This window comes from Bradyrhizobium sp. A11, from assembly GCF_042077125.1.
GTDB lineage: Bacteria > Pseudomonadota > Alphaproteobacteria > Rhizobiales > Xanthobacteraceae > Bradyrhizobium > Bradyrhizobium japonicum_B.
The window spans coordinates 5,334,582-5,448,143 of the sequence record NZ_CP149509.1 but is presented as its reverse complement, the minus strand read 5'-3'; the positions used below and the strand labels follow the sequence as shown (position 1 = coordinate 5,448,143).

Below are 113,562 nucleotides of genomic sequence, written 5' to 3'. Positions count from 1 at the left end.
GCAATAGGTGAAATGCATTGAAGTTCAAGCAGCGCTGGCAACGCTTGCCGGTGGTGCGAGATGCTCGAGCAACGACTTGGCCGATTTCTGCCACGAATAGAATGTGACGCGTTCCTGCTGCCGTCGTCGTTCCTGCTCCGAGATGGCGCCGGTTGCCAATCTTTCGAGCATGAGTTGCTTCAATGCTTCAGCATCATTGGCGTCAAAATACGCAGCGGCGTCGCCGCACGTTTCCACGACCGCATCAGCCGTCGAGGCGATGACCGGGCAACCGAAGATCATGGCTTCGAGCGGCGGCACGCCGAAACCTTCATAGAGCGAGGGAAACACGAATGCCGCTGCATGCGCATAGAGCGCAGCAATTTCGCTGTCCGTCAGTCGTCCGGCCAGCAGCAGGCCGGAAACCCCCTGGCCCGAATTGTCCTGAAAGACCTTGCTGTTATCTCCGCCGACGATGACCAGCGGAACGTCGGGCCGATCGAGCAGCTGAACGGCGCGGATCGCCACGGAAAGATTCTTGTTCTTGGTCTTCGAGCCGACGAAGAGGAAGAATTTCTGCGGCTGAACGCCCAGTCTGGCAAGAATGCCGGGATCGGGCTTCGTCGCCGCGAAGTGTTCGGCGCTGTTGGGAAATACCGGAATGCGCGATGCCGATAGATTCAGCACGTCTGCCAGCTCGCGGCGGGAGAAGCCCGACACGGTTGCGATGGCTGCGTGGCGCGCGAGCAGCCGGCCCATCGTGCGATGGGCGGTCAGATAGCGCCAGTTGAAGAAGTCCGGCCTGCGAAAGACCTGAGCGTCGTGGATCACGACAATGTGGTCGCGATGGAAGACGGGGCCGGAATTGGCCAGGCTGATCAGGCGGCCTCCTGCCGCGGCGCGCGCCAGATCGATCTGGTCCCAAGCATGACCACGCAAGCGGCCGACGGCGCGGATCTTGATTTGGTTGAGATCGAGGCCCTCGCTTGCATCCGCCGGCGTGAGCAATTGCCAATCCGCGTTCCGCAGCGAGGCAGCAGTGTGCTCCGAGGCCAAAAGCGCGTCGATCGCCTTGACCATTTCAGCGGCATAGCGCTGAACGCCCGTGATCTTTTGAGACAGAAAGCGCCCGTTGATGAAGAACTTCAATTGGCTACCATGGGTTTCATCGGCTTTCGGGTGGTGGACGAGCCCCACAGGAGCAATCGTTAGGTACGGAAATATGACGCTGCTCTCAGCCCGCCGCCAAAACGCTCCGATGGCACCAGCGGAGCCGCCTTGCTGCGTGTGGGGGCGCGGTGTAGATGTCGGCCATGAGTGACGATACCCACACTCTCCGCAGCGGCGGACTTGCCAGCACCATCAAGGCGCATGGCGCCGAGCTTTGCTCGTTGACGGACGGCACCACCGAATTCGTCTGGCAGGCGGGACCGGAATGGCTGCGCCATGCGCCATTGCTGTTTCCGATCGTCGGGCGCCTCGCCAAGGACGAATTGCGGCATCGGGGCAAGACCTACCGGATGACCCAGCACGGCTTTGCGCGCGACAACCGCTTTGCATGGACGGAGCGCGGCGAGCAAAGCTGCACGCTGGTGCTCGAGGACAGCGAGGCGACGCGTGCGCTCTATCCGTTCGCGTTCCGGCTGACCGCAACCTATGCGCTCGACAGCGCCGGCCTCGATCTGACGCTCGTGATCGCCAACACCGGCAAGGAGACCTTGCCGGCTTCGATCGGCGGTCATCCCGCGTTCAACTGGCCGCTCCAGGGCGGACTTGCCAAGGAGAGCTATTCGCTGACGTTTGCGAGCGTGGAATCGTCTCCCGTCCGCCGCCTCGATGGCGGATTGCTGCGCGCGGCAACGGAGCCGAGCCCGGTCAAAGGCGCGGTGCTCCCCTTGTCCGAATTCCTGTTCACCGACGACGCCGTCATTTTCGACCGGATCGAGAGCAACGCGGTCCGCTATGCCGCGCCCACCGGTCCCTGGCTCAAGATGTCATGGCGCGGCTTTCGCGAGCTCGGCGTCTGGTCGAAACCATCCGGCGCGCCATTCCTCTGCATCGAGCCCTGGCGCGGTTATGCCAGTCCAGCCGGATTCGACGGCGAGTTCAGCGACAAGCCCGGCCTGATGCACATCGCAGCAGGCGCCGAAGAGCAATTGTCGTTCCGGATCGAGATCGGATCGAGCTGAGGGCGCTCAGACTTCGATCCGCGTGAGATCCTCGCCGAGCACCACGGGGCCCGCATAGTCCCGCCTGACATCGTCGAGCAGCGCGTTCAGCATGACGTCGTCGGTGCGCGGCCGGTGATGAGTCAGCGCGAGCTTCTTGACGCCGGCCTTGGCCGCGACCTTGCCGACGGTGTCGCCGCAGGCGATCGTGAACTTCGCAAGGCGGCGAAGGTGCTCGTTGTTGATCTCCGGCGTCGCGAGGAAGCAGCACTGGACGAGCAAGTCGGCCCCCTGTGCCAGCCGCTCGAGTCCGGGGCAGGGGACCGTGTCGCCGGAAATTGCAATGACCTTGCCCTCCGCTTCGAAGCGGTAGCCGAGACACATCCATCGCGCCAGGAAGGCCGGCTGCATGTCGAGACCATCGCCGTGCGAGACCAGCTCGGCGCTGATCTTCCAGCGTCCGGTGTCGAGAACGGGACCCGGTATGATGTCCGTCGCGACGACGGGCTTCCAGCCGCCAAGGGTCGGCTCGCCCTGATCTCGCCAGGCGATGTCCTTGTCGTAGACCTGCGTGACCAGCGTGTTGACGAGCCGCTCGGTATCCGGCGGTCCGTAGACGCGCAAGGCGTCCTTGCGTCCGTGCATCCATGAATTCAGCATCACATCGTAGAGGTCGCCGATGTGGTCGAAGTGATGGTGCGTGAGAAAGACCGTGTTGACCGCGCCGAGTGGAATGCCGGCCTTGCTGAGCTGCAGCACGACGCCGCGGCCAGCATCGAACAGGATATTCTCGTCACCGAGCCTGATCAGCGTGGTCGTCGCCATGCGGCGCGGGTCCGGCCGCGGGCCGCCGGTGCCGAGCAGTATGACCTCCATGGGTGCCCACTCCAGCGTGAAGATGCTTCAAAGTAGATACGAAGGCGGTCATGAAGCAAGCCGCACCGGGCCGGCAGGGACGGGCGGTGGCCGTTCAGCTCATGCCGGCCGCAGTGGCGGCGATGGTCGGCCGGAGGCTCGAGCGGCCCGATCCCGCCATTGTCAGGCGATGCGCCAGGTCCTGCGCGCGCCGTTCGACCAGATGCCATGTCGCGCGTGCCACGAGATAGCTCAGCGCGGCGGTGACGACATAGGCGACGAGCAGCGAGATCAGCCCGTCCGCAAGCGGCCAGATCTGACGCAGGCCGTAGATCACCGCGAAGTGCGACAGGTACATCGAATAGGAGTTGCGGCCGAGCGCTTCGAGCGGCTGGAAGCGGACGGCAAGCTTGATGCAACCCGTCACCAGCGCGCCGAGCACGAGATTGATCATGAGATAGTTGAACTCATGCGAGCCGGTGGCGCGGTCGGCGACGAAGGACAGCGCGATGAAGACGGCGAAGATTACGGCGTCGGATCTGGTGAAGCCGTCGCGCAGCGAGAAGAACAGCGCGCATCCGATCAGGAACACCGGAAGCTGGTTCAGGAAGCTGAGATGCAGCGTGGTCCAGACGAACCCCTCGTGGCCGGGACCGTAATAGGCCGCGAACAGCGCGAACGCCCACGGCTTGAACAGGCAGACATTGACGAGATGCAGCACCATCGCCAGCGCAAGATAAAGACGACGGCGCGACCCGAACGCGGTGATCAGAAGCGGGAAGACCAGATAGAAGGTCATCTCCGCCGCGATCGACCAGTCGCCGGGCACCACGCTGTTGACGCTGTCCGGCCAGAAGCCGTGCAGGAACGTCGCGGTCAGGATCACCTGAACCGGCCCGATGCCGCCGGGCGCATTGTCACTCGGTCCGGTGCCGTTGATGGCGAGGTAGATCGGGATCGCGAGCCAGAACAGCGGCGCGATGCGAAGGAAGCGCCGGATGTAGAACTTGCGGGTCGGATCGGCCTCGCCGCTGCGCTGCGTCCACATCAGGCACATCGTCATGGCGCTGACGAGGTAGAACACGTTGACGCCGGTCCAGCCGCACATGAAAGCGAAATCGACGGCACGGATGTTCGACGGAAATGCCTGCGAGACGTGGATGGCCATCACGCCGGCGATGGCGAGGCCGCGCAACAGGTCGAGCGTGTGCGAACGGGCGAATGGCCGGGTGCCGAGTTCGGTTCGGCCGGCAGCCAATCGGGTCTGCTCCTGCATCATGCCTGCTCCGTGGTTCTCATTGTGCAGGCCGGACCATAGAGGGGCAGGCTGGCTTTCCGAAGCCGAAGGCAGTCTTTACGTTAACCTGCGGTCGGGTCCTGAGGCGAAGGCGGGATCGATCGCTGCCGGCGAGGCACCGGCGGTCCTGCGCATTGATGCCCCGGATGAGAAGTGTGGGCCAATTCATACTTAATGCATCAAGACCATGGCCAATATTGTTTGCGCGCCGTAACGCGCCTAATATTGCGGCGGCTAGTTTCGGGGCTCGAACAGGTCGTGAATGTCCGTTCACATGACAGCGCGTTGCGCGGCGGCTTGAATCTCCAAGGCGGGCCGCAGGCCATCCAAGCCGGGCCACAGGCCATCAAAGCCGGGCCGCAGGCAGACAGGACACCCAAGACCGTGGTTGATTCCGCAATTCGGGAACTGCGCCCCGCCGGCCGCGAGCGGCTGATCGTCGTCGAGGATGATCCGGTGACGCGGACCATGCTGGTCGGCTATTTCAGCGACAACAATTTCGACGTGGTCGGGGCCGGCTCCTGCGCGGAATGCCGCCAGGCGCTGCGCGGGCGCACCGATCTCATCTTCCTCGACGTGCAGCTGCCCGACGGCGACGGCTTCGAGCTCGCCAAGGAGATCCAGGCGACCAGCAACGCCGGCATCATCTTCGTGACGCGCCGCGACACCGACGTCGATCGCATCCTCGGCCTGGAGATCGCCGGCGACCATTACGTCACCAAGCCGATCAATCTGCGCGATCTGCTCGCGCGCGCCCGCAGCGTGCTGCGGCGGCGCTCGCTCGACCGCAAGGCGGCGCGCAACCACAATTCGATCGCTTTCGGCGACTGGATCATCGACCTGACCCGGCGCGAATTGCTCGGCGGCGACGGCAAGCCGGTGTCGCTGACCCGCGCGGAATTCGATCTGCTCGCGGCGCTGGTCGGCGCCGACGGACGGCCGCTCAGCCGCGACTATCTGATCGAGGTCGTCAGCAACCGCCAGGCCGAGGTCGACATCCGCACGGTCGACGCGCTGGTGGCGCGGCTGCGCCGCAAGCTGGTCGGCAGCGGCACGCCCGTGATCGCGACCGTCACCGGCGTCGGCTACAAGCTCGCGCTCAGCGAGCGGCTGTAGGGCATCGTTTTCAACGCGCTGCGACGCGCTTCCACTTTGCCTCGATGCGAGCCTTGATCTTGCTGACCTTGGCCTCGTGGGCCGCCCAATAGGCGCGGCTGGCGGCCGCGGTGCCTTGTCGATAACGGGCATAGACGGCTTTGGGCTGCACCGGCATTTTCGGGCGGCTCGCCGGCTTTGCCGGAGCTTCAGCCGCCGCCGCGATCGGGGGCGCCGGATCCGGAACAGCCGTCGCTTCGGCACCGCCCAAGGTCGAATTCATGGCGGCAAGGCGGTTGCGGGCCCGGTTGCAATAGACCTGCGACCGCGGCGTCATCGCTTCCTCGCCATGGCCTGCATGGTATTTCATGAGGGCGCGGCAGATCTCCCCGCCGGCCAGACGCCAGGCCTGGCTGAGATAAAGCACGCCGTAATGGATGTTGATGTCGGGTTCGGCAAGTTCCGCCGCGCTGCCCCGGAAGCCCAGCATGGCGGCCGTGTCGGGCCGCACCTGCATCAGGCCGATCTCGCCGGCGCTGCCGATGACGGCCGAATTGTAGCCGCTTTCGACGAAGACGACCGCTTCGACAATGTCGGCCGGCAAATTGGTGCTCGCGGTTTCTCTCTCGATGATCTTCCGGATCAGGGCCCGGGATGACGGCGTCTCGCCTGCGCCGAGCTCCGTGTTGCCGTCTGCGGCGTGCGCGCAGAGCGGGGCCGACAGCAGCAGGACGGCCGCCACGGTTCGCCACGCCGCGCAAAGATGTAAGCCTGCCCGATCCCACCGCATCGCTCCGTCATAGAGCGCCGGAGTTAACAAACCGGCTCTCGCGCGCGGCGATCAGCGCGCGCGGGCGCTCTGATCGGTGGGGGGCGTTTGCGACGGGCCGGCCAGGCGGTCGTCGATCGCATAGAGCGTGCAGATGGGCGACCATTTCAGGCAGGCGGCCAGCGAGTCGCGCTGGGCCTCGCCGGCCGTGCTGCGTCCCGCGCGCCAGCCGTAACCGCCGTTCGGCGATACCGCGAAAGCCTTGTGCGGCAGCATGCTGGCGAGATAGCGCGCGAACTCGGCCCGCGCGGCCTCGTCGAGCTGGCGCGGCGGCGGCAGGGAATCGGGCGGGCCTAGGATGTCGCGACTGAGGAGGCCGCGCTCGCGCAGGAAGACGTCGACATAGGGCGCCCATTGCGGACGTCCCGCCACCGAATAGAGATAGTGGCCTTCGTCGCCGTAGGCCGGCGCCGCGATGAATGTCGCGTTGCCGCCGCCGGCGCGAAATCCGTCATGGAGACGGCGCGCGAGCTCGGGGCCGAAGTAGGAATCGTTCGCCGCATAGACCCAGAGCGTCGGCACGCGCGAGGTCTTGCCGAAACCCGTGAAGGCCTGCACCAGCCCGCTCGGATTGCAGACGTCGTCGTCGTCGCGCGAGCCGCGGCCGCCGGCGAAGTTGATCGCGGCGACGAGACCGGGCGGGGCCTGCGCGGTGAGCGCGATCGTTGCCAGCCCGCCGGCGGAATGGCCGGCCGCGATCATGCCCGACGTCGTCACGTCGGCCCGGCGCGCCATCGCATCGATCGCGGCGCGCAGATCGGCAACCGCGACCGCGGCTGCGGGCAAATAAGCGGCCTTCGCGCAACCGCCGACGCTGTCGATGCGTCCGCCGGGCGAGGTGCCGTAGCCGCGCCGCATCACGACCAGCGCGGCAAAGCCGCGCCGGGCATATTCCAGCGCGATGCCATAATATCTGTGGGCCGACATCGTCGCGCGGTCCTCGAAGCTGCGCGGCGAGCCGTGGCTCAGCAGCGCCAGCGGATAGCGCTTCGCTCCCGCCGGGCGGACCAGAAAGGCCTCGAGCCCCTGCGGCCCCGCCTGCGCCATCGGAATGCGCAGGTCCTCGATGTAGAATTCGGCGGCGCGCACCGGTGCCACCGCCGCGACGAGGCCGGCGATCAGCAGAAGCAGCTTGCGCGTAAGAGCCATGGGACGATTCGACCGGCCTCGATGGCGGCAAGCATAACATGATCTCCTTACTCGACCGTGAGCCCGCAGCGAACCACGGTGATCCCCGGGGGATGAGGGCAGGGCAATCGCGTGGCAGCGATCTCGCCTGTGGCCATCCTTCGAGACGCCTGCCGTTGGCGGGCCCTCAGGATGAGGCTGCGGGTGCGCGGCACCAGTTTCAACGAGCACCAATGCTGCTTAGCCTCATCCTGAGGAGCTTGCGTAGCAAGCGTCTCGAAGGACGAGGCGCGCGCTCAGGTCTCGCAGGGCGCCACATGCGATTGGCCTGTGTCGCTCTCTGTCAACCCATCTCCACAAAAATATTCCACTTTACCGAAATTCGGTTTTGACGTATGTGTCGCCCATCCCGGCTCATCCAGGAGGGGCGATCTCGAGGTCGTCTTGATCGCGAGCCGGGCTTGCGGTGGACGCGGCAGCGTCGGCACGAGATGGGGCGGGCAGGGCGGGTAGTCCCTGTGAGCCCGACACCCGCGTGCAGACGAACGGCGCTGCTAGGCTTCGTCTCGCTCGTAAGTTTCCGGCTTCGTCGACAGGGCTGGAAATACTGCGGCGAAAGGGCGGGCCGTGCGTACGGCAAAACCGTGTGGTCCTGGCCGTCGTTGCTACGGTCAAGCCGGATCGAAGATGTGCGCGAGCCCAACCGGGCGGACGGCATCGTCAATTCGAACGGCGAGGGAGGCCAGAAGGAAAGTTCGGCTCCCGGGAGAGCACGGCATAAGCCGTCCGACCACCGCGCAGGGAAGGCCGAGTGATCGGCACCACCTGTATGCTGCTGTGCGGTTTGTCCTGCGTGTGCATTTTCGCGCAGCGGACCGCGGGTGCGTTGTCAGCACCCGGCCTTCCCTGCGCCCTCCTGGATTTGAGGGCGGAGTGATCATGCAAAGCTCGGGCGAATTCAGCCGCGAGGCTGCGAAGGCGTGTCTATGAGTCAAACTGCGTGTCACAAGCTCGATCTCGTAGGGTGGGCAAAGGCGCTCTTGCGCCGTGCCCACGATCGCTCTCGACCGCGAAAGATACCTGGGCACGCGCCGCTTTGCCCACCCCTACGGCACTAGCGCCTGGTGGATGCGCCGAAGCTGTCCGTGGTGTCGCTACGGAGCTCCCGCTCGAACCGGCGCCTTACCTTGGCGAGGTCATGATCCACGGCTGCGTTGCGCAGCGTCGGGTTGAGTTCGACGCCCGTTCGCTCGACGTATCTGGGAGACGATAGCGCCAAGGAACTGGCGAGCAGTACGGCCGTTGCGAGAATGGTCATGTCCCAATTCATGGACCCAAATGCGGCCATTTGTTGCCGGCGTCGGCCGATGGCTTTTGAGTTGGCGTGTGCAAGCCCAATGCTATGGTGCGGCAGGGCCTCAATTTGACAAGGACGAGGATATTCCAGTGGCTGATGTTCATCCCGCGGCGGGCAAGCAGGCTTCGCCGGACGCGCTCACCAATATTCCGCGGCTGGTGACGGCCTATTTCGCCGGCAAGCCCGATGTCGCGGATCCCGCGCAGCGCGTGGCGTTCGGCACCTCCGGCCATCGCGGCACCTCGTTCAAGAACACGTTCAACGAAGGCCATATCCTCGCGACCACGCAGGCGATCTGCGACCATCGAAAGGAAAAGGGGCTGACCGGCCCGCTCTTCATCGGCATCGACACCCACGCCCTGGCCGAGCCGGCGCTGGTCAGTGCCGTCGAGGTGTTCGCCGCCAACGGCGTCGACGTCATGATCGACAAGGACGGCGGCTACACGCCGACGCCGGTGATCTCGCGCGCGATCCTCGCCTACAACAAGGGCCGCACTGACGGCCTGGCCGACGGCGTCGTCATCACGCCCTCGCACAACCCGCCGGACGATGGCGGCTACAAATACAATCCGCCGCATGGCGGCCCGGCCGACACCGATGTCACGGGCGTGGTCGAGAAGCGCGCCAATGCCTACCTCGCCGACGCTCTCAAGGGCGTCAAGCGCATGGACTATGCCATGGCGCTGAAATCATCGAACGTCCACCCGACCGACTTCGTCACGCCCTATGTCGCAGCTCTCGGCGAGGTCGTCGATCTCGAGCTCGTCAAATCCGCCGGCATCAACATCGGCATCGACCCGCTCGGCGGCGCCGCCGTGCGTTATTGGCATCCGATCATCGAGCGCTACGGCCTGAAGGCCACCGTGGTGAACGAGGCGATCGATCCGACCTTCCGCTTCATGACGGTGGACTGGGACGGCAAGATCCGCATGGACTGTTCCTCGCCCTACGCCATGGCGAGCCTGATCGCGATGCGCGACCGCTTCGACGTCGCCTTTGCCAACGACACCGATGCCGACCGCCACGGCATCGTGACGCGATCCGGCGGCCTGATGAACCCGAACCATTATCTGGCGACCGCGATCTCCTATCTGTTCGCGCATCGGCCGAACTGGGGCAAGGACGCCGCGATCGGCAAGACCGTGGTGTCGAGCTCGATCATCGATCGCGTCGCCAAGAAGCTCGGCCGCAAGCTGGTCGAGACGCCGGTCGGCTTCAAATGGTTCGTCGACGGCCTGCTCACCGGCGGCTTCGGCTTCGGCGGCGAGGAGAGTGCGGGGGCCTCGTTCCTGCGCCGCGACGGCGGGGTGTGGACCACCGACAAGGACGGCATCATCCTCGGCCTGCTCGCCGCCGAGATCATGGCCAGGACCGGCCGCGATCCGAGCCAGCTGTTTGGCGACCTCACCGCCGAGTTCGGCGTGCCGCATTACGCCCGCATCGACGTCGCGGCGACAGGGCCGCAGAAGACCATCCTGAAGTCGGTCACGCCCGAGCAGCTCGGTCTGAAGAATCTCGCCGGCGATCCGGTCCGTGCCACCTTGAGCAAGGCCCCCGGCAACGGCCAGCCCTTCGGCGGCATCAAGGTCGAGACCGATTTCGGGTGGTTCGCGGCAAGGCCGTCGGGGACAGAGGACGTCTACAAGATCTACGCGGAGAGCTTCCGCAGCACCGAACACCTGAAGCGGATTCAGGAAGAGGCGCAGGCGGGTCTGGCGAAGGTATTCGCGGCGTAAAAGATTCACGAGAGGTCGTCATGCCCGGGCTTGTCCCGGGCATCACGTTCTTCGTGCCGGACGACAAGAGCGTGGATGGCCGGGACAGGCCCGGCCATGACGGCGCCCGAGGCGCTACCCACTGGCGACCATCCGAAGACGATGCTGTATACATACAATGACAAGTAGGTAATATCGTAGAGTTATTTCGACCTTGAACAATCTCAATCCCCCGCTATTGTATACATAACGCATACAACGCCGTGGGAGTGAGACCGATGACAAAGCCCTTCCCGATGAACGCCTGGTACGCTGCCGCCTGGGATGCCGAGGTGAAGCCGGCGCTGTTGCCGCGGACGATCTGCGGCAAGCATGTCGTGATGTATCGCAAGGCCGACGGTTCGGTCGCCGCGCTGGAGGACGCCTGCTGGCATCGCCTGGTGCCGCTGTCCAAGGGCCGGCTCGAAGGCGACACCGTGGTCTGCGGCTATCACGGCCTGAAATTCAATGCGCAGGGCCGCTGCACCTTCATGCCCTCGCAGGAGACCATCAATCCGTCGGCCTGCGTGCGCTCCTATCCCGTGGTCGAGCGCCACCGCTACATCTGGCTCTGGATGGGCGATCCCGCGCTGGCCGATCCCGCGCTCGTCCCCGACCTGCACTGGAACCACGATCCGGCCTGGGCCGGCGACGGCAAGACCATCCACGTCAAATGCGACTACCGCCTCGTGCTCGACAATCTCATGGATCTCACCCACGAGACCTTCGTGCACGGTTCCTCGATCGGCAACGAAGCGGTCGCCGAGGCGCCGTTCGACGTCACCCATGGCGAGAAGACCGTCACGGTGACGCGCTGGATGCGGAACATCGAGCCGCCGCCGTTCTGGGCCAAGCAGCTCGGCAAGCCCGGCCTCGTCGACCGCTGGCAGATCATCCGTTTCGAGGCGCCGTGCACCATCGCGATCGATGTCGGCGTGGCGCCAACGGGCACCGGCGCGCCGGAAGGCGACCGCTCGCAGGGCGTCAACGGCTTCGTGCTCAACACCATCACGCCGGAGACCGAGAAGACCTGCCACTATTTCTGGGCCTTCGTGCGCAACTACCAGCTCGGTGAGCAGCGCATCACGTCCGAGATCCGCGAGGGCGTCTCCGGCATCTTCCGCGAGGACGAATTGATCCTCGAAGCGCAGCAGCGCGCCATGGACGAGAATCCGGACCGCATCTTCTACAACCTCAACATCGACGCCGGCGCGATGTGGTCGCGCAAGCTGATCGACAAGATGGTGGCGAAGGAAAGCGCGCCGCAGCGCCTTCAGGCCGCGGAGTAGGTCATGGCTGAGCGTGAGGTCGACCGCTCCGTCTCGCAGACCGTGAAGGCGCAGCTCGCGCTGCGCGACCAGATCCTGTCCGGCGCCTTGCGGCCGGGCGAGCGCATCTCCGAGCTGCAGGCGGTGGAGACCACCGGCGCCTCGCGCACGCCGGTGCGCATGGCGCTGGTGCGGCTGGAGGAGGAGGGCCTCCTGGAGGCGATTCCCTCCGGCGGCTTCATGGTGAAGGCGTTCTCCGAGCGCGACATCTCCGATTCCATCGAGCTGCGCGGCACGCTCGAAGGCCTCGCCGCGCGCTTTGCGGCCGAGCGCGGCGTCTCCGCGCGCGAACTCGAGCCGCTGAAGGAGTGCCTGGCCGCGATCGACGAATTGCTGCGCCAGGTGCCGATCTCGATCGAGGCGTTCTCGTCCTATGTCACGCTGAACGCGCGCTTCCACGCGCTGCTCACCGAATTGTCGCGCAGCCCGCCCGTGATCCGCCAGATCGACCGCGCCTCGGCGCTGCCGTTCGCATCTCCCAGCGGCTTCGTGATGGCGCAGTCGGCGCTGCCGGAGGCGCAGCAGATCCTGATCATCGCCCAGGATCACCACCGCGTCGTGATCGACGCGATCGAGAACCGCGAAGGCGCGCGCGCCGAAGCGATCATGCGCGAGCACGCACGGCTCGCGGTGCGCAATTTGCGCCTTGCGCTGCGCAACCGGACCCATCTGGACCTGTTGCCGGCGCTGGCGCTGATCAAGTCCGCAACCGACTGAGGGCCGCCACCATGCGCTTCATCGAAACCTGGACTCCGGCAACGCTCGTCTCGACGCGCGATCTCGCCCCCGGCATCCGCGAATTCCTGATCCGGCCCGATCAGTATGACGGTGTCGCCTATCCGGTCGGCAGCCACATCAATATCAGCGTGACCATCGACGGCCTCCCGGAGACGCGATCCTATTCGCTGGTCGGCGAGGCCTCGCCGCACGGCTTCAGGATCGCGGTGCGCCGCGCCGACGATTCCCGCGGCGGCTCGCGCTACATGTGGCAGCTCAAGCCGGGCGCGCGGCTCGACATCACCCAGCCGGCCTCGCTCCTTGCGGTGGACTGGTCCCGCCAAAGCTATTGCCTGATTGCCGGCGGTATCGGCATCACGCCGATCCTCGGTGCCGCGCAGGCGCTGGTGCGGCGCGGGGCCGACGTCAAATTGCATTATGCGGTGCGCTCGCGGCCAGAGGCGGCCTATCTCGACGATCTCGCTGCGCTGCTCGGCGATCGCCTGGTCGTTCATGCCGGCGACGAAGGCAAGCGGCTCGATATCGATGCGCTGTTCGACTCGCTCCCCAAGGGCGCGCTCGCGCTTTTCTGCGGCCCGATGCGCATGCTCGACGCTGCGCGCCATGCCTGGATCGGAGCCGGCCATGCGCTGCCCGACCTGCGCTACGAGACTTTCGGCTCCAGCGGCACGCTGCCGACCGAGGCGTTCCGGGTGCGCTTGAAGGGCTCGAACGTCGAGCTGGAAATCCCGCGCGAGCGCTCGATGCTTGACGTGCTCAACGCCAGCGGCCACGACGTGATGTATGACTGCAAGCGCGGCGAATGCGGCCTGTGCGCCATCGACGTGGTCGATGTCGACGGCGAGATCGACCATCGCGACGTCTTCTTCAGCGACCACCAGAAAGAGAGCAACCAGAAGATCTGCGCCTGCGTCTCCCGCGCGCGGGGGACCATCACCGTGGACACGCTGCTGCGGGCGGACGCGATCTAGTTGGACAGCCGCCATTGAACGAGGTCGTCATGCCCGGGCTTGTCCCGGGCATCCACGTTCTTGGATGCCGTTAAGGACGATCGTGGATGGCCGGGACAAGCCTGGCCATGACGTTGTGGACGCGTCGAAATCCACAATGACAAGCTCAAGCCGCGAACGTCGACCGGAGGTTCCTCGTCTCCAGCAGCGCCAGCACGCCGTCCGCCGACACCGGGCGGCTGATCAGGTAGCCCTGAATCTCGTCGCAACCGATCTGCCTGAGATATTCCAGCTGGTCAGCGGTCTCGACGCCTTCGGCCACCACGCCGATGTCGAGGTCGCGGGCAAGGCCGATCACCGATTTCACGATCGCGGCGCAGTCGGGCTGCACCAGCATGTCGCGGATGAAGGACTGGTCGACCTTGATACGGCTGAACGGCAGCTTGCGCAGATAGGTGAGGGAGGAGAACCCCGTCCCGAAATCGTCCAGCGCCACGGTGACGCCGAGCTGCAGCAGCGCGTTCAGGACCGGCTCGGCCAAGCCGTATTTCGACAGCAGCATCGATTCCGTGATCTCGATCTCGAGCCGGTGCGGGGCGATCCGCGCCTCGCGGAGCGCCTGCACGATGATCTGGAGGATGCCGGCGTTGTGAAACTGCGCCGCGGAGAAGTTCACGGCGACCCTGATCTCGTCAGGCCATTTGGCGACCGTCGCGCAGGCGCGGCGGACGACCCATTCGCCGATCTCGTGGATCAGCCCGGTCTCCTCCGCGATCGGGATGAATTCGCTCGGCGGCACCAATCCGCGCTCGGGATGCTGCCAGCGCAGCAGCGCCTCGAAGCCGGTGATCCGGCCTTGGTCGAGGTCGAGGAACGGCTGGAACACGAGGAACAGCTCGTTGCGCGCGATCGCGCCCTCGAGGTCCGATTGCAGCGCCTTGCGATCGCGCGACACCTTGTCGTCGCTGGCCTCGAAGAAGCGGATAGTGCCGGGGCCCGCCTTCTTCGCGCGGTAGAGCGCCGTATCGGCATTCTTCATGATGTCGAGCGGCGCGCTGCCGTCGCGTGGCGCCAGCACGATGCCGACGCTGGTGGCGCCCACGATCTGGCGGCCCTCGATGCGGAACGGCTCGTCGAAGGCCGCGACGAAGCGCTCGGCGATCTCGAGGGCATCTTCCGGGCGCGCCAGATTGGCCATCACCAGCGCGAACTCGTCGCCGCCGATGCGCGCGACATGCTCGGCGGCGCGTGTGCAGCGTTGCAGGCGGCTTGCGACCTGGACCAGGAATTCGTCGCCGGCGGGATGGCCGAGCTGGTCGTTGACCTCCTTGAAGCGATCGAGATCGAGCAGCAGCACTGCAAACTCCTCGCCGGACAGCGTCAGCCGCTTCAGTGCAGCCTCGAGCGTCTCGTTGAAGGCGACGCGGTTAGGCAGGTGGGTCAGGGGATCCAGCCGCACCGTGCGCTCCGCCTCGATCTGCTGCGCGACGCGCCGCGCGAACGAGAACGAACTGACGAACACGCCGCGCAACAGCACGCTGCCGTAGACCACGACGAGGAAGGCGATCAGGACAAAGGCCAGATCGCCGCTCCTGCCGAGGCAAATGGCGATCCCGACGAAGATCGGGGCCGTGAAGGCGATGGCTGCGATCGGGACAGTGGCGAAGGCGAGCGCGCCGCCGGCCAGCATGCCCGAGCACAGGCAGGTGATGACGAGCTGGCCGCCGGTCGAGGCGTCGGCGAAGAAGGCCGCGGGGACGATGCCCCAGGCGGCGCCGAGGACGAAGGCATTTCGCACCAGGCGGTGCATGGCGCGGCGCGAGACGAATTGCGGTTTGGTGATGCGGCGCGCGGTGCGGGATTGCAGGCCGAATGCGATCGCCGCGCCGGCGACGGCGGCGCCCCAGATCAGCGCGGAGATCCGGTCCGGCGACGACCACAGCGCGATGGCGAGCACGATGGCGTTGCAGGCATTGGCCAGCATGATGCCGACGGAATAGCCGAGCACAAGCGACATCTGCTCGGCACGGATATGGCCGGCCACGGCTTCGTCCGTCACGGGACCGCCGAACGCCGACAGATCGCCGGCAAACAGCCGCGCGAAATAGGTGGTCAGTTGAGTCCGCATTCCAGAGCCTGCATGCGCCGTTGGTCCGGCTCGGTGCGGAGAATTCGCTGCAAACCTTTGACGAACTATGAATTATCCTTGGCCGCGGGGCTCGCGCCGCCCACTTCTGCGTGTTCGTGCCAAGTATCGATAACAAATCGATACAAATGCGGGATGGCTTGCCGCGCCCTCGGCCTTGGGTGACGTTGTGCTCGACCGCGTGATAGGATTGGTGGACCGACCAGGCTTCGGTGCGCCGCGTCGGCAACGGATATTTTTGCGATCCCGAGGGCCCTGTTCATGAGCGAGCCTTCAGCCGACGTTTCGGCAACCGTCGAATACACGATGGACAAATGGCGGATGGACCGCCTTCCCTGGGCGATGTGGGCTTGCGTCGCCGGCCTTGCGATCGCGCTTCACGCCGAAAGCCGCGGCCAGAGCGGAGCGGCCTTGGCCGTCGTCTATCTGGCTCTCCTGGGGCTGGCGTTCGCAGGCTTTGCACTGACGACCCTGATCGGGCGGTCCGGGCTGCCATTGCTTCTGGAATTGTTGATCGGCGTCCTTGTCCTGAGCATCGTCGCCGGCGTGATCGGTGTGATCAGCGTGTTGGTCGGCGGGCCAAGCGGACGCTCCAGTTATGGCGGCGTCGTGCCCAGTCTCTATTGGAGCCGTCTCGTGAATCCATCGCTGAATGTCTTCGGCTGGATGCTGCTCTATCTGGGCTTGGGATGGATTGTGTTTTCAGCTTACCGGCACCTCTACGCCGACCAGGCGGTCGTCTCCATGTCCGCCGCCGGCATCCGGTTTCACAGGCCCTGGCTCAAGGGTCTCTTCATTCCCTGGCACGAGGTGCGCGGGGTGGGCCATCTCGTCGTTCCCGGCATCTCGGGGGTGCCGTACGTCAGTCCATACGCTGCGGCCGTCACGGTCGGTCAGGAGTTCTATGAGCAGCATATCGCCCCGAAGCGCAGCTTCTTCGCGCCGCCCGGGTCTGAAGCCATGTTCCAGCCGAAAGGTGAGATGATGCAGGTGGTGCTTAGCGGCGGCGACATGACGGTCAAGCCGGAAGATTTTCTCGGGCCTGCCGAGGCGCGATGGAAAGCATTCCGGGATCAACCGGGGTCGTTATCCCGGAACGGCGGCACCATCGTCTATGGACGGTGGTCGATCAACGGCTCCGCGTGGCAGGCCGTCGGGTTTCTTGCGCCTCTCATCGGCATGGCCGTGGTTATGCTGTATCGATAGTGGCAATTTCCGCAAACACTCAGCGTCCGAGCTGTTTCGGATCGTAGAAGAAGCGCTCCTCGAGGATCTCGTTGCCGCGCCAGGTCTGCCACGCGATCTCCTCCAGCGTCCGCGTCACGCCGTCGGCGTTGGTGAAGGAGAATTTCCAGCGGCTGGCGACAATGTCGCCATCGATCAGGCTCGGGCCGATGCGCACGGCAGTGACGGCCTTGAACGCCGCCAGCACGCCACGCTCCTTGTCCGCGAGCTTGTCGCGCCCGACCACCGGCGCGGCGAGATTCTCGTACGTCGCGGCGTTCGGCGTGTAGTAGTCGAGGATCGCTCCGACGAAGTCGCCGTCCTCCAGCCTCTTTGCGAACGCCTCGACAATCTCACGGCTCGGCATGATGCACCTCCGGGACATAAACCGACTGTTAGTCGGTAAATACCGACCGGTGGTCGAAAAGTCAACTGGCGGCCGGCGGATGATTGGACTAGACGAGACCCATGGCGAAGCAGGCGGAGCGACGGGCGGCGACATCGGAGGCGATCCTGACGGCGGCCCGCCGCCTGTTCGGGACGCAAGGCTTTGCCGCCACCACCATGGACGAGATCGCGGAGGGGGCCCGCGTCGCCAAGGGCGCGGTCTATCATCACTTCAAGACCAAGGAGGCGGTGTTCGAGGCCGTGTTCGACCAGGTTTCGCGCGACCTCGTCGTCGAGATCGACGGAGCTGCGCGCGCGGAGAAAGACGTGCTGGCCGCGATGGTCGCCGGCACCCAGCATTACTTCGCCGCGACCGCGGACGGCCCGACCGGCCAGATCATCTTGCGCGACGGGCCCGCGGTGCTCGGCTGGGAGCGCTGGCGCGAGATCGACGCAAAACACTTTGGCGGCAAGCTGCCGCGCGCGCTGGCGGCGGCGATGGAGGCCGGTCTGATCGCAAAGCAGCCGGTCGAGCCCCTGGCGCGGCTGCTGCTCGGCGCCGTCACGGAGGCTGCGGTCGCCTGCGCCGGGCGCGATGACATCGCAAGGGCGGGCGCGGAATATGCCCGTGCGTTCAAGTCGCTGGTCGAGGCGCTGCGCGTCAAGGCATGATCGTGCTAGTGACGAACCGGAACGCCCGCTCCAACAAGAAGAACCGCAGCGCATGAACGCAACTTCCTCCCTCACGCCGTCCGATCCAGAGTTCGATTACATCATCGTCGGCGCCGGCTCTGCCGGCTGCGTGCTGGCCAACAGGCTGTCGGCGAACGGCAAGCACACAGTGCTGCTGCTCGAAGCCGGGCCAAAGGATTCCAACATCTGGATCCACGTGCCGCTCGGCTACGGCAAGCTGTTCAAGGAGAAGAGCGTCAACTGGATGTACCAGACCGAGCCGGAGCCCGAGCTGAAGGGCCGCCAGGTGTTCCAGCCGCGTGGCAAGACGCTGGGCGGCTCGAGCTCGATCAACGGCCTGCTTTATGTCCGCGGCCAGCACGAGGATTACGATCGCTGGCGCCAGCTCGGCAATACCGGCTGGGGCTATGACGACGTGCTGCCCTATTTCAAGAAGGCCGAGAACCAGTCGCGCGGTGCCGATCAGTATCACGGCACGGGCGGACCGCTGCCGGTCTCCAACATGGTCGTCACCGACCCGCTGTCAAAGGCCTTCATCGACGCCGCGGTCGAGAGCGGCCTGCCCTACAACCCCGACTTCAACGGCGCCACGCAGGAGGGCGTCGGCCTGTTCCAGACCACGACCCGCAACGGCCGCCGCGCCTCGACCTCGGTGGCCTATCTCGGCCCGGCCAAGGCACGCGGCAATCTCAAGATCGAAACGAACGCGCTCGGCCACCGCGTGCTGTTCGAGGGCCGCCGCGCCGTCGGCGTCGAATATCGGCAAGGCGTGCAAATGCGGCGGGTCCGCGCGCGAAGAGAGATCGTGCTGTCGAGCGGCGCCTACAACTCGCCGCAGCTGCTTCAGCTCTCCGGCGTCGGTCCCGCCGATCTCCTGCGCAAGCACGGCATTGACGTCGTGTTGGATGCGCCGGGCGTCGGTCACGACTTGCAGGACCACATGCAGGTCCGCATCGTGATGCGCTGCTCGCAGAAGATCACGCTGAACGACACCGTCAATCATCCGCTCCGCCGCACCATGGCCGGGGCGCGTTATGCGCTGTTCCGGAAGGGATGGCTGACGATTGCCGCCGGCACCGCGGGCGCGTTCTTCAAGACCAGCCCGCGGCTCGCCTCGCCCGACATCCAGGTGCACTTCCTGCCGTTCTCGACCGACAAGATGGGCGAGAAGCTGCACGATTTCTCCGGCTTCACCGCTTCAGTGTGCCAGCTCCGCCCCGAGAGTCGCGGTTCACTGCGCATCAGAAGCGCCGACCCGACCGTGCCGCCGGAAATCCGCATCAACTACATGTCGACCGAGACCGACCGCACTACCAACGTCGAAGGCATCAAGATCTTGCGCAAGATCCTGAACGCTCCGGCCCTGAAGCCGTTCGTGGTCAGCGAGTACGATCCCGGGGCGAAGGTAGCTACGGATGCCGAAATATTGGATTATTGCCGCGAGCGCGGCAGCACCATCTACCATCCTACCTCGACCTGTCGTATGGGCAACGACCCGCTCGCAGTGGTGGATCAGCGGTTGAGGGTGAGGGGTCTCGAAGGCCTGCGGGTCGTCGACGGCTCCATCATGCCGGACCTCGTCTCCGGGAACACCAATGCGCCGATCATCATGATCGCCGAAAAGGCCTCCGACATGATATTGGAGGATGCGCGGTAACCCGCGCCTCTCGAAAGGACCAGGACTTGGCTACGCGACTGAAGATCGGCACCCGCAAGAGCGCAATGGCGCTGGCCCAGACGGAAGAGATCGCGCGCCGCCTGACCGCCGCCGTGCCCGGTCTCGATGTCGAGATCGTCAAGTTCGACACCACGGGCGATCTCGACCAGACCAGCAAGCTGCTGCCGCATGGCGGCAAGGGCGGCGCCTTCGTGGCGCAGATCCGGGCCGCCGTGCGGTCGGGCGAATTGCACGCGGCAATGCACTCGCTCAAGGACATGCCGGGCAACGAGGACACGCCCGGCCTCGTCATCGGCGCCACGCTGTCGCGCGATCCGCCGACCGACGCTCTGGTGCTGCGTGACGGCGTGACCTTGGCGGCGCTGCGCCAGTCCCGCGGCAACGGTTTCAAGCTCGGCACCAACGCGGTGCGCCGCGCCGCCTATGCACGGCGGCTGTTTCCGGAGGTCGAGGTGATCCACTTCCGCGGCGCCGCCGATACGCGCGTGCGCAAGCTCGACAACGGCGAGATGCAGCGGCTGCCGGGTGGCGGCGCCGTGGGGCCGGCCGATGCGTTGATCATGGCGCGGTCGGGCCTCGACCGCGTCGGCCTCGCCGGCCGCATCGCCTATGAATTCACCCCGGCTGAGATGCTGCCTGCGGCGGGGCAGGGCATCGTCGCCGTCGAATGCGCGGCGCAGGACTGGCAGACGCGACAAATCCTGTCATCGATCGACGATCCCGCCGCGCATGCCTGCGCCGACGCCGAGCGCGAAGTGCTGTGGGTGCTGAACGGTCATTGCAATTCGCCGGTGGCGGGCTTCTCGACCATCGCGGGCGATCGGATGTCGCTCACAGCGTCCGTGCTCGACCTTTCCGGCAACACCATCATCGAGGCTTCGCGCGAAGGCCCGGCCGACCGCCCCCGCGAGCTCGGGCGTGCGGTGGGCCTGGACCTGCTGACCAAGGGCGCCGCCGAGATCATCGAGCGCAGCCGGCCGCGCTGAACCTCATCGCGAAGCTCGTCATGCCCGGGCTCGTCCCGGGCATCCACGTTCTTCATGTCGCGTGGCAAGGCGTGGATGGCCGGGACGAGCCCGGCCATGACGATGCGGAGAGACCGCTCGCCGATCAGCCCCGCACGCGCTTGATCATCTGCTCGACATGGGCGATCGGCGTTTCCGGCTGGATGCCGTGGCCGAGATTGAAGATCAGGCGCCCTTGCGCGAAATTGGCCAGCACGTCGTCGATCGCGCGATCGAGCGCGGCGCCGCCCGCGATCAGCACCAGCGGATCGAGATTGCCCTGCACGGCGACCTTGCTCTGCACGTGGTCGCGGATGAAGGCCGGCTCCGCGGTCCAGTCCATGCTGACCGCATTGACGCCGGTCGCCTCGACATAAGCCGGCAGCAGCGCGCCGGCGCCGCGGGGGAAGCCGATGATCTTGGCATCCGGCGCCTTGGCCCGCACCCCCTCGACGATGCGCCGCGTCGGCTCGACCGACCAGCGCGCGAATTCGGCCGGCGGCAGCACGCCCGCCCAGGTGTCGAAGATCTGCAAGGCATTGGCGCCGGCTTCGAGCTGCGCCAGCAGGTATTGGACTGAGTTCTCGACCAGCACGTCGATGATTTCAGCGAACGCCTCCGGATGCCGGTAGGCCATCATCCGTGCCGGCGCCTGGTCGGGCGTGCCCTGGCCGGCGACCATGTAGGTCGCGACCGTCCACGGCGCGCCGCAGAAGCCGATCAGCGCGATCTTCGGGTCCAGCGCGCCGCGCACGAGCTTGAGCGCCTGGAACACCGGCTCGAGCTTGCCGAAGTCGGCGCGCGGCGAGAGGGTCGCGACCTTGGCGGGATCATCCAGCGGATCCAGCCGCGGGCCCTCGCCGACCTCGAACCGCACCGAGCGCCCGAGCGCGTAGGGGATGACGAGAATGTCCGAGAAGATGATCGCGGCGTCGAAGCCAAACCTGCGGATCGGCTGCAGCGTCACCTCGGCCGCAAGCTCCGGATTGAAGCAGAGGTCGAGGAAGCCGCCGGCCTTGGCGCGCACCTCGCGATATTCCGGCAGATAGCGGCCGGCCTGCCGCATCATCCACATGGGCGGGATGCTCTGGCGCTGGCCGGAGAGCACGTCGATGAAGGGCATTTTTGCAGATTGGGGCACGAATGGTCCTGAACAGGGTTATCGCTCCTGATACACCCTCGGCTCTCAGCGGAACAGGGGAACCAGCGCCGCAGCGCCGCGTTGATCCTGACGGAGGACATCATGGCTGAGACATTCAATCCCGCGCCGCCCGACAAGCACGCCGACGATCTGCACGAGGCGCTGGCCGCCGATCGGCAATCCAAGCTCGACGCCGGGCTGAAGGACAGCTTCCCGGCATCCGATCCCGTGAGCGCGGCACAGCCGACGCCCTCGAAGGCCGATGCCGAGGCCGACAGTCCCTCGCTCTGGGACAAGGTCAAGGCGATCTTCAGCTAGCGGGCGGAGGCGCACGCCGGATTCCGATAGGTTCGCTAATATCTTGTTAGCGATGCGCCGATTGCGGCGTCCGTAGGACTACCGGGAAACCGGCAGACGCTACGTATTGCCGTCGCGATTTCAGAGTTCACTAATAGAAGCGGCAGAGGCTCCGAGCATCGGAGAAATTCTGCCGCATGAGTGCTACGACCCAGCGAACTGGATGGAGCCACCTGCCGTTGCGCGCGGCGGCTTTCGTCGCGCTGACCGGCGCGGCCATCCTCGGCGTCAGCGGCTGGCGCGAATGGACCGCGCGCGATGCGGTGCTTAGGGGTGCCGAGACCGAAATGGCGAACGTCGCCCGGTCGCTGACCCAGCATGCCGAGGACAGCCTCGATCTCCTGGATTCCGGCGTTGTTGGCGTCGTCAGCCGGCTCGAGATGGACGGCACTGCGCCGGTCACGATCGCAAAGCTGCGCATCCTGTTGGAAGCGCGCAAGAAGGCCATCGAGCGCATTCACAGCCTCGCCATCATCGACGACCAGGGCAACTGGCTGACCTCGCCTGGGACGATCGGGTCAACGCTCAGCGATGACGGGTTCTTCCGCTATCATCGGCTCTCCCCGAAACGAGAGCCTCATGTCGGCCGTCCCGTAAAAAGCCTGCTGGACGGAGAATGGGTGGTCACGCTGTCGCGCCGCTTCAACAAGCCGGACGGCAGCTTCGGCGGCGTGGTGATCGCGACCATCAGCTCAAAGTATCTTTCGCATTTCTACGAGCAGTTCGAGATCGGCCGCAACAGCTCGGTGTCGCTCACGCATGGCGACGGCTTGATGATCGCGCGCAATCCCAGCAACGAGACGTTCGTCGGACGCAGCGTTTCCGACACGCCGTTCTTCCGCGACGCCAACCTGCAGCGGCCGAGCGGCGCCTACCATTTCAAGTCGCCGCTGGACGGTGCCGACCGCGTCAGCTTCTTCAAGCGCAGCAGCCGTTTCCCGCTGCTCCTCGTGGCCACGATCGACAAGGACGAGTTGCTGGCACCCTGGCGTGCCGCGGCAATCTCCCGCATGCTCTACGTCGTCGCGCTGGTGATGCTGATCGCGGTCATCGGCGCCGTGCTGGTGCGGCAGCTGCAGCGCGGCCAGCGCATGGCCGCGGCGCTGGTCGAGAAGGAGGCGCATTTCCGCCTGCTCGCCGAAGGCTCCAGCGACATGGTGACCCGCATCGGGCTCGACGAGCACTTGCGCTATGTCTCGCCCTCGTCCGTGCGCGTCGTCGGTTGGCGCCCCAATCAATTGATCGGCACGCCGGCGCTGGCGGGCATCAATCCGGAGGATCTGCCGGCGGTCCAGGCCGTCGTCGACGCCATGAAGCGTGGCGAGCGGGAGGAGGCGCGCCTCACCTACCGCAACTCGCACCGGCAGAACGGCGAAGTCTGGCTGGAATCGACCATGCGGGTGACGCGCAAGGACAATGGCCGCGTCGACGGCGTGGTCGCGATCTCCCGCGACATCTCCGAGCACAAGAAGCTGGAAACCAGGCTCGAAACGCTGGCGATCGAGGACAGCCTCACCGGCCTTGCCAACCGCCGCCGCTTCGACGAGCGGCTGAAGGAGGAATGGGCGCGCGCCTATCGCGACCGCTCCAGCCTCGCCTTGCTCATGATCGATGTCGATCATTTCAAGGCCTATAACGACGAATACGGCCACCCCGCAGGCGATGCCTGCCTGCGCCTGGTCGCAAAGATCATCGCGGCCGAGACGCAGCGCGCCGGCGATCTGGCGGCGCGCTATGGCGGCGAGGAATTTGCCATGCTGCTGCCGAACACCGATGCCGTCGGCTGCGCCCAGGTCGGCGAACGGATCCGCAAGGCCATTCACGACGCCGGCCTCGTTCATGACAGCAATCAGGCGGCCGGCTGCGTCACCGCCTCGGTCGGCGGCGCGACGTGCCGGCCCGCGCTGGAACGCACGGCGGGCGTGAGCTCGCTGGTCGAGGCGGCCGACCGCGCGCTCTATGCGGCCAAGGACGCAGGCCGCAACCGCCTGATGATGTCCGGCGAGCTCATGAATTTGATGCCCAAGGCGTCCGGCCAGTAGACGGCTCAATAATGCGGCGGCGGCTCGTTGGCAGGCCCAGGCGCATTGGCCTCGGCGTCCTGCAGCCGCTCGCCGAGCTCCGCGATCTTTCGCGTCAGCAGATCGATCTGCTTCCACTGCGCGGTGATGGTCTGGTTCAACGTCTCGATCGTGTCATCCTGATAGGCGAGCCGCGTCTCCAGCGTGTCGATGCGCTCGCTCAGAGTCCTGATCTCATTCGTCACGCGCTGCGTCCTTATTCCGTTCGCGCAAACCGTGGCCGAGCGCGACGCGCTCGTCGAACACAAAGCATTCGCCGCGCCATCGGCTCTGCGCCTCCGGCACCTCTTCCAGATATCGGAGGATGCCGCCCTTGAGGTGATAGACCTCGGCAAATCCGCGCGCGAGCAGGTGCGCGCTCGCCTTCTCGCAGCGGATGCCGCCGGTGCAGAACATCGCGATCTTCCGATGCTTTGCCGGATCGAGCCGCTCGGCGGCGAAATCCTTGAACTGGCCGAAGCTCCTGATGCCGGGATCGACCGCGCCCGCGAACGTTCCCATCGCCACCTCGAAGGCGTTGCGGGTGTCGAGCAGCAGCGTGTCGGGCGCGGAGATCAGCGCGTTCCATTCGCTTGCATCGACGTAGGTGCCGACCTGGCGGGTCGGATCGGCAGCGGCATCGCCAAGGGTGACGATCTCCTTCTTCAGCCGCACCTTGAGCCGCCCGAACGGCATCGCCCCGGCGGTCGAGAATTTCAATTCGAGATTGTCGAGCCAGCCGCCGAACAGGTCGCCGTGCGCCAGCTCATGCGCGAAGGCGTCGATCGCGGCCGGCGCGCCGGCGAGCGTGCCGTTGATGCCCTCCTGCGCCAGCAGCACGCTGCCCTTCAGCTCCAGGCCGGCACAGAACGCGCGCAGGGGCTCGCGCAGCTCGCGGTAATCCGGGAGGGCGGCGAACTGGTAGAAGGCTGCGACCTTGGTGACCGAATGCGGATCAGACATGGCGGCTCGTTTAGCAGGCGCCCGCCGCTCGGAAAACCCACATCGCCGCCGGCCGCTAAGGTCCATACGTCCAGCGGATGGCAGCCATTTCGCTGGCATGCCAGCATTGCCGAGGGCCGCGGGAATGTGTCATGTAGACCCGGTTTTTTCCGAGATGGCGCGCCACCCGCGCCCACGGCCAAGAGAGCAAGAAATTCGATGAGAAACTTCCATTTCCCCGGCAGGTCCACGGTCCACGCCACCAACGCGATGGTTGCGACCTCGCACCCGCAGGCCTCGCTCGCGGCGATCGAGGTGCTGCGCGAGGGCGGCACCGCGGTGGATGCGGCCGTGGCAGGCTCGGCCTTGCTCGGCGTGATCGAGCCGCAATCGACCGGCATCGGCGGCGACTGCTTCGCGCTGGTCCAGCCGCGCGGCGAGGGCAGGATCGTCGCCTATAACGGCTCCGGCCGCGCGCCGAAGGCGGCGAACGCCGACTGGTATCTCGAGCGCAAGATCAACTCCGTGCCGCTGACCTCGGCGCATGCGGTGTCGATCCCCGGCGTGGTCGATGCCTTCGCCACTGTCTTGCGCGATCACGGCAAGTTCGGCTTCGACCGGCTGCTCCAGCCCGCGATCAAGGCCGCCGAGGAGGGCTATGTGGTCGCGCCCCGCATCGCCTTCGACTGGAAGAACCAGTTCGAGAAGCTGAAGGCCGGCACCAACACGGTTCGCTACCTGTTGCCGGGCGGCAAGCCGCCGGTGGCCGGCGACATCATCCGCCAGGCCGAGCTCGGCAAGACCCTGCGGGCGATCGCCAAGGACGGCCGCGATGCCTTCTACAAGGGCCCGATCGCGGAAGACATGGTCGAGACGCTGCGTGGGATCGGCGGCCTGCACACGCTGGACGATTTCGCCGCGCACACCACCGAGACGACGACGCCGATCGGCACCATGTACAAGGGCTATGATTTCTGGCAGTGCCCGCCGAACGGCCCGGGCGTCACCGCGCTCTTGATGCTCAACATCCTGTCGCGCTTCGATCTGACCAAGTACGCGCCCGTCAGCGTCGAGCGTTTCCATCTCGAGGCGGAAGCCGCGCGCATCGCCTACATGAACCGCGAGATGCATGTCGCCTCTCCCGAGCACATGAAGATCAACGTCGCCGAGATGCTCGAGAAGGGTTTCGCCGACGAGTACATCAGCAAGATCCGGATGGACGGCATGCTCGACCTGCCGAACGTCGCGCCGCCGATGAATCCGTCGACGATCTACATCACGGTGGTGGACAAGGACCGCAACGTCTGCTCGTTCATCAATTCAGTCGCGCATTCCTTCGGCTCGGCGATCGTCTCCAACAAGACCGGCGTCCTGTTCCAGAACCGCGCCGGCGGCTTCCGCATCCAGCCCGGCCATCCCAACTGCATCGAAGGCGGCAAGCGCCCGCTGCACACGATCATGCCCGGCCTGCTCACCAAGGGCGGCCGTTCGACGATGTCGTTTGCCGTGATGGGCGGACAGTATCAGCCGACCGGCCAAACCCATGTCTTGACCAACATCCTCGATTACGGCTGCGACGTGCAGGAAGCGATCGACATGCCGCGCGGCCTGCACTACGAGGGCCAGTATCAGCTCGAGGACAGCGTGCCGGCGGCAATCGTCGAGGGCCTGAAGAAGCTCGGCCACAAGACCACCAGCGTGGTCAGCCCGCTCGGCGGCGCGCAGGCGATCTGGATCGATTGGGACAAGGGCACGCTCACCGGCGGTTCCGACCCGCGCAAGGACGGCTGCGCCCTGGGTTATTGATCGCAGCGCGAGTTCCTCGCACGACATCAGGAAAAGTTGACGAAGGGCGATGCGGCATTTGCCGCATCGCCCTTTCCCGTTCGGAACGGAGCTCATTGCTTCCGGTTAAGGGGCGATGAGCGGTGCAGGCGTGCGCTGCCTTGAGAGATCAGCGGCGGAGGCGTCGATGTCCGACACACCAGGTTCCAGGAAATCAACATTCGACCGGCGCGCCTTCATGGCCGGCGCGGCCGGCAGCGCGCTGGTCCCGCTCACGGCCCGCGCGGCCGCAGAGGAGGCCGGGGCCCCGGCGGCACAGGATCCGGCGCTTCCCGTCGATGTCACGCTGCGGGTCAACGGCAAGGACAAGCGCCTGCACATCGACGCGCGAACCACGGTGCTCGATGCGCTGCGCGAGCATCTCAAGCTCACCGGCAGCAAGAAGGGCTGCGATCACGGCCAGTGCGGCGCCTGCACGGTTCTGATCGATGACCGGCGGGTGGTGTCGTGCCTGACGCTCGCGCTTGCGGCCGAGGGGCAGGAGATCACGACGATCGAGGGCCTCGCCACCGACGATCGCCTGCATCCGATGCAGCAGGCCTTCATCGACAACGACGCGTTCCAGTGCGGCTATTGCACGCCCGGCCAGATCATGTCCGCAATTGCCTGCGTCAAGGAGGGCCATGCCAGCAACGAGGCCGACATCCGCGAATATATGAGCGGAAATATCTGCCGCTGCGCCGCCTATCCCAACATCGTCGCCGCGGTGAAGCAGGTCGCGCCCGAGATCATGAAAGGCTAGGCGCATGCGACCGTTTGTGTACCAGAGGGCAACAGACCCCGACATGGCCGTGCGGGCGCTCGGCGCCGCTGCGGCCGCGAACGATCCGCTGACCCAAGCCCGCGCGCAGCCGCTCGCCGGCGGCACCACGCTGATCGATTTGATGAAGCTCGACGTAATGCGTCCCGCCGCGATCGTCGACATCAATCCGCTCGCTCGTAGCTGGTCGGCAATCGAGCCCAAGGGCGATGGCGTGCGCCTCGGCGCGCTCGCGAAGATGTCGGACGTGGCCGCGCATGACGAAATCCAGCGCAGCTATCCGGTGATCGCCAATTCACTGAAGCTCGCCGCCAGCGCCCAGCTGCGCAACATGGCGACGCTCGGCGGCAACGTGATGCAGCGAACGCGTTGCAGCTATTTCCGCGACGTGTCCTACGACCACTGCAACAAGCGCAATCCTGGCTCGGGCTGCGCCGCCATGGACGGCGTCAACCGCATGCACGCGGTGCTCGGCGTCTCCGACCAGTGCATCGCGACCTATCCCGGCGATTTCGCGCAGGCGCTGATGGCTCTGGATGCAACTGTCGAAATCACCGGAAAATCCGGTGCCCGCAGCCTGCCGTTTGCCCAGTTGCACAAGGCGCCCGGCACCACCCCCGAGATCGAGACCACGCTGCAACCGGGTGAGCTGATCTCGGCGTTCTCCATTTCCGGACGTTGGCCCCGTTCGGTCTATCTCAAGGCGCGCGACCGGCAGTCCTACGAGTTTGCGCTGTCCTCTGCTGCGGTCGCCCTTGACGTGCAGAACGGCATGATCCGCGATGCGCGCGTTGCGCTCGGCGGTGTCGCCACCGTGCCCTGGCGGGCGCGCGAGGCGGAGGCGCTGTTGAAAGGACAGAAATTCGATGACGGCCTGGCGCGGCGTGTTGCCGATGCCGCCTTCGCGGACGCCAAGGGGCGGCGGCACAACAGCTTCAAGATCGCGCTCGGCAAGCGCGTCGTGGCACGTGCGCTCCAGCAGGCCGCAACGATGGAGATCTGATCATGACCGCTGCTGCTCCCGAGCCGAAGACGAACATGGGCCAGCCTGTGCCGCGCTACGACGCGGTCGTAAAGGTGACGGGACGCGCAACCTATGCGTCCGACATGCCGCTCTCCGACCCCGCCTATGCCTTCCTCGTCACCAGCGCCATCGCCAAGGGGCGGATCGACGGCTTCGATCTCGATGAAGCCAGGCGTGTCCGCGGCGTGATCGATATCGTTACCCACGAGAACGCACCGAAGCTGAAGGATTCCAAGCTCTTCAGCAACGGCGGCTATGCAGGAACGACGATCCAGCCGCTCAAATTCGCCGAGATCGCCCATGACGGCCAGATCATCGCGGTCGTCGTTGCCGAGACCTACGAGGCGGCGCGCGAGGCCGCCAACCGCGTCAAGGTCAGCTACACCGCGACCACGCCAAGCGCGACCTTCGACTCGCCGGGAACGACGGCGGCGGCTGCGAAGGGGCAGAATGCCCAGTTCAAGGAAGACCCGAAAGTCGGCGATTTCGCCAAGGCTTTCGACGAGGCCGAGGTCAAGCTGACCGCCTCCTACGAGACGCCGACGCAGCATCACAACCCGATGGAGCTGTTCTCGACGAGCTGCGCCTGGATGGGCGAGGAGCTCGTCATCTACGAGCCGAGCCAGTTCGTCTACGGCCTGAAGTATGGCGTGGCCGAGCAGCTCGGTATCGACGCCGACAAGGTGCGGGTGGTCAACCCCTATGTCGGCGGCGGCTTCGGTGCGCGCGGCTCCATGACGCCGCGTACCGCCATCATCGCCGGCATCGCCAAGCGGCTGAACCGGCCGGTCAAGCTGGTCCCGACCCGCGATCAGGGCTTCACCATCACCACCTACCGTGCCGAGACCCGTCATGAGATCAAGCTTGGCGCGCGCCCTGACGGCAAGCTGGTCGCGCTCAGGCATGAGGGCGCCGAGGTGTCTTCGCGCCCCGACGCCTATTGCGTCGGCGGCACCAAGACGACGACGCGCCTCTATGCCTGCCCGAATGTCGACAGCCTGGTCTCGATCGTGCGGGCCGACCGCAACACGCCCGGCTTCATGCGCTCGCCGCCGGAGGTGCCGTATCTGTTCGCGCTGGAAAGCGCGATGGACGAGCTCGCGGTCCAGCTGAACATGGATCCGGTCGAACTTCGCCGTATCAACGACGCCACCAACGAGCCCATCGGCGGCAAGCCCTACACCTCGCGCTCGCTGATGGCCTGCTTCGACGAGGCCGCGAAAGCGTTCGGCTGGGCGCAGCGCTCGCTTCAGCCCAAATCGATGTCGGACGGCGACTGGCTGATCGGCTATGGCTGTGCCGCAACCTGCTATCCGGCGCAGATGGGGCCCGCAGCAGCACGCGTGCGTCTGCAGCGCGACGGCCGCACCCGGGTCGAGATCGCCGGCCACGAGATCGGCACGGGCGCCTACACCGTCATTGCCCAGACCGCGGCCGAAAGGCTCGGCCTGCCGCTGGAGAAGGTCGCGGTCTTCATCGGCGACAGCGATCTGCCGCCGGCGCCCGTTGCCGGAGGCTCGAACTCCACGGCCAGCACCTGCTCGGTGGTGACGATGGTGTGCGACCAGATCCGGCAGCGCCTGTTCAAGGCGGTGATGCCGGGCCAAAGCCTGACGGACAAGGCCAGGGAAACCGTGGGCATCGGCCAGACACCGGCCACGCAGGCCGCGAAGGGCGACCAGCCACTGGATCTGGAGAAGGCATTCGACGCCCTCGGGGTCGGCGTGGTCGAGGAATATGGCGAGTGGAAGCCCGAAGGCGCGCCGCCGGATTCCTTCCGCGCCATGCATAGCGGACAGGTGCGGCTCGTGGGTGGTCACCAGATGAAGGACCAGATCGCCTATGCGTTCGGCGCGGAGTTCGTCGAGGTCCGCGTCAATCGCTTCACGCATGAGATCCGCTGCCCCCGCCTGGTCGGCGCTTTCGCCGCGGGCCGCATCATGAACCCGCGCACCGCGCGCAGCCAGCTGATGGGCGGACTGATCTGGGGCATGTCCTCGGCTTTGCTGGAGGCAACCGAGATCGACGAGCGCAATGCGCGCTACGTCAACGATAATCTCGCCGATTACCTCGTGCCCGTGAATGCGGACGTCGCCGACGTCGAGGTCATTCTGCTGTCCGAGCAGGATGACCGCATCAATCCCGTCGGCGTGAAAGGGGTCGGCGAGCTCGGCAATGTCGGCACCAATGCGGCGATCTGCAATGCGATCTACCACGCTACGGGCCAGCGCATCCGCAAGCTCCCGGTCCGGCTGGAAAATATCGAGGTGTGAGGGGTGGAAACCCCACCCGCGTTGCGCTAGACACCTTCCGCCTCAAACGGAAGGTGCCTTATGCAGCGTTTCCAGCGCGCGCTCCTCACCCTGATGTCGGCGCTCGCGATCACCGTGATCGCCAGCGTGTCGCATTTCGTTTCCACCACGGCCTCGGCCCAGACCGCAGGAAAGACCATGACCACAGCTTCAGGCTTGCAGATCATCGATTCCACCGTCGGCACCGGTGCCTCGCCGCAGACCGGCCAGATCTGCGTGATGCACTATACCGGCTGGCTCTATGAGAACGGCCAGAAGGGCAAGAAATTCGACAGCTCCGTCGACCGCAAGGAGCCGTTCGAATTCCCGATCGGCAAAGGCCGCGTCATCGCCGGCTGGGACGAGGGTGTTGCTTCCATGAAGGTCGGCGGCAAGCGTACGCTGATCATCCCGCCGCAGCTCGGCTACGGCGCGCGCGGCGCTGGCGGCGTGATCCCGCCGAACGCGACATTGATGTTCGACGTGGAATTGCTCGCGGTAAAGTGACGGCGCAGCCGGACGTCGTCATGCCCGGGCTTGTCCCGGGCATCCACGTTCTTCGAACCGCATGCCAAAGACGTGGATGGCCGGGACAAGCCCGGCCATGACGTAGAGAGCAGTCGAAACAAAAAGACCGGCCTTTCGGCCGGTCTTCTCGCATTCAGATTGCCGCGCGTCACTCGGCCGCGCGCTTTGCGGCTCCCGCGGCGCGATCAATCGCATCCTTGGCGGCGTCCTTGGCATCGCCCATGGCCTGCTGGCCCTTGCCCTTCACTTCCTGGACCACGCCTTCGCCCTTCAGGCGGTCGGAACCGGTGGCTTCGCCGATACCCTGCTTGGCCTTGCCGATCGCCTCGTTGGCGTTACCCTTGATCTTGTCGGTCGTGCTGCCCATGAAACTCTCCTTTTCATTTTGCTCGTAGGGCAACGTCCCGAAGCTATGAGGGTTCCAATTTTGTTATGGCTCGCAGGCGAAGCTTCGGGTTAGTTTGCCGCCTACGGAACCAACAGAAAGCAAGTCCCATGACCGGCCATGACCACTCGCACTCCCACCATGATCACGATCATCATGATGATCGCTGGAAACATGACGGCGTGCGCGTCATTCCCGGCAACCAGCTCGATACCAACGTGCCGTCCACGGCCGGCATGGATCGTGCGGCCGCAATCAATTTCGCGCGCGTCGGTGCGCAGAAATTGTGGGCGGGCACGGTCAGCATCAAGCCCGATGCCAAGACCGGCGCACATCACCACGGCCATCTCGAAAGTGTCATCTACGTCGTGAAAGGCAAGGCGCGGATGCGCTGGGGTGAGAGCCTGCAATTCACGGCGGAAGCCGGCCCTGGCGATTTCATCTTCGTCCCGCCTTACGTGCCCCATCAGGAGATCAATGCCAGCCCGGATGAGGTGCTGGAATGCGTGCTGGTGCGCAGCGACGGCGAGGCCGTGGCGATCAACCTCGACATCGAGCCGGTCGAGAAGCCCGAGACCGTGCTGTGGATCGATCCGGTGCATCGGGATCCGAACGAGAAGAAATAGCCTGAGGGTCAGCCTGCCGGTTCTATGCGGCCGAAGCGGCAGGAGGCCTTAAAAAATATCCGGAAGCGCTGTCGGATGGCCGTCGGCCCATCCGTCCTTGGGCAGAACCCCGCCCAAGGAGCTTCCGATGCCCAGGATGATCTTCCTCAATCTGCCCGTGACCGACCTCGAGCGCGCGACCGCCTTCTACGAGGCGATCGGGGCAACCCGGAATCCGCAATTCAGCGACGACACGGCGAGCTTCATGGTCTTTTCCGAGACCATCTACGCGATGCTGACGACCCACGACAAATTCCGTCAGTTCACGCCCAAGCCGATCGCCGACGCAAAGACCTCGAACCAGGCTCTGTTCTGCCTGTCCGCCGATACCCGCAACGAGGTCGACGATATCGTCGGCAGGGCCGAGGCCGCGGGCGGGGTGGCCGATCCCAGCCCCAAGGACGAATACAGCTTCATGTACGGCCGCAGCTTCGAGGATCCGGACGGCCACATGTGGGGCGTGAACTGGATGGATCTTTCGGCCGCCCCTCTGCAGCCCGACCTTGCGAACGCCTGAGCCGAAACCGGTAGACCTCAAGAGGAGCATTCACCATGTCCAAGCTCGTGCCCTGCATGTGGTTCGACGGCGATGCCGAGGACGCTGCAAAATTCTACGTCTCGCTGGTCCCGAATTCGGCGATCTCGCACGTTCAGCGCAACGTTGCTGACGGTCCCTCCGGCAAGGAAGGCTCCGTGCTCGTCGTCGAGTTCACCGTGGCCGGACAGCCGCTGGTCGCGCTCAATGGCGGCATGAAGATGGAATACACCCACGCGATCTCGCTGATGATCCATTGCGACGACCAGGCCCAGGTCGACAGCGTCTGGAACGCGTTCCTTGCGCATGGCGGCAAGGCGGAGCAGTGCGGTTGGCTCAGGGATCGCTGGGGCGTGGCCTGGCAGGTGGTGCCGAAGGTGATGTTCGAGTTTCTCTCCAGTCCTGACAAGGCCGCTGCGGCGCGCGCGGTGCAGGCGATGATGAAGATGGTGAAGCTGGATGTCGACGAACTGCGTCGCGCGTTCGAGGGCAAGTCAGCGGCGTAGGCAAATGCTCTCGCCACACGATCAGTGTCGTAGGGTGGGCAAAGGCGCTTTTGCGCCGTGCCCACCATCTGTCTCCGGCTGAGAGAGCTGGTGGGCACGCTTCGCTTTGCCCACCCTACGAGACCGGGCTAGTAATTGATCCTTAGCCCCACGCCGCCATGGACCGTGTTGCCGACCGGCTGCGGGCCCAGCGTGCCATTGGCGAAGAGATCCACGATCCAGCCCTTCTGCACGCGGAAGCCGAGGCGGCCGCCATATTCGAACCAGCCCTGGTTGCCAATGGTCGGCACCACCGTGCCCTGACCGGTCACGGTCGCCACGATGCCGCTGTGGCTGGCGAACGACTGCACCCAGCCGCCATTGATGTTGGTCTCGATGTTGCTGCCGAACAGATGCGTCCACTGCCCGCCGATCTTGACCAGGCTGGTGCGGTCCGTCCCGGTTGCGATGCTGGCGTCGAACGGATTGAACGCCGCGGCACCGTCGCTGTAGCCGGACACGCGCTGCCATAGCTGCCAGACCTCGATCGAGGCCGCCACCTCGTCTCGCGGCGAGAGGCGACTGATCCATCCGGCGCGACCATAGACGGCGTAATTCGAAGCATTGGTCGAACTGGTCACGCTGACCGGGCCGAGACTGGTATCGTAGCTCCGCGTGTAGCGCGCCTTCTCCCACGGCGTCAGAATCGTGCCGATGTCGAAGAACGGACGCGAGGAACCCCAATCGGTGAAGTCGTAGCGCAGCGCGAATGCGCCAATCGGCGCGCTCGTGATCTCGTAGCCACGCCCGTCGTAGTGCGTGTAGGCGATGCCGGCGAGGAGCGACAGATTGTTGGTCAGCGCCTTGCGGCCGTGGATGCCGGCGGAGAACGATCCGGCCGAACCGAACGCGCTGACGCAGTCGCCGCAATTGATCTGCTCGTTGACGCCGAGCAGCACCGTGCCGAGCACCCGGTTGGTGATCATCTGGTTGAAGCGCTGATTGGCGAGGCCGCCGATCGAATTGCCGCTGGAATCCGCGCCGGTGGGTCCGGACGGCGGCGGATAAGGGCTCGGCGACGGTGACGGAGCCGGGCTCGGCGACGGGGAGGGCGTCGGCGTGGGTGATGGATTGGGTGACGGGGAATAGGTCGGGGACGGGGACGGCGACGGAGAAGAGGTCGGGGACGGATTGGGCTCCGGCTCGCCGCATTCGGACCCGCACTCCGACGTTTGCGCAGCCGCCGGGCGGGCATCGAATACGACAAGCGCAAAGGCTGCGATTGCAGCCAGCAGGGAGGCGAGGATAATCCGGCTGACGCTCTGTCTTGCCATGGTCAGCGCCCGCACAGCATGCCGTCGTCCTGGACGGCGGGCGTGATGGTCGGCGAGGCGCCGGCATATTGGTTCACCGCGCATAGCCCGGCACTTGCGGCGCAGTTGGCGGCGAAGGTCCAGGGCGGCGTGCTGGACTTGGTGATGCCGACCTTGCCGCCGGTCGATGTGATGATCGCGGTGTCGCCGGGCTGGGTGAGCTGCACGCACTGGCCGCTTCTCGTGCAGACGCTGGCTGCGCCGTCCTGAAGCACGACGACGGAGCGTCCGCGCTGCGAGAGGATGTCGAGCGTGGTGCCGCGCACGCCGATGGTCGCAAGCGGCGTCGTGATCTTGTAGGCGGATTTATCGGAATGTCCGGTGACGAAACGGAACGCGCCGGTGGTCATGCGGATCGCGACGTCGCGATAGCTGCGCTCGTCGTTGAAGACGGTGCGATCGAGCTTCAGCGTGGCGCTGGGGCCGAGCGACAGATTGGTGCTGTCGGCCATTACGAAGCGCGCCGCGCTATCGGCGCCGGTGCGCACGGTCTCATCGCGCAGCATGCTGTCGCCGACATTGATCGGCGTGGTGGTCGCAGCGACGCGCACCACCTCGTTCTGGATCACGACGGCTTCGCCGACGCGCGTCTGCGCCAGCGCGCAAGGACCCGCGCACAACGCGGCCGACAACAGGGTGGAGAAAAGCCAGAAACGCAAATTCATTTCGCAACCGATCGATATGTCCCTGATCGTACCGGATCGCGCTTGCTTGTGATGTGGCGGAATTATCACAAGCGGCGCGGGACGTGCGTCATGCTTAGTGACAGTTGCGGCAGAATGCGTTCAATGAAAAACGAAGCTTTCATTTTTGTCCGCGGTGACGCAAATTTGCCACGCAAAACAGCCCCTCAGCAGCCGCTTCAATCATCCGTAGTTCCAAAGATGTCGCGGAGCGCAGTCATTGCTGTCGCGATTTTCCTGGTCGCGCATCTCGCGCTGTTGATCGGACTGACGACGCCGGAAAATTTCGTCTTCGACGAGGTGCATTATGTGCCGGCGGCGCGGCAGATGCTGGCACCGGCGATGTCGCAGCCGATGCTCAATCCGATGCATCCGCCGCTGGCCAAGGAGCTGATCGCGGCCTCGATCGCGGTTTTCGGCGACAACGCGCTTGGCTGGCGCTATCCCGCGACATTGTTCGGCGCATTGGCGATCGTCGCGATCTATCTGTGCGGCCTCGCGCTGTTCTCGGCGCAAGGCCCCGCGATCGCCGCGGCGCTGATCGCGGGGCTGAACCAGATGCTGTACGTGCAGGCGCGCATCGCCATGCTCGACATCTTTGCACTCGGCTTCGGTCTGCTCGCGACGGCCGCCTTCATGCATGGATTTCAACGAGAGCGACCGCAGGCGCTGTTCGCGCTCGCGGGCAGCCTGTTCGGCCTTGCTGCGGCCTGCAAATGGAGCGGCCTGTTTCCGCTCGGCGTCTGCATCGTCATCGTCGCCGTGATCCGCCTGATGCAGGGCTGGCGCACGCTGTTCGCCGACGCCAAGCCGGACGATTGGTATCGACCGGACCTTTGGCCCGGCCTCCGGCTGCATCATGTCGCGCTGTGCTTCGCGGTCTTGCCCGGTGTGGCCTACCTTGCCGCTTTCGTTCCGCTCTACGGGATGTCTTTGCCGGAGCTGATCGAGGCGCAGCGGCGGATCTTCACCGACAACACCACGACCGCGATTGCCGGGCACACCTACATGAGTTCGTGGCCGTCGTGGCCGCTGCTGGCGCGGCCGGTCTGGTTCCTGTTCGACAAGATCGCGGAAGACAACGTCTCCGCGGTCGTGTTCCTCGGCAATCCGCTGGTATTGTGGCCGGCTTTGCTCGCGCTCGTCGTCGTGCTGCGCGATTTCGTCGTCGAGCGCCGCTGGGATGCATTCCTGATCGCGGCGTTCTATGTCGGCCCGTGGCTCGCCTGGGCGTTGCTGCCGCGCACGCTGGGCTTCATCTATTACTATCTGCCGGCCGCCACGGCGGCCTCGCTCGCCCTGGTCTATGTGCTGCGCCGGGGCGGCCAGCCGCGCTGGCTGCTGTGGGCCTATGTCGGCGTTGCGGCGATCGGCTTTGCAATCATGCTGCCGATCTCGGCGGCCTTTATCGGCACCTCGATGCGGAGCTTCAACCGGCTGATGCTGTTCCAGAGCTGGATATGACATCGCCGCCCGCCGGGTTGCGGCAGGCGGCGTGTTTCGCGCGATGATGGCGAGTTACTTCGAAGCGGTCTTGGTGTCCATGTTGACGACCTGGACGCGGCGGTTGACCGGATCGGCGCCGTTGGCGGTATCCTTCAGCTTGGTCTCGCCGTAGCCGACCGTGACGAGATCGTTGCCGTTGAGGCCGTAGTTCTGCACCAGGTACTTCTTGATGGTGTCGGCGCGCCGTTCGGAGAGGCCTTGATTGTACTGTTCGCCGCCGGTCGCGTCGGTGTGGCCGGCGACCACGAAGGTCGAGCCCTTCAGCGCCGGATCGGACAGCGCCTTGCCGAGCGCCTGCACCGAGGGCATCGAGGTCTTGGCGATATCGGCCGAGTTGTAGTCGAACTGGATTTCCAGGTCGATCTTCGGCTTGGTCGCCGCGAGCTCTGCGATCTGCTCGCGCTCGCCCGTCGAGAGCGACCGGGTCGAGCGGTTGCGCACCGTGTTCAGGAAGGTCGCTTCCTTGGCTTGCGCGGTCGTGTCGGTCTGCGGACCGACGGACAGGCCGCGGGTTGCCGGCTTGGGCTTCAGTGCATCCAGGATCTTGTCGGTGGAGACATTGCTGTCGCCGGCCAGAGCCAGGCCCGTCGTCATCGACAGGGCTGCGGAAAGAGCAATCGCCTTCAGTCCAAAGAATTTATCAAAACGGGTCATTGTCGTATCCTCGCTGTTACGCCTGATAGCGATTTGATGCTGCGAGCATAGGGCAGGTTCAAAGCCCCGGATGTGATCTTGGTCACGGTGGCCGACAGCGCTTCCAGGCCTGTTCTCGCGTATTTTCCGGCTGTCGGGCGGTGAACCGGCACGTTTCGCGGACCCTCCGGCAGCGGAGCCGATCGTCCCAATAGCAGTGGTCGCATTCTCCGCGGGACAGGTTCACACCGCGGCAGGCCCGGTATGATTGAAATCACGTTGAGGGCGCGGGCTCTTTGCCGGGAGACGGACTCCCGCAGTGGCCCGCCGGACCGGGCAATGTGCCTGAGCCGGAGGTCGCTACCGGCAGCCGCGGGGGGAGCGCCCAAAAGTCGCACGCTGACAGCGGGCTTGCGCTGCGGCGCAGCAACGAAAATGTCTTCTCCCTGCAAACTTGTCGCTAAAGAATGGCTATCGTGTTGACCGGCATGGCGCCGGTTCGCTCTACGGAGGAGACATTAGATGAAGATCTTGCTTTCGGTCGTTCTGCTCGCCGCGTTTTCGGCATCGCCGGCTTTCGCAGCCAAGATGCAGCCCTGCACGGGCGAAGCGATGGGCAAGTCGATCACCGCGATGGGAACGGTGGATTCGCCGGCCAAGCAGGCGATGGCGAAGGAAATGGCTTCGGCCAACTCCGAGATGAGCAAAGCCAATATGCGCGGCGCCTGCAAGCACTACATGAAGATGCAGAAGATGAGCGCCAAATAGTCGAGCGTTCGTTGACCGGCCGCGCTGCCAGTAGATGGCAGCGCGGTTTTCTTCGCCTCGATTGTTTGCCTGCGCGCGAATCTCGCTACATTGCATTCTGCAATGTCACGCACGCCCAAACCCCATCCCCTCACCACGAGACAGGCCCGGCAGATCTGGCTGCATGCCCAGCGGCTGGATGAGCGCACTCCGTTCGGCGAGGGAGCACAGGCCGTCGCGGATGCGGTCGCTCATCTCGGCTATGTGCAGATCGACACCATCAACGTCATCGAGCGCTGCCATCATCACATTCTGTTCAGCCGGATCCCGTCCTATCGCCGCGCCGATCTGCGCCATGCCCAGAGCGCCGACAGAAGCGTGTTCGAGTATTGGACCCACGCGCTCTCCTACGTGCCGACCGGCGACTTCCGTTTCTTCCTGCCGGCGATGCGCGAGCATCGGCGCGAGGGGCACAAATGGTTCGCCTCGGTGAAGCCCGCCGACATGCGCAAGGTGATGCGGCTGCTGCGGGCCGGTCCGCTGACCATCCGCGACATCGAGGATGACGTGCTCGTCGAGAAGGAGCATCTGTGGCAGAGCCGCAAGCCCTCCAAGCGGGCGTTGCAGCTGGCCTTCTATACCGGCGCCGTCACCATCAGCGAGCGGCAGGGCATGCTCAAGACCTACGAGCTGATGACGCGCCATTTCGGCTGGGACACGCTGCCAAGGCCTGCCTCGACAAGGGAGATCACGACCTATCTGCTCGACCGCGCGTTGCGGTCGCAAGGTGTGGTGAGCCTCGATTCGATCTGCCACCTCGACGCCCCGCGCAAGAAGGCGGTGGCCGGCCTGATCGCTTCCCGCGTCCGCCGCGGCGAGCTCGTGCCGGTCGCGCTCGACGGCGCCGGCAAGCAGGAGCATTGGGCGGCGCCGGCCGCGCTCGAGCCGAGCAGTGAGGCGGTCTCGCCCGATCTGGTCCATATCCTCTCGCCGTTCGATCCCCTGATCATCCAGCGCAAGCGAACCAATCTCATCTTCGGCTACAACCATCTGTTCGAGGCCTATGTGCCGAAGGCCAAGCGCAAGCTCGGCTATTTCGCGCTGCCCGTGCTGGTCGGCGACGAGATCGTCGCCGCGCTCGATCTCAAGACCGACCGGCAGGCCAAGAAGCTCCTGATGCAGAAATGGACCTGGGTCGGGCAGGGCAAGAAGACGGCGGGCCGCAAGGCGCTGAAGCAGCGGATCGAGGAGGAGCTCGATCGCTTCGAGCGTTTTCAGCTCTCGGAGTGAATTTGCAAAGCATCGGTCGCGTGGGGTGGGCAAAGGCGCGTTAGCGCCGTGCCCACCATCTGCTTGTGGTGGGCACGCTTTCGCCTTCGCTCTTCGAGCTACGGCGGACAAGTCGCTTTGCCCACCCAACGAGACCGCGCATCCCGACGAAACAATCGATCCAAACGCCGAACGCAATCCCCACAGCATACGCCGCCAGATTCCAGAGCGAGAAGATGCGGCCGAGCAACAAGGCGCCGGCGGTCGTCAGGCGGAATGCGTCGAGCCACGGCGCATGCACCAGGCGGGAGAATTCCACGGCGATCGCGATGATCGCCGTGAGCGCTGCAATCTGCGTCCGCGTGAGTCGCGGCAGCAAAACGCCGGCCAGCAGAAACACCATCGTGGCCCACAATAGCGAGCCGCCATACTTCACCACGAAAGCGGGGAGGCCGAGCGGAAAGCCGTACCAGCGCAACGACAGCCCGCAGGCGATGATGATGAGCGCGAGAGCGGCGCGGATCATCACCTTCTGCATCGGCGCAATGGCTTGATCCGGCTGCGTCCCGTGCATTGCTCGCTCCATTGACTCTTCGCCCGCGATGCTCAAAACCGCCCATCGACCCACAAAAGCAACAACCAAGGGGGAAGCCATGAGCCAGACCACCATCTATGCCGGTTCCGCCGGCGGCGCCAAGAACGTCAAGAGCGAAATCGAAACGTCGACGATCCGCGCCATTTCCTGGCGCCTGATTCCCTTTCTGGTGCTGGCCTACTTCTTCTCCTATCTCGACCGCGTCAATCTCGGCTTCGCCGCTTTGACCATGAACGCGGACCTGAAATTCACGCCGCTGATCTTCTCCTGGGGCGCCGGCATCTTCTTCATCGGCTATTTCATCTTCGAGGTTCCCAGCAACCTCGCGCTGGAGAAATTCGGCGCGAGCCGCTGGATCGCCCGCATCATGGTGACCTGGGGGATCATCTCGGCGCTGATGGCGATGGTCAGCGGAGTGACGAGCTTCTACGTCCTGCGCTTCCTGCTCGGCGTCGCCGAGGCCGGCTTCTTCCCCGGCATCATCCTCTATCTCACCTACTGGTATCCGGCCGAATATCGCGCCCGCTTCCTGGCGGCTTTCGCCATCGCGGTGCCGGTCTCGACCGTAATCGGTGCGCCGATCTCCGGCCTTTTGCTCGGACTCGACGGCCTGATGGGGTTGAAGGGCTGGCAGTGGCTGTTCATCATCGAGGGCATCCCCTCGGTGCTCCTCGGCATCGTCACCTGGTTCTATCTCACCGACAGGCCGGAGAAGGCGGACTGGCTGTCGGCCGAGCAGAAGGCCTGGCTCAAGGCGAAGCTCGATGCGGAGATCGCGGCCAAGCAGGCGGTGAAGCATGTCTCGCTCGGCGAAGCGCTGTCCTCGCCCAAGGTGATCGCGCTCAGCCTGATCTATTTCGGCTTCGTCGGGGCGCTCTATGGCATGCAGTTCTGGCTGCCGCAGATCGTCAAGGCGTTCGGGCTGACCAATGCGCAGACCGGTTTTGTCACCGCGATCCCGTACCTGTTCGGCACCATCGCCATGATCCTGTGGGCGCGGCACTCCGATGCGACGCGCGAGCGCGTCATGCATGTCGGCGCGCCGCTGCTGCTGACGGCGGTCGCGCTCGCTGTGTCGTCCTATCTCACCGATCCCACGGCGACGATGGTGGTGTTGACCGTCGCCGCGGTCGGCGTGTTCTGCTGCTTCGGCGTGTTCTGGACCCTGCCGACCGCCTGGCTGTCAGGCACCGCGGCCGCCGGCGCCATCGCCCTGATCAACTCGATCGGCAACCTCGCTGGCTTCGGCGGGCCGTATCTGATCGGCTGGGTCAAGGAAGCGACGGGCCAGACTTCGAATGGCCTGCTCGTGCTCGCCGTGCTGCCGCTGCTCGCCGGCATCCTGGTGTTTGTCGGTGGCCATGACAGCAAGCACGAGTTCGCCGGGCAGGGGCGGTAGAGGGGCTAATTGCGTGGGGTAGGCAAAGGCGCGCTCTTCGCGCGCCGTGCCCATCATCTTTCCCTAAGCTCGGTGTGTCCGGACAAGCTGCAACGCACAAGCGTTGCAGCGCCGAGCCGGGACCCAGAGACCACGAACCCGGGGCACGAGAGCGCGCGCGACTTTCGCCTCCCCTGTTACCATTCCAACCTCTCCTCACCACCCTTAACGATCACGCATTTCTGAAGACTGATGATTATTGACTTTCATCAGTGATTAGTCGACATTCCTCCCAATCGAGATGCAGGAGTGTCCTTCGATGTTCGTCCGGTTGGTTTTATCGAGCTATTCCAGGCTGTTGGCAGGCGTGGCGCTGGCCCTGATGGCCGCGACCCTGGCCGGGTGCAATGACACCGTTGCCGAGAAGGCCGAGCCGCCGCGGCCGGTCCTGGTCGCAACCGCGCATTATGATGCCGAGACCCCGGAGCGCAGCTTCGTCGGCACCGTCAGGCCGCGGATCGAGAGCGATCTCGGCTTCCGCGTTGCCGGCAAGGTTGCCAAGCGCCTCGTGGAGGTCGGCCAGACCGTCGAGGTCGGCCAGCCGCTCGCCACCCTCGACGAGGTCGATTTGAAGCTGCAGGCCGAGCAGGCGCTGGCGGAGCAGACCGCCGCCACCGGCGTGCTGGCCCAGGCCGCCGCCGCCGAGCAGCGTGCCAAGGATCTGAAGGCCAAGGGCTGGACCACGGACGCGCAGATGGATTCGAGCCGCGCCGCCGCGGACGAAGCCCGCGCCCGCCTGAACCGCGCCGAGCGCGCGCTCGAATTGAGCAAGAACTCACTTTCCTACGCGACGCTCGTTGCCGACGCCCGTGGCGTCGTCACCGCAACGCTGATCGAGCCCGGCCAGGTGGTTGCCGCGGGCCAGGCTTCGATCCGTGTCGCCCGCTTTGCCGAGAAGGAAGCGGTCGTCGCGATCCCTGAGACGCTGGTTGGACGTGCCAAGTCGGGCGTCGCCAGCGTCACTCTTTGGTCCGAGCCGGGCAAGAAGTACGCGGCCAAGCTGCGCGAGATCGCGCCGACGGCCGATCCGGCCACGCGCACCTATCTTGCGAAGTTCTCGCTGCCCGAGGCCGACGACAAGGTCTCGCTCGGCATGACCGCGACGCTGACGCTGTCGGACGCCGCGACCGAGCGCGTGGCGCGGCTGCCGCTGTCGGCGCTGTTCAACGAAGGCGGCAAGCCGTCCTTTTACGTCGTCGACGACAACGGCGCGCTCACCCTGAAGCCGGTGACGGTGAAGTCCTACGAGAGCAACGACGTCGTCATCACCGGCGGCGTGGAAGAGGGCGCCAAGATCGTCGCCCTCGGCGTGCAGAAGCTCGATCCGGGCCAGCGGGTGCGGGTCGTGTCGTCATTGAGTTTTTAGTTTGTCATTCCGGGGCGGTGCGGAGCACCGAGCCCGGAATCTCGAGATTCCGGGTTCGCCCTATGGGCGCCCCGGAATGACAAAGAGAAATTGAGTTTCGTCGTGCCAGGTGAGTTTCGGCCTTTGTCCCTAAGCAAAGGCTGAAGCGGCGAAGCGATCCAGAACCTGCCCAGCCCCCTGGATTGCTTCGCTGCCTCGCGACGACGGTTTGAACGGGATGGCTGTCGTGTCTTTGGTAATTGGATCGTCTTTTCGGAGAGAGCGATGAAGCGCTTCAACCTTTCGGCCTGGGCCGTCAGCCATCCGACGCTGGTTCTCTTCATGATGATCATTCTCGGCGTCGCCGGCTTCTTCTCCTATGAGAAGCTCGGCCGCGCCGAAGATCCGTTCTTCACGGTGAAGGTGGTCAACGTCTCCGTGATCTGGCCGGGCGCGACCGCGCAGGAGATGCAGACGCAGGTCGCCGATCCCATCGAGAAGAAGATCCAGGAGCTGCCCTATTTCGAGAAGGTGCAGACCTATTCCAAGCCCGCCTTCACCGCGCTCCAGGTCACCTTCCGCGACAACACCCCGCCGAAGGAAGTGCCTTATCTCTTCTATCTCCTGCGCAAGAAGCTGGTCGACGTGCAGGGCCAGCTGCCGTCGGGCATTCTGGGCCCCGTTGTCAACGACGAGTTCTCCGACGTCGATTCCATCCTCTACATGATGACCGGTGACGGCGCGGATTACGCCCAGCTCAAGAAGGTTTCGGAAGGCTTCCGTCAGCGCCTGCTCAAGGTGCCGGGGGTGACCAAGGTCGACGTCTACGGCAACCAGGACGAGCGCATCTTCGTCGAGTTCAGCCACGCCAAGCTCGCCACCCTCGGCATCACGCCGCAGGCGCTGTTCGATTCGCTCGCCAAGCAGAACAACGTCACCCCTGCCGGCACGGTCGAGACCTCCTCGCAGCGCGTGCCGCTGCGCGTCACCGGCGCGCTCGACGGTGCCAAGGCCGTGGCCGAAACGCCGGTCGAGAGCAACGGCCGCGTCTTCCGCTTGGGGGACATCGCCAACGTCACCCACGGCTATGTCGACCCGCCGAGTTTCGTCGTCCGCCAGGAAGGCAAGGCGGCGATCGGCATCGGCGTCGTCACCGCCAAGGGTGCCAACATCCTCGATCTCGGCAAGGAGGTCGAGAAGGCGACCGCCGACTTCATGAAGGCGGTGCCGCAGGGCATCGACGTCAAGCTGATCGCCGACCAGCCCAAGGTGGTCGAGCATGCCGTCGGCGAGTTCGTGCATTCCTTCATGGAAGCGCTCGTCATCGTGCTGTTCGTCTCGTTCCTGGCGCTGGGCTGGCGCACCGGCATCGTGGTCGCGCTGTCGGTGCCCCTGGTGCTCGGCATCGTCTTCATCGTCATGAACACGATGTCGCTCGACCTGCACCGCATCACGCTGGGCGCCCTGATCATCGCGCTCGGACTGCTCGTCGACGACGCCATCATCGCGGTCGAGATGATGGTGGTGAAGATGGAGCAGGGCTGGGACCGCATGCGTGCGGCATCCTTTGCCTGGGAATCTACTGCGTTTCCGATGCTCACGGGAACGCTGGTCACGGCCGCTGGCTTCCTCCCCATCGGCTTTGCCAATTCCGCGGTCGGCGAATATGCCGGCAGCATCTTCTGGATCGTGGCGATCGCGCTGGTCGCCTCCTGGTTCGTGGCGGTGATCTTCACGCCCTATATCGGCGTCAAGCTGCTGCCGGAGATGAAGGCGCACCACAACCACGATCCGCATGCGGTCTACGAGACCCGCATGTACCGCGGCCTGCGCGCCATCGTGAAATGGTGTGTCAACCACCGCATCACGGTAGTGGCAGCGACCGTCGGCGTCTTCGTCGCCTCCATCATCGGCTTCGGCCAGGTCCAGCAGCAGTTCTTTCCGCTGTCGGAGCGGCCCGAGCTGTTCTTCCAGCTGCGCCTGCCCGAGGGCACCGCCTTCAACGTCACCGAAAAAGCGGTGAAGAAGGCCGAGACGCTGCTCAAGGACGACAAGGACATCGAGACCTATACGTCCTATGTCGGCCAGGGCTCGCCGCGCTTCTGGCTCGGCCTCAACCCGCAGCTGCCGAACGAGGCCTTCGCCGAGATCGTCATCGTCGCCAAGGGCGTCGAGGCGCGCGAGCGCATCAAGGCCAAGATCGAGAACGCGGCTGCCGAGGGCTTCCTGTCCGAGGCGCGCGTGCGCGTCGACCGCTTCAATTTCGGTCCTCCGGTCGGTTTCCCCGTCCAGTTCCGCGTGATCGGCCCCGACGCCAACAAGGTGCGTGAGATCGCCTACCAGGTCCGCGACGTCATGCGCCAGAACAAGAGCGTCAAGGACGTCCAGCTCGACTGGAACGAGCAGTCGCCCTACCTCAAGCTCGTCGTCGATCAGGACCGCGCCCGTGCCATGGGCCTGACGCCGCAGGACGTCTCGCAGGCGCTGGCGATGCTGATCTCGGGCTCGCAGGTCACGACCGTGCGCGACGGCATCGAGAAGGTCGGCGTGGTCGCCCGTGCGGTCCCGTCCGAGCGCCTCGACCTCGGCGGCGTTGGCGACCTCACCATCACCTCGCGCAATGGCGTCGCCGTGCCGCTGCAGCAGATCGCCAAGATCGAGTACGCCCACGAGGAGCCGATCATGTGGCGGCGCAACCGCGACATGGCGATCACCGTGCGCTCCGACGTCGTCGACGGCGTGCAGGCGCCCGATGTCACCAACCAGATCACGCCGAAGCTGAAGCCGATCATGGATCACCTCGAGCCGGCCTACCGGATCGAGCCGGGCGGCGCCTTCGAGGAATCCGCCAAGGGCAACGCCTCGATCTTCATCCTCTTCCCGGTGATGGTCATGGTGATGCTGACGCTGCTGATGATCCAGCTGCAGAGCTTCTCGCGCCTGATCCTGGTGTTCCTGACCGCGCCGCTCGGCATCGTCGGCGCCTCGCTCGGCCTCAACGTCGCCAACGCCCCGTTCGGCTTCGTGGCGCTGCTCGGCCTGATCGCGCTCGCCGGCATGATCATGCGCAACACGGTCATCCTGGTCGACCAGATCGAGACCGACGTCTCCCACGGCCTGCCCCGGCGCGAGGCGATCGTGGAGGCCACCGTCCGCCGCGCCCGGCCCGTGGTGCTGACGGCGCTCGCCGCCATCCTCGCCATGATCCCGCTGTCGCGCTCGGCGTTCTGGGGTCCGATGGCGATCACCATCATGGGCGGCCTGTTCGTCGCGACCTTCCTCACGCTCCTGTATCTGCCGGGTCTCTACGCCCTGTGGTTCAGGAAGAGCCTGGACGAGGCAGGTATCCCCGAACGGCCTACCGCGCCGCAGCATGGGAGCGATGAGCATTCAGCTATTCCGCTTGCTGAAGCGGCTGAATAAGTGAGATGAAGTGCTGATCGATGAGTCCTGACTGATGGCCCTTATTTCGGAACATATCGAAGGCGACACCCGGGATCGTATCCTCGAGGTGGCCGAGCGGCTGTTCCGCCAGATCGGCTACCAGAAGACCACGGTGGGCGACATCGCCAAGGAGCTCCGGATGAGCCCCGCCAACGTTTATCGCTTCTTCGAATCGAAGAAGGCGATCCATCAGGCGGTGGCCCGCTCCCTGATGGGCGAGGTCGAGCTCGAAGCGCAGCGGATCGTGGCAAGGCCCGGCCCGGTGCCGGAACGCTTCCGCGAGCTCCTCACCACCATCCATCGCATGAATACCGAGCGCTATGTCGGCGACAACAAGCTGCACGAGATGGTCGAGATCGCGATGCAGGAGGACTGGGAGGTCTGCGTCAACCATATGGAGTGCATCGCCGGCGTCGTCGGCCAGATGATCGCGCAAGGCGTGGCCTCCGGCGAGTTCGAGACGAAGGACCTCCAGCTGGCCTCGCTGTGCGCCTGCACCGCGATGATGCGGTTCTTCCATCCCCAGATGATCGCCCAGTGCGCCACCAAGCCGGGCCCGAACATCGACCAGATGATCGATTTCGTCATCGCCGGTCTGTCGCCGCGCCACTGACGAGGCGGCGGGTTTCCCTCTATAAGCTCACCTGCCGTCATTCCGGGGCGCGCGTAGCGCGAACCCGGAATCTCGAGATTCCGGGTTCGATGCTTTGCATCGCCCCGGAATGACGGAGAGTGGAGAGCCAGCGTGACCGACAAAGACATTTACTTCTACGAGCCCTCCAAGGGCCATGGCCTCAAGCACGATCCCTTCAACGCCATCATCGCGCCGCGGCCGATCGGCTGGATCTCCTCCCGCGACAGCAAGGGCCACGTCAACCTCGCGCCCTACAGCTTCTTCAACGCCTTCTGCTACGTGCCGCCGATCATCGGCTTCTCCTCCACCAACTGGAAGGACACGGTGGAGAACATCCAGCAAACCGGCGAATTCGTCTGGAATCTCGCCACGATGGACCTTGCCAAGCACATGAATGCGACCGCTGCGCATGTCGCGCCCGAGGTCGACGAGTTCAAGCTCGCGGGGCTCACTGCCGTGCCCGGCAAGCTCGTCAACGTGCCGCGCGTCGGCGAAAGTCCGGTCGCCTTCGAATGCAAGGTGTCGGACATCATCCGCCTCAAGGGCGCCGACGGCAAGGAGGCCGACGCCTGGCTGACGTTAGGGGAGGTCGTCGCCGTGCACATCGACAAGGCCATGATCAAGGACGGCGTCTACCAGACCGCCGCCGCCCGCCCGATCGTCCGCGCCGGCCGCCGCGGCGATTATTTCGAGATCAAGCCGGAAAACATGTTCGAGATGGTGCGGCCGGACTAGGCCGCCCACCTCCGCTCCCTCCCACGTCATTCCGGGCTCGACGCTGCGCGTCGCCCCGGAATGACGCGGAGAGACATCTGGCCCCATTCCCTTCCCGGAACTGCCCCCACGCCCCGGCCGTTATGGTCCGTGGGGGCGGCCGCCCGGCCGCGTCAAATTTGCAGGCGAAGTCTTCACATCCGCCGGCCAGTTTCCGCTAAAATACCCGATAACCGCGCCGATGCATGAGGTCCGCCATGAGCTTCCGCCGCGACACCCTGACCAAGCCGATCTTCTCCTGGGCGCGCGGCGTGCTGCCGGCGATGTCCGACACCGAGCGCGAGGCGCTGGAGGCGGGCGACGTCTGGTGGGACGCCGATCTCTTCACGGGCAATCCCGATTGGTCGAAGCTGCTGAAAATTGCGCCAGCCAAATTGACCGAGGAGGAGCAGGCCTTTCTCAACGGTCCCGTCGACGAGCTCTGCGCCATGCTCGACGAGTGGAAGATTTTCTGGGAATGGCGGGACCTGCCGCAGGACGTCTGGCACTTCGTCAAGCGCGAGAAATTCTTCGGCATGATCATCCCGAAGGAGTTCGACGGCCTCGGCTTCTCGCCCTATGCCCATTCCGAGGTGGTGCGCAAGATCTCGACCCGTTCGATCGCAGCTGCGGTCACGGTGATGGTGCCGAACTCGCTGGGGCCCGGCGAGCTGTTGATGCGCTTCGGCACGAAGGAGCAGCAGCAGCGCTGGCTGCCGCGCCTCGCCGACGGCCGCGACATTCCCTGCTTCGGCCTCACCAGCCCGGAAGCCGGTTCCGATGCGGCCTCGATGGTCGACAGCGGCATCATCTGCAAGGGCGAGTTCGAGGGCCGCGAGGTGCTCGGGCTCAGGCTGAACTGGCATAAGCGCTACATCACGCTGGGCCCGGTCGCGACGCTGCTCGGCCTCGCCTTCAAGGCCTATGATCCCGATCATCTCGTCGGCCATCAGGAAGAGCTCGGCATCACCGTCGCGCTGATCCCGACCAATCTGCCCGGCGTCGAGATCGGCCAGCGCCATCTGCCGTCGATGCAGGTGTTCCAGAACGGCCCGAACCGCGGCCGCGACGTCTTCATTCCGCTCGACTATGTCATCGGCGGCCAGGCGCGACTGGGGCAGGGCTGGAAGATGCTGATGACCGCGCTTGCCGCCGGCCGCGGCATCTCGCTGCCGTCGCTCTCGGCCGCGGGTGCTGCCTATGCCGCGCGCACCACCGGCGCTTATGCCCGCATCCGCGAGCAGTTCGGCATCTCCATCTCCAAATTCGAAGGCGTCGAGGAGCCGCTCGCACGTATCGTCGCGACCGCCTACCAGCTCGACGCGGCGCGCCGGCTGACCTGTGCGGCGCTGAATGCCGGCGTCCATCCTGCCGTCATCTCCGGCATCATGAAGCTGCATGCGACCGAGCGGATGCGCACCGCGATCGACGATGCCATGGACATCCACGGCGGCAAGGCCGTCATCGACGGTCCGCAAAACTATCTCGGAAATCTGCACCGCGCCGTTCCTGTCGGGATCACGGTCGAGGGCGCCAACATCCTGACGCGCAATCTCATCGTGTTCGGGCAGGGCGCGATCCGCGCGCATCCCTATCTGCTCGACGAGATGAATGCACTCGCCGACACCGATCGCGAGCGTGGCCTCACTGCGTTCGACAAGGCCTTCTGGAAGCATGTCGGTCACAGTTTTCGGACGCTGTTTCGTGCCTTCGGCCGGAGCTGGACGTTCGGCGCCTTTGCGCTTGCCCCGGATGCGGGCGACGCCACGCCATTCTACCGCCAGCTCTCGCGCTATTCGGCGGCGTTTGCGCTCTGCGCCGACATGGCGCTGCTGACGCTCGGCGGCGCGCTCAAGCGCAAGGAGATGCTGTCGGCGCGCTTCGGCGACATCCTGTCCGAGCTGTATCTGCTCTCGGCGGCGTTGAAGCGCTGGCACGACGAGGGCCGGCAGAAGGAGGACTTTGCCGCGCTGGAATGGTGCATGGCGAGCGGCTTCAGGACCATCGAGAACCGCCTCGCCGAAATCCTCGCCAACCTGCCCAACCGTTTCGTCGCCGGCTTCCTCAAGCTCGTGGTCCAGCCGTTCGGCGCCCGCGTGCTCGGCCCGTCCGACCGCGTCGTGCACGAATGTGCGAGCCTGGTGCTGGAGCTCTCGGCCGCGCGCGAGCGCCTGACACCGGATCTGGCTTACGTCGATGACGACGGCGGCTTTGCCCGGCTGGAGCGTGCTTTCAAGCTGGTTACCGGCACTGAGGCTATCGCCAAGCGCATGCGCGCCGCGCATATCCGCGACTGGAAGGATGCCGTCAGCAGGGGCGTGATCACACAGGCCGAGGGCGAGCAACTGGCTGCTGCTCATGAAGCCGTCACAAAAGTGATCGAGGTCGACGATTTTGCGCCGGAGGCGCTGTCGCCGATTTACAAGAAAACCGTCAATGTGCATCAGTTCTTCCAGGAACTCGGTGAGCAGAGGGCGGCGGGCTGATGGCACGACCGGTATTCATTATCGACGGCAGCCGGACGCCGTTTCTGAAGGCGCGCTCGGGCCCCGGACCGTTCACGCCGGTCGATCTCGCCGTGCAATGCGGCCGGCCGCTGCTGGCGCGCCAGCCGTTTGCGCCCGATAGTTTCGACCAGGTCATTCTCGGCTGCGTCAACGTCATCGCGGACGAGATGAATCCAGCCCGGGTTGCCGCGCTCCGGCTCGGCATGGGCGAGGACATGGTCGCCTTCACCGTGCAGATCAATTGCGGCTCCGGCATGCAGTCGATCGACACCGCCTATCGCTACATTCGCGAGGGCCATGCCGACATGATCCTGGCGGGCGGCACCGAGGCGCTGAGCCACGCGCCGCTGGTCTGGCCCAATTCGGGCGTGCGCTGGTTCGCCGGCCTTGCCACCGCCAAGGGTGTGGCCGCGAAGCTCGCCTCGGCCTTCAAGCTCCGCCCCCGCGATCTCAAGCCGGTCATCGGCCTGGAGCGCGGGCTGACCGATCCGATCACCGATCTGAACATGGGCCAGACCGCCGAGGTCGTCGGCCATCTCTTCGGCATCACGCGCGCCCAGTCCGACGCCTACGCAGCCGAGAGCCATCGCCGGCTCGCGCAGGCGCAAGGCGCGGGCTATCTGAAAGGCGAGGTCGAGACGGCGTTCGCGCGCGACGGCAAGTTCTTCGACCATGACGATGGCGTGCGGCCGGACTCCACGGCGGAGACGCTCGCGAAACTCCGGCCAGTGTTCGAGCGGCCCTGGGGCCAGGTCACGGCCGGCAATTCCTCGCAGATCACCGACGGCGCCTCCTGGGTGATCCTGGCTTCCGACGCGGCGGTGGCAAAGCACAAGCTCACGCCGAAGGCCGCGATCGTCGACAGCCATTGGGCGGCGCTCGATCCTGGCATCATGGGGCTCGGGCCGGTGATGTCGGCGACGCCGCTGCTCCAGCGCAACGGCCTCACCATCAAGGACGTCGAGACCTGGGAGCTCAACGAAGCTTTCGCCACACAAGTGCTCGGCTGTCTCGCGGCCTGGAACGACGACAAATTCTGCCGCGAGATCCTCGGTCTCGACGGTGCGGCCGGTGAGATCGACCGCGACAAGCTCAACGTCGACGGTGGCGCCATCTCGCTCGGTCATCCCGTCGGCACCTCCGGCAACCGCATCGTGCTGCATCTCGTCAACGCGATGAAGCGGCTCGGCACGCGCCGTGGCGTCGCCACCGAATGCATCGGCGGCGGTCTTGGCGGAGCCATGCTGATCGAGGCGGTGTGACCATGGATTCCAAGATCATGACCGCGCTCGGCGACCGCGTCCTGGAGCTCGGGCCCCGACCCGCGCCGGACAGCCCGTACAAGCACCTCAAGCTGACGCGCGACGCCGACGGCGTCGCCTGGCTGCTGTTCGACCGCACCGACGCAAGTGCCAACACGCTGTCCTCCGACGTCATGGAGGAGTTCGACGCGGTGCTCGCGGCGATCGAGACCGAGCGTCCGGCTGGCCTGGTGATCCGCTCGGCAAAACCGTCGGGCTTCATTGCCGGCGCCGACGTCAACGAATTCCGCGGTGCCTCCGATGCCGGCATGGTCGAGACCCGTATCCGCGCCGCGCACGCCGTGGTCGATCATCTGGAGGCGTTGAAGCTGCCGACCGTCGCCGTGATCCACGGCTTCTGCCTTGGTGGCGGGCTCGAGGTTGCGCTGGCCTGCCAATCGCGCATCGCGATCGACGGCGCGCGCTTCGGCTTCCCGGAGGTGATGCTCGGTCTGCACCCCGGCCTCGGCGGCACCGCGCGGTTCACTGCGCTGGTCAATCCGACCCAGTCCATGGCCTTGATGCTGACTGGCCGCACCATCGATGCGCGCCGGGCCAAGGCGCTCGGCCTCGTCGATGCCGTCACGCAGGAGCGCCACGTCAGGGGCGCTGTGAAGGACGCTCTGTTCGGGCGGCTGAAGCGGGCCAAGCCCGGCCTGCTCGTGCGCGCCGCCAATCTCGGGCTGGTCCGCGGCCTGCTCGCCAAGCGCATGCGCTCGGAGGCGGCCAAGGCCGCCTCCCGCGAGCACTATCCCGCGCCTTACGCGCTGATCGACCTCTGGGAGACCCATGGCGGCAGCAAGGCCGCGATGCTGAGGGCGGAGCAGGCATCCTTCGCCAAGCTAATGGTGACGCCGACCGCGCAGAACCTGATCCGCGTGTTCTTCCTGCGCGAGCAGATGAAGAAGGCGGCGGGCAGCGGCAATACCATCGAGCATGTCCACGTCATCGGCGCCGGCGCCATGGGCGGCGATATCGCAGCTTGGGTAGCCGGGCAGGGGTTGCGGGTCTCGCTCGCCGACATGAAGGCCGAACCGATCGCGGGCGCGGTGAAGCGCGCTGCCGAACTCTACGGCAAGATCATCCGCAAGCCGATCGAGGTCCGCGACGCGCTCGATCGCCTCATCCCCGACATGAACGGGGACGGCGTGCGTAACGCCGATCTCATCATCGAGGCGGTCCCTGAAAAGCTCGAGCTGAAGCAGAAGGTCTATGCCGGGCTGGAGCCGCGGATGAAGCCGGGCGCAATCCTTGCCACCAATACGTCGAGCATTCCGCTCCAGGACCTGCGCACCACGCTGGCGCGGCCGGAGCGGCTGGTCGGCCTGCATTTCTTCAATCCGGTGTCGCGACTGCAACTGGTCGAAGTCGTCAGTCACGACGGCAACGAGGCGCAGATATTGAAGGACGCGCTCGCTTTCGTCGGTGCGATCGATCGCCTGCCGCTGTCTGTGAAGAGCTCGCCCGGCTTCCTCGTCAACCGCGCGCTGACCCCTTACATGCTGGAAGCGATGGTGATGCTGGACGAGAAGATCGACCAGCGCCTGATCGACGCCGCGGCCGAGCAGTTCGGCATGCCGATGGGACCGATCGAGCTCGCCGATCAGGTCGGGCTCGACATCTGCCTCGACGTCGGCGACATGCTGCGCACCAAGTTCGGCGATCTCTTGCCGCCGACGCCGGCCTGGCTGCGCGACAAGGTCGCCAGGGGCGAGCTCGGCCGCAAGACCGGCAAGGGCTTCTACACCTGGAAGGACGGCAAGGCGGAGAAGGCACCGCTCCCCGAGACCGGTCCGCGCGTCACCGACCAGATGATCGACCGCCTGGTGCTGCCCATGTCCAACGTCTGCGTTGCGGCCCTGCGCGAAGGCATCGTCGACGATGCCGACGCTGTCGACGGCGCCATGATCTTCGGCACGGGTTATGCACCGTTCCGCGGCGGTCCGCTGAACTATGCGCGCACGCGTGGTGTGGAGAATGTCGTATCCACCTTGCGCGGGCTCGCCGAGAGGTTCGGCGAACGGTTCGCGCCCGATCCGGGCTGGGACGGTTTCAAGTGAGAGAGAAATGAACGAGCAGGCGACTACCGGGCCGCGCGGCGATCTCTGCATCCGCACGCTGGCGATGCCGGCCGACACCAACGCCAACGGCGACATCTTCGGCGGATGGCTGCTGAGCCAGATGGACGTCGGCGGCGGCGTGTTTGCCTCGAAGGTCGCGAAGTCGCGGACAGTGACGGTCGCGATCGAGGCGATGAATTTTCGCAAGGCGGTCTATGTCGGCGATCTCGTCTCGGTCTATGCAAATCTCGTCCGCGTCGGACGGACCTCCCTCACCGCGCATCTGGAAGCCTGGGCGCTGCGGCGCGGCGAGGAGCATCCTTTCCGCGTCACCGACGGCAATTTCACCTACGTCTCGATCGACGAGCACGGCCGTCCGCAAGCGGTTCGCGCGACCGACGCGACGATCGCGACGTAATCGCGCGCGACGCGCTGCCTCATCTCGCGAACGTGTGCCCGCGGTCAAACGCGGCGCCTGTAAGTCATGTTCGTCGCGGCTTCGCCAAGAACCAGTCATAAAACGGATGAGGTCCCGGCGTACTCAATTGCGTGTCGATTCGGGGTGGAAACGGCCTCAAATGCCTGGGGAACCTTTGGGCAGGAGCACCGTTATTTGCCCGCACTGAGGAATCCACGGACCATGCCGGACAGCTACATTATCGAAGTCGATTCGCAGACCGCAGGTATCGTCGTTCGTTCTCAGGGAGGCTACTGCTTCTTCGCCTCATCCCACCGCTTCAATCGCCTCGAAGGCCAGCTTTTTCGCAACGCCCGCGAAGCCGAGCGCGCCGCGCGCAAGCTGGTGAACGGCGATGTGAAGGAAGCGGCGTAACGTCATTCCGGGGCGCGCGTAGCGCGAACTACGGTGCGCAATTGCGCACCTGAGAATCTATCATGCTGCAGAAATTGCCGACCAATGGATTCCGGGCCCGCGCCTTTCGGCGCGTCCCGGAATGACGTCTTCGATCACAGCTTCGTCGCCGCCCGCGACAGCAGCTTCCACTCGTCGCCCTGCTTCTGCCAGTTCATCAGGATGTGAAGATTGGTCGATACTTTCTTCCCGTCGGCCGCCATTTCCTGTTCCCCCAGCCAACGATGGCGGCGGGGCCGACGACCTTGATGGTCGGGTCCTTGTATTCGATCGAGAGGAATTTCGATTTGCCGTCGGTGGCGTTGGCGATGAAGGTCGCCTTGTCCTCGACCTTGCCGCTGGAATGGCTGTAGCTGAGATCGTCCCAGCACAGCGCGCCGAGCGCCTTCCCGTCGGCCGCGATCTGGGCGAGGCGGAAGGCCTCGACCTTCTTCGCCACCGCCTCTTCGTCTGCCGAGGCGGCGAGCGCCGGTGCCGTGAGCGCAAGCGCGGAGACGGCGAGAGTCGAGAGAGCAAGGTCGCGTCGGTTGATCATCGTTTCCTCCTTTTTGGTCTTGCAAGGAGTGTTGCAGCCGCGCGCGGCTTTGTCGAGTGGCGCATCGTCGTCATGTCGATGCATCATTGCGCGTTCGAGCCCGTATTGATACGTCTTCCGCATTGATGCGTCGCGGACTTGGAAAGTAGGGAAATGATCGAGGCAATCGGCAGGGCGTTGTTGTTCGACATCGACGGCACGCTCGCCAACACCGACCCGCTGCATCTCAAGGCCTTCAACCAGGTGCTGGGGCCGCACGGCCATGTGTTCGACCACGCGCGGTTCTCCAGGGAGCTGCAGGGCTTCGCCAATGTCTCGATCGGCGACCGCTTTCTGCCCGACGAAACGCCGGCGCGGCGCGCCGCGATTCTCGCCGAGAAGGAGGAGATCTTCCGCACGCTCGTGGCCGGACAGGTCGAACCGTTGCCGGGTCTGATGGCGCTGCTCGACCGCGCGGACGCCGCCGGCGTTCCCATGGTCGCCGTCACCAATGCGCCGCGTCTCAACGCCGAGCTGCTGCTGTCGGGCCTCGGCATCACCGAGCGGTTCAAGGCGATCGTGATCGGCGACGAATTGCCCTACGGCAAGCCGCATCCGCTGCCTTATCAGGAAGGGCTGCGCTTCGTCGGGGGCAGTGCCGCATCCTCGGTTGCGTTCGAGGATTCCCGCACCGGCGTGCAATCGGCGGCCGCCGCCGGCATTCCAACGATCGGAATCCGGACCAGCCTCAGCCATGACGATCTTGTCGGTGCCGGCGCCGTTGCCTCTGCAAGCGCCTTCGACGACCCGGATCTGCTCGCGCGCCTTGCCGCCGCCATGGCATGGTGAGCACCGCCTCGTCCGTTAACCGTGATCGGCGTGCGCATTGACCGCAGGCGCGAACCGCCGCACCATGCAGCTTCCTGATGTGAGGCCCTTGCCGTGACCGGACTGACCCATCGCCAAGCCGAAATCCTCAACATCGCGCGCGCCTCGGGCCGCGTCATGGTCGAGGAGCTCGCGCGCCGCTTCGAGGTCTCGGCGCAGACCATCCGCAAGGATCTCAACGATCTCTGCGAGCGGAGATCGCTGACCCGCATCCATGGCGGCGCCATCATCGCCTCCGGCGTCGAGAACCTCGCCTACGAGGCGCGCCGCTTCGTTGCCGCCGACGAGAAGAAGGCAATCGGAGCCGCAGCCGCCTCGCTAATCCCGAACGGCTGCTCGCTCTTCATCAATATCGGCACCACGACGGAGGAGGTCGCGAGCGCCTTGACCTCGCACGAGGATCTCCTCGTCATCACCAACAATCTCAACGTCGCGATGCTGCTCTACCGCCATCCCCGCATCGAGGTCGTGGTCGCCGGCGGCACGGTGCGGCGCGCCGACGGCGCCGTGGTCGGCTCGACCGCGACGCAGCTGATCGGCCAGTTCAAGGTCGATTACGCCATCATCGGCGCGTCCGCGATCGACGAGGAGGGCGCGCTGCTCGACTTCGACTATCGCGAGGTGCAGGTTGCGCAGGCCATCATCGCCAATGCCCGCAGCGTCATGCTGGTCGCCGATTCCACCAAGCTGCGCCGCAGCGCGCCGGTGCGCATCGCCCATATCACCCAGATCCAGACCTTCGTCACCGACCAGGAGCTTCCCGAACGCCTCGCCACCATCTGTCACAGCAAGGGCATCGAAGTGGTGGAAGCGCTGCCGAAGGGCGCGGACATCGACGATGCGCCGGCCGAGGTGCAGGACGCGGCTCCGGAAGCCGCGCCGGTGGTGCGGCTGAGATAGATCCTAGACGTCGTCCCACGGATTGAGCAGCGCCACGCCCGTGGATTCGAAATCCCCCACATTGCGCGTAACGATCGTCAGGCTGTGAACAAGTGCGGTCGCCGCGATGAGCGCGTCGCGCTCGGCGCGTGGGTTGGGAACGTGAAGTTGTGCACAGCGCTGCGCCACGGCCGTATCGATGGCGAGGATCCGGCCGTCGAAACGAGCCAGGATGTGATTGTCGATCCAATTGCGCAGCACGGCACCTTGCGTCGTGTCCTTGCGCTGGATCAGTCGTGCGCCAACCTCAATTTCAAGGATCGAGATCGCGGATATGAAGAAGCTCGCTGCGGGGATTGTATTGGCCCAGGCAACGACATTGCGGTGAGCCTTGTCAGGTCGCCTCAATGCGGAAATCACGTTGGTGTCCAGCAGAAACATCAGTCGAGATCTACGGCCTTGAAGGTTCCTCCGGTCATGCGCGGCGGATCAAAATCAAAGTCCGCGTCCGCCTGCGCCAGAGCTTCGGCAAGGCTCATGTGCCCACCGGTCAGGCGCAAATAATCCTCGATCGTTAGCAGGACATGGGCCGGGCGGCCGCGATCCGTAATGAAGACCGGCCCGTGCGAAGCCGCCTTCTTGGCGCCGCTGGTATCGTGATTGAATTCTCTGCTGGTCAGAGTGGTCGCCATCGCTTGTCACCTCTCGGTCGGAACGATGCCTAATGCTACTTTGATATGTAGGTACGTTGCTACATTCAAGTCGGTGACAGTTCTGGACTGCCGATTTCTTCATCGCATTGCTCACGGAAAAAGTTCTGCTTTCACTTCCTTTCGCTTCTCTTTCGTCTTGCTTTCGTTTTACGGTGTGATCTAATCAAAATCGAAAGTAGCCGCTCGAAGGAACGGGCGGTCGTCGGGGGATGCGTCTGTTGGAGCGTATTTTCGACCTCGCCATCATCGGAGGCGGTGTGAATGGCTGCGGTATCGCGCGCGACGCGGTCGGCCGCGGCAATACCGTTTTCCTGTGCGAAATGAACGATTTGGCGAGCGGGACATCGTCCTGGTCGACCAAGCTGGTGCATGGCGGCCTGCGCTATCTCGAATATTACGAGTTTCGCCTGGTCCGCGAGGCCCTGATCGAGCGCGAGGTTCTCTGGGGCATCGCCCCCCACATCATCCGCCCCCTCCGTTTCGTTTTGCCGCATCATGCCGGCCTGCGGCCCGCCTGGCTGCTGCGCCTCGGCCTCTTCCTCTATGATCACATTGGCGGCCGCCATCTGTTGCCGGCGACCCGCTCGGTCGATCTGGGGCGTGACGAGGTCGGCAAGCCGCTGATCCCGAATCGCTACAGCCGCGCCTTCGAATATTCGGATTGCTTCGTCGATGACGCCCGTCTCGTCGTGCTCAACGCGCGCGATGCCGCCGACAAGGGCGCCGAGATTCGCACCCGCACCCGCGCCACCGAAATCCGCCAGTCCGATGGCCTCTGGACCGTCGGCATGGTCAACACGCTGACCGGCGAGCGCTCGCAGATCCAGGCGAAGGCGCTGATCAATGCCGGCGGCCCCTGGGTCGAGGACGTGCTCGGCCGCGGCGCCGGCGTCAACGCCAAGGCCAAAGTGCGCCTGGTGCAGGGCTCGCACATCGTGGTCAGGAAGCTCTACGACCACGACCGCGCCTACATGTTCCAGAACGCCGACGGCCGCATCATCTTCGTGATCCCGTACCAGGACGACTTCACGCTGATCGGCACCACGGACCGCGACTATGACGGCGATCCTGCCAAGGTGAAGGCGACGACCGAGGAGATCCAGTATCTCTGCACGGCGGCGAGCGAGTATCTGGCCAAGCCCGTCATGCCGGATGACGTGGTCTGGACCTATTCCGGCGTGCGCCCGCTCTATGACGACGGTGCCAGCGAGGCCAAGGCCGCCACCCGCGACTACGTGTTCGAGCTCGACACGCCCGGCGGAGTGCCGCTGCTGTCGATCTATGGCGGCAAGATCACGACCTATCGCCGCCTCGCCGAAGAGGCGCTTGAGCGGCTCGCGCCTTATTTGCGCAGCGCGAAGGCGCGCGAGGGCTGGACCGGGAAATCGCCGCTGCCCGGCGGTGACATGAACGTGTCCGATATCGACGGGCTGATCGCCGAGCTCCAGCGTGGCTATCCTTTCCTCAGCCACGAGCATGCGCGGCGGCTCGCGCGCGCCTATGGCACGAGGGCCGTCAAGCTGCTCGGCGAGGCGAAATCGGCCGCCGATCTCGGCCAGTCCTTTGGCGCAACGCTGACCGAGCGCGAGGTTCGCTACCTCATGGCCAATGAATGGGCCGTCACCGCCGAGGACGTGGTGTGGCGCCGTTCCAAGCTCGGCCTGCGACTATCTGCCGACGAGATCGGCGCGCTTGACGACTGGATCAGGACCCACGCCGTGCCGCAAAGTCCCCTGCTGGAAGCGGGAGGACGCTCATGACCGTGACACTCGACCACGTGACCCGGACCGTCGATGGAATCCCCCACATCCGCGACGTCTCGCTGACGTTCGAGAGCGGCACGCTGAACGTGCTGCTCGGGCCGACGCTGTCGGGCAAGACCTCGATCATGCGGTTGCTCGCCGGTCTCGACAAGCCGACCACGGGCAAGGTGGTGGTGAACGGCAAGGACGTCACCGGCGCCGACGTGCGCCGGCGTTCGGTCGCCATGGTCTACCAGCAGTTCATCAACTACCCCTCGCTCACGGTCTATGAGAACATCGCTTCGCCCCTGCGCGTGCAGGGCAAGCCCCGCGATGAGATCGAGGCGCGGGTGGCGGAGGCCGCAAAGCTGCTGCGGCTCGAGCCGTTCCTGAAGCGCACCCCGCTGCAGCTTTCCGGCGGCCAGCAGCAACGTACCGCGATCGCGCGCGCCCTGGTCAAGGGCGCCGATCTCGTGCTGCTCGACGAGCCACTCGCCAATCTCGACTACAAGCTCCGCGAGGAGCTGCGCGCCGAGCTGCCGCGCATCTTCGAAGCCTCGGGCGCGATCTTCGTCTATGCCACCACCGAGCCGACCGAGGCGCTGCTGCTCGGCGGCAACACGGTGTGCATGTGGGAAGGCCAGGCGCTGCAGATGGGCGAGACGACCAATGTCTATCGCCGGCCGCAGACGCTGCGCGTCGCGCAGGTGTTCTCCGATCCGCCGCTCAACCTCGTCGGCATCGAGAAGAAGAACGGGCAGGTCGCATATGCCGGCGGCACGGCTTCGCCGGCCTCCGGTCTTTATTCAGGCCTCGCCGACGGGGCCTATCGCGTCGGCTTCCGCGCGCATCAGCTTGCGCTCGCCAATGGCGAGGCCGATCGCCATGCGTTCCACGCCACTGTCACGGTGACCGAGATCACCGGTTCGGAGAGTTTCGTGCATCTGACCCGCGACGGATCGAACTGGGTGGCGGTGCTGCATGGCGTGCACGAATTCGAGCCCGGCCAGACGCTCGACGCCGTGCTCGATCCCAACGATGTCTTCGTGTTCGACGCGGCGGACCGCCTCGTCGCGGCACCGAGCTCCTGAGGAGATGCGCCATGGCCCGCATTGACCTCGTCGATCTCGCCCATTCCTACGGTGGCAACAACGCGCCGCAGGAGACTTTCGCGCTGAAGCCGGTCACCATGACCTGGCGGCAGGGCGGCGCCTATGCGCTGCTCGGGCCGAGCGGCTGCGGCAAGACAACGCTGCTCAACGTCATCTCCGGCATCATCACCCCGTCGCGGGGGAAAATCCTGTTCGACGGGGTGGACATCACACCGCTGTCAACCCAGAAGCGCAACATCGCCCAGGTGTTCCAGTTTCCGGTGATCTACGACACCATGACGGTGGGGCAGAACCTGGCGTTTCCGCTGAAGAACCGCGGCGTGCCGAAGGCCGAGATCGACAAGCGCGTGGCCGAGATCGGCCGCCTGCTCGACCTCGAGCCCTATCTGAACCGCAAGGCGACGCGGCTCACCGCCGACGCCAAGCAGAAGATCTCGCTCGGCCGCGGCCTCGTCCGTTCCGACGTCGCCGCCGTGCTGTTCGACGAGCCGCTGACGGTGATCGATCCCGAGCTGAAATGGCAGCTCCGTTCCAAGCTGAAGGCGCTGCATCGCGAGCTCGACCTCACGATGATCTACGTCACCCACGACCAGACCGAGGCGCTGACCTTTGCCGACACCGTCGTCGTCATGCATGACGGCCGCGTGGTGCAGAGCGGCACGCCGGCCGAGCTGTTCGACAAGCCGGCACATACTTTCGTCGGCTATTTCATCGGCTCGCCCGGCATGAACATCCTGCCGGCCGAGGTGAGGGGGCGGGAGGCCAGGGTCGGTGGCCACGTCATCGCGCTCACCCGCGCCTACGACAACCTGCCGGCCGGCGCCAAGATCGAGATCGGCGTCCGGCCCGAATTCGTCGAGGTCGTTGCGCCCGCGCCCGGCCTGCTCACGGCGAAGATCGAGCGCCTCGACGATCTCGGCCGCATCCGTTTTGCGCGCGCGCGCTTCGGCGACGCCAAGCTCGCGGCGCGCGCGCCCGCCGGATTCGCCAGCTCGGACGGCATGGCCGGTCTGAAATTCGATCCGTCACACGTCCACGTCTATGCCGACAGCCTTCTGGTGGAGGGAGCTGCCTGATGGACAAGACCGTCAACCAAAAAGCCTGGTTCCTGGTGCTGCCGGTGTTCCTGGTGGTCGCCTTCTCGGCGGTGCTGCCGCTGATGACGGTGGTGAACTATTCGATGCAGGACACCTTCGGCAACAACCAGTTCTTCTGGAACGGCGTCGGCTGGTTCAAAGAGCTGCTCGATCCCTCGACCGATCTCGGCGGCCGTTTCCTCGCCTCGCTCGGCCGCAACCTGTTCTTCTCGCTGGTGATCCTCGCGATCGAGGTGCCGCTCGGCATCGTGGTCGCGCTGTCGATGCCGCGCCAGGGCTGGACCGTGGCGGCCTGTCTCGTGATTCTCGCGCTGCCGCTGCTGATTCCGTGGAACGTGGTTGGCACGATCTGGCAGATCTTCGGACGTCCGGACATCGGGCTGCTCGGCTACGTCCTCAACGCCGCGGGCATCGATTACAATTACGTCTCCAACGACATCGACGCCTGGGTCACCGTCATCGTGATGGACGTCTGGCACTGGACCAGCCTCGTCGCGCTGCTCTGTTACGCCGGTCTGAAGTCGATTCCCGAAGCCTATTACCAGGCCGCCCAGATCGACGGCGCCTCGCGCTGGGCCGTGTTCAAGGCGATCCAGCTGCCGAAGATGAACCGCGTGCTCTTGATCGCGGTGCTGCTGCGCTTCATGGACAGCTTCATGATCTATACCGAGCCGTTCGTCGTCACCGGCGGCGGGCCCGGAAACTCCACCACGTTCGTGTCGATCGAGCTCGTCAAGATCGCGCTCGGCCAGTTCGACCTCGGCAAGGCCGCGGCGCTGTCGCTGGTCTACAATCTCATCATCCTGATCGTGTGCTGGATCTTCTACACCGTCATGACCAATGCGGGCGCCGAGCGCGCCGTCAAGGAAGGAGCCGCGTGATGCATTCGATCCCCGGCCGCCGCCTCATCATGGGCTTGTTCCTGGTCTTCCTGCTGCTGCCGATCTACTGGCTCGTCAACATGAGCTTCAAGACCAACAGCGAGATCGTCTCGACCATGACGCTGTGGCCGCACACGCCGACGCTGCAGCACTACAAGCGCATCTTCACCGACGAGAGCTGGTACTCCGGCTACATCAACTCGCTGACATACGTCGTCCTCAATACCGTCATCTCGATCTCGGTGGCCTTGCCGGCGGCCTACGCCTTCTCGCGCTACCGTTTTCTCGGCGACAAGCATTTGTTCTTCTGGCTGTTGTCGAACCGCATGGCGCCGGCCGCGGTCTACGCGCTGCCGTTCTTCAACCTCTATTCGGCGATCGGCCTGTTCGATACGCCCTGGGCGGTCGCGCTGGCGCACTGCATCTTCAACGTGCCGCTGGCGGTGTGGATCCTCGAAGGCTTCGTTTCCGGCGTGCCGCGCGAGATCGACGAGACCGCTTTCCTCGACGGCTATTCCTTCCCGCGCTTCTTCATCAAGATCCTGGTGCCGCTGATCGCGAGCGGCATCGGCGTCGCCGCCTTCTTCTGCTTCATGTTCTCCTGGGTCGAGCTTCTGCTCGCGCGCACGCTGACGTCGGTGCATGCCAAGCCGATCGCCGCGATCATGACGCGCACGGTGTCGGCGGCCGGCATGGATTGGGGCCTGCTCGCGGCCGCCGGCGTGCTCACCATCATCCCGGGTGCGCTGGTGATCTGGTTCGTCCGCAACTACATCGCGCGCGGCTTCGCGCTCGGCCGGGTCTGAGGGGAGGCGAGGATGGAATCAATCGCATGGATGGCCTGGACGCTGCCGACTGCGATCTTCTTCGCCGCGCTCGCCTGCACGCTTGCGGTGATGACCTGGCTTGCCGCGGTCTATCCCGAGGCCGAGCGCGTCGGCGTGCTGCGCATCCCGACCACGCGCGGCGATCGCCTGTTCGTCTCGTTGATCGTGGCCGCCGTCATCCACCTCGTGTGGATCGGTGTCGTCGGCACTGATCCGGTCGCCACGCTGCCGATCGGCGAGGAGGGGTTTGAGATTTCGAGCCTGTGGCTCGCAAGTGGAATTTCGCTGGCCACGGCCGTGCTTATTTTTCGCACGGTCTGAAGCTCGCGAAGGGACGGCCAGATCCGGGGGCAACCCGGACCTGTATAAAAGTTTGTCGCTGCAACGGAGGAACACCATGCGACAGTTTAGGAGAAGGAAGGGTCCATTGACCAAGAGCAGTTTTCTGACCATGGCGAGCGCTGCCGCGATTGTTGCGGTCTCGTTCGCTCTCTCGGCTCCGGTTCGCGCCGCCGACGAGGCGACGATCCAGAAGTGGATCGCCGAATTCCAGCCCTCGACGCTGTCGAAGGAAGACCAGAAGAAAGAGCTGGAGTGGTTCGCCAAGGCCGCCGAACCCTTCAAGGGGATGGAGATCAACGTCGTCTCCGAGACCATCACGACCCACGAATACGAGGCGCAGACGCTCGCCAAGGCATTCTCCGAGCTGACCGGCATCAAGCTCAAGCACGACCTCATCCAGGAAGGTGACGTCGTCGAGAAGCTGCAGACCCAGATGCAGTCCGGCAAGAACGTCTATGACGGCTGGATCAACGATTCCGACCTGATCGGCACCCACTTCCGCTACGGCCAGACCATCGCGCTGTCGGACTACATGACCGGTGAGGGCAAGGACGTCACCAATCCGATGCTCGACGTCAACGACTTCATCGGCAAGTCGTTCGGCACCGGGCCGGACGGCAAGCTCTACCAGCTGCCCGACCAGCAGTTCGCCAACCTCTACTGGTTCCGCTACGACTGGTTCACCAACGCCGACTACAAGGCCAAGTTCAAGGCCAAGTATGGCTACGAGCTCGGCGTGCCCGTGAACTGGTCCGCCTACGAGGACATCGCCGAGTTCTTCACCAACGACATCAAGGAGATCAACGGCGTCAAGGTCTACGGCCATATGGATTATGGCAAGAAGGACCCCTCGCTCGGATGGCGTTTCACCGACGCCTGGCTGTCGATGGCCGGCAACGGCGACAAGGGCATTCCGAACGGCCTGCCGGTCGACGAATGGGGCATCCGCATGGAAGGCTGCCGCCCCGTCGGCTCCTCGGTCGAGCGCGGTGGCGACACCAATGGACCGGCTGCGGTCTACTCGATTACCAAATACCTCGAGTGGATGAAGAAGTATGCGCCGCCGCAGGCCCAGGGCATGACGTTCTCCGAGTCCGGCCCCGTGCCGGCGCAGGGCAACATCGCCCAGCAGATGTTCTGGTACACCGCCTTCACCGCCGACATGGTGAAGCCGGGCATCGCCGTGATGAACGCGGACGGTACGCCGAAATGGCGCATGGCTCCCTCGCCGCACGGCTCGTACTGGAAGGAAGGCATGAAGCTCGGCTATCAGGACGCGGGCTCGCTCACGCTCCTGAAGTCCACTCCGCCGGATCGCCGCAAGGCAGCGTGGCTGTATCTCCAGTTCATCGTCTCCAAATCGGTGTCGCTGAAGAAGAGCCATGTCGGTCTCACCTTCGTCCGTGAATCCGACATCTGGGACAAGTCGTTTACGGAACGTGCGCCGAAGCTCGGCGGCCTCGTCGAGTTCTACCGCTCGCCCGCGCGCGTGCAGTGGACCCCGACCGGCAACAACGTGCCCGACTATCCGAAGCTGGCGCAGCTGTGGTGGCAGAACATCGGCGATGCGTCGTCCGGTGCGAAGACGCCGCAACAGGCGATGGATGCCCTCGCGGCGGCCCAGGACTCCGTCATGGAGCGCCTGGAGAAGTCCGGCGTGCAGGGCGCCTGCGGTCCGAAGCTGCACAAGAAGGAGAAGCCGGAATACTGGTTCGCCAAGGCCGAGAAGGACGGCACCATCGCGCCCCAGCGCAAGCTCGCCAACGAGAAGCCGAAGGGCGAGACGGTCGACTACGACACCCTGATCAAGTCGTGGCCGGCCACGCCGCCCAAGCGCGCGGAAGCCAAGTAAGCGGCGGATAGCGCCATCAAATGCGAAAGGCCGGGAGCGATCCCGGCCTTTTTCTTTGGTGCTTGCGGTGACGAGCTTGTGGGGACGCGCGTCCCACACCCGGTGTCATTGCCCGCGAAGGCGGGCAATCCAGTATTCCAGAGCGGTCGTGATTGAACGAGGGGCTGCGGCGTACTGGATGCCCCGCTTTCGCGGAGCATGACAGCGTCGCGGGTGGATGGTCCCTTACTCCGCCGGCTCGGCCGCCAGCGTCGGGTAGTCCGTATACCCCTTGGCGCCGCCGCCGTAGAACGTGGTCTTGTCCCAGTCGTTCAATGCCGCACCCTGCTTCAGCCGCTCGACAAGGTCCGGGTTGGAGATGAACGGCTTGCCGAAGGCGATGAGGTCGGCTGCGTTCGCGTCCAGCACCTTGGTGGCGAGATCGAAATCATAGCCGTTGTTGGCGATGTAGGCGCCAGAGAAGCGCTTGCGCAAGGATGCGTAGTCGAACGGCGCGAAGTCGCGTGGCCCGCCGGTGGCGCCTTCGACGACGTGGAGATAGACCAGCTTCAGCGCGCTGAGACCGTCGACGATGTGATCGAACAGGGCTTGCGGATTGCTGTCGGAGATGTCGTTGGCCGGCGTCACCGGCGAGATGCGAATACCGGTGCGATCGGCGCCGGCCTCGGCGGCGACGGCCTTGGAGACTTCGAGCATCAGCCGTGCCCGGTTTTCGATCGAGCCGCCATAGGCATCCTTGCGCTTGTTGGCGCCGTCCTTGGCGAATTGGTCGAGCAGGTAGCCGTTGGCGCCGTGAATCTCGACGCCGTCGAAGCCCGCTTCGAGCGCGTTCTTCGTGGCGCGCTTGAAATCGTCGACGATGCCTGGAATCTCGGAAAGCTCGAGTGCGCGCGGCTCGGAGACGTCGGCGAAGCCGCCGTTCACGAAGGTCTTGCCTTTGGCGCGGATCGCGCTCGGTGCCACCGGGGCTGCACCATTCGCCTGGAGATCGACATGCGAGATGCGGCCGACATGCCAGAGCTGGATGAAGATCTTGCCGCCGCGCTCATGGACCTTGTCAGTGACCTTGCGCCAGCCGGCGACCTGGTCCTTGCTGTAGATGCCAGGAGTGTCCTGGTAGCCTTGCCCTTGTTGCGAGACCTGGCTCGCTTCGGTGACCAGAAGGCCGGCGGAGGCGCGCTGGCCGTAATATTCGGCGGCGAGCGCGCCGGGCACGAACGTGCCTGGTACGGCGCGGTTGCGCGTCAGCGGCGCCATCACGAGGCGATTGGCCAGCGGGATCGGGCCGAGCTTGTAGGTCTCAAACAATTTGGTCGGACGGCTCATTTGGGATGTTCCAGACGGTGAAAGGTCAGGAACACTTGTGCATCGCGACATCAGGCGCAAGAGACGAGCCATACGGAAAGTGCAGGCGAGCTACGCGGCAAGTCCCGCGTAGCATAATTCATGTGCAATCCCCGCCACGACAGCGGATTTCGCCTGCCGCGTGCGATTGCCAAGTCAGGTCAGGCCCATGAAATCGCGCTTGCCGATCTCGACGCCGTTGTGGCGCAGGATGCCGTGGGCGGTCGCGCAGTGGAAGTAGAAGTTCGGCAGCGAGAACGCGCTGAGGAATTGCTGGCCCTTCAGGGTCGTGGTCTTGTCGGGCCCGGTCGGGAAGGTGACGTCCTTGGCATCTGCGCCCTCGAATTGCTCGGGCTTGAACGACTTCACGTAATCGATCGTCTTCGCCAGCCGCTGCTTCAACTCCGCAAAGCTCGTCTCGGTGTCGGGCGTCGAGGGGACCTCGCTGTGGGTCAGCCGCGCGCAGCCCTTGGCGGCGAAATCGCTGACGAGCTGGATTTGCCTCGACAGCGGCAGCATGTCCGGAAACAGGCGGGAGCCGAGCAGGACGCTGGGGTCGATCTTCTTGGCCGCGCAATGCGCCTCGGCTTTGGTCAGCAGCCCGGTGACGCTGTTCAGCATTTGCAGATAGGCGGGGACGACCGCGTCGTAGAAGGACATGTGTGCTCGCTTCGTGAATGGGAAATCTCAGGAGAAAACCTGAGCCACTCACATGGGAGCCTCAGGGAAAAATACAATCGCGAAATCGGCTTGTGCGATGCGAAAATCTCGCGCTGCTCGCGGTAGCGTCGCGCCACACCCTCACCGTTATCGCCCGGCTCCGACCGGCCGATCCGGTACTCCGAGGCGGTTGTGGCTGAGTCGAGGGGCCGCGGCGTACTGGAGCCCCGGTCAAGCCGGGGCATGACAGTGGACGGGCCGCTACCGCACCACGCCCGCCGGCTGCGCCTGGACCGTGCCGCCGCGCATGCGGGCGAGCAACTCGGCGGTCGGCCAGGAATCGGCCGGCAGGCCGAACTTGGTCTGCATCGCCTTCACCGCAATTCGGCTCTGCTGGCCCAGCACGCCGTCGACCTTGCCGACATTGAAGCCGGCGCGCACCAGGAGCTGCTGCAATTCCTTCAGCTCGTTGAACGGCAGCTGCGGCACCGGCTGGGCCGGCTTGCGCATGGGCGCGGCGCCGGCAATGCGCGAGGCGAGATAGCCCGCCGTGGTCGAATAGATCAGCGAGTTATTCCACTCGGTGTAGGCGGCGAAATTCGCATAGGCCATGAAGGCCGGACCAAAGCGCCCCATCGGCAGCAGCACGGAGGCCGGCAGATTGTCGTTCGGCAGGGGACGGCCATCGGGATAGGTGACCCCCAGCTGCGCCCATGTCGAGCGCGGCTCCCGCACCGTGAGATCGGTCTTTTCCCACGGCAGGTTCGGCGGCACCTTGATTTCCTCGAGCCACGGCTCGCCGCGCCGCCACTTCAAGCCGTTGGCGATGTAGTTCGCGGTCGAGCCGATCACGTCGGCTGGCGAGCGCAACAGGTCGCGCCGTCCGTCGCCGTCATAGTCGACGGCGTAGTTGACGTAATGCACGGGCAGGAACTGGGTCTGCCCGAGCTCGCCGGCCCAGGAGCCGATCATCTCGTCGGGATGCAGGTCGCCGCGGTCGATGATCTTCAGCGCGGCGATGGTCTCGCCCACGAACATCTCGGAACGGCGGCAGTCATAGGCGAGCGAGACCAGCGACTTCAGCGTCGGCAGATTGCCCATGTTGGCGCCGAAGTCGCTTTCCAGCCCCCAGAACGCGGCGATCACCGCCGGCGGCACGCCATAGTCCTTCTCCGCGCGCGCGAACGCAGCCGCGTGTTGCTTGATGTGCTGCTGGCCGTTCTGCATGCGATAGGGCGCGGCCATGCGGCCGGCGAATTCGGTGAAGAGCTGGCCGAACACGCGCTGGCCGCGGTCGCGGTTGACGATCCCCTGGTCGTAGACGAGGTAGGGCGAGGCCTCCGCGATCGTCCGCTGCGACACGCCGGCCGCCACCGCCTGTTGCTTCACCTCGGCCAGGAAGCGATCGAAGCTCGCGCCATTGTGGCAAGAGGCGGCGCGCGGTGAGGGGGCGGTGGGTTTCGGCGCTACGGGCTTGGCGGGCGGCGCGAACTGGGCGGAGGCGCTGGCGGAGCATGCGAGGAGCGCGGCGGCCGCGATCGCAAATCGGATCTGGAGCATAGGGGTTCCGGCGAGGCAGGGCAGGCGGGGATTCGTCCAAATCTTAAGTGAAGTGACGGCCTCAAGCCATCCCTTCCATGCCATGGCGGACGGAATGCGAGCCGCTGTGCGCGGCCCCTGCGTTAGCCGAACAGCCGCATCAGCAGCGCTTTGCCGACCGGGAGCGCCCTCACTCCCCGAAAGGCGCGAACATACTCGCCGGCATAGAATGCCCTGATCGCGTGCACGCGCGTATCCATGTCTTCCTCGAACCGCACGGCGAATCCGTCCGCGGTCCGCCGCACCACGATGGCCGCGATCGGGCGGCCGTAGATCCGGCATTCGATCGTGCTGCCCGGCGCCGGCGGATCGGGGTCGATCAGGCGTGCGCCTGTGATGGAGATGTCGCCGAGCCGCGCGAGATGCGACCTGCCGTCGTGGCGCAGCAGGACGGTCTCATTGCGGCTGAACCGCTCCGCCTTTCGCTTGCGCGGCTGCTCGATGCAGACGAAGCAGACCACGGTGAGGATGACAGCGTTGTAGAGGCTCCAGGCCAGGGCCAGTCCGCCATAGGCGATGTTCTCGCCGCGCAGGTGCAGGATGAAGGCATAGGCGATGGCTGCGAGCGTGATGACGAGCGCGCCGCCATAGAGCCGCAGCAGCGGCCATTCGACGAATCGGCTGTTGCGGTCGCCGCCTTTCGCGGTGACCTTGAACTTGTGTCCTGTCGGCTTCAGCAGGCCGGCCGCCACCGCCTCGAGCACCGCAGGCGCCGCGATGAGCTGCGAGACGTCCGTCATCATCGCGAGCGAGCGGCCGCGCGACAGCCAGGCCATGCTGAGACCATGCCAGACATAGAAAGGCAGAAAGAAGCGCAACAGCTCGGTGAGGTCGGCCTGAACTGCCTTGATGCCGAACAGCAGGAACAACCAGGGCACGACGAGGCCCGCCACCTTCGACGCGTACACCGCCGACCAGCTCATGAAGGCGTCCATCAGCGAGAGCCGGTCGATGAAGGACAGCTTCGAGTCCCGCGACAGCGGTCCGCTGCGACCGCGCACGATCTGCATCAAGCCGAGGCACCAGCGGGCGCGCTGGGTGATGTATTCCTTCAGCCCCTCCGGCGCGAGCCCGATCGTCAGGCGCTCGTTGAGATAGATCGTGTTGAGGCCGCATTCCTTGAGACGCAGCGTGACCAGGTAGTCCTCGGTCACCGAATCGGTCGGAAATCCGCCGATCTGCATCAGCCCGGCATAGCGAATGAGGGACGAGGTGCCGCAGCAAAACGCGACGCCCCAGGCGTCCTTGGCCGGCAGCAGGATGTCGAAGAAGAAGCGCTGCTCGTCGGGCCAGACATCGGTCGCGGCAAGGTTGGTCTGGATCGGATCTGGATTGATGAAGTGCTGCGGCGTCTGCACCACGCCGACCGACTCGTCGTCCATGAGCGAGATGGTACGCGCAAGGAAATCGGGCCGCGGCACGAAGTCCGCATCGAGAATGGCGACGAATTCCGGCCGCTCCGGCAGCGTGCCGACATGCCTGAGTGCATGGTTGATGTTGCCGGCCTTGGCGTGGAGGTTGTGGTGCCGCGTGAGATAGTGGCAGCCGAGCTCGCCCGAAAGGCGCCGCAGCCAGGGCCGCCGTCCGTCGTCCAGGACCCAGACGCGGTAGTGGCCGTAGGCCATGCCGGTCGCGCCGATGATGGTGCGTTCGAGGATCGACCGTTCCTCGTTGTAGGTGCAGATGAAGACGTCGATCAATGGCGCGCTCGGATCGGTGGCGCGGCCATCGACCCTCGCTGCGCCTGTGCGGTCGAGCGTCCGGCTCAGGAACAGCAGCGACAACGCGACCGCGACGAGCGAGGCCGCTTCCAGCAGCAGGAATGGGTAGCCGACCATGGCGTCGAGGGTCAGATGCGGCGGCGGCAGCGTCGACGTGACACGCCAATAGAGATAACGCAGCAGTAGGGCCACCGACACGATGGTCAGGAACGAGCGCGCCATCGTGCTGTCGCGCCTGAGCAGCGGCACGATCGCCATGAAGGCGCCGAGCGCGATCAGGCCGGGCGTCAGCGCCATCATCACGGCGCTGTCTCATGCCGGGCGAAGACGACGCGGCCGGTGCGTCCCACGGTGCAGGCGCGGGCCGCGGCATCGCGCGAGGCCACGGTCACGCGATAGGGCTCCTTGCTCAGCGCATCCGGATTGATGGCGAGATTGGCGGGTGCGCCGGCGGCGCCGGTTAGATTGACCACGGTGCCGAAGATCGGTTCGCCGCCGTCATTCGGCTCGAAGGTCGCGCGATCGCCGAGCTGCAGGCGGTTGTAGACGGCCTCGGTGACGTTGGCGGTGATGACGGTTCCGCTGCAATCGAGCACCTTGAGCAGGGGCTGGCCGGCCTGTACGTCCTCGCCTGGCGAGGTCATCATCTCCCAGACGCGCCCCGCGACGGGTGTCGTGATGTTGGCTTCGGACAGATCGGCGAAGCGGACCTCCTCGACGATGATCTCGTTGGCAAGCCAGGCGATGTCGGTGTCGGTGCGGGCGAGATCGGCTGCGAGGTCGCCGGCGCGCTGACGCATCTCCTCTTCGCGCTGCACCGAGCTCGGCCGGTCGTTATAGCTGTCGCCGAGGAACGAGCCGTTCTGCGCCGCGGCGAGCTCGACCCTGGCGGCATCCAGCCGCTTGCGCGCTCCGAGCTCGGTCTGCTGCGACACGGAGAGCTCGCGCGTCAGCCGCGACAGCTCGACGGTCGAGATATTGCCGGATTTGGCCAGCGACGAGGCGCGCTCGACGGCGGCGCTGGCCTCCTCGCGCCGCGCCGCCGCCGCCTCGATCGAGGTCTGGATCTCGGCGATGCGGGCCTCGAGCTGGAGCACGCGTCCGTCGCGGAATTGCGCGGCCTGCCGCGCCAGGTCCTTTTGCGCGGCCTGCGCCGAGGCAAGCTTGGCGGCAAGACTCGGCCGCTCGTTCTCCAGGCGCGATTTCTGCCGCCGGAGATCGTCGAGCAGGGTGCGATCGCCGCGCGAGTTGACGACGCGCAGGACGACGGTTCCGGCATCCAGCTCGGTCTGGTCGGTGACGCGCTGGGCGGCCGCGACGCGCCCACCGATGGGTGTGCGCAACGTGACGAGGCGGGAATTCAGTACCGCCTCGACGCTCGAATTCTCCCAGATCGCGCGCAGCGGCAGCCAGCCGAACACGGCGACGATGGCGAGCCCGATGGCGATTTTGGCGCCGCGCCGCAGATACGACCAGCGACGCCCGGATTTCGGCGCCGTCTGCCCATCCGGCGCATGGCTGGGCTCGTCATTGGCGAATAGCTGCTCATGCAGCGCCTCCTGCAAGCCTTTCGCATCAGTCTTCTGGTCAAGGGAGGGGGCAGGGACAGGGGCAGGTGCGGGGTCGACGGAGGCAGCGCGCGAGCGGTCCATCATGATGGTCACCTTGCGGACGGAATGCCGACGAGAGGGGGTCAATGCGCCGGAACTGTGCTGCGTGCCGGGTTGCTATGGCTCAATCTGAAATTGCGCTTTCCAGGTTGCTAAGCTTTCGCGCATGTTTTCGCGCAAATCCCCGTCAAGCTTTAGCGAGGGCCGAAAGACTGGCCCTCCGCCAGAGGCGTGCGGCGGGGCGACGCACGAACCTTGCGGTCTCCCGCCGTATTCATACCTCGTGGATGCCGGCCGGAGGTTCGCCCGCGGCCGGCTCTAGGAGACGGCCATGAACTATTTTCGTACCGCAATGCTGCTCGCAGGCCTGACCGCCCTGTTCATGGGCGTGGGCTATCTGATCGGCGGCGCCTCGGGTGCCATGATCGCGCTCGTCATTGCCGCCGCGACCAATCTCTTCACCTACTGGAACTCCGACCGCATGGTGCTCTCGATGTACGGCGCCCATGAGGTCGACCGTTCGAGCGCGCCGGAGCTGGTCGGGCTCGTCGCCGAGCTTGCGGGCCGTGCCGGCCTGCCGATGCCGCGGGTCTTCCTGATGGACGAGCCGCAGCCCAACGCGTTCGCGACCGGACGAAATCCGCAAAATGCCGCGGTTGCCGTCACCACCGGCCTGATGCGCCAGCTCAGCCGCGAGGAGCTCGCCGGCGTGATCGCGCACGAGCTCGCCCATATCAAGAATCACGACACGCTGCTGATGACCATCACCGCGACCATCGCCGGCGCGATCTCGATGCTGGCGCAGTTCGGCATGTTCTTCGGCGGCAATCGCGAGAACAACAATGGTCTCGGCATCGTCGGCTCGATCCTGATGATGATCCTCGCCCCGCTCGGCGCCATGCTGGTGCAGATGGCGATCAGCCGCACCCGTGAATACGCCGCGGACAACCTCGGTGCGCGCATCGCGGGACAGCCGATGTGGCTGGCCTCCGCGTTGGTGAAGATCGAGGGCGCCGCGCATCAGGTGCCGAACTACGAGGCCGAGCGAAACCCCGCGACCGCGCACATGTTCATCATCAATCCGCTGTCGGGCCATGGCGTGGACAATCTGTTCGCCACCCATCCGTCGACGCAGAACCGCATCGCCGCGCTTCAGCAGCTGGCGGCCGAGCTCGGCACGCGGGCCGCGCCGTCGGTCGGCGCCAACGAGAACTACCCGCCGCGTGGTCCGTGGGGGCGCTCATCGTCGCGTGGTTCTTCGCGTGGTCCTTGGGGCTGACGGAACCGCAGGCCTTGCGTGCGGCTTTGTGACCTGGCGCACACATAATCCCCGACGCCGGTGTTAACACCCCGGCGAGACCAATTCTTCGAAAGGGGATGCGTGGCCGGCCCGCTGTCGGCCATCGCCGAAGATGACCAGAGTTTTGGTGCCACTACTAATCGTCCTGTGCGTGCTTTTCGGCCTGTCCACGCACATGGTCGTCAATTGCGGCGACGAGGACGATCCCGACATCTGCTCGGCCGTGATCGGCTTCTCGCCGCTGCGCGGCTCCCTGATCGCCTTCGCCTATGAGGGGCGTGGGCGGATCGCGCTGCGTCACGGCGACTTCAGGCGGGCGATCGCCGATTTCAACGAGGCCATCCACCTCAATCCCAACCGCGCCTCGCTCTATCGCGACCGGGCGCTGGCGCGCCGGCAGAACGGTGACCTCGAGCTTGCGGTTACCGATTATGACGAGGCGATCGCGCATGATCCCAAGCGCGCCGCGCCCTATCACCAGCGCGGGCTCGCGCTCGCCGCCATGGGCGATCTCGATCGCGCCATCCTGAGCTACAACACGGCGGTCCGTCTCGACCCCTCCGATGCGCAGGCCCGCCTCGACCGCGGCCTCGCGTTCCTCGCCCGCGGCCAGGCCGACGACGCCCGCGCCGATTTCGAGGCGGCGCTGGCGCTGCCCGCCGGCAAGGACAGCCGCGCGCGCGAAGCGGCGCGCGCCAAGCTCGCCGAACTCGCGAGCGCCGAGCCGATGCCGATTGCCGCGTCGAGAAGGTGACGGGCCTGGAGCAGCACTCGCCGCCCGCACTTTCCCGCTCCGTGTCTGAGACAGGCGGCTCGCCGTAGAGCTGTGACCGATACGGCCGCGGATCCAAGATGTCGCGGCCCCTCCCGGCGCGTGTTCGAACCAATCTCCCGGAATTGATTTGGATCAACGCCGACCGTGGTCAGAGTGCACCGGTGTCGTGCGGACTTGGAGGAGGTTCCAATGCGGAAATGGACTCTAACGCTCTTGACCTTGAGTATCGCCCTGACAGCCGGGCACGCCCGGGCTCAAACATACGACCCGGCGTTCCCGGTGTGCCTGAACGTCGTTTCTCAGGGAATGACCCCTTACTATCGATGCACCTACATGACGATGGACCAATGCAGGGCGTCGGCGAACGGTCAGATGTGCGTCCTCAATCCTTACTACAATGGTGCGGCAGCCAGAGGAAACAAACGGCGTCAGCAAGGTCAAACCTTCACGCCGTCGCGGCCGCCGGTCCACTACCGGGCCTCACCGTACAATCAGTTCAATGAACCGTATTTTGGAGCGTCCCAAGGCTATGCGCCGGGCGAGAAAGAACGATTTCTCCAAAGTTCGAGGAGCCACATGTGATGGATGACGGATCGGCCATGTACTGACACGCGTGTGTGCCGGCGACCGTTTCGTACGTCACGGCCGACCCTATCGCACCTTCGGGCCCACGTCGCCCGAAGGTCGTAAGCGAACATTGCTGCGTGGAGGCACGCGAGCCGATTACGCCGGAGATGATCAGACAACCGGACCAGTCCGGGAATCGTAGGGTGGGCAAAAGGCGCAAAGCGCCGTGCCCACGATCTTCCCAATGCGGCCACCGACGCGTGGGCACGCTTCGCTTTGCCCACCCTACGATGCTGATTGTCGCGTCGAGAAGATGGATTTCGCGTAGCTCGGGCCTTCTTCCTTCGCCGCCTACTTCGCCTTCTTCGCTTTCGCCTTCGCGGCTTTCTTCGCCGGCTTCTCTGCCTTGGCCTTCTTCGCCACCTTCACCGCCACCGGCGTGCTGGCGGCAATCCGCATCGACCGCGCGTAGCTGTCGGCGACATTGTCGGCGGACATCTGGAGGCGCTTGGCGGCGGCGGTGGCCTGCTCCAAGGTGGCCTTGGCCATCATCTTGAAGCGGTCGGCGGTCTCCTTGCTCTTGGCCTTGGTCGCCAGGCCGTTGAGGCGATCCCGTCGCTCCTTGGCGCGGGTCATCAGGCCCGTATGCAGCTGTCTGGCCAGTTGCCGGATCACGACATCCAGGTCGGCGTCCGCCATGTTCTCTTATCCCCTTCGAAATACGCTATCGATGCGGGCCGGACTATGCAGATCGGGCCCCGCCTTGGCAATTCCCGGCTGTGCGTCATCCGCAGCTTCCAGCGGGCCAAAACTGAAAAAGCCGCGCATGCCGCGCGGCTTGTTCAACGTTTCTGCGAGGCCGCCTCACTTCAGCGAGGCAACCGGACCGCTCGCCGCCGCCGGCTCGGGGTCGAATCCGAACACGCCGACCAGATATTTGTAATAGTCCGGCATCTTCTCCTTGAGCGCCTCGCGCGACTTCGGGTCGTGGAATTCGCTCTTGCCGGCCAGGAAGATGCTGGCGGTCACCGCGAAGAACTCCATGGGATTCTTCATCGCATAGGTGTCCTTGGGCAGCAGGTCCTTGGACTTGGCCAGGGCGTAATAGCCGATCACGCCCTTGTTGGCATAACCGTCCGGCAGCAGCCGCGCATGATAGGCGTGAAGCAGCTCGTGCAGCAGCACGGCTTCCTTTTCGTAGCGCATCATGTCCGGGCGCAGCATGATCACGCCGAGCCCCGAATCGACCGCGAGGTCGACGGCGTTCGGATTGGTCCAGCGCTGCTTGTTCGGATCCCACACCGTGAGCGTCCGCGGCGCGGTGCGGCGGATGTCCGGCGTGACCCGGCCGTAGCACGCGGTCGCGGCGCCTTCGTCGAGGCAGGCCAGTTCGCTCGCGACGATCGGCACGGTATGGAAGAAGCGCAACACGCGCGGCGAAAGGCCGGCGCCTTCGACGAGGTCGATCTGCTGCTTCAGATTGTCGGTGAGCTTGTCGACGTCCTTGCGCTCGGAATTCTCCGACAGGTCGAACATGTAGCCGCGGTAGCTCTGGAAGCCCGGCGGCAGCGGCTGCGCCGCGTCCGCATCGAGCGATCCGGCACGGGACGGACTGGTGAAGAGCGCGCCGACGATGGTTGCGGTCAGCAGCAACGCAATGCGCATGATGAAACCCCCTGATGTCACTTCGCCCGGCAGAATAGGCCGCCGTTGTTTGCGAAAAGTGAGTGGGGCGAGACTAAGGCGCCGATGTTGAGGCGTGCTTAACCGCTGGTTGCAGATCGTGCGCGCGGATTAGGGCCGGATTAACCAAGCATGGATCGGCAGCGCGCTTCGGAGCCGCTGCTCGCCAAGCATGCCAGCGCGGCGGCAGGGCCGGTGATCGCGCATACGCTGGCATAGAGCGGTCTCGTGCTCTGCGCAGCAGCGCACAAGCGCTGCAGCGCGTCCGGGACACGAGACCTCCCCCTCACAGCTCCCGTGCATTCGAGAACGCGAAGCTCGACACCCGCCGCGTTGTCTCGTCCAGGATCAGCGTGCGCGTGATCGGCGGCTCGGCGCGCTGGGCGCAGTTTTCGCGCTCGCACAGGCGGCAATTGACGCCGATCGGCGTTCCCTCGCTCTTCTCGAGGTCGATGCCGGCCGCGTAGGTCAGGCGTGCGGCGTGACGGATCTCGCAGCCGAGGCCGATGGCGAAGCGCGGCTGCGGCAGCGGATGCGGCGCGACCGGGCGGCGCACCATCTGTGCGATCGAGAAATAGCGCGTGCCGTCGGGCAGCTCGATCACCTGCTTGAGCAGACGGTCCGGTGTGTCGAAGGTCGAATGCACGTTCCACAGCGGGCAGGTGCCGCCGAACTTCGAGAACGGGAAGGTGCCGGAGGAGAAGCGCTTGGAGACGTTGCCGGCATTGTCGACGCGCAGCAGGAAGAACGGAATGCCGCGCGCGTTCGGCCGCTGCAGGGTGGTGAGGCGATGGCAGACCTGCTCGAAGCCGGAATTGAAGCGCTGCGCCAGCACGTGGATGTCATAATTGAGCGCTTCGGCCGCGGCGAGAAAAGCCGGGTAGGGCATCATCACCGCCGCTGCAAAGTAATTGCCGAGCGTGATGCGGAACAGTCGGCGCGGCGCGTCGTCGAGCGGTCCGGCACGACCGATGATGCTCTCCAGGGCTTGCGTGCATTCGCCGAGGCCCAGCTGAAAGGCGAGCTGGAAGGCGCGGCCCGGCGGGTCGACCAGCTCCGAGATCAGCAATTGGCGGCGGTGGCGATCGAAACGCCGGAGCGTCTCGCGCATCACGTCGACGGGCATGATGCGGGTCTGGATCGAATGCTTTTCCCGCAGCCGCGCGGCCAGCGCCGCGTAGAGCCCTTCGGCCGGCACGTTCAGCTCGTCGCGGAGATTCTCCGCGGCCTGCTCCAGCTCCGGAAAATAGTTGCGATTGGCCTCGATCAGCTCGCGCACGCGCTCGACCGGATTGGCCTCATAGCGCGTGCCGACGTCGCGGTCGGCCATCTGGGCGGCGGCCAGCGTCTCGCCCTGGCGGGCCTCGGTATAGGCCGCGTAGAGCCGCTGCAGCGCATGGGTGACGCCGGGGCAGAGCTCGGCGAGGTCGCGCAGCTCCTGCTTGGGCACGTCGATCTGGCGGAACAGGGGATCGGAGAAGATCTCGTTGAGCTCGGCGAAGAAGCGATCCTCGTCGGCGGTGGCGAGATCGCGCAGATCGAGGTCGTAGGTCTCGGCCAGCCGCAGCAGGATCTGCGCCGTCACCGGGCGCTGGTTGCGCTCGATCAGGTTGACATAGCTCGGCGAGATTCCGAGCCCCTCGGCGATCTGGGTCTGCGACAGCCCCAATTGCTGCCGGATCCTCCGGAAACGCGGGCCGACGAACAGTTTCTTGCCGGACTCGGCGGCCATCAGCGGCTCCTCTCTTCGCCTATCCCCGCTTGCGGGGAGAGGCCGACACGCGAAGCGTGGCGGGTGAGGGGGAGCCTCCGCAGGGGAGGTGAGACCCGAAGTCGGGGAGAGAGCCCCTCACCCCGACCCTCTCCCCCTAAAAACGGGGAGACGGAGAAAAAATCGGACTCGGCGGCCATATCCTGCGATCTCCGTCTGCAATCAGGACAGTCTTGCTGACCCAATATTTACAAACTTTACAAAATAACATCTATTACATGTTCTGATGTTACATGACATCACCAATAAAAAGCAAGCCATCTGTACGAAGTTTCCGTTTTCGCGTTTAGCTCCTGACACGCATCTCGCAATGCAGTGTCAAGAATGTCGATGGCTCGCCATCGCCATCGTCAGCGAAAGGATCAGGCACATGAACTACCAGCCGCGCGGCATCAGCACCCTCCAGGGCCCGTCCTCGTATCAGGACGAGGTCAAGGCGGCCCAGGCGCTCCTCGAGACCCAGCCGACCTGGAACGGCGTGTCGGCCGAGGCCGTCGCCCGCATGCGCCTGCAGAACCGCTTCAAGACCGGCCTCGACGTCGCCCGCTACACCGCGGCGCTGATGCGCGCCGACATGGCGGCCTATGACAAGGACCCGACCAAGTACACGCAGTCGCTGGGCTGCTGGCACGGCTTCATCGCCCAGCAGAAGCTGATCTCGGTCAAGAAGCATTTCGGCGGCAAGACCGATCGCACCTATCTGTACCTCTCCGGCTGGATGATCGCGGCGCTGCGCTCCGAATTCGGCCCGCTGCCCGACCAGTCGATGCACGAGAAGACCTCGGTGCCGGCGCTGATCGAGGAGCTCTACACGTTCCTGCGTCAGGCGGATTCCCGCGAGCTCAACGACATCTTCCGCCTGCTCGACAAGGCGCGCAAGGAAGGCGACAAGACCCGCGAGCAGGAGCTGATCGCGAAGATCGACAACTTCCAGACCCATGTCGTGCCCGTCATCGCCGACATCGATGCCGGCTTCGGCAACGCGGAAGCGACCTATCTGCTCGCCAAGAAGATGATCGAGGCGGGCGCCTGCGCCCTGCAGATCGAGAACCAGGTCTCGGACGAGAAGCAGTGCGGCCACCAGGACGGCAAGGTCACCGTGCCGCACGAGGTCTTCCTCGCGAAGATCCGCGCCTGCCGCCATGCCTTCCTCGAGCTCGGCGTCGAAGACGGCATCATCGTGACCCGCACCGACTCGCTCGGCGCCGGCCTGACGCAGCAGATCGCCGTCAGCCACAAGCCCGGTGACATCGGCGACCAGTACAACAGCTTCCTGGATTGCGAGGAAGTGACCGCGGAGAACGCCCGCAACGGCGACGTCATCATCAACCGCAACGGCAAGATGATGCGCCCGAAGCGGCTGCCCTCGAACCTGTACCAGTTCCGCCCCGGCACCGGCGCGGACCGTTGCGTGCTCGACTGCATCACCTCGCTGCAGAACGGCGCCGACCTGCTCTGGATCGAGACCGAGAAGCCGCATATCGAGCAGATCGCCAGCATGGTCGATCGCATCCGCAAGGTCGTGCCGAACGCGAAGCTCGCCTACAACAACTCGCCGTCCTTCAACTGGACCCTCAACTTCCGCTGGCAGGTCTATGATGCCTGGAAGGACGCCGGCAAGGACGTCAGCAAGTACAACCGTGCCGAGCTGATGAAGGCGGAGTACGACGAGACGCCGCTGGCGCAGGAAGCCGACGAGCGCATCCGTACCTTCCAGGCGGATTCAGCCAAGCGCGCCGGCATCTTCCACCACCTGATCACGTTGCCGACCTATCACACGGCCGCGCTCTCCACCGACAATCTCGCTCGCGAATATTTCGGCGAGCAGGGCATGCTGGGCTACGTCAAGAACGTCCAGCGCGCCGAGATCCGTCAGGGCATCGCCTGCGTGAAGCACCAGAACATGGCCGGCTCCGACATCGGCGACGACCACAAGGAGTACTTCGCGGGTGAAGCCGCCCTGAAGGCGGGCGGTGCCCACAACACGATGAACCAGTTCGGCTAACCCATCACGCCATTCGACAGGAGACTGACAATGACCAAAGGCAGCAATTTCTGGGTGATCGGCGGCGAGTTCGGCTCGATGAACTTCCACAAGCTCGTGGAAGGCTCCGCCCAGGTCAAGGGTCCGTTCAAGACCCGCAAGGAAGCCGAGGACTGCTGGAAGGAAGTCTCGGAAGAGAGCCGCCACAAGGCTGGCGTCCGCTTCTCGATCGTGGAAGAGCCCTCGCGGGTCTCGGCCTGATCGCCCTCACTTAAGAAGACGTCCAAGGACGGACGGTCCCATCCAGGCCCTGCCTGGGTGGGATCGTCTGTTTTTGGCACAGGTCAAACGGCTGTGGGCGCCGTAAGTAGCTGGAATTGTAGGCCTTTGCGGAGGGTTTGGTTGCTGATAGGTTAATGGCGGAAAGTCGAGGACGAGGCCGACAATGTCAGAGCCCGAGACCAGCGGGACCCATCCCGGCCAGCCGCGCCCGGTGCGGCTGCGCGATGCGCTGCTGCGCGCGCGGATCGAGGCCGCCGACCGGACCGGCGTCGTCGTCGATCTCAGGGACGCCGAGGTGGCGCGGCTCGAGATCCTCAATGATGCGCTCGATCCCCTGTTCGCGCAGGTGCCTGATCAGATCGACCTGTTCGACCGCGGCGTCAGCCAGGGCGATACGCCGAGGCTCTGGATCGACGTCGTCGCCCACATCGTGATGGGGCGCGACAAGCGGATGTACCGCTTCGTCCAGGACACCCGTTTCGGCCGCATCGTGCTCGCCGAATCACACGACACCGCGGCAATCGTCGAGGCCGTCACTGACTATGTCGCGCGCCGCATGGTCGAGCGCGAGCGGGCCATGGTCGTTCCTCCCGAGCCGCAGGCACCGGCCGTCGCGCCACCGCGCCGCTCGCGCTTCTGGCCGTTCGTGTTCGGCTTCGTGCTAGGTGCGGCCGCGCTGTTCGGCGTCGCGGTGCTGGCGGCCTTGCGGAGCTGGTGAGGTATCCTCCGCCGTCATTCCGGGGCGCGCGAAGCGCGAACCCGGAATCTCGAGATTCTCAGGTGCGCAAGGGCGCACCGGAGTTCGGCTCCCAGAGCCGCCCCGGAATGAGGGCCAAGTCTAAATCAACCTCACATGCTTGATCTGCCCGACCTGAAACCCCGCCCCCAGGCTCCGCACCGTCTGCTCGCAGCGCCAGCCGGCATTGTCCTTCTCGATACGGAGCAGATTATACGCCGCCGCCGGATAGCGTCCGTGCGCGAGCGCGGAGGCCGAGGGCACGCCGAGCGCGGGAATGTCGCCGTTGGGACCCTCGACCCACACGGTCGAATGAACGTGGTCGTGCCCGTGCAGGATCAGCTCGACGCCGTGGCGCTTGAGCAGCTCGAGCAGCGCGGGCGCGTCGGTCATACGCTTCTGACGGGCGTCGGATTTCAGGGGATGATGCACCAGCAGCACGCGGAAGACGTCCTCGGTCGCGAGCCGTTCCAGGACCGTTTCGAGCGAGGCGAGCTGATCGCGTCCGAGCGTGCCCGTTGCCATCAGCGGCAGCGTCGGCACCGCCGTCGACAGGCTGATCAGCGCGAGCGGCCCGCGCCGGCGCACCGAGGGAAAACCGACGCGGCCGTCGTCGCCCGTAAGATAGGGCGCAAAGGTCTCGCCGAAGCGGTGCGAGGTAGCTCGGACATAGGCGTCGTGATTGCCGGGAATCGTCGTGACGCGGTCGGGCGGGCCGACATCGTCGAGCCAGGCGCGGGCAGGCGCGAACTCGGCTTCCAGCGCGAGATTGACGAGGTCGCCCGTCACCGCGATGTGGTCGGGAGCCTGCGCCTTCATGTCCGCGACCAGCGCGTCGAGCACCTCGCGGCGCTGGTACTTGTGGCGGTTGCGCGTCCAGTTGACGTAGCCGAAGGCGCGCTTGCCCGCGAGCTCGATCAGCCGTGGTTTCGGCAGCGGCGCAAGATGCGGATCGGACAGATGGGCGAGCGTGAAGGGAGCCTGCCTGTTGTGAGTCATGTGGCGCGATTGCCTCGCTATTGCTCCGCTGTAATGGCAAGCTCGCAAGCAACGCGCAAGCACGGCCTGAGCCGCGGCGTCGAGGAAGCCTGATGGGAGAACGTCTGAACCAAGCCCGACGCAGAGCCGAGCCGCTGCTGCGGCGATTCTTCCATGCCTATTTTCTCCTGGTCCGCGGCATGACGCTCGGCGTCCGCGCCGTGGTGCTGGATGCCGACAACCGGGTCTTCCTGGTCAGGCACAGCTATGTCAGCGGCTGGTACCTGCCCGGCGGCGGCGTCGATTTCGGCGAGACCATGGATGAGGCGATGCGGCGCGAGCTCAAGGAAGAGGGCGACATCGATCTCACCGGCGAGGCGATCCTGCATGGCATCTTCCTCAACAGCCACGTCTCGCGCCGCGACCACGTCGCCGTCTACGTGGTCAGGCAGTTCAGCCAGGACCGGCTGCCCGCACCCAACCGCGAGATCGTCGAATGCGGGTTCTTCGCGATCGATGCGCTGCCCGAGGGGACCACGTCCGGCACGCGGCTGCGGATCGCGGAAGTGCTCGACGGCCGGCCCCTGATTGCGACCTGGCGGTGAGGGCGGGCCGTGTCTCGTCATTCGACACGAGCGAGCTGAGGTCTCGGAACACCTGTCGGATCGGCGCCCCAAAATGGACCTGAGCGGCTGCGCTGCCCAATGGACCGCGCCGCGTTCCAATGCTATCCCGCGATTGCCATGACCGACCTTTCACTCACCGTCCTCCCCGAGGCCGCCGGCGACGCCCAGTCGATCGAGCGGCTGCATGAGCGCACCTTCGGTCCAGGCCGTTTCGTGCTCAGCGCCTATCGGATTCGCGAGCACGTCGACCATCTGCTCGAATTGTCGTTCACCGCCCGCATCGGCACGCTGCTGGTCGGCTCGGTCCGGCAGCTGCCGATCCTGATCGGCGAGACGCCGGCCCTGCTGCTCGGGCCGCTCACCGTCGAGCCGCCGTTTCGCGGCCACGGGGTCGGCCGCCTGCTGATGGAGCGTGCGCTGAAGGACGCGAAGGCGAAGGGCCACCGTCTCGTGCTGCTGGTCGGCGACGAGCCCTATTACAGTCGTGTCGGCTTCAAGCCGGTCCCCAAGGGCCGCGTCACCATGCCGGGCCCGGTCGATGCCGCGCGCATCCTGGTGTTCGAGCTCGTCGACGGCGCCTTCGAGGGCGTGTCGGGGACGGTGGGCCCCGACTGGAGCAAGGCGCGGGGATAAGATTGGGCTGCCGCAGGGCTCGGCCGGCGCGGATGACCCGAAGCGCGCTCCATCGCCTGTCGAAAAAGCAGCTCGCGATCTGGCAGCGGAAAAGCAGTACTTTCTTCCAGCGTCGAGAAGAGAACGCCCGTCCGCACATTGTCTCTCAATGGCGAGGAGCTTTCTTCGGCCGCGGCTGCAATGCGCGCTGCTGGAACAGAACGTACCGGTTCACATCGCAGTATGTATTCCACCGGCCGGATGCCGAGGCCAGACACTGCTCTCTTGTTCGGTAAAGACACTCGCCGGAGGGTCCGAGCTCTCCACCATAGACGCACCAAGGATAATCATATTCAGCATGAGCGGTGGTGATGGGCGCCATGAGGATCAGTATGAGAAGGATCGTGCGCATCGTACCTCCATTCAAGAGCAGGGTGCCAGCAATGAGCTGGCACCGAAGCGATATGGTGAATGTTGAGCTACATCAAATCTTCCCAGATCCATATTGCTTCTGCTGCCTATAGTTCTGCAAGCCGTACTTGCCGATCGAACGTCTTGCTGTACCGTCCGAACGGACAATGAGGCCGCCGAGTCCGGCCTGGCCGCGCGAGGCCGCGGGCGCCTTGATCGCCCGGTTTCTACCTCGATGCGTGCGGGGGCGCTCGATGCCGGCTCGGCGGCGCAGGCGCGATAGGCTCGCAGCGCTTCATCCGGCTACACCGCCGTCAATTGGAGGAGCAGCGCCCACGTCTCGTACTCCGTCGCTGCGCTCGCAATGACGAAATGTATGTCGGGGCCCGCAGGCCCCGACCGACGTCAAGCCTAGAACTTGAAGTTCGCGAACGCCCTGACGCCGATGCCGGGCATCAGCACCTCGTCCTTGGTATAGGAGACATGGTTGCGGATGTTCTCGTTGAGGAGATTGTTGCCGACGATGCCGGCCATCATCTCGCGGGCACCGAACCAGTTGCGGTCGAGCTTGGTCTTGTAGCTGACCTCGGCCTTCAGCAGGTTGTAGCCCGCCGTCGGCGTCTCAGCGATCACGGCGACGTTGTTCTGCGCGAAGGCGTGCAACAGGTTGACGCGCATCAGCCAATTGTCGTCGCGCCAGAACACGCCGCCGCCCATCCGCAAGGGCGGAATGCGCGGCACGTTGGTGCCGTCGCTGAAGGTGGCGCGGACGAAGTCGAGCTGGTTCTCGATGCCCCAGATGCCGCCCTGGAAGGCGCCGACGTCGAGCTGCGACTGGAATTCGCCGCCGCGGAAATTCGCGTTGCGCTGTGAGTAGACCGCCTGGTTCAGCTCGGCGCCGGGCGTGCCGCAGGATGCAAAGTCGTCGTCGCAGGACACGCCGGTGAGGCGGCGATAGATGAAATTGTCGAAATGCGTGTAGTAGACGGTCGCCTCGAAGCGGAACGGCCCCGTCGCCCTGCGCACGCCGAGCTCGACCGATTTCGCGGTCTCGATACCGAGGTTCGGATTGCCGATGTCGAAGGTCGCGGTCGCGTCGTGGCCGCCGCGCGAGAACAATTCGGCAGCCTTCGGCGCGCGCTCGACATATTGCGCGGTGATGCTGCCGACCATGCCGCCGGGCAGGTCCTGCAGCAGGCCGATGCTGCCGCTCTTCGGCGTGAAGGACGGATTGCGCGAGATCGCCGCCTGCGGCGTGCCGTCGGGCAGATAATCGGCCGGGAAGTCCGGCGTCGTGCCGTGCAGCTCGACGTGCTCGATGCGGCCGGCGATCTGCGCCCGTGTCGTCTCCGTGAACTTGAACTCGTTGAAGGTGTAACCGGCAACGCGGTTGCTGTTGTTCGGATTCCACAGGCCGTTGAACAGCGTGCCGGGATTGTCCGGGCTCGACGCGCTCAATTCCTGATGGCCGACCTGGAAGCCGAGCGCGGTCGTCACCTCGGCGAAGCGGGCGTTGAACGGCATCAGCTGCACCTCGGTGCGGATCTCCTGCTCCTTGTTGGTGAAGGTCTGCCTGATGCCGTCGCTGGTGAGGTCGGTGGGATCGGCGAGACCGATCTCGTTATGGCGGTAGTCGGTCGCCCCGGCCCAGAAGCGGATGGTGTCGATCGCTGCCGCGTCGGGGTGGTATTCGCCCTTGACGTTGATCTTGGTCTGGTGCGCGTCGATCCGCGTGTTGTGGTCGGCGCCGTCGATGCCGGAGATGTGGTAGAGCGAGTCGTTCTGCGTGATCGAGGCGCCGATATAGCCGCCGTGGAAGAAGTAGGAGCCGCCGATCGAGGCGCCGTCCGAGCGCGTTGCCGAGTTGGGCTGACGCCCGTTCACCGGGCGCGACTGGTCGTCGAGATAGGGATAGCTCGGGATGTAGTAATCCGAAGTCGTGCGGCCATAGGCATCGGCATGGAAGGCAAAATTGCCGCCGCCGGTGTCGAGCAGCACGCCGCTCTCGACACCGCGATCGACCGAGCTGAAGGCGGTGCGCGTCTCGGCGGTGACGCAAGGCGAGGTCGCCGCGCTCGCGAGCGGCGCCTTGGTCGGCAGGCCGTAGCTCTGGAACGACGGCGCGCAACTCGGCATCGCGTCCGGAATCCGGTTGTTGGTGGCGCTCACGACACCGCCGATCGAGGTCGAGCCGTAGCGCAGCGCGGCCGGCCCGCGCACCACCTCGACCTGGTTGGTCGCGAGCGGATCGATCGGGACGAAATGATCTTCGCCGAGATCGGAGGCGCCGCCGCCATTGGTGCCGTTCTCGACGATGCCGACGCGGTTGACGTCCAGACCCCGGATGATCGGCCGGCTGGAGGCGCCGGGCGCGAAGCTCGAACCGGTGATTCCGGGCTTGGAGAACAGCAGATCGCCGAGCGTGCCGCCGCCGTTGCGCCGGATCTCCTCGTTCGGCACCACAGTGACGGTCGCGAACTGATCGGTCACAACCGGCAGCACGCCCTGCTGAGGCGCCGCGGGCACCGGTGCTGCCGGCGTTGCTTCCGCCGCTTGCTCGCGGCTGCGCACCCGCGCGGTCCGTGTACCGCGGCCTGCGTTGCGCGACGGCACCACCGCCCTGCGCACGATCGGGCTTGGCGCCGTCACGGTGACGGCGGGAATCTCGGTCGACGATTTGTCCTGTGCGGGCGTCTGGGCGAAAGCGGGCGTGGCGGCAGCGCCGAGCAGGAGCAGGCTTGCTCCGCCAAGACGTTGCGCGCGTCGCGATTTGAATGACATTGTCCTGATTCCAGTCAGGCGCCGTCCGGATGATGGTCTGCTGATCGGAGGCGGCCTGCCGCCGCGGTGCGACGGAATTCGACTTCAACTTTTCCCGGCCGGGCGCCTGAAAGCGCGACGGCGGGCGTGATCAAGTGGTGTCGGGAGTCAGGACGCGGGAGGTGCGCGCGGCTGGAACGCCGTGCCGGCCGATTTCAGATGGAGGAATTCGGCATCGGTGGTGCGATAGAGCAGGTCGATCGCCTGCGGCAGCTGCAACAGTGGCGGAGTCGCGAACAGGATCGTGCCCGCCATCGCGACGACGGCGCAAATCGCACAATTGTCTTCGCCCTGATGCTCGCGGTCGGGGCTTGACGGCGATTGCTTGTGAACCGCCGCGCGGTCGACCGCAGCTTGATCCTTGCCGCCATCGACTTGGTGGTGAGTGGCCTGGGCTAGGGTAGCGGCCTGAGCGAACCAATGGCTGTGGCCGAACGTCAGCGCGAACTGCACCAGCATCGCGAACAACGCGAGCCGGGCGCCGTGCCTGATATTCGACCGGAACCACTTCATCGGAAAACGCCACCCCCACATCGCGGGCGCCCAGTGCCTGGGGCGTCGCGATGTTATAATGTAACATCGCTCCAATCGTCAGCTGATGTCAACGGTACTCCAACCCGCCCAGCGCGGGTGACTGTCCGATGTGGCGTTCGAGCAACGGAGCGTTCAGCGCCCTTCGCGGACCCAGGTCGCCGCAAACGCGCCGAGCAGCAGCAACAGGCCGATCAGGCCGGCAAAGATCGGCAGCACGCCGACGCCCTTGACGACGCTGGCATCGCGCATCCTGACCCCCATCCAGCCGTCGCCGGCAAAGACGCTGGCCGAACGCACGGGGAGGATGCGCGGCAGCTCGACGTTGGCGCCATTCGCCACGCGCACGGCGTTGCCACCGGTCGCCTGGGTCAGCGGCTTCAAGGTCTCGACCGTGGAGGTGACTTCCGAAAACTCCTTCGGATTGGTCGGTCCGACATTGATCAGCGCCTTCAGTGTGCCGTCGGTGGCCTGCCACAGCCCGAGTTCGCTCGCCGGCAGGCTTGCGCGCCATTCGCCGGGCTCCCCTGGGCTCAGCGTCAAATCCTGCGAGGCGCCGGACGGCGAGGTCACGCTCACCGGCTGGACGCTGTCCGCCATGGTCTGGCGCACCACGACCAGATTCTTGCCCTGCACCTGGAGGCGCAGCGCCTCCTCGTCGAGGTCGGGCTGCTTCATCAGCCAGTGCGACATCCGTCGGAGCAGATCGAGGTGCGGGCCGCCGCCCTCATAGCCGCGCGCCCACAGCCAGATGTGGTCGGACAGCAGCAGCGCGACGCGGCCCTCGCCGAAGCGCGACAGGAACAACAGCGGCTTGCCGTCGACACCCGTCATCACCGGTGGGTTGACGGAATTGCGGGTATCAACGGTGCGGAAGAACCGGCTCCAGCGCGGCGGCTCGGAGGCCGAGCCTTCGAGGCCGCGCGTGACGGGGTGGCGTTTGCCGAGGTCGGACAGATGCGCATAGAACGGCTTCTCCGTCACCCCGACCGGTTCGGCCGGCAGCACCGTATCCAGCGGCGTGCGCCAGATGCTGGTGTTGGAGGCGTAGTCGGGGCCGGCCGAGACCAACACCGCGCCGCCCGAGCGGACATAGCGCGCGATGTTGTCGAAATAGGCGATCGGCAGCACGCCCTGACGGGCGTAGCGGTCGAAGATGATCAGCTGGAATTCGTTGATCTTCTGCTGGAACAGTTCGCGGGTCGGAAACGCGATCAGCGACAATTCGTTGATCGGCGTGCCGTCCTGCTTCTCCGGCGGCCGCAGAATGGTGAAGTGGACGAGATCGACGCTGGCGTCGGACTTCAAGAGGTTGCGCCAGGTGCGCTCGCCGGAATGCGGCTCGCCCGAGACCAGCAGCACGCGCAGCTTGTCGCGCACGCCGTCGATGGCGACGACGGCGCGGTTGTTCACCGGCGTCAGCTCGCGCTCGAGCGGGGAGGCCTCGATCTCGACGATGTTCGGTCCGGCATGCTTGATGTCGACGTCGACGCTCGCAGCCTGGCCGCTCGAGAGCGTGCGCTCGTTGATGACCTCGCCGTCCCTGCGGATCGTGACCTTGGCGCGCTCGCCGGTGACGCCCTGGTCGTCGAGGCGGTAGCTGATGGTCTGGCTCTGCCCGACGATGCCGAAGCGCGGCGCGGCCGTGATCGCGATGCGGCGGTCGCGCTCGTCCTTCTGGCCGGTGATCAGCGCATGCACAGGCGCCTGGAAGCCGAGCGCGGCGGCGTTCGCCGGAATGTCGTGGACGCGGCCGTCGGTGATCAGGAACGCGCCGGCGACGCGGTCGACCGGCACGTCCGACAAGGTCGAGGCGAGGGCGCCGAACAGCCTGGTGCCGTCGGTCTCGCCATCGGCCTGTCCGGCATCGACGACGCGCACCTCCAGCCCTTTGATCTTCTTCAGGCTGTCGACCAGCGCTTCCTGCGCAGCTGCGGCCTCGCGATTGCGGTTGCCGAAATTCTGGCTCGGGCTCTTGTCGACGACGATCGCGGCGACCGAGGTGAGGGGCTCGCGTTCCTCGCGGGTGAAGGAGGGGTTGGCGAGCGCGAGCAGGAACAGCGCCAGCGCGGCCACGCGCACGGCAGAGCCGCGCGCCCGCGCCACCAGCAGCACGATCGCGATAACGACGATCGCGGCGAGCGCGAGCCAGAGCACGATGGCGGGAACGAGCGGCGTGAATGCGATGCCGTAATTCATCTCGATCCTATTGCCCCAACCGTTCGATCAGGGCCGGTGCGTGCACCTGGTCGGCCTTGTAATTGCCGGTCAGGGTGTACATCACGATGTTGGCGCCGGCGCGGTAGGCGAATTCGCGCTGGCGGGTGTCGCCGCCGGTCACCGGCAGCATGGCCTGGCCGTCGGGCCGCACCGCCCAGGCGCCGGCAAGGTCGTTCGAGGTGATGATGATCGGCGAGACGCCGTCGCCGCCGCGCGCCGGCCGCTGCGCGCTGTCCTCGTCCTCGTCGCGCGGCAGTGTCTCGACCCAGGTCTGGCCGGTGACGAAGCGGCCGGGGAAGTCGCGCAGCAGATAGAAGGTCTTGGTCAGCACGTGCTCGCGCGGCACCGGCTCGAGCTCGGGCACGTCGAGCGAGGACAGGATCTCGCGCAGCGTCTGCATGGCGGGGGTCTGCGCCGCGCCGTTCGCGCCGGGCGGCGCTTCGATCGCGTCGCGGGTGTCGAACAGCACGGTGCCGCCCTGCTTCATGTAGGCGTCGATCCTGTTGATGGCGTCCCGCGGCGGCTTCGGCGCGCCCGGCACGATCGGCCAGTAGATCAGCGGGAAGAAGGCGAGCTCGTCGCGCGCCGGATCGATCCCGACGGGATCGCCGGCCTCGAGCGCGGTGCGCTGGGCCAAAAACAGCGTCAGCCCGTTCATCCCCGCCTTGACGATGGAATCGACGTCGGCATTGCCCGTGACGACATAGGCGAGGCGGGTTTGCGCCGTCGCTTTCATCGCGAAATCGTCCGCGGCGCCGTCGGCGCGTGACGGCGTCGGCGCGAGCGTGGTGAGCAGCAGGCCGAGCACGATCATGGCGGGCGCGGCGCGGCGGCGCAGCAGCGCGGCGATGCCGCCGCCGAGCACCGCGACGATGACGGCGTCGATCAGGAACAGCGCGAGCGCCGTCGACAGCAGCCAGCCGCGCAGGTCGCGCGGCTCGGCATTGGTGTAGGTGGCGTGCCGGGCGCGCAGGCTCGTGGTGTTGAGGGCCGCGATGCGGTCGGCGCTGGCAAGCGTGTTCACGGCGAGCGGTCCTTCGGCGGGGCCGTAGAACCCGGGCGGATGATCTGATGTGGCGCGGTCGCGGTAATCGGCGGGCAGCGGCTTTGCGGTCGCCGGCGGCGGGCCGAAGGCGCCGAAGCCGTCGAGGATGTGCAGCGGCGCCACCGTCTCGGTGGTCGCTTCACCTGCAACGCCTGCGCCGGGCTTGGACGTGTAGCCGGACATGTCGACGATCCGCCGCAGCATTTCGACGAAGGTGCCGGACATCGGCAGATCCGACCAGCGCATGTCGGCGCTGACGTGGAACAGGCTGACCAGCCCCTTGCCGCGATGCTCGCCGGTGACGAGCGGCGTGCCGTCCTCCAGCGAGGCCCAGCTCTTGGTGGCGAGCACCGCGTCGGGCTCGGCCAGCACCTGGCGGCTGACGGCGACGTCCCTGGGGACCGCGACGCCGGCGAACGGGCCGTCGGCCGCGAAGGAGGCCAGATGCTGCGGCTTCTCCCAGGTCAGGCTGCCGCCGAGCGTGCGGCCGCCCTTGCGCAGCTTGACCGGCACGAGGTCGTCCTCGGCCTGCGCGAGCCGGGGACCTGCGAACCGCACCAGGACGCCACCCTGGTCGATCCAGGCATTGAGGCGCTCGCGCAGCTCCGGCGCGATGGTGCCGACATCGGCGAGGATGATCATCGGCAGCTTCTGGTCCAGAAATTGTGTGATGCCCTGCTGCGGCGAGCCCTTGTCGGCGAGCCTGACGTCGGCGAACGGGGTCAGCGCACGGGCGAGGTAGAAGGTCGGCGCCAGCAGCGGCTGCGCGGTCTCGCTGGTCGAGCCCGAGACGATGCCGATGGCGCGGCGGCGCCAGCGCTTGTCCAGCAGCTGCACCGCGCCGGCGGAGCGCTCGCCCGAGATCTCCAGGCGGTTGATGTCGTTGCGCAGCTCGACCGGCAGATCGAACGCGGCGTCGGTCTCCTTGTCCTGCGGGCCGAAAGAGAACCGCGCTTCGCCGATCGGCGAGGCCTTCTGGTCGAGCGCGCGCACGGTGCCGACCACGATGCCGCTGTCGGTGCGCAGCACCTTCACCGTCATCTTCGCGGCGGCGTTCTCGGCCGCGACCAGCGCCAGCGGCGAGGGGGTGCCGCCATCGAAGATGGTCAGGCTGCGCTCGCCGATGGTCTTGCCGAGGCCGGCCACGAATTCCTCGCCGCGGCCGGTGTCGATGCCGTCCGACAGCCAGGCGATCTCGCAATCGCCGGTGGCTTTCAGGAAGCGGTCGATCGCGGCGAGCGTGTCGACGCGGTCGACCGAATAGGGTTTTGGCGCGAGCTGGCGCAGCGCGACGCGCGCGGCGCCCGCCGGCATCAGAGTGATGTCGCGGCTCGGCTCCGACAGCGGCACCAGCGCGATGGCGCGGCGGTCGTTGTCGGCGTTGGCGATCAGCTCGTCGGCGGCCCTGATCCTGACATCCCAGTGCGATGCGGCGCTCCAGCCGTCGTCGAACACGATCATCAGCGGGGCCTTGCTGCCGGCAAGGCCGGTCTGCGGATTCCAGATCGGGCCGGCGGCGGCGAAGATCACCAACGCTGCCGCAAGCAGCCGCAGCGCGGTCAGCCACCATGGCGTCCGCGAGGGCGTCTCCTCGCGCGGGGCGATGTCGAACAACAGGCGGGTCGGCGGAAACTCGATGCGGCGCGGCCGCGGCGGCATCACGCGCAAGAGCCACCACAGCACCGGCAGGCTGACGAGGCCGATCAGAAGCAGCGGTTGGGTGAAGGCGAGCGGCAGTCCCATCATGCGGCCGGCCCCGCCTTGATGGTCGTGGTGCGGGCGCCGGACTTGCTCACCTGCATGCCGGTATGCAGGAACAGCAAGAGCTCGGCGGCGGAGCGGTCAGTGGCGTGCGTCGTGAACAGCCAGTCGAGCTTGCTCGTCTCGGCGCGGATCTGGTCGCGATGCAGTGCGAGCCGCGTGGTGTAATCCTGCGCCCAGCTCTCGGCGCGGCCGGCGGTGATCACGCCGAACCCTTCGGGCTCGACGAACTCGACGCGGCCGGAATAAGGAAACGATTCCTCGGCGGGATCGACGACCTGCACCAGCGTGCCGTGCGCGCCCGAGCCGGACAGTCCTGAGAGCGTCGTCCTGATCTCGGAGATCGGCGACCAGAAATCCGACAGCACGATCGTCTCGGCGAGCGCAGCAGGCACGAAGGACGGCGGCAGGCTGAGACGATCGGCATCGTCATGCAGCATCGCCTGCGCCATCTTGTCGATGACGCTGCGGCTCGCCGTCGGCGCCATCAGCCCGGGGATCCCGACGCGTTCGCCGCCGGAGACCAGCAGCTCGGCCAGCGCGAAGGCAACGATCAGCGTCCGCTCGAGCTTGGACTCGCGCGCGGTCTTCGAGGCGAACGCCATCGAGGGCGAGCGGTCGGGCCAGATCCACACCGTGTGCGAGGCTTCCCACTCGAGCTCGCGGACATAGAGAAGGTCGTCCCGCGCCGACCGCCGCCAATCGACGTTCTGCGCCGGCTCGCCGGAGACGAAACGGCGATATTGCCAGAAATTTTCGCCGGAGCCGGCGCGGCGCCTGCCGTGCAGGCCGTGGATGACGTTGGCGGCGATACGGCGGGCTTCGAGCACCAGGCGCGGCAAGGAGGCTGCGAGCGTGCGGCTTTCGCCATCGGCACGTCGGATCGCGATGACCTCCTTCGCCGTGTGCCCGTTCTCCGCTGCCATCAACCGATCCGTGTCTTGAGCTGCTTGATCACGTCCGGAATGGTGCGGCCTTCGGCGCGCGCCTGGAAGGTCAGCGCCATGCGATGCTTCAGCACGGGCTCGGCGAGGTCGAGCACGTCGTCGACCGAGGGCGCCAAGCGGCCGTCGATCAGCGCACGGGCGCGCACCGCCAGCATCAGGGATTGGCTGGCCCGCGGGCCGGGACCCCAGGCGATGAACTTGCCGGATTCGCCGGCGTCGGGGCCCGGACGGGCCGAGCGCACCAGCGACAGGATCGCCTCCACGACGGAATCGCCAACCGGCAGGCGCCGGATCAGCCGCTGCGCGGCGATCAGCGCGTCCGCGCTCATCGATCCCTTCGCCAGCGTTTCCTCGGCGCCGGTGGTCTCGAACAGGATGCGGCGCTCGGCGTCGCGATCGGGATAGTCGACGTCGATCTCCATCAGGAAGCGGTCGAGCTGCGCTTCGGGCAGCGGGTAGGTGCCTTCCTGCTCCAGCGGGTTTTGCGTCGCCAGCACGTGGAATGGTTTTGGCAGGTCGTGACGCGCGCCGGCCACGGTGATGTGCTGCTCCTGCATCGCCTGCAGCAGCGCCGACTGCGTGCGCGGCGAGGCGCGGTTGATCTCGTCGGCCATCAAGAGCTGCGCGAACACCGGACCCGAAATGAAGCGGAAGGCGCGCTTGCCCGTGGTGCTCTCGTCCAGCACCTCGGCGCCGAGAATGTCCGACGGCATCAGATCGGGCGTGAACTGGATGCGCTTGGCATCGAGCCCGAGCGTGACGCCGAGGGTCTCGACCAGCTTGGTCTTGGCGAGGCCGGGCACGCCGATCAGCAGCGCATGCCCGCCGGAGAGGATGGTGACCAGCGTGTTTTCGATCACGCGGTCCTGGCCGAAGATGACGGAGGCGATCGCATCCTTCGCGGCGCGAATCTGGCTCGACACCTGCTCGGCCGAACGGACGATCCCGTCCTCGAGTTTCTCGACACTCTCCGCCATCCGCTCGCTCCTTCAGCCCGCCATGCGGCTGCCTGGGCCGTCATGTCACCGCATCGCGTCAAATCATGGGCCTATGCTAGGCTTGCAGGAAGGCCATGTATTCGTTGAATTAACCTATCCCCACCTTATCGGCTTCGGGTTATGTACGGCATCACGAAGTGGCGACCTCCACACCGGACTATCCCGGATGGAACCGCGCACCCAAGTACAACGTAGACCTGCACCAATCGTGCCAAAGACAAAGTCAGGGCAAACCATGGCGAACCAAGGGCAGAGCGCCGATCGTGGCCTCGAGGGGCTGACTGCCGCCGCCAAGAATGCTGCCAATGCCGAAGGCGGCAAGAAGGGCCTGCCGCCGGTACACCTGTGGAATCCGCCGTTTTGCGGCGATCTCGACATCCGAATCGCCTCCGATGGTACTTGGTTCTATTTGGGCACGCCAATCGGGCGTCCCGCGCTGGTGCGGCTGTTCTCGACCGTCCTCAAGCGCGAGGGCGACAAGCATTTCCTGGTCACGCCGGTGGAGAAAGTCGGCATCCGCATCGACGATGCGCCGTTCATGGCGGTCGAGATGCAGCAGGACGATGAGAGCGGCCATCGCGTGCTGCGCTTCCGCACCAATGTCGACGACTGGGTCACCTGCGATGCCGCGCACCGGCTGCGCTTCGAGCAGGCGGCGGACGGCGGGCTGACGCCTTACCTGCATGTCCGAGCCGATCTCTGGGCCAAGGTCACGAGGGCGCTCTATTACGATCTGGTTGACATGGGCGAGGAGCGGATGGTCGATGGCCAACCGATGTTCGGCGTCGAATCATCAGGCGAATTCTTCGTCATGGCCGATGCGGAGCAGGTGAGGGCCGCGCTTTGACCAAGCCTATCCTGAAGAGCGACCAGGTCGTGCTCGGCGCGGCGGATTTCTTCGCCCGCTCGAAGGCGAAGCTCGGCTTCGACGTGCCGCCCGGCCTCTACGATCCCAACATCATTCCCGCCTCGGGCGATCCCGGCACCGACAAGATGCTGGAGATCATCGCACGCGAGCAGCCGGTGCGCCCCGCGGCGGTGCTGATCGCCGTGGTCGATCATCCCGAGCCGACCATTCTGCTGACGCAGCGCGCGGCGCATCTCAACGACCATGCCGGCCAGGTCGCCTTTCCCGGCGGCAAGATCGACGCGACCGATTCCTCGCCGCTGGTCGCGGCGCTGCGCGAGGCCGAGGAGGAGGTCGGGCTGTCCAGGGATTTCGTCGAGCCGCTCGGCTATCTCGATCTCTACGGTACCGCGTTCGGCTTCCGGATCCTGCCGACGGTGGCCAAGGTCCGGCCGGGCTTCTCGCTCACCATCAACCATTCCGAGGTTGATGACGCCTTCGAGGTGCCGCTATCGTTTCTGATGAACCCGGTGAACCATCAGGTGCACAGCAAGGAATTCCGCGGCATGGAGCGGTCCTATTACGCGATGCCGTTCGCGGAGCGCTACATCTGGGGGGCGACGGCCGGAATGCTGCGTGTGCTGTACGAGCGGATCTATTCGTCATGATCCGGACGGTTCTGACCGAGATCGGAATTTTCCTCATCCCGTTTGCCGTCTATGCGCTGTTCCTGATCGCGAGCCGCTCCGGTGTGTTCGCGCGTTCGTCCTGGCCGGTCACGATCGTCGCGCGTCTCACCTTGGTCGCGCTCGCGCTCGTCATCGCGGGCCTGATCGGCCTTGCGGAGTTCTCCGGTGCGCCGCCGGACTCGACCTACGTTCCCGCCCATATCGAGAACGGTCGGCTGGTGCCGGGCGTGGAAAAATAGAGGCAGCACGATGAGCGCGGAGCATTTACTCGCGCCGGTCCTTGCCGATGCGCCCTGGCTGATCTCGGGTGGGACCGCGCGCGTCCTGCAATTGCTCAATGCCGACGGCGAGGAGGCGCGGGTGGTCGGCGGCGCGGTGCGCAACGCGCTGCTCGGCCTCAAGCCCGGCGACATCGACATCGCGACCACGGCGCGGCCCGAGGAGGTGATGCGACGCGCCAAGGCTGCCGGCATCAAGGGCGTGCCGACCGGCATCGATCACGGCACCGTCACGCTGGTCATCGACAGCCATCCCTATGAAGTCACGACGCTGCGCGAGGACACCGAAACCTTCGGCCGCAAGGCCAAGGTCGCGTTCGGCCGCGACTGGGTGAAGGACGCCGAGCGGCGCGACTTCACCATGAACGGCCTGTCGGCCGACGCAAAGGGCGTCGTCTACGATTACGTCGGCGGCATCGCGGATGCCAAAGCGCGCCGCGTCCGCTTCATCGGCGATCCCGACCAGCGCATCGCCGAGGACTATCTGCGCATCCTGCGCTTCTTCCGCATCCACGCCGCTTTCGGCGCGGGCGATCCCGACCGCGACGGCTATCTCGCCTGCATCCGCGGCCGCGCCGGCCTTGCCAGCCTCTCGGCCGAGCGGGTGCGGATGGAGATGCTGAAGCTCCTGGTGGCATCGGGAGCGTCCGCGGCCGCGCTGGCCATGGCCGAGGGCGGCCTGCTGCAGACGCTGGTCGGCGGCGTCGTCTACACCGGACCGCTGGCGACGATGATTGCGGTCGAGCGCGAGCTCGGCCTCGCCGCCGGCAGCACGCGGCGCCTCGCCGCGCTGACCGTCGCCGTGACCGAGGATGCCAAGCGCGTCGCCGCGCGCCTGCGGCTGTCCAATGCCGAGACCAAGGCGCTGGATTCGATGGGACACCGCTGGTGGCGCCTCGCCACCAAGGACGAGGCCAATGCGCGGCGGCTGCTCTACCGGCTCGGTGCCGAGCGCTATCACGATCGCGTGTTGCTGGGCTGGGCGCGGAGCGGTGGCGATGTCGCCTCCGCGCGCTGGCGCGCACTCGCTGAGCTGCCGCAGCGCTGGACGGCGCCGAAATTTCCGCTGAAGGCCGCCGACTTCATCGCCCGCGGACTGCCTGAAGGACCCGCGCTCGGACACGTGTTGACGCTCGCCGAGGACGCTTGGCTCGCGGCGGATTTTCCCCTAGAGCAAGCCGCACTCGCTGCCATCGCCGATCAAGCTGCGGCCCGCGTCAGCCGCGACGAGAGAACGTGACCATCGTCTCAGGCTTCGCCGACATCTCGATCTTCCAGCTGCTGCTGGTCGCGTTGATGGCGTTGTTTGCTTCGATCCTCGGCGGCCTCGCCGGCTACGGTACCGGCGCTCTGATGCCGCTGGTGCTGGTGCCGCTGGTTGGCGCCGAGCCCGTGGTGCCGATCATCGCGATCTCCGCCATCTTCACCAATTTTAGCCGCGCGGTCGCTTACCTGCGCTACGCCGACCGCCGCCGCGCGCTGATCGTGCTCGCTTGCGCCGCGCTAACCACCGCGCTCGGCGCCTACGGCTATACGCGGCTGACCAATGCGGGCGCGGCGCTGGTGATCGGCGCCATGCTGATCCTGAGCGTGCCGCTGCGCCGCGTGCTCCGCCGCCGCAGCGTGCGGATCGGAGACGGCGGCCTTGCCGCCGGCTCGGTCGGCTACGGCGTCCTGGTCGGCGGCACCTCCGGCTCCGGCGTGATCCTGCTCTCGCTCCTGATGGCCGCCGGCCTGGAGGGCGCCGCCGTGATCGCGACCGATGCGATGATCTCGCTCGGCACCGGCCTGATCAAGATTTCCGTGTTCGGCCTCGCCGGCGCCGTCACCGCACAGGTGCTTGCCTTCGCGCTCCTGATCGGCGTGATCGCGATCCCCGGCGCCTTCCTGGCAAAGGCCTTCGTGGAGCGGATGCCGCTGCACATCCACACCGCGATCCTCGATGTCGCTGTCATCACCGGCGGGCTGGTGATGATCTCGGCGGCGGCGAGGCAGCTGGTCGCGTAGACGGATGGGCCCGATTGGGCATCCGCAACGTGCCCGCGATCCAGGCTCGTTCTCATGAACGTCGGCTGCTGAGTCAACCGGAAGGCGCCGGCTCAACGGTCTGCGGCAGCTTTGACCCGAACAGATCTCAGATCATCGAGCCCGAGGTCGCGGATCGGATTTCAATGCGGATGCAGTGCCGCCGAACCCTTTCTGGATCGTACGATGTAGGCCGTGCGCAGTCGGAGAAGCGGCTTCTCGAAGAATTCGTATGACAGCCCCGCCACAGGTGCGAATGCTGCGAAAAGCAAGGTCGCAGCTGGGAGCGCCCACCAAAAGTTGGCGTCTTGGCCACCATGGTCTTTGACGAGGAATATTGCGACTTCGCGCAGGAAAAAATGCAGGAGATAGATCGAATATGACCACTCTCCGACTTTGCGAAGGCAGAGATCAAGCTTCGGGGGAACGCTAATCCCTGAATTGTCGTACCAGGCGATGAAACTGCCAAAGGCTACGGCCTGGATCGACGGAATGACTATCCATAATGCCGAGGGGGAGGGATAGGCCCCATCGAGGTAGAAGAAGCCGCCCTCGGCGTCGAATATTTGCCAGAAGATCAGGAACAGCAGCCCACACGTGAAAGCCATGAAGCGACGTGCCTTTTCGCCCAGGCCAGCCGTTGCGAAGAACATGCCCATCAGAAACTGATCGATCGCCCCGACGATGGTCCAATACGCCACGAGCTGGACCTCTCCGTATCTTGCCCAGAGGAGCGCACGCAGGCAGAGGCTGAGACAGATGCCGATGAGCAGCGCATGAGGACCAAAGCGGTTGCTGAGCGCGAGCAGGTACGGGAACAGCAGGTAAAACTGAAATTCGATCGTGATCGACCAAGCTCCATTCGGCAACGTCGGCAACAAGATTCCGCGCCAGATATGACTGAAGTCAATTGGAGGCCCAATGTGAAGCTTGCCAAGAAGATACCAGGCGGCCAGAGACGCGGCGAGCAAGGGTACCAATCTTACGGCTCGACTCCAGAGAAACGCCGGATAGTTGATCGCCTGCCCGTTCACCAGCTTGGCGAATAGGTAGCCACTCAGCGTCATGAAGAGCCCAACGCCAACGTGCCCCTCATCCAGCAGCGCGAAAGGGAAGGGCGGCACGGCAGAGTACGGCACCGGGAAATCAGTCGTGAGATGAGTGAAGTGCCACACGAAAACGAGGTAGGCCGCCAGAGCTCTGATGTGATCGAGGCGAGAAAAATATAAGCCACTGCTGGATTTCATGAGATCATCACGAGGGTGATCGCAAGCGGCCACTTGGTGGGCAACGTCTCGTCAGGGCTGATGCAGAGGCCGGGATCGGACGACGTGTCAGTGGTCTCATTTTTCACGCGAACGCTTTTGCTTTTGAAGTCTTGAAGGCGTTGTGGCTTGATCTTAAATCAACCTAGAGGAGCAATCATTTCCAGTTTGATAAGGAGCGGTTGTTCCATGGGTAATCTCTCTTGGAAGAATTGTTTGGTTAGCAAAGCTTTAGTGGAACTGATGATCGTTGAATGTGGCCGGAAGCATGGATGCGAGTTCGCATCGGGCGCCTTCGTGGTTCTCACGTCGCCGAATGCGGCCGTAGGGATGCGTGAACCGCTTGGTTGCCCGGGAGCATCAGTTGCAGTTCCTCGTGCGGATTAAAGCCTGCGCCGGTCGCAAGACCGTTCGCGGGATCTCGGCGGCCAGCATCGGCAACCAAAACACATTCCGCTTTGGGCTGTCCGCGCAGCTGTTGGGCCCATGCCGACAAGACACGGGGTTCGTTTGCCTATCGGCTGCCATGGGTCAAGCGGACCTGACCGCGTATCGGCATCATCGACACGATTGATCCGAAGCCGAAGTCGTTGCCCCTAAGATGAATGCTCAATGAGCACCTTCGACATGGGGTAACCGGAGCTGGCACTGAAATTCCCGACCGGGCGGCCCTCCGCCGTATATCCATTGGACTTGTAGAATTGAAGGGCGGTCTCTGTGCTCGTGAGAGTACACTGCGTGTTGCCTCGCTCCAAAGCCCTCGCTTCGAGCGCCCGAAGCAATGCACGACTAACGCCTCGAAATCTCACGTCTGGAGAAACGTAATTCAGAGTGATCTGGCCGGCGTCGGTAACCGATCCAACGGCGAGAATGTTGTTTTCCTCGGCAGCCACCAGCAAGGAATTTCCCGGTTGCGTCATCCAAGCGGCGAAGATCGTGGGAGTCTTGTTTCCCAGCCAACGCTCCAAGATGGCGCTATCGTTCTTATGATCGGCCTCGCATAGTTCCGCGATGGACCGCTTCATGACGAGACAAGCCGCTTCCGCGTCCTCAATCCTGGCATCCCGGATTTCCATTCGACTATTATGTACGGGACCCCCGACAGCACAACCCCAAGGCGCGATTGTGGGTTCGCCAGTTTGCGCTGCCTGACGTCAGCTTAAAGTGCCGGGAGGTCTGCTTTCTGGAGGTGATCCGAACACGACCATGCAAGCTGACCAAGGCAGCCAGTGACCATTGCGGACGTAAGCACGAGCGGTCATTGTATGAGCAAACAATGGCTGCCTGCGCGCTCCCATGAGATCAGCACTTACATCTTTCAAATCAGCCAGAAAATTCTCCGTTTTCGGCTATAGCATCAGCCATGGCACGCTGCTGCTGAGAAGCGGAAGGTCCGATGAGCATGACCTGCGCCTCGACGTCTTGATTAAGGACGTTCGCGCGCTCGAAATTAGATCCTGGTTTGAGGGCATTGAAATAATTGAGGTCGATCCAAGCTTCTTGAATGACTTTCCAAGTAAGCCGATCGATATGCTCGATGTCGGTCTCAAAGTTTACGCGTTGCTTGGAACAGGATGGCGAGGGTTTATTGTCGGAGGCGGCCTCTTCTTCCACGAAGATGATGCAGGCTTCATGGAGCCAAGTGCATTGTTGCCGGAGACTAGCGAAAGGTGTGACTTCCGCTAGTGGGCCCGTAGCCAACCTTCACGGCGATGCCCACTGACGGCCGCTTGTGGCTCCTTTTGCGACACCAGCCATGTCCGCTGTTGCCCCGCGATTGGCAGATCCGCGGACATCGAAGGCGCTGTTGCCGAGCAGGCCGGCCTGACCGGGATGCGGTCTTGAGCGCGCCTAGTCTTCGTCCTCTTCCTCGTCTTCATCCTCCTCATCGTCCTCTTCCACCTGCACCAGCACGGCCAGCGGCAGCGTCTCGCGGAATAGCTCGCCTTCCATGCCCATCCAGAGGCAGAGCGCGTCGCTCTCCTTCACCTCCGCAACCGTCAGCGGCTGGCCGCCGGATTTCAGCATCACGACATCGCCGGCTTTCAAGTCCATGGAGTGTTCCTTTCGCGTGATCGACCCGGAAGGGAAGCTAGCAGGCGGTCATGACGGGCCGATCACGCAGACCGGTCGTGCCGAGAGAATCCGGCGGTGGGTTGCGATACGGCCGAAATGACGCAGCCACATGCGCTCGCGATTGGCGGGGTCGGAAGGAATTGTTGCCGTTCCTGGCCGGCTTTCCGACCGGGTTGCCGGATGCATTGCGCTTCGCCTCAACGGCTTGGGTCTGGTCCTGCAGCCCGTGGCGGCAGGCCAGCAGTCGCTTATGCCGCGCCCCCGGGGCGGCCCGGCGGGGCGCGTTGCGCTGGCTCGGCCGCGGGTTTGCAGCTACGCTAAGTGTGCAACGGGCTCCCTGGGGGACGTGCCGATGGCGGCCGGTGACATGGATCAGAGCAACGTCGCAAAGTTTCCGCTCGTTGACCCGGACAGCCCCGAGATATTGGCGCTGGTTGCGATCGTCCGGCGCCTCTCGATCGCACGCAGCGTGCCGGAGATCATGGATATCGTCGCTCATTCTGCGCGGACGCTGATCGGAGCGGACGGGATCACATTCGTTCTGCGCGAGGGCGACCGATGCTATTATGCGGAAGAGGACGCAATCGGGCCGCTTTGGAAGGGACAGCGATTCCCGATGTCGGCCTGCATCTCCGGTTGGTGCATGCTGGAGCGGCGTGCTGCCGTCATCCCGGACATCTATCAGGACGACCGAATTCCGCAGGACGCCTACCGCCCGACCTTTGTCCGTAGTCTGGCGATGGTGCCCGTTCGGCAGGACGACCCGATCGCGGCGATGGGCGCCTACTGGGCGAATTCCCGCGAGATTCAGCCGAGAGAGGTCCAGCTGCTGCAGACCATTGCCGACGCAGCTTCGCTGGCGGTGGCTTACGTCGATCAGCGCCGTCAGCACGATCCATGGCGGCGGCTGCGCCTGGTCAAGGACTGGGCCAGGCAGAAGGGTCTGCGGCTTCGCTCTCTCAACCTGCCATTCGAGCTTGCCAAGCTTAAGCCTTGGCAGGCCCAGAATGAGCGCAGTTTGCCCCTGGCCATAGGCGTTGCGGCGGGATCGATCGTCCTGGCCACCCTTGTGAGACTTGCGCTGGGCGCGCTCGTCGGCCCAGGCGTCATTGCGTTTGCCACTTACTATCCCGCGGTCCTGCTTTCCACCCTGTGGGCCGGAAGTGGATCGGGCGTTCTCACACTCTTCGGTGCAGGCGTGATCGGCTGGTACGCTTTCATGCCGCCGGTCTACACCTTTGAAATCAAGGAAGCCGCGACGGTGGCGAGCCTGGCACTTTATCTGGCATCGGGCTCAGTGATCATTTGGGGCGCGGAGCAATACCGCAGGCTCGCGGCAGCTTTGGCCGGAAAAGATCGCGAGCGTGAGCTTCTCATGGGGGAGCTCTTGCACCGCATGCGGAACATGATCGCGGTGGTGCAAGCGGTCGTCAACCAGACGCTCTCGCATGACGAGGACGCCCGCGCGACTCTCGGTCGGAGGATTGCGGCCGTCGTCACCGCCGATGGGTTCATGCAAGATGACCTGAGCTATCAAAGCGACCTTGCCGAGCTTCTTGCGTCGGAACTTGCAGGGTATGAGCGCGCACGCTTTATCCTTTCGGGACCGGCGACGGAGCTTGCGCTGGATCAGTCGCGCGCCCTGGCGCTCTCGATCCATGAACTGGCGACCAACTCCGCCAAGTACGGCGCATTGTCTTGTCCGGAAGGCCGCGTGCTGGTGTCATGGAATGTGGCCCCTGCCGAGCTTCAGTTGGCCTGGCAGGAGCTGGGCGGGCCTCCGGTACGCCCTCCCAAGCGCGAGGGCTTCGGCTCCAGGTTCGTGCGACAGATGCTCGCCAAGAAAGGCGGAAGCATCAAAACCGAATGGCTGGAAGCCGGCGTGGTGCACAAGATCCTGCTGCCGACGCACTGAGGCTGCGGGCATCGGCCTCTTCATCGTGCGACATCATACCCTTGTTTTGCCCGACGCATCAAAGGGGCGTTTCGTAAAATCCGTAAGTCCTTGATCTTGCAGGGGCCGTCTACTGTGCATGGGGTTGTTTTTCGATTTTTTGTCTGGCTGCCTGCTCAGGGCCGATCCGGCACCAATTCGCTTAGCGAGCGGATGATGCGGTCGGGCTTGACGGTCGAGCCTTCGGGCAGGCCGTCGCCGTGCACGTCGATCCAGATCGAATAGATGCCGAGCCGCTGCGGCGTCACGACTTCCCATTCCAGATTGTCGCCGATCATCCAGGTGTCCGCGGGCGTGACGCCGAGCGCCTCCATCGCGTGCAGATAGGCGCGCTCCTCGGGCTTGCCGAAACCGTGCTCGCCCTCGATCTGGATGTGGTCGAAGCGATGCGCCAGCTCGAACCGCTCGACCTTGGCGCGCTGCATGTCGGCGGCGCCGTTCGTCACCAGCGCGAGCTTGACGCCGCGTGCCCTGAACGCGTCGATCGCATCATGCGCACCGGGGAAGACGAAGATCGCCTCCTCGCGGTAGGTGGTGAAGCGGTCGGCGATGCGATCGGCGAGACCGTCCGATAGGGCGCGATGGCCGTCGGCGGCGAGCGCGGCGAAGCCGCCGCGCACCGTGAGCCGCCGCGCCTCGCCAAGCTTCATCCGCCAGATCGGCTCCGCGGTCGCCCAGAACTGTCGCGCATAAGCCAGCACCGCGGTCGCGACCTGCGGCGGCGGCAGCGGCGCAAGCTCCTCCGCGAATTCGTTGGCGATCGTGTTCCAGGCGATCTCGGGCCGGCCATAGGCCGACAGGATGGTGTCGTCCATGTCGATCAGCATGGCGCGGGGGAGCGGCTTCGAAGCGGTCACGGCCATTTCACCTCCGGGGGCATCGACGACAGGATCGAATCGACATTGCCGCCGGTCTTGAGCCCGAAGATGGTGCCGCGATCATAGAGCAGGTTGAACTCGACATAGCGGCCGCGCCGGATCAATTGCTCCTCGCGGTCGGCGGCGGTCCAGGCGCTGGCGAAATTGCGCCTGACGATGTCGGGGTAGATCTTCAGGAAAGCGCGGCCGACGTCCTTGGTGAAGGCGAGGTCGGCCTCCCAATCGCCGCTGTCGTGCCAGTCGTAGAAGATGCCGCCGATGCCGCGCGGCTCCTTGCGGTGCGGCAGGTAGAAATACTCGTCGCACCATGTCTTGTACTTGTCGTAATCGGCAACGCCGCTGTTCTGCGCGCAGGCCTCCTTCATCGCGGCGTGGAAGGCGATGGTGTCGGCATCGTCCTGCGTGCGCCGGCGGTCGAGCACCGGGGTGAGATCGGCGCCGCCGCCGAACCAGGCTTTCGTGGTGACGACGAAGCGCGTGTTCATGTGCACGGCGGGCACGTTCGGATTGCGCATATGCGCGATCAGCGAGATGCCGGAGGCCCAGAACTTCGGGTCGTCCGCCGCGCCGGGAATCTGGGCGCGAAATTCAGGGGCGAACTCGCCGTGCACGGTCGAGCAGTGCACGCCGACCTTCTCGAACAGCCGGCCGTGCATCATCGACATCACGCCGCCGCCGCCGGGCGCGCCGGTATGGTCGGCGCGTTGCCAGGGCGTGCGCTTGAAGCGGCCGGCTTCGCCCGGATAGAGGTCGTGCGGGGCGTCGTCCTCGAGCCGCTCGAAGCTCGCGCAGATTTCGTCGCGCAAGGATTCGAACCAGGTGCGGGCGCGGGCCTTGCGGCCTTCGATCGTCGAATTGTCCATCTGCATTCCCGGTCGCGTCCTATCTGATACCGAGCGATTTATGCGTCTGCACGCTGAGCCGCCATTGCGGGTGGCGCAGGCAATAGTCGATCGCGCGCGCGGTGTTCTCGATCACCTCCGGTCCGTCCATCGGCTGCAGAGAGAAGCGCTCGAAGGCGAGGTGCTCGAATGTCTCCGGCGCGGCGAGGGCCTGCGGGTAGACCAGTTTCAGCTCGTGGCCCTGGCGCAGCACCAGTTCGCTGCCGCCCTTGGGGCTGACGCAGATCCAGTCGAGGCCATCGGGCGCTTCGATGGTGCCGTTGGTCTCGATGCCGATCTCGAAGCCACGGGCGTGCAGCGCCTCGATCAGCGCGGCGTCGACCTGGAGCAGCGGCTCGCCGCCGGTCAGCACCACGTAGCGGTCGGCTTCGGCGGCCCGCCATTGCGCGGCGATGGTGTCGGCGAGGTCGGCGGCCGAGCCGTAGCGGCCGCCGAGCGTGCCGTCGGTCCCGACGAAATCCGTGTCGCAGAACTTGCAAATGGCTTCAAGGCGGTCCGCCTCGCGCCCGCTCCAGAGGTTGCAGCCGGCAAAGCGGCAGAACACGGAGGCGCGTCCGGCATGGGCGCCTTCGCCTTGCAGGGTCAGGAAGATTTCCTTGACCGCGTAACTCAATCGTCTCTCCTTTGGCCTTCAGACTTGCGGGGTCCGGACCTGCCGCAGCGCTTCGCCGGCGGCCATCGCCGCGCTCATGGCGACATTGAGCGACCGCAGCCCGGCCCGGATCGGGATCACCAGCCGCGCATCCGCGGCCTCGACCACCGCCTCGGTCACTCCGGCGCTCTCGCGCCCGAATAGCAGGATGTCCGACGTCTTGTAACGGAAATCGCGATAGTCGGTGGCGGCCTTGGTGGTGAACAGCAGCAGGCGGTGGCCGTGGGCGGCGCGCCAGTCCTCGAACTTCGGCCAGGAATCGTGCCTGACGATGCTGACATGGCCGAGGTAGTCCATTCCCGCCCGGCGGAACGCGCGGTCGGAGACCGGGAACCCCGCCGGTTCGATGATATGGGCGTCCAGCCCGAGGCAGGCGCAGAGCCTGAGAATCGTGCCGGTGTTCTGAGGGATGTCGGGTTGGAAAAGCGCTATCTGCATCGGGAATGGCGGACTGGTTGCGGGACGGGAATGTCTCAATAAAACATCGCCTGCCCGGGAATTCGTGCATGGCACGCCCCCGCGCCGATAGCGGGCTTGCGCTCGCCCGGCAAGGGTGCCAATAGAACGATTCTGGACTGCTGTTTCGCCTGTTTAGAGGCGAATAAGCGAAGTTCTGCCGCCGCGGGGGGCCGCGGGCGCCGGCAGCCTTTCCGGGGACCTCATGGGCGCCCCCTGGAGCGGTTCCACCGGTTGCACAAGAAGAAAGGGTTGGAATCGTGACGACAGCGTCTTCGGCGGACCATCCGACACGCCGTGATTTCTTATTCGTTGCAACCGGGGCAGCTGCAGCAGTAGGGGGCGCGGCCGCGCTCTGGCCCTTCATCTCGCAGATGAATCCTGACGCCTCGACCATCGCCGCCGGTGCGCCGATCGAGGTCGATCTCAGCCCGATCGCCGAGGGCCAGGACATCAAGGTGTTCTGGCGCGGCAAGCCGATCTACATCAGTCACCGCACCAAGAAGCAGATCGAGGAGGCGCGCGCCGTCAACGTGGCGAGTCTGCCCGATCCGCAAACCGACGAGGCTCGGGTCAAGTCCGGTCACGATCAGTGGCTGGTCGTGATCGGCATCTGCACCCATCTCGGCTGCATCCCGATCGCTCATGAAGGCAGCTACGACGGGTTCTTCTGCCCCTGTCATGGTTCGGTGTACGATACGTCCGGCCGCATCCGCCAGGGCCCCGCGCCCTCGAACCTGCCAGTGCCGCCGTACCAGTTCGTTTCCGACACCAAAATCCAGATCGGCTGAGCTTCGGACTTTCGTCCGAAGCTTCGCGCCGTCTCGTCGTATTATTTCCTCAGGATCGCATCATGAGCGGACCATCCGACTACCAGCCGAGCAATCCGGCCCTGCAATGGATCGAGCGGCGCCTGCCGATCTTCGGCCTCATGCACTCCTCGTTCGTCGCCTATCCCACCCCGCGTAACCTGAACTATTGGTGGACCTTCGGCGCCATCCTCTCCTTCATGCTGGGGATGCAGATCCTGACCGGCGTGATCCTGGCGATGCATTACACGCCGAATGCCGATCTTGCCTTCAAGTCGGTCGAGCTGATCGTCCGCGACGTGAACTACGGCTGGCTGCTGCGCAACATGCATGCGGTGGGCGCTTCGATGTTCTTCGTCGCCGTCTACGTCCACATGTTCCGCGGCCTCTATTACGGGTCGTACAAGGAGCCGCGCGAGGTGTTGTGGATCCTCGGCGTCATCATCTACCTCCTGATGATGGCCACGGGCTTCATGGGCTACGTGCTGCCTTGGGGCCAGATGAGCTTCTGGGGCGCCACCGTCATCACCAACCTGTTCTCCGCCATTCCCTATGTCGGCGAGAGCATCGTGACGCTGTTGTGGGGCGGCTATGCGGTCGGCAACCCGACGCTGAACCGCTTCTTCTCGCTGCACTATCTGCTGCCGTTCGTGATCGCGGGCGTTGTCGTGCTGCACGTCTGGGCGCTGCACGTCGCCGGCCAGAACAATCCTGATGGCGTCGAGCCGAAGACGGAAAAGGACACGGTGCCGTTCACGCCGCATGCCACCATCAAGGACATGTTCGGCGTCGCCTGCTTCCTGCTGCTTTACGCCTGGTTCATCTTCTACATGCCGAACTATCTCGGCGATGCCGACAACTACATTCCGGCGAACCCGGGCGTGACGCCGCCGCACATCGTGCCGGAATGGTATTACCTGCCGTTCTACGCGATCCTGCGCTCGATTCCGGACAAGCTCGCTGGCGTCGTCGCGATGTTCGGGGCGATCATCATCCTGTGCTTCCTGCCCTGGCTGGACGCTGCGAAGACGAAGTCGTCGAAGTATCGCCCGCTGGCCAAGCAGTTCTTCTGGATCTTCGTCGTTGTCTGCATCCTGCTCGGCTATCTCGGCGCGCAGCCGCCGGAGGGCATCTACGTCATTGCCGGCCGGATCCTGACGTTCTGCTACTTCGCCTACTTCCTGATCGTGCTGCCGCTGCTCTCGCGGATCGAGAAGCCGCGGCCGGTGCCGAACTCGATCTCGGATGCGGTGCTGGCCAAGACCGGCAGCCGATCGACACCGATGGTGTCGACCGCGATCGTGCTGGCGCTCGCCGGTTCGTTGTTCGCGGGCTCGATCGACAGCGCGAAAGCGTCCGAAGGCGGCGACAAGCCTCCGGGCAACAAATGGTCCTTCGCTGGGCCTTTCGGTACGTTCGATCGCGGCGCCCTGCAGCGCGGCCTGAAGGTCTACAAGGAGGTCTGCGCCAGCTGCCACGGCCTGTCTTACGTCGCCTTCCGCAATCTCGCCGAGCCCGGCGGGCCCGGCTATTCGGTGGCGCAGGCGTCGGCGTTTGCAGCCGAGTACAAGGTCAAGGACGGTCCGAACGATGCGGGTGACATGTTCGAGCGTGCGGGCCGGCCGGCAGACTATTTCCCCTCGCCATTCCCGAACGAGCAGGCTGCGCGTGCGGCGAACGGTGGTGCGGCGCCGCCCGACCTGTCCCTGATCACCAAGGCGCGCTCTTACAAGCGCGGCTTCCCCTGGTTCATTTTCGACGTCTTCACCCAGTACCAGGAACAGGGGCCTGACTATGTCACCGCGGTGCTCCAGGGATATGAGGACAAGGCGCCTGAGGGCGTGACCATCCCGGAGGGGTCCTACTACAACAAGTACTTCCCGGGCCACGCCATCAAGATGCCGAAGCCGCTCAGCGACGGCCAGGTGACCTATGACGACGGATCGCCGACGACGGTCGCTCAGTACGCCAAGGACGTCACCACCTTCCTGATGTGGACCGCCGAGCCGCACATGGAGGCGCGCAAGCGCCTCGGCTTCCAGGTCTTCGTGTTCCTGATCCTGTTCGCGGGCCTGATGTACTTCACCAAGAAGAAGGTCTGGGCCAGCTCGCACTGAGGCCGCGCCTGACGAGACAAGACATGAGAAAGCCCCCTGCAAGGGGGCTTTTTTGTGGGGCCGTCATTCCCGGTTCGCGCTATCGCGCGCGCCGGAATGACGGGAGTGTGATTGCGCCGCGCGTATCCAGCGGCCAGAATACCGTCAACCGCTCCCTCAGAAACTTACCGGAGGACACCATGGGAACCGCCATCACCTTCAAGCGGCCGGACGGCAAGGACGCCTCGGGCTATCTCGCCAATGCCGCGCGCGGCAACGCGCCAGGCGTGGTCGTGATCCAGGAGTGGTGGGGATTGTCGGATCAGATCAAGGGCCTGTGCGACCGCTTCGCGCTGGCCGGCTTCGATGCGCTGGCGCCCGATCTCTACAAGGGCAAGGTGGTACCGTATCACGACACCGACAGCGCCAACAAGGAGATGAACTCGCTCGACTTCATGGACGCCACCACGCAGACGGTGCGCGGCGCTGCGCAATATCTGTCGCGCAACGGCGCCAAGGTCGGCCTGACCGGCTTCTGCCTCGGCGGGGCCGTGACCATCATCGGCGCGACCAGGATTCCGGAGCTCGCGGCCGGCGTCGTGTTCTACGGCATCCCGCCGGAGCAGGCCGCCAAGCCCGCCGACGTCAAGATTCCGCTCCAGGCCCATTTCGCCAACAAGGACGATTGGTGCACGCCGGAGCTGGTCAACGGCTTCGAAAAGGCGATGAAGGCCGCCGGCAAGTCGCTCGAGCTGTTCCGCTATGACGCCGAGCATGCCTTCGTCAACGAGCAGCGCCAGGCCGTGCACGACCGCGAAGCCGCCGAGCTCGCCTGGGGCAGGGCGACGGAGTTCTTCCGCAAGCATCTGGGGTGAGACGTATGGCGACGTCGTCTCTCACGCGCCGCGTGCGCGGCCTGATCGTTGGGGGCGTGGCCGCCATTGCCGGCATCGTTGCGTTGACGACGGCCCAGGCTGCGGCAGAGCAGGCCTTCGTCACGCTGAACGGCAACCTCAAGGCAGAGGCCTGGTGGGTCATCGCGGAATTCCACCCGTTCACGACCGAGGTTCGCGGCATCCCTGCAAACCAGATCCGCAAAAGCTGGTGCAAGGCGACCGAATTCCGCAAGGACCTGATTCCCAAGGAGCTGCTGGTCGAGAACGGCGCTGATGTGATGAAGGACGCCGGCATGTCCTTTGCCGTCGAGGGGCGCTTCGACGGCGCCGCCACGAGGCAGATCGCCGTGGTCGGCGTGTTTCAGGAGTGTGCCGGCCCAAAGGGAAGGTTCATGCTGGTCCTCGATCAGCCGGACGGCGAGAAGCCTAAGGTGCGCTTTGTCGACGCTGTACGTACCAACCGCCAGTTCGCGGCTCTTTCGAAGGATAAGCGCGGCAAGCTCGTCCTTTGGGGATGCATGGAGTGCGACGGCTATTCCGTGCTCAAATGGGATCGGAAGAAGAGCAGGTTCGGCTGGGAGCCTGACCCTCTCGAGCAATAGTCCGAAGCCGATCCTCGCAGATGGGGCGGCCCTTGACGCCGTCCCCGCGCCATGGTGAGTATCGCCCCATGAGCACCGTTGTCCGCCCAGCCCGTCTTTGGTGGCGCACCTCCTGACGAGGTGGCCGGTGCGATTTTTCTTTCCCAAATCGTCTGAGGTCGCCTGCACAGCGCGGCGGCCTTCTCGTTTGTCCTGTGTGGCGTTCCCTCGGCAAGTTTCGTAAGAGGACGACATGAACAGGACCGTCTTTGCCCTCCCGGCCAGAAGCGACTATGCGACCCGCGCAGGTCTTGCGATCACGCGCGTGGCAGAGCAGTTTACCGGCGGCGCCAGCCGGCTCGACGACCTGATCAACCTGCTCGACCGCCGCCGCGGCGTGGTGCTGTCCTCGGGTACGACCGTTCCCGGCCGCTACGAGAGCTTCGACCTCGGCTTCTCCGATCCGCCGCTCAAGCTCGAGACAACGGGCTTCAATTTCAAGCTCGAAGCGCTCAACCCGCGAGGAGAGGTGCTGATCGCCTTCCTCGGCGACGTCCTGCGCGAGCCCTGCGTGGTGATCTCCGAGAAGACGCCCGCGCGCCTCGCAGGCCACATCATCCGCGGCGATGCGCCGGTCGAGGAGGATCAGCGCACGCGGCGCGCCAGCGTGATGTCGCTGGTGCGCGACCTCGTCGCCGCCTTCTCCGCCAATGATGACGGGCTGCTCGGCCTGTTCGGCGCCTTCGCCTACGACCTCGTCTTCCAGATCGAGGATCTCGTGCAGAAGCGCCCGCGCGAGCAGGACCAGCGCGACATCGTGCTCTACGTTCCCGATCGCCTGCTGGCCTATGACCGCGCCACCGGCCGCGGCGTCGTGCTCTCCTACGATTTCGCGTGGAAGGGCAAGTCCACTGAGGGCCTGCCGCGCGAGACCACGGAGAGCCCGTACCTGAAGACGCCGCGCCAGGGCTTTGCCGACCATGCGCCCGGCGAATATCAGGCCACGGTCGAGACCGCGCGCGCGGCGTTCGCGCGCGGTGATCTGTTCGAGGCGGTGCCGGGACAATTGTTTGCCGAGCCCTGCGACCGATCGCCGGCCGAAGTCTTCCAGCGCCTCTGCGTCATCAACCCGTCGCCCTATGGCGCGCTGATGAATCTGGGGGAGGGCGAGTTTCTCGTCTCCGCCTCGCCGGAAATGTTCGTGCGCTCGGACGGGCGCCGCGTCGAGACCTGCCCGATCTCGGGCACGATCGCGCGCGGCACGGATTCGATCGGCGATGCCGAGCAGATCCGTAAACTCCTGAACTCGGAGAAGGACGAGTTCGAGCTCAACATGTGCACCGACGTCGACCGTAACGACAAGGCGCGCGTCTGCGTCCCCGGCACCATCAAGGTGCTGGCGCGTCGCCAGATCGAGACCTACTCGAAGCTGTTTCACACCGTCGATCATGTCGAGGGCATGCTGCGCCCTGGCTTCGATGCGCTCGATGCTTTCCTCACCCATGCGTGGGCCGTCACCGTCACAGGCGCGCCGAAGCTGTGGGCGATGCAGTTCGTCGAGGATCACGAGCGCTCGCCGCGGCGCTGGTATGCCGGTGCGATCGGCGCGGTGAATTTCGACGGCAGCATCAACACCGGCCTCACCATCCGCACCATCCGCATGAAGGATGGCCTCGCCGAAGTGCGCGTCGGCGCCACCTGCCTGTTCGATTCCGATCCCGCCGCCGAAGACCGCGAATGCCAGGTCAAGGCCGCCGCGCTGTTTCAGGCGCTGCGCGGCGATCCGCCGAAGCCGCTCTCGACTTTCGCGCCCGATGCCACCGGCTCGGGCAAGCGGGTGCTGCTAATCGACCACGACGACAGCTTCGTGCACATGCTCGCCGATTATTTCCGCCAGGTCGGCGCCGACGTCACCGTGGTCCGCCACGTGCACGCGCTCGACATGCTCAAGCAGAAGACCTGGGATTTGCTGGTGCTGTCGCCGGGCCCCGGCAGGCCGGAAGATTTCGCGATCAACAAGACGATCGATGCGGCGCTGGAGAAGAAGCTGCCGGTGTTCGGCGTCTGCCTCGGCGTGCAGGCCATCGGCGAATATTTCGGCGGCGAGCTCGGCCAGCTCACCCATCCGGCGCACGGCCGGCCCTCACGGGTGCAGGTGCGCGGCGGGCGCCTGATGCGCAATCTGCCGAACGAGATCGTCATCGGCCGCTATCACTCGCTCTATGTCGAACGCGACAGCATGCCGGAGGTGCTGTCCGTCACCGCCAGCACCGAGGACGGTGTCGCCATGGCGCTGGAGCACAAGACCCTGCCGGTCGCCGGCGTGCAATTCCATCCGGAATCGCTGATGTCGCTCGGCAATGAGGTGGGCCTGAAGATTGTTGAGAATGCGTTCCGGCTAGATGCCGGGGCGAATTGAGTGCATGTTTCATGCTCGTCATTCCGGGGCGATGCGCAGCATCGAACCCGGAATGTCGAGATTCCGGATTCGGCTCTTCGAGCCGCTCCGGAATGACAGCTAACATGGGATACAAATGACTTTT

General features: G+C 65.3%; 104 protein-coding genes and 1 pseudogene (1 of these 105 cut by a window edge). 62 read left to right on the top strand and 43 right to left on the bottom strand.

Features of this window, described 5'->3' with window-relative positions; all coding sequences use genetic code 11:
• Positions 1-24 precede the first annotated feature (24 nt).
• Positions 25-1,128: a glycosyltransferase family 4 protein gene (locus WI560_RS25620; protein ID WP_375308909.1), complete on the bottom strand. Its 1,104-nt coding sequence runs from the start codon at positions 1,126-1,128 to the stop codon at positions 25-27.
• 164 nt (positions 1,129-1,292) lie between these two features.
• On the opposite strand from WI560_RS25620, the gene WI560_RS25615 reads away from it, so the two are divergent.
• Positions 1,293-2,168, top strand: a complete 876-nt coding sequence (locus tag WI560_RS25615; protein ID WP_375305411.1) for an aldose 1-epimerase family protein — start codon at positions 1,293-1,295, stop codon at positions 2,166-2,168.
• 6 nt (positions 2,169-2,174) lie between these two features.
• Here the strand turns inward: WI560_RS25615 and WI560_RS25610 are convergent, their stop codons facing one another.
• Both WI560_RS25610 and WI560_RS25605 read right to left on the bottom strand, forming a co-directional pair.
• Positions 2,175-3,023 carry an MBL fold metallo-hydrolase gene (locus tag WI560_RS25610; protein WP_375305410.1) on the bottom strand — a complete coding sequence of 283 codons (849 nt, stop codon included), beginning with the start codon at positions 3,021-3,023 and terminating at the stop codon, positions 2,175-2,177.
• Positions 3,024-3,117: 94 nt separating this feature from the next.
• A complete protein-coding gene (locus WI560_RS25605; protein ID WP_375305409.1) occupies positions 3,118-4,281 on the bottom strand; it encodes an acyltransferase family protein in 1,164 nt (387 codons plus the stop codon).
• Between the two features lie 276 nt (positions 4,282-4,557).
• On the opposite strand from WI560_RS25605, the gene WI560_RS25600 reads away from it, so the two are divergent.
• Positions 4,558-5,415, top strand: coding sequence for a winged helix-turn-helix domain-containing protein (locus tag WI560_RS25600; RefSeq protein ID WP_375305408.1), 858 nt, complete (start codon positions 4,558-4,560; stop codon positions 5,413-5,415).
• Positions 5,416-5,425: 10 nt separating this feature from the next.
• Here the strand turns inward: WI560_RS25600 and WI560_RS25595 are convergent, their stop codons facing one another.
• From WI560_RS25595 to WI560_RS25585, 3 genes are all read right to left on the bottom strand, one after another.
• Positions 5,426-6,136 carry a transglycosylase SLT domain-containing protein gene (locus WI560_RS25595; RefSeq protein ID WP_375305407.1) on the bottom strand — a complete coding sequence of 237 codons (711 nt, stop codon included), beginning with the start codon at positions 6,134-6,136 and terminating at the stop codon, positions 5,426-5,428.
• Positions 6,137-6,235: 99 nt separating this feature from the next.
• Entirely contained in the window at positions 6,236-7,372 is a 1,137-nt protein-coding gene (locus tag WI560_RS25590) for an alpha/beta hydrolase family protein (RefSeq protein ID WP_375305406.1), read from the bottom strand.
• Positions 7,373-8,465: 1,093 nt separating this feature from the next.
• Positions 8,466-8,669: a hypothetical protein gene (locus WI560_RS25585; protein ID WP_155253332.1), complete on the bottom strand. Its 204-nt coding sequence runs from the start codon at positions 8,667-8,669 to the stop codon at positions 8,466-8,468.
• A 128-nt stretch (positions 8,670-8,797) separates the two neighbouring features.
• On the opposite strand from WI560_RS25585, the gene pgm reads away from it, so the two are divergent.
• From pgm to WI560_RS25565, 4 genes are all read left to right on the top strand, one after another.
• A complete protein-coding gene (gene pgm, locus WI560_RS25580; RefSeq protein ID WP_375305405.1) occupies positions 8,798-10,444 on the top strand; it encodes a phosphoglucomutase (alpha-D-glucose-1,6-bisphosphate-dependent) in 1,647 nt (548 codons plus the stop codon).
• 257 nt (positions 10,445-10,701) lie between these two features.
• Positions 10,702-11,751 (top strand): aromatic ring-hydroxylating dioxygenase subunit alpha, encoded by a 1,050-nt coding sequence (locus tag WI560_RS25575; RefSeq protein ID WP_257195652.1) that lies wholly within the window; start codon positions 10,702-10,704, stop codon positions 11,749-11,751.
• A 3-nt stretch (positions 11,752-11,754) separates the two neighbouring features.
• Positions 11,755-12,507, top strand: coding sequence for a GntR family transcriptional regulator (locus WI560_RS25570; protein ID WP_375305404.1), 753 nt, complete (start codon positions 11,755-11,757; stop codon positions 12,505-12,507).
• Positions 12,508-12,518: 11 nt separating this feature from the next.
• A complete protein-coding gene (locus tag WI560_RS25565; protein ID WP_375305403.1) occupies positions 12,519-13,499 on the top strand; it encodes a PDR/VanB family oxidoreductase in 981 nt (326 codons plus the stop codon).
• A gap of 145 nt (positions 13,500-13,644) precedes the next feature.
• Here the strand turns inward: WI560_RS25565 and WI560_RS25560 are convergent, their stop codons facing one another.
• On the bottom strand, positions 13,645-15,606 hold the full coding sequence (locus WI560_RS25560; protein WP_375305402.1) for a putative bifunctional diguanylate cyclase/phosphodiesterase: 1,962 nt from the start codon (positions 15,604-15,606) through the stop codon (positions 13,645-13,647).
• Positions 15,607-15,885: 279 nt separating this feature from the next.
• Here WI560_RS25560 and WI560_RS25555 point away from each other — a divergent pair, with 279 nt between their 5' ends.
• Positions 15,886-16,830, top strand: a complete 945-nt coding sequence (locus WI560_RS25555) for a hypothetical protein (RefSeq protein WP_375305401.1) — start codon at positions 15,886-15,888, stop codon at positions 16,828-16,830.
• Between the two features lie 19 nt (positions 16,831-16,849).
• On the opposite strand, the gene WI560_RS25550 is transcribed toward WI560_RS25555, so the two are convergent.
• Entirely contained in the window at positions 16,850-17,215 is a 366-nt protein-coding gene (locus tag WI560_RS25550; protein ID WP_375305400.1) for a nuclear transport factor 2 family protein, read from the bottom strand.
• A gap of 101 nt (positions 17,216-17,316) precedes the next feature.
• Here WI560_RS25550 and WI560_RS25545 point away from each other — a divergent pair, with 101 nt between their 5' ends.
• From WI560_RS25545 to hemC, 3 genes are read left to right on the top strand one after another with little or no spacing between them, the layout of a single operon-like run.
• Positions 17,317-17,907, top strand: a complete 591-nt coding sequence (locus WI560_RS25545) for a TetR/AcrR family transcriptional regulator (protein ID WP_375305399.1) — start codon at positions 17,317-17,319, stop codon at positions 17,905-17,907.
• A 52-nt stretch (positions 17,908-17,959) separates the two neighbouring features.
• Entirely contained in the window at positions 17,960-19,585 is a 1,626-nt protein-coding gene (locus tag WI560_RS25540) for a GMC family oxidoreductase (RefSeq protein WP_375305398.1), read from the top strand.
• A gap of 26 nt (positions 19,586-19,611) precedes the next feature.
• Positions 19,612-20,592, top strand: a complete 981-nt coding sequence (gene hemC, locus WI560_RS25535) for a hydroxymethylbilane synthase (protein ID WP_375305397.1) — start codon at positions 19,612-19,614, stop codon at positions 20,590-20,592.
• A 124-nt stretch (positions 20,593-20,716) separates the two neighbouring features.
• Here hemC and hemE read toward each other — a convergent pair whose 3' ends face one another.
• On the bottom strand, positions 20,717-21,751 hold the full coding sequence (hemE, locus tag WI560_RS25530) for a uroporphyrinogen decarboxylase (RefSeq protein WP_375305396.1): 1,035 nt from the start codon (positions 21,749-21,751) through the stop codon (positions 20,717-20,719).
• Between the two features lie 102 nt (positions 21,752-21,853).
• Here hemE and WI560_RS25525 point away from each other — a divergent pair, with 102 nt between their 5' ends.
• Together WI560_RS25525 and WI560_RS25520 are read left to right on the top strand one after the other, a co-directional pair.
• A complete protein-coding gene (locus tag WI560_RS25525) occupies positions 21,854-22,069 on the top strand; it encodes a hypothetical protein (RefSeq protein ID WP_257176207.1) in 216 nt (71 codons plus the stop codon).
• 176 nt (positions 22,070-22,245) lie between these two features.
• Entirely contained in the window at positions 22,246-24,150 is a 1,905-nt protein-coding gene (locus tag WI560_RS25520) for a diguanylate cyclase (protein WP_375305395.1), read from the top strand.
• Positions 24,151-24,155: 5 nt separating this feature from the next.
• Here the strand turns inward: WI560_RS25520 and WI560_RS25515 are convergent, their stop codons facing one another.
• Together WI560_RS25515 and WI560_RS25510 are read right to left on the bottom strand one after the other, a co-directional pair.
• Positions 24,156-24,374 (bottom strand): SlyX family protein, encoded by a 219-nt coding sequence (locus WI560_RS25515; RefSeq protein WP_257176205.1) that lies wholly within the window; start codon positions 24,372-24,374, stop codon positions 24,156-24,158.
• Positions 24,364-25,131 carry a rhodanese-related sulfurtransferase gene (locus WI560_RS25510; RefSeq protein ID WP_375305394.1) on the bottom strand — a complete coding sequence of 256 codons (768 nt, stop codon included), beginning with the start codon at positions 25,129-25,131 and terminating at the stop codon, positions 24,364-24,366. The genes WI560_RS25515 and WI560_RS25510 overlap by 11 nt, the downstream gene beginning before the upstream one ends.
• 198 nt (positions 25,132-25,329) lie before the next feature.
• Between WI560_RS25510 and ggt the strand changes: the two genes are divergently transcribed.
• The 5 genes from ggt to WI560_RS25485 all read left to right on the top strand — a co-directional run bounded on the left by ggt (position 25,330) and on the right by WI560_RS25485 (position 31,537).
• A complete protein-coding gene (gene ggt, locus WI560_RS25505) occupies positions 25,330-26,916 on the top strand; it encodes a gamma-glutamyltransferase (protein ID WP_375305393.1) in 1,587 nt (528 codons plus the stop codon).
• A gap of 217 nt (positions 26,917-27,133) precedes the next feature.
• Positions 27,134-27,697, top strand: coding sequence for a (2Fe-2S)-binding protein (locus WI560_RS25500; RefSeq protein WP_375308908.1), 564 nt, complete (start codon positions 27,134-27,136; stop codon positions 27,695-27,697).
• A 4-nt stretch (positions 27,698-27,701) separates the two neighbouring features.
• Positions 27,702-28,718: an FAD binding domain-containing protein gene (locus tag WI560_RS25495; RefSeq protein ID WP_375305392.1), complete on the top strand. Its 1,017-nt coding sequence runs from the start codon at positions 27,702-27,704 to the stop codon at positions 28,716-28,718.
• A gap of 2 nt (positions 28,719-28,720) precedes the next feature.
• Positions 28,721-31,012 (top strand): xanthine dehydrogenase family protein molybdopterin-binding subunit, encoded by a 2,292-nt coding sequence (locus WI560_RS25490; protein WP_375305391.1) that lies wholly within the window; start codon positions 28,721-28,723, stop codon positions 31,010-31,012.
• 60 nt (positions 31,013-31,072) lie between these two features.
• Positions 31,073-31,537: an FKBP-type peptidyl-prolyl cis-trans isomerase gene (locus WI560_RS25485; protein WP_375305390.1), complete on the top strand. Its 465-nt coding sequence runs from the start codon at positions 31,073-31,075 to the stop codon at positions 31,535-31,537.
• A 169-nt stretch (positions 31,538-31,706) separates the two neighbouring features.
• Here the strand turns inward: WI560_RS25485 and WI560_RS25480 are convergent, their stop codons facing one another.
• A complete protein-coding gene (locus tag WI560_RS25480) occupies positions 31,707-31,925 on the bottom strand; it encodes a CsbD family protein (RefSeq protein ID WP_375305389.1) in 219 nt (72 codons plus the stop codon).
• Positions 31,926-32,053: 128 nt separating this feature from the next.
• On the opposite strand from WI560_RS25480, the gene WI560_RS25475 reads away from it, so the two are divergent.
• The 3 genes from WI560_RS25475 (at position 32,054) to WI560_RS25465 (ending at position 33,649) form a co-directional block, all read left to right on the top strand.
• On the top strand, positions 32,054-32,569 hold the full coding sequence (locus WI560_RS25475) for a cupin domain-containing protein (RefSeq protein WP_028134790.1): 516 nt from the start codon (positions 32,054-32,056) through the stop codon (positions 32,567-32,569).
• Between the two features lie 127 nt (positions 32,570-32,696).
• Positions 32,697-33,125, top strand: a complete 429-nt coding sequence (locus tag WI560_RS25470; protein ID WP_375305388.1) for a VOC family protein — start codon at positions 32,697-32,699, stop codon at positions 33,123-33,125.
• A 35-nt stretch (positions 33,126-33,160) separates the two neighbouring features.
• The gene (locus WI560_RS25465; RefSeq protein ID WP_375305387.1) at positions 33,161-33,649 is read left to right on the top strand and encodes a VOC family protein; all 489 of its coding nucleotides are present in this window, start codon (positions 33,161-33,163) and stop codon (positions 33,647-33,649) included.
• 128 nt (positions 33,650-33,777) lie between these two features.
• Here WI560_RS25465 and WI560_RS25460 read toward each other — a convergent pair whose 3' ends face one another.
• Together WI560_RS25460 and WI560_RS25455 are read right to left on the bottom strand one after the other, a co-directional pair.
• Positions 33,778-34,962, bottom strand: a complete 1,185-nt coding sequence (locus WI560_RS25460) for a hypothetical protein (RefSeq protein WP_375305386.1) — start codon at positions 34,960-34,962, stop codon at positions 33,778-33,780.
• 2 nt (positions 34,963-34,964) lie between these two features.
• The gene (locus tag WI560_RS25455; protein WP_375305385.1) at positions 34,965-35,666 is read right to left on the bottom strand and encodes a FecR domain-containing protein; all 702 of its coding nucleotides are present in this window, start codon (positions 35,664-35,666) and stop codon (positions 34,965-34,967) included.
• A gap of 51 nt (positions 35,667-35,717) precedes the next feature.
• Here WI560_RS25455 and WI560_RS25450 point away from each other — a divergent pair, with 51 nt between their 5' ends.
• Positions 35,718-37,148 (top strand): phospholipid carrier-dependent glycosyltransferase, encoded by a 1,431-nt coding sequence (locus WI560_RS25450; RefSeq protein ID WP_375305384.1) that lies wholly within the window; start codon positions 35,718-35,720, stop codon positions 37,146-37,148.
• A 54-nt stretch (positions 37,149-37,202) separates the two neighbouring features.
• Here the strand turns inward: WI560_RS25450 and WI560_RS25445 are convergent, their stop codons facing one another.
• Positions 37,203-37,844, bottom strand: coding sequence for an OmpA family protein (locus WI560_RS25445; RefSeq protein ID WP_375305383.1), 642 nt, complete (start codon positions 37,842-37,844; stop codon positions 37,203-37,205).
• Positions 37,845-38,345: 501 nt separating this feature from the next.
• On the opposite strand from WI560_RS25445, the gene WI560_RS25440 reads away from it, so the two are divergent.
• Positions 38,346-38,591, top strand: coding sequence for a hypothetical protein (locus WI560_RS25440; RefSeq protein ID WP_028134798.1), 246 nt, complete (start codon positions 38,346-38,348; stop codon positions 38,589-38,591).
• A 102-nt stretch (positions 38,592-38,693) separates the two neighbouring features.
• Positions 38,694-39,860, top strand: coding sequence for a winged helix-turn-helix domain-containing protein (locus WI560_RS25435; RefSeq protein ID WP_375305382.1), 1,167 nt, complete (start codon positions 38,694-38,696; stop codon positions 39,858-39,860).
• A 40-nt stretch (positions 39,861-39,900) separates the two neighbouring features.
• Here the strand turns inward: WI560_RS25435 and WI560_RS25430 are convergent, their stop codons facing one another.
• Complete coding sequence (locus tag WI560_RS25430; RefSeq protein WP_375308907.1) at positions 39,901-40,413, bottom strand: DUF2809 domain-containing protein; 513 nt, start codon at positions 40,411-40,413, stop codon at positions 39,901-39,903.
• 79 nt (positions 40,414-40,492) lie between these two features.
• Between WI560_RS25430 and WI560_RS25425 the strand changes: the two genes are divergently transcribed.
• The 10 genes from WI560_RS25425 (at position 40,493) to WI560_RS25380 (ending at position 54,748) form a co-directional block, all read left to right on the top strand.
• On the top strand, positions 40,493-41,833 hold the full coding sequence (locus WI560_RS25425) for an MFS transporter (protein ID WP_375305381.1): 1,341 nt from the start codon (positions 40,493-40,495) through the stop codon (positions 41,831-41,833).
• Positions 41,834-42,131: 298 nt separating this feature from the next.
• Positions 42,132-43,238, top strand: a complete 1,107-nt coding sequence (locus tag WI560_RS25420) for an efflux RND transporter periplasmic adaptor subunit (protein ID WP_375305380.1) — start codon at positions 42,132-42,134, stop codon at positions 43,236-43,238.
• A gap of 264 nt (positions 43,239-43,502) precedes the next feature.
• On the top strand, positions 43,503-46,640 hold the full coding sequence (locus tag WI560_RS25415; protein ID WP_375305379.1) for an efflux RND transporter permease subunit: 3,138 nt from the start codon (positions 43,503-43,505) through the stop codon (positions 46,638-46,640).
• Positions 46,641-46,674: 34 nt separating this feature from the next.
• On the top strand, positions 46,675-47,274 hold the full coding sequence (locus WI560_RS25410; protein WP_257176189.1) for a TetR/AcrR family transcriptional regulator: 600 nt from the start codon (positions 46,675-46,677) through the stop codon (positions 47,272-47,274).
• A 132-nt stretch (positions 47,275-47,406) separates the two neighbouring features.
• A complete protein-coding gene (locus WI560_RS25405; RefSeq protein ID WP_028134805.1) occupies positions 47,407-48,030 on the top strand; it encodes a flavin reductase family protein in 624 nt (207 codons plus the stop codon).
• 236 nt (positions 48,031-48,266) lie between these two features.
• A complete protein-coding gene (locus tag WI560_RS25400; protein WP_375305378.1) occupies positions 48,267-50,534 on the top strand; it encodes an acyl-CoA dehydrogenase in 2,268 nt (755 codons plus the stop codon).
• Entirely contained in the window at positions 50,534-51,817 is a 1,284-nt protein-coding gene (locus tag WI560_RS25395) for an acetyl-CoA C-acetyltransferase (RefSeq protein ID WP_375305377.1), read from the top strand. The genes WI560_RS25400 and WI560_RS25395 overlap by 1 nt, the downstream gene beginning before the upstream one ends.
• Positions 51,818-51,819: 2 nt before the next feature.
• Entirely contained in the window at positions 51,820-53,916 is a 2,097-nt protein-coding gene (locus tag WI560_RS25390) for a 3-hydroxyacyl-CoA dehydrogenase NAD-binding domain-containing protein (RefSeq protein ID WP_375305376.1), read from the top strand.
• A gap of 7 nt (positions 53,917-53,923) precedes the next feature.
• Positions 53,924-54,334 (top strand): acyl-CoA thioesterase, encoded by a 411-nt coding sequence (locus tag WI560_RS25385; RefSeq protein WP_375305375.1) that lies wholly within the window; start codon positions 53,924-53,926, stop codon positions 54,332-54,334.
• Positions 54,335-54,556: 222 nt separating this feature from the next.
• Positions 54,557-54,748, top strand: coding sequence for a hypothetical protein (locus WI560_RS25380; protein ID WP_028134810.1), 192 nt, complete (start codon positions 54,557-54,559; stop codon positions 54,746-54,748).
• Between the two features lie 134 nt (positions 54,749-54,882).
• Here the strand turns inward: WI560_RS25380 and WI560_RS25375 are convergent.
• Positions 54,883-55,322 (bottom strand): annotated as a pseudogene (locus WI560_RS25375) (nuclear transport factor 2 family protein).
• Between the two features lie 153 nt (positions 55,323-55,475).
• On the opposite strand from WI560_RS25375, the gene WI560_RS25370 reads away from it, so the two are divergent.
• Entirely contained in the window at positions 55,476-56,150 is a 675-nt protein-coding gene (locus WI560_RS25370) for an HAD family phosphatase (RefSeq protein WP_257176182.1), read from the top strand.
• A gap of 93 nt (positions 56,151-56,243) precedes the next feature.
• Positions 56,244-57,089, top strand: a complete 846-nt coding sequence (locus WI560_RS25365) for a DeoR/GlpR family DNA-binding transcription regulator (protein WP_128924068.1) — start codon at positions 56,244-56,246, stop codon at positions 57,087-57,089.
• Positions 57,090-57,092: 3 nt separating this feature from the next.
• On the opposite strand, the gene WI560_RS25360 is transcribed toward WI560_RS25365, so the two are convergent.
• Both WI560_RS25360 and WI560_RS25355 read right to left on the bottom strand, forming a co-directional pair.
• The gene (locus tag WI560_RS25360) at positions 57,093-57,509 is read right to left on the bottom strand and encodes a type II toxin-antitoxin system VapC family toxin (RefSeq protein ID WP_375305374.1); all 417 of its coding nucleotides are present in this window, start codon (positions 57,507-57,509) and stop codon (positions 57,093-57,095) included.
• Entirely contained in the window at positions 57,509-57,760 is a 252-nt protein-coding gene (locus tag WI560_RS25355; RefSeq protein WP_375305373.1) for a type II toxin-antitoxin system prevent-host-death family antitoxin, read from the bottom strand. Before WI560_RS25355 ends, WI560_RS25360 begins: the two co-directional genes overlap by 1 nt.
• A 230-nt stretch (positions 57,761-57,990) precedes the next feature.
• On the opposite strand from WI560_RS25355, the gene glpD reads away from it, so the two are divergent.
• From glpD to WI560_RS25320, 7 genes are all read left to right on the top strand, one after another.
• Positions 57,991-59,541: a glycerol-3-phosphate dehydrogenase gene (gene glpD / locus WI560_RS25350; RefSeq protein WP_375305372.1), complete on the top strand. Its 1,551-nt coding sequence runs from the start codon at positions 57,991-57,993 to the stop codon at positions 59,539-59,541.
• The gene (locus WI560_RS25345) at positions 59,538-60,614 is read left to right on the top strand and encodes an ABC transporter ATP-binding protein (protein ID WP_028134817.1); all 1,077 of its coding nucleotides are present in this window, start codon (positions 59,538-59,540) and stop codon (positions 60,612-60,614) included. Before glpD ends, WI560_RS25345 begins: the two co-directional genes overlap by 4 nt.
• An 11-nt stretch (positions 60,615-60,625) precedes the next feature.
• The gene (locus tag WI560_RS25340; RefSeq protein WP_257176177.1) at positions 60,626-61,711 is read left to right on the top strand and encodes an ABC transporter ATP-binding protein; all 1,086 of its coding nucleotides are present in this window, start codon (positions 60,626-60,628) and stop codon (positions 61,709-61,711) included.
• On the top strand, positions 61,711-62,613 hold the full coding sequence (locus WI560_RS25335) for a carbohydrate ABC transporter permease (protein WP_375305371.1): 903 nt from the start codon (positions 61,711-61,713) through the stop codon (positions 62,611-62,613). The genes WI560_RS25340 and WI560_RS25335 overlap by 1 nt, the downstream gene beginning before the upstream one ends.
• Entirely contained in the window at positions 62,613-63,419 is an 807-nt protein-coding gene (locus tag WI560_RS25330; RefSeq protein WP_375161602.1) for a carbohydrate ABC transporter permease, read from the top strand. The genes WI560_RS25335 and WI560_RS25330 overlap by 1 nt, the downstream gene beginning before the upstream one ends.
• Before the next feature lie 12 nt (positions 63,420-63,431).
• Positions 63,432-63,761 (top strand): DUF2160 domain-containing protein, encoded by a 330-nt coding sequence (locus WI560_RS25325; RefSeq protein WP_028134820.1) that lies wholly within the window; start codon positions 63,432-63,434, stop codon positions 63,759-63,761.
• A gap of 130 nt (positions 63,762-63,891) precedes the next feature.
• Entirely contained in the window at positions 63,892-65,634 is a 1,743-nt protein-coding gene (locus WI560_RS25320) for an ABC transporter substrate-binding protein (protein WP_375308906.1), read from the top strand.
• Between the two features lie 225 nt (positions 65,635-65,859).
• On the opposite strand, the gene WI560_RS25315 is transcribed toward WI560_RS25320, so the two are convergent.
• From WI560_RS25315 to WI560_RS25295, 5 genes are all read right to left on the bottom strand, one after another.
• A complete protein-coding gene (locus WI560_RS25315) occupies positions 65,860-66,960 on the bottom strand; it encodes an alkene reductase (RefSeq protein WP_375305370.1) in 1,101 nt (366 codons plus the stop codon).
• Positions 66,961-67,134: 174 nt separating this feature from the next.
• Positions 67,135-67,638 (bottom strand): DUF1993 family protein, encoded by a 504-nt coding sequence (locus WI560_RS25310; protein WP_257176174.1) that lies wholly within the window; start codon positions 67,636-67,638, stop codon positions 67,135-67,137.
• Positions 67,639-67,899: 261 nt separating this feature from the next.
• On the bottom strand, positions 67,900-69,198 hold the full coding sequence (locus WI560_RS25305; RefSeq protein WP_375305369.1) for a lytic murein transglycosylase: 1,299 nt from the start codon (positions 69,196-69,198) through the stop codon (positions 67,900-67,902).
• Between the two features lie 122 nt (positions 69,199-69,320).
• A complete protein-coding gene (locus tag WI560_RS25300; protein ID WP_375308905.1) occupies positions 69,321-71,258 on the bottom strand; it encodes a glycosyltransferase in 1,938 nt (645 codons plus the stop codon).
• Positions 71,258-72,613, bottom strand: coding sequence for an HlyD family secretion protein (locus WI560_RS25295; RefSeq protein ID WP_375305368.1), 1,356 nt, complete (start codon positions 72,611-72,613; stop codon positions 71,258-71,260). Before WI560_RS25295 ends, WI560_RS25300 begins: the two co-directional genes overlap by 1 nt.
• A 286-nt stretch (positions 72,614-72,899) precedes the next feature.
• On the opposite strand from WI560_RS25295, the gene htpX reads away from it, so the two are divergent.
• The 3 genes from htpX (at position 72,900) to WI560_RS25280 (ending at position 75,225) form a co-directional block, all read left to right on the top strand.
• Positions 72,900-73,847, top strand: a complete 948-nt coding sequence (gene htpX, locus WI560_RS25290) for a zinc metalloprotease HtpX (protein WP_375305367.1) — start codon at positions 72,900-72,902, stop codon at positions 73,845-73,847.
• A gap of 133 nt (positions 73,848-73,980) precedes the next feature.
• Entirely contained in the window at positions 73,981-74,622 is a 642-nt protein-coding gene (locus tag WI560_RS25285) for a tetratricopeptide repeat protein (RefSeq protein ID WP_028134826.1), read from the top strand.
• 210 nt (positions 74,623-74,832) lie between these two features.
• Positions 74,833-75,225, top strand: a complete 393-nt coding sequence (locus WI560_RS25280) for a DUF3551 domain-containing protein (RefSeq protein WP_375305366.1) — start codon at positions 74,833-74,835, stop codon at positions 75,223-75,225.
• A 336-nt stretch (positions 75,226-75,561) separates the two neighbouring features.
• Here WI560_RS25280 and WI560_RS25275 read toward each other — a convergent pair whose 3' ends face one another.
• The 3 genes from WI560_RS25275 to WI560_RS25265 form a co-directional block, all read right to left on the bottom strand.
• Positions 75,562-75,909, bottom strand: a complete 348-nt coding sequence (locus WI560_RS25275) for a hypothetical protein (protein WP_375305365.1) — start codon at positions 75,907-75,909, stop codon at positions 75,562-75,564.
• Positions 75,910-76,074: 165 nt separating this feature from the next.
• The gene (locus WI560_RS25270; RefSeq protein WP_375305364.1) at positions 76,075-76,875 is read right to left on the bottom strand and encodes a hypothetical protein; all 801 of its coding nucleotides are present in this window, start codon (positions 76,873-76,875) and stop codon (positions 76,075-76,077) included.
• 304 nt (positions 76,876-77,179) lie between these two features.
• Positions 77,180-78,625 (bottom strand): short-chain fatty acyl-CoA regulator family protein, encoded by a 1,446-nt coding sequence (locus tag WI560_RS25265; protein WP_375305363.1) that lies wholly within the window; start codon positions 78,623-78,625, stop codon positions 77,180-77,182.
• A 409-nt stretch (positions 78,626-79,034) separates the two neighbouring features.
• On the opposite strand from WI560_RS25265, the gene WI560_RS25260 reads away from it, so the two are divergent.
• The 3 genes from WI560_RS25260 to WI560_RS25250 all read left to right on the top strand — a co-directional run bounded on the left by WI560_RS25260 (position 79,035) and on the right by WI560_RS25250 (position 81,648).
• A complete protein-coding gene (locus WI560_RS25260) occupies positions 79,035-80,669 on the top strand; it encodes an isocitrate lyase (protein ID WP_126260485.1) in 1,635 nt (544 codons plus the stop codon).
• A gap of 30 nt (positions 80,670-80,699) precedes the next feature.
• Positions 80,700-80,909 (top strand): hypothetical protein, encoded by a 210-nt coding sequence (locus WI560_RS25255; protein WP_028134831.1) that lies wholly within the window; start codon positions 80,700-80,702, stop codon positions 80,907-80,909.
• 184 nt (positions 80,910-81,093) lie between these two features.
• Positions 81,094-81,648, top strand: a complete 555-nt coding sequence (locus tag WI560_RS25250) for a hypothetical protein (protein ID WP_375305362.1) — start codon at positions 81,094-81,096, stop codon at positions 81,646-81,648.
• Positions 81,649-81,768: 120 nt separating this feature from the next.
• On the opposite strand, the gene WI560_RS25245 is transcribed toward WI560_RS25250, so the two are convergent.
• On the bottom strand, positions 81,769-82,665 hold the full coding sequence (locus tag WI560_RS25245; RefSeq protein ID WP_375305361.1) for a metallophosphoesterase family protein: 897 nt from the start codon (positions 82,663-82,665) through the stop codon (positions 81,769-81,771).
• A gap of 92 nt (positions 82,666-82,757) precedes the next feature.
• Here WI560_RS25245 and WI560_RS25240 point away from each other — a divergent pair, with 92 nt between their 5' ends.
• Positions 82,758-83,249, top strand: a complete 492-nt coding sequence (locus tag WI560_RS25240; protein ID WP_375305360.1) for an NUDIX domain-containing protein — start codon at positions 82,758-82,760, stop codon at positions 83,247-83,249.
• Between the two features lie 138 nt (positions 83,250-83,387).
• Positions 83,388-83,903: a GNAT family N-acetyltransferase gene (locus tag WI560_RS25235; RefSeq protein WP_375305359.1), complete on the top strand. Its 516-nt coding sequence runs from the start codon at positions 83,388-83,390 to the stop codon at positions 83,901-83,903.
• 145 nt (positions 83,904-84,048) lie between these two features.
• Here WI560_RS25235 and WI560_RS25230 read toward each other — a convergent pair whose 3' ends face one another.
• The 7 genes from WI560_RS25230 to WI560_RS25200 form a co-directional block, all read right to left on the bottom strand.
• Positions 84,049-84,264 carry a DUF3551 domain-containing protein gene (locus tag WI560_RS25230; protein ID WP_257180806.1) on the bottom strand — a complete coding sequence of 72 codons (216 nt, stop codon included), beginning with the start codon at positions 84,262-84,264 and terminating at the stop codon, positions 84,049-84,051.
• A gap of 440 nt (positions 84,265-84,704) precedes the next feature.
• Positions 84,705-87,074, bottom strand: coding sequence for a TonB-dependent receptor (locus tag WI560_RS25225; protein ID WP_375305358.1), 2,370 nt, complete (start codon positions 87,072-87,074; stop codon positions 84,705-84,707).
• A 147-nt stretch (positions 87,075-87,221) separates the two neighbouring features.
• On the bottom strand, positions 87,222-87,626 hold the full coding sequence (locus WI560_RS25220; RefSeq protein WP_375305357.1) for a DUF2946 domain-containing protein: 405 nt from the start codon (positions 87,624-87,626) through the stop codon (positions 87,222-87,224).
• 153 nt (positions 87,627-87,779) lie between these two features.
• On the bottom strand, positions 87,780-89,843 hold the full coding sequence (locus tag WI560_RS25215; protein WP_375305356.1) for a hypothetical protein: 2,064 nt from the start codon (positions 89,841-89,843) through the stop codon (positions 87,780-87,782).
• A gap of 7 nt (positions 89,844-89,850) precedes the next feature.
• Entirely contained in the window at positions 89,851-92,655 is a 2,805-nt protein-coding gene (locus tag WI560_RS25210) for a DUF4159 domain-containing protein (protein WP_375305355.1), read from the bottom strand.
• Positions 92,652-93,596 carry a DUF58 domain-containing protein gene (locus WI560_RS25205; protein ID WP_375305354.1) on the bottom strand — a complete coding sequence of 315 codons (945 nt, stop codon included), beginning with the start codon at positions 93,594-93,596 and terminating at the stop codon, positions 92,652-92,654. Before WI560_RS25205 ends, WI560_RS25210 begins: the two co-directional genes overlap by 4 nt.
• Positions 93,596-94,594 carry an AAA family ATPase gene (locus WI560_RS25200; RefSeq protein WP_375305353.1) on the bottom strand — a complete coding sequence of 333 codons (999 nt, stop codon included), beginning with the start codon at positions 94,592-94,594 and terminating at the stop codon, positions 93,596-93,598. Before WI560_RS25200 ends, WI560_RS25205 begins: the two co-directional genes overlap by 1 nt.
• Positions 94,595-94,850: 256 nt before the next feature.
• On the opposite strand from WI560_RS25200, the gene WI560_RS25195 reads away from it, so the two are divergent.
• From WI560_RS25195 to WI560_RS25175, 5 genes are read left to right on the top strand one after another with little or no spacing between them, the layout of a single operon-like run.
• Positions 94,851-95,462 (top strand): DUF1285 domain-containing protein, encoded by a 612-nt coding sequence (locus WI560_RS25195; RefSeq protein WP_375305352.1) that lies wholly within the window; start codon positions 94,851-94,853, stop codon positions 95,460-95,462.
• Positions 95,459-96,130: a CoA pyrophosphatase gene (locus tag WI560_RS25190; protein ID WP_375305351.1), complete on the top strand. Its 672-nt coding sequence runs from the start codon at positions 95,459-95,461 to the stop codon at positions 96,128-96,130. The genes WI560_RS25195 and WI560_RS25190 overlap by 4 nt, the downstream gene beginning before the upstream one ends.
• Entirely contained in the window at positions 96,127-96,390 is a 264-nt protein-coding gene (locus WI560_RS25185) for a DUF6111 family protein (protein ID WP_375305350.1), read from the top strand. Before WI560_RS25190 ends, WI560_RS25185 begins: the two co-directional genes overlap by 4 nt.
• A 10-nt stretch (positions 96,391-96,400) precedes the next feature.
• Positions 96,401-97,669, top strand: a complete 1,269-nt coding sequence (locus WI560_RS25180; protein ID WP_375305349.1) for a CCA tRNA nucleotidyltransferase — start codon at positions 96,401-96,403, stop codon at positions 97,667-97,669.
• Positions 97,666-98,436 carry a sulfite exporter TauE/SafE family protein gene (locus tag WI560_RS25175; RefSeq protein ID WP_375305348.1) on the top strand — a complete coding sequence of 257 codons (771 nt, stop codon included), beginning with the start codon at positions 97,666-97,668 and terminating at the stop codon, positions 98,434-98,436. Before WI560_RS25180 ends, WI560_RS25175 begins: the two co-directional genes overlap by 4 nt.
• A gap of 161 nt (positions 98,437-98,597) precedes the next feature.
• On the opposite strand, the gene WI560_RS25170 is transcribed toward WI560_RS25175, so the two are convergent.
• From WI560_RS25170 to WI560_RS25155, 4 genes are all read right to left on the bottom strand, one after another.
• Entirely contained in the window at positions 98,598-99,701 is a 1,104-nt protein-coding gene (locus WI560_RS25170) for an acyltransferase family protein (RefSeq protein WP_375305347.1), read from the bottom strand.
• A gap of 614 nt (positions 99,702-100,315) precedes the next feature.
• Positions 100,316-100,795, bottom strand: a complete 480-nt coding sequence (locus WI560_RS25165) for a GNAT family N-acetyltransferase (protein WP_375305346.1) — start codon at positions 100,793-100,795, stop codon at positions 100,316-100,318.
• Between the two features lie 247 nt (positions 100,796-101,042).
• Positions 101,043-101,333, bottom strand: a complete 291-nt coding sequence (locus WI560_RS25160) for a hypothetical protein (RefSeq protein ID WP_375305345.1) — start codon at positions 101,331-101,333, stop codon at positions 101,043-101,045.
• Between the two features lie 237 nt (positions 101,334-101,570).
• Complete coding sequence (locus WI560_RS25155) at positions 101,571-101,774, bottom strand: DUF2158 domain-containing protein (protein WP_375305344.1); 204 nt, start codon at positions 101,772-101,774, stop codon at positions 101,571-101,573.
• 373 nt (positions 101,775-102,147) lie between these two features.
• Here WI560_RS25155 and WI560_RS25150 point away from each other — a divergent pair, with 373 nt between their 5' ends.
• Positions 102,148-103,710, top strand: coding sequence for a sensor histidine kinase (locus WI560_RS25150; RefSeq protein WP_375305343.1), 1,563 nt, complete (start codon positions 102,148-102,150; stop codon positions 103,708-103,710).
• A gap of 155 nt (positions 103,711-103,865) precedes the next feature.
• Here WI560_RS25150 and WI560_RS25145 read toward each other — a convergent pair whose 3' ends face one another.
• From WI560_RS25145 to WI560_RS25130, 4 genes are read right to left on the bottom strand one after another with little or no spacing between them, the layout of a single operon-like run.
• Complete coding sequence (locus tag WI560_RS25145; protein WP_375305342.1) at positions 103,866-104,612, bottom strand: HAD family hydrolase; 747 nt, start codon at positions 104,610-104,612, stop codon at positions 103,866-103,868.
• The gene (gene hemF / locus WI560_RS25140; protein WP_375305341.1) at positions 104,603-105,490 is read right to left on the bottom strand and encodes an oxygen-dependent coproporphyrinogen oxidase; all 888 of its coding nucleotides are present in this window, start codon (positions 105,488-105,490) and stop codon (positions 104,603-104,605) included. Before hemF ends, WI560_RS25145 begins: the two co-directional genes overlap by 10 nt.
• A 19-nt stretch (positions 105,491-105,509) precedes the next feature.
• Positions 105,510-106,142, bottom strand: a complete 633-nt coding sequence (queE, locus tag WI560_RS25135) for a 7-carboxy-7-deazaguanine synthase (protein ID WP_375305340.1) — start codon at positions 106,140-106,142, stop codon at positions 105,510-105,512.
• A gap of 18 nt (positions 106,143-106,160) precedes the next feature.
• Complete coding sequence (locus WI560_RS25130; protein ID WP_375305339.1) at positions 106,161-106,619, bottom strand: tRNA (cytidine(34)-2'-O)-methyltransferase; 459 nt, start codon at positions 106,617-106,619, stop codon at positions 106,161-106,163.
• A gap of 278 nt (positions 106,620-106,897) precedes the next feature.
• Between WI560_RS25130 and petA the strand changes: the two genes are divergently transcribed.
• The 6 genes from petA to WI560_RS25100 all read left to right on the top strand — a co-directional run.
• Entirely contained in the window at positions 106,898-107,428 is a 531-nt protein-coding gene (gene petA / locus WI560_RS25125) for a ubiquinol-cytochrome c reductase iron-sulfur subunit (protein ID WP_028134854.1), read from the top strand.
• A gap of 62 nt (positions 107,429-107,490) precedes the next feature.
• Positions 107,491-109,563 carry a cytochrome b/c1 gene (fbcH, locus tag WI560_RS25120; protein WP_375305338.1) on the top strand — a complete coding sequence of 691 codons (2,073 nt, stop codon included), beginning with the start codon at positions 107,491-107,493 and terminating at the stop codon, positions 109,561-109,563.
• 179 nt (positions 109,564-109,742) lie between these two features.
• On the top strand, positions 109,743-110,417 hold the full coding sequence (locus WI560_RS25115) for a dienelactone hydrolase family protein (protein WP_257176144.1): 675 nt from the start codon (positions 109,743-109,745) through the stop codon (positions 110,415-110,417).
• 56 nt (positions 110,418-110,473) lie between these two features.
• A complete protein-coding gene (locus WI560_RS25110) occupies positions 110,474-111,040 on the top strand; it encodes a hypothetical protein (RefSeq protein WP_375305337.1) in 567 nt (188 codons plus the stop codon).
• A 232-nt stretch (positions 111,041-111,272) separates the two neighbouring features.
• Positions 111,273-113,438, top strand: coding sequence for an anthranilate synthase component I (locus WI560_RS25105; protein ID WP_375305336.1), 2,166 nt, complete (start codon positions 111,273-111,275; stop codon positions 113,436-113,438).
• 115 nt (positions 113,439-113,553) lie between these two features.
• Positions 113,554-113,562: the 5' end (the start) of an adenine phosphoribosyltransferase gene (locus WI560_RS25100; RefSeq protein WP_018323310.1), read on the top strand. It continues 531 nt past the right edge of the window; only the first 9 of its 540 coding nucleotides appear in the window; it begins with the start codon at positions 113,554-113,556; its stop codon lies beyond the right edge, outside the window.

Bases quoted from the DNA above. Each gene is read 5' to 3' on its own strand.
- WI560_RS25615 (WP_375305411.1), top strand. From the start codon at position 1,293: ATGAGTGACGATACCCACACTCTCCGCAGCGGCGGACTTGCCAGCACC.
- WI560_RS25610 (WP_375305410.1), bottom strand. From the start codon at position 3,023: ATGGAGGTCATACTGCTCGGCACCGGCGGCCCGCGGCCGGACCCGCGC.
- WI560_RS25605 (WP_375305409.1), bottom strand. From the start codon at position 4,281: ATGATGCAGGAGCAGACCCGATTGGCTGCCGGCCGAACCGAACTCGGC.
- WI560_RS25590 (WP_375305406.1), bottom strand. From the start codon at position 7,372: ATGGCTCTTACGCGCAAGCTGCTTCTGCTGATCGCCGGCCTCGTCGCG.
- WI560_RS25585 (WP_155253332.1), bottom strand. From the start codon at position 8,669: ATGACCATTCTCGCAACGGCCGTACTGCTCGCCAGTTCCTTGGCGCTA.
- WI560_RS25575 (WP_257195652.1), top strand. From the start codon at position 10,702: ATGACAAAGCCCTTCCCGATGAACGCCTGGTACGCTGCCGCCTGGGAT.
- WI560_RS25570 (WP_375305404.1), top strand. From the start codon at position 11,755: ATGGCTGAGCGTGAGGTCGACCGCTCCGTCTCGCAGACCGTGAAGGCG.
- WI560_RS25565 (WP_375305403.1), top strand. From the start codon at position 12,519: ATGCGCTTCATCGAAACCTGGACTCCGGCAACGCTCGTCTCGACGCGC.
- WI560_RS25560 (WP_375305402.1), bottom strand. From the start codon at position 15,606: ATGCGGACTCAACTGACCACCTATTTCGCGCGGCTGTTTGCCGGCGAT.
- WI560_RS25555 (WP_375305401.1), top strand. From the start codon at position 15,886: ATGAGCGAGCCTTCAGCCGACGTTTCGGCAACCGTCGAATACACGATG.
- WI560_RS25550 (WP_375305400.1), bottom strand. From the start codon at position 17,215: ATGCCGAGCCGTGAGATTGTCGAGGCGTTCGCAAAGAGGCTGGAGGAC.
- WI560_RS25545 (WP_375305399.1), top strand. From the start codon at position 17,317: ATGGCGAAGCAGGCGGAGCGACGGGCGGCGACATCGGAGGCGATCCTG.
- WI560_RS25540 (WP_375305398.1), top strand. From the start codon at position 17,960: ATGAACGCAACTTCCTCCCTCACGCCGTCCGATCCAGAGTTCGATTAC.
- WI560_RS25525 (WP_257176207.1), top strand. From the start codon at position 21,854: ATGGCTGAGACATTCAATCCCGCGCCGCCCGACAAGCACGCCGACGAT.
- WI560_RS25520 (WP_375305395.1), top strand. From the start codon at position 22,246: ATGAGTGCTACGACCCAGCGAACTGGATGGAGCCACCTGCCGTTGCGC.
- WI560_RS25510 (WP_375305394.1), bottom strand. From the start codon at position 25,131: ATGTCTGATCCGCATTCGGTCACCAAGGTCGCAGCCTTCTACCAGTTC.
- ggt (WP_375305393.1), top strand. From the start codon at position 25,330: ATGAGAAACTTCCATTTCCCCGGCAGGTCCACGGTCCACGCCACCAAC.
- WI560_RS25500 (WP_375308908.1), top strand. From the start codon at position 27,134: ATGGCCGGCGCGGCCGGCAGCGCGCTGGTCCCGCTCACGGCCCGCGCG.
- WI560_RS25495 (WP_375305392.1), top strand. From the start codon at position 27,702: ATGCGACCGTTTGTGTACCAGAGGGCAACAGACCCCGACATGGCCGTG.
- WI560_RS25490 (WP_375305391.1), top strand. From the start codon at position 28,721: ATGACCGCTGCTGCTCCCGAGCCGAAGACGAACATGGGCCAGCCTGTG.
- WI560_RS25485 (WP_375305390.1), top strand. From the start codon at position 31,073: ATGCAGCGTTTCCAGCGCGCGCTCCTCACCCTGATGTCGGCGCTCGCG.
- WI560_RS25480 (WP_375305389.1), bottom strand. From the start codon at position 31,925: ATGGGCAGCACGACCGACAAGATCAAGGGTAACGCCAACGAGGCGATC.
- WI560_RS25475 (WP_028134790.1), top strand. From the start codon at position 32,054: ATGACCGGCCATGACCACTCGCACTCCCACCATGATCACGATCATCAT.
- WI560_RS25470 (WP_375305388.1), top strand. From the start codon at position 32,697: ATGCCCAGGATGATCTTCCTCAATCTGCCCGTGACCGACCTCGAGCGC.
- WI560_RS25465 (WP_375305387.1), top strand. From the start codon at position 33,161: ATGTCCAAGCTCGTGCCCTGCATGTGGTTCGACGGCGATGCCGAGGAC.
- WI560_RS25460 (WP_375305386.1), bottom strand. From the start codon at position 34,962: ATGGCAAGACAGAGCGTCAGCCGGATTATCCTCGCCTCCCTGCTGGCT.
- WI560_RS25455 (WP_375305385.1), bottom strand. From the start codon at position 35,666: ATGAATTTGCGTTTCTGGCTTTTCTCCACCCTGTTGTCGGCCGCGTTG.
- WI560_RS25450 (WP_375305384.1), top strand. From the start codon at position 35,718: ATGTGGCGGAATTATCACAAGCGGCGCGGGACGTGCGTCATGCTTAGT.
- WI560_RS25445 (WP_375305383.1), bottom strand. From the start codon at position 37,844: ATGACCCGTTTTGATAAATTCTTTGGACTGAAGGCGATTGCTCTTTCC.
- WI560_RS25440 (WP_028134798.1), top strand. From the start codon at position 38,346: ATGAAGATCTTGCTTTCGGTCGTTCTGCTCGCCGCGTTTTCGGCATCG.
- WI560_RS25435 (WP_375305382.1), top strand. From the start codon at position 38,694: ATGTCACGCACGCCCAAACCCCATCCCCTCACCACGAGACAGGCCCGG.
- WI560_RS25430 (WP_375308907.1), bottom strand. From the start codon at position 40,413: ATGCACGGGACGCAGCCGGATCAAGCCATTGCGCCGATGCAGAAGGTG.
- WI560_RS25425 (WP_375305381.1), top strand. From the start codon at position 40,493: ATGAGCCAGACCACCATCTATGCCGGTTCCGCCGGCGGCGCCAAGAAC.
- WI560_RS25420 (WP_375305380.1), top strand. From the start codon at position 42,132: ATGTTCGTCCGGTTGGTTTTATCGAGCTATTCCAGGCTGTTGGCAGGC.
- WI560_RS25415 (WP_375305379.1), top strand. From the start codon at position 43,503: ATGAAGCGCTTCAACCTTTCGGCCTGGGCCGTCAGCCATCCGACGCTG.
- WI560_RS25410 (WP_257176189.1), top strand. From the start codon at position 46,675: ATGGCCCTTATTTCGGAACATATCGAAGGCGACACCCGGGATCGTATC.
- WI560_RS25400 (WP_375305378.1), top strand. From the start codon at position 48,267: ATGAGCTTCCGCCGCGACACCCTGACCAAGCCGATCTTCTCCTGGGCG.
- WI560_RS25395 (WP_375305377.1), top strand. From the start codon at position 50,534: ATGGCACGACCGGTATTCATTATCGACGGCAGCCGGACGCCGTTTCTG.
- WI560_RS25390 (WP_375305376.1), top strand. From the start codon at position 51,820: ATGGATTCCAAGATCATGACCGCGCTCGGCGACCGCGTCCTGGAGCTC.
- WI560_RS25385 (WP_375305375.1), top strand. From the start codon at position 53,924: ATGAACGAGCAGGCGACTACCGGGCCGCGCGGCGATCTCTGCATCCGC.
- WI560_RS25380 (WP_028134810.1), top strand. From the start codon at position 54,557: ATGCCGGACAGCTACATTATCGAAGTCGATTCGCAGACCGCAGGTATC.
- WI560_RS25370 (WP_257176182.1), top strand. From the start codon at position 55,476: ATGATCGAGGCAATCGGCAGGGCGTTGTTGTTCGACATCGACGGCACG.
- WI560_RS25360 (WP_375305374.1), bottom strand. From the start codon at position 57,509: ATGTTTCTGCTGGACACCAACGTGATTTCCGCATTGAGGCGACCTGAC.
- WI560_RS25355 (WP_375305373.1), bottom strand. From the start codon at position 57,760: ATGGCGACCACTCTGACCAGCAGAGAATTCAATCACGATACCAGCGGC.
- glpD (WP_375305372.1), top strand. From the start codon at position 57,991: ATGCGTCTGTTGGAGCGTATTTTCGACCTCGCCATCATCGGAGGCGGT.
- WI560_RS25345 (WP_028134817.1), top strand. From the start codon at position 59,538: ATGACCGTGACACTCGACCACGTGACCCGGACCGTCGATGGAATCCCC.
- WI560_RS25340 (WP_257176177.1), top strand. From the start codon at position 60,626: ATGGCCCGCATTGACCTCGTCGATCTCGCCCATTCCTACGGTGGCAAC.
- WI560_RS25335 (WP_375305371.1), top strand. From the start codon at position 61,711: ATGGACAAGACCGTCAACCAAAAAGCCTGGTTCCTGGTGCTGCCGGTG.
- WI560_RS25330 (WP_375161602.1), top strand. From the start codon at position 62,613: ATGCATTCGATCCCCGGCCGCCGCCTCATCATGGGCTTGTTCCTGGTC.
- WI560_RS25325 (WP_028134820.1), top strand. From the start codon at position 63,432: ATGGAATCAATCGCATGGATGGCCTGGACGCTGCCGACTGCGATCTTC.
- WI560_RS25320 (WP_375308906.1), top strand. From the start codon at position 63,892: ATGGCGAGCGCTGCCGCGATTGTTGCGGTCTCGTTCGCTCTCTCGGCT.
- WI560_RS25315 (WP_375305370.1), bottom strand. From the start codon at position 66,960: ATGAGCCGTCCGACCAAATTGTTTGAGACCTACAAGCTCGGCCCGATC.
- WI560_RS25310 (WP_257176174.1), bottom strand. From the start codon at position 67,638: ATGTCCTTCTACGACGCGGTCGTCCCCGCCTATCTGCAAATGCTGAAC.
- WI560_RS25305 (WP_375305369.1), bottom strand. From the start codon at position 69,198: ATGCTCCAGATCCGATTTGCGATCGCGGCCGCCGCGCTCCTCGCATGC.
- WI560_RS25300 (WP_375308905.1), bottom strand. From the start codon at position 71,258: ATGATGGCGCTGACGCCCGGCCTGATCGCGCTCGGCGCCTTCATGGCG.
- WI560_RS25295 (WP_375305368.1), bottom strand. From the start codon at position 72,613: ATGATGGACCGCTCGCGCGCTGCCTCCGTCGACCCCGCACCTGCCCCT.
- htpX (WP_375305367.1), top strand. From the start codon at position 72,900: ATGAACTATTTTCGTACCGCAATGCTGCTCGCAGGCCTGACCGCCCTG.
- WI560_RS25285 (WP_028134826.1), top strand. From the start codon at position 73,981: ATGACCAGAGTTTTGGTGCCACTACTAATCGTCCTGTGCGTGCTTTTC.
- WI560_RS25280 (WP_375305366.1), top strand. From the start codon at position 74,833: ATGCGGAAATGGACTCTAACGCTCTTGACCTTGAGTATCGCCCTGACA.
- WI560_RS25275 (WP_375305365.1), bottom strand. From the start codon at position 75,909: ATGGCGGACGCCGACCTGGATGTCGTGATCCGGCAACTGGCCAGACAG.
- WI560_RS25270 (WP_375305364.1), bottom strand. From the start codon at position 76,875: ATGCGCATTGCGTTGCTGCTGACCGCAACCATCGTCGGCGCGCTCTTC.
- WI560_RS25265 (WP_375305363.1), bottom strand. From the start codon at position 78,625: ATGGCCGCCGAGTCCGGCAAGAAACTGTTCGTCGGCCCGCGTTTCCGG.
- WI560_RS25260 (WP_126260485.1), top strand. From the start codon at position 79,035: ATGAACTACCAGCCGCGCGGCATCAGCACCCTCCAGGGCCCGTCCTCG.
- WI560_RS25255 (WP_028134831.1), top strand. From the start codon at position 80,700: ATGACCAAAGGCAGCAATTTCTGGGTGATCGGCGGCGAGTTCGGCTCG.
- WI560_RS25250 (WP_375305362.1), top strand. From the start codon at position 81,094: ATGTCAGAGCCCGAGACCAGCGGGACCCATCCCGGCCAGCCGCGCCCG.
- WI560_RS25245 (WP_375305361.1), bottom strand. From the start codon at position 82,665: ATGACTCACAACAGGCAGGCTCCCTTCACGCTCGCCCATCTGTCCGAT.
- WI560_RS25240 (WP_375305360.1), top strand. From the start codon at position 82,758: ATGGGAGAACGTCTGAACCAAGCCCGACGCAGAGCCGAGCCGCTGCTG.
- WI560_RS25235 (WP_375305359.1), top strand. From the start codon at position 83,388: ATGACCGACCTTTCACTCACCGTCCTCCCCGAGGCCGCCGGCGACGCC.
- WI560_RS25230 (WP_257180806.1), bottom strand. From the start codon at position 84,264: ATGGCGCCCATCACCACCGCTCATGCTGAATATGATTATCCTTGGTGC.
- WI560_RS25225 (WP_375305358.1), bottom strand. From the start codon at position 87,074: ATGTCATTCAAATCGCGACGCGCGCAACGTCTTGGCGGAGCAAGCCTG.
- WI560_RS25220 (WP_375305357.1), bottom strand. From the start codon at position 87,626: ATGAAGTGGTTCCGGTCGAATATCAGGCACGGCGCCCGGCTCGCGTTG.
- WI560_RS25215 (WP_375305356.1), bottom strand. From the start codon at position 89,843: ATGAATTACGGCATCGCATTCACGCCGCTCGTTCCCGCCATCGTGCTC.
- WI560_RS25210 (WP_375305355.1), bottom strand. From the start codon at position 92,655: ATGATGGGACTGCCGCTCGCCTTCACCCAACCGCTGCTTCTGATCGGC.
- WI560_RS25205 (WP_375305354.1), bottom strand. From the start codon at position 93,596: ATGGCAGCGGAGAACGGGCACACGGCGAAGGAGGTCATCGCGATCCGA.
- WI560_RS25200 (WP_375305353.1), bottom strand. From the start codon at position 94,594: ATGGCGGAGAGTGTCGAGAAACTCGAGGACGGGATCGTCCGTTCGGCC.
- WI560_RS25195 (WP_375305352.1), top strand. From the start codon at position 94,851: ATGGCGAACCAAGGGCAGAGCGCCGATCGTGGCCTCGAGGGGCTGACT.
- WI560_RS25185 (WP_375305350.1), top strand. From the start codon at position 96,127: ATGATCCGGACGGTTCTGACCGAGATCGGAATTTTCCTCATCCCGTTT.
- WI560_RS25180 (WP_375305349.1), top strand. From the start codon at position 96,401: ATGAGCGCGGAGCATTTACTCGCGCCGGTCCTTGCCGATGCGCCCTGG.
- WI560_RS25170 (WP_375305347.1), bottom strand. From the start codon at position 99,701: ATGAAATCCAGCAGTGGCTTATATTTTTCTCGCCTCGATCACATCAGA.
- WI560_RS25165 (WP_375305346.1), bottom strand. From the start codon at position 100,795: ATGGAAATCCGGGATGCCAGGATTGAGGACGCGGAAGCGGCTTGTCTC.
- WI560_RS25155 (WP_375305344.1), bottom strand. From the start codon at position 101,774: ATGGACTTGAAAGCCGGCGATGTCGTGATGCTGAAATCCGGCGGCCAG.
- WI560_RS25150 (WP_375305343.1), top strand. From the start codon at position 102,148: ATGGCGGCCGGTGACATGGATCAGAGCAACGTCGCAAAGTTTCCGCTC.
- WI560_RS25145 (WP_375305342.1), bottom strand. From the start codon at position 104,612: ATGGCCGTGACCGCTTCGAAGCCGCTCCCCCGCGCCATGCTGATCGAC.
- hemF (WP_375305341.1), bottom strand. From the start codon at position 105,490: ATGGACAATTCGACGATCGAAGGCCGCAAGGCCCGCGCCCGCACCTGG.
- WI560_RS25130 (WP_375305339.1), bottom strand. From the start codon at position 106,619: ATGCAGATAGCGCTTTTCCAACCCGACATCCCTCAGAACACCGGCACG.
- fbcH (WP_375305338.1), top strand. From the start codon at position 107,491: ATGAGCGGACCATCCGACTACCAGCCGAGCAATCCGGCCCTGCAATGG.
- WI560_RS25115 (WP_257176144.1), top strand. From the start codon at position 109,743: ATGGGAACCGCCATCACCTTCAAGCGGCCGGACGGCAAGGACGCCTCG.
- WI560_RS25105 (WP_375305336.1), top strand. From the start codon at position 111,273: ATGAACAGGACCGTCTTTGCCCTCCCGGCCAGAAGCGACTATGCGACC.